Genomic DNA, 111,305 nt, shown 5'->3' on the forward strand with positions numbered 1-111,305 from the left:
TGCGTGAACTGTGCGACCAGCACGGCGCGCTGCTCGTGTTCGACGAGGTCATGACCGGTTTCCGCGTGGGCCTCGGCAGCGCGCAGGGGATCTACGCCAAGGCGCTGCCGGGCTTCGCGCCCGACATCAGCGTGTTCGGCAAGGTGATCGGCGGCGGCATGCCGCTGGCCGCGTTCGGCGCGCGCCGCGCGGTGATGGAACAGCTCGCGCCGCTCGGCCCCGTCTACCAGGCCGGCACGCTGTCGGGCAACCCGGTGGCCACCGCCTGCGGCCTCGCCACGCTGAAGGAAATCCAGAAGCCCGGCTTCTTCGAGGACCTGGCGGCCCGCACCCGCACGCTGCTCGACGGCCTGCTGGGCGCCGCGCGCGACAACGGCGTGCCGATGGTGGGCGACTGCGAAGGCGGCATGTTCGGCTTCTTCTTCACGAAGGCCGGCGAAGGCCTGCCGCAGAACTACCCCACGGTGATGGCGACCGACAAGGAACGCTTCAACACCTTCTTCCACGGCCTGCTCGACCGCGGCGTGTACCTCGCCCCGGCGCTGTACGAGGCCGGCTTCGTCAGCGCGGCGCACACCGCCCGGGACATCGACGACACCGTGGCCGCGGCCCGGATCGTGCTTCGCTGAAGGCCACCGCGCCGCCCGCGCGGCGCCACCGATACACCCCCATGCACATCCACATCCTAGGCATCTGCGGCACCTTCATGGGCGGCCTGGCCGCCCTCGCGCGCGAAGCCGGCCACCGCGTGACCGGCTGCGACGCGGGCGTCTACCCGCCCATGAGCGACCAGCTCCGCGCGCTCGGCATCGACCTGATCGAAGGCTTCGATGCCGACCAGGTGAAGCTCGCACCCGACCTGTTCGTGATCGGCAACGTCGTCTCGCGAGGCAACCCTTTGATGGAAGCCATCCTCGACGCCAACCTCGCGTACACCAGCGGCCCGCAGTGGCTCGCCGACAACGTGCTGCGCGGCCGCCACGTGCTGGCCGTCGCCGGCACGCACGGCAAGACCACCACCACGTCGATGCTCGCGTGGATCCTCGACCAGGCCGGCCTGGACAACGGCTTCCTGGTGGGGGGCGTGCCGCAGAACTTCGGCGTGTCCGCGCGCCTGGGCGGCGGCAGCCCGTTCGTCATCGAGGCCGACGAGTACGACACGGCCTTCTTCGACAAGCGCAGCAAGTTCGTGCACTACCGGCCGCGCACGGCCATCCTGAACAACCTCGAGTTCGACCACGCCGACATCTTCCCGGACCTGGCCGCCATCGAGACCCAGTTCCACCACCTGGTGCGCACCGTGCCGGCCTCGGGCCGCCTCGTCGTGAACGCGCGCGAGGAATCGCTGCAGCGCGTGCTGGAGCGCGGCTGCTGGAGCGAGGTGGTGCGGTTCGGCGTGCGCAAGGAAACGCCCGGCGCGCTGCGCGCCCGCGGCGAACCCCATGCCTTCGACGTGCTGCGCGGCAGCCTGAAGATCGCCCGCGTCGACTGGCCGCTGCTCGGCGAACACAACCAGCTCAACGCGCTGGCGGCCATCGCCGCGGCCGAACACGTGGGCGTGGACCCCGAGGTCGCCGGCAAGGCCCTGGCCACCTTCCAGAACGTGCGCCGTCGCCTGGAACTGAGCGGCGAGGCCGGTGGCGTGAAGGTCTACGACGACTTCGCCCACCACCCCACCGCCATCCGCACCACCATCAACGGCCTGCGCCGCAAGGTGGGCGACAGCCAGCGCATCCTCGCCGTGTTCGAGCCCCGCTCCAACACGATGAAGCTCGGCACCATGAAGGCCATGCTGCCGTGGTCGCTGGAAGAAGCCGACCTGTCGTTCTGCCACCAGGGCAACCTCGGCTGGGACGCGCGCGAGGCGCTCGCGCCCATGGGCGACAAGGCCATCGTGGCCGACACCATCGACGCGCTGGTCGCGGCCGTGCGCAAGGAAGCGCGGCCGGGCGACCACGTGCTGTGCATGAGCAACGGCGGCTTCGGCGGCATCCACGGCAAGCTGCTCGCGGCGCTCGCCTGACGTCGCGCCTCAGCCGAGCAGGAAGCCCCGCACGAGGTCCCCGGCGTTCGCCGGGTCCTCCTGCATGAAGCAGTGCCCGCCCGGCACCTGCATCGCGCGCACGTGGCGGTTCACCCGGCCCGCACGGCGCGCCGCCCGCGCCACGAACGGGAAGCTCCGCTCTCCGTGCAGCAGCAGCGTGGGCTTCGCGATGGCCTTCACCGACGGCCACAACCGGGCCGGCGACGACGAGAAGATCTCGGCCTCGAGCCACGGCGCGCACTTGAGCGCCACCTCGCCCGCGTCGTCGCGCAGGCCGTGGGCCACGAAGGCCCGCAGCGCATCGTCGGTCCACGTCTTGTAGGCACCGCGCCCGTGCAGCGCCTCGAAGGCGGCCTCGCGGTCCGGCCACTGCGCGCGGCGCCGGGCCGCGCCCTTGGCGAGCGGGTTGTGGCGGGACAGGCCCAGTGCCTCCATGCCCTTGAGCATCGCCAGCATCGCGGGCGGGAACAGCACGGGGTCGAGCAGCACCAGCCGCTCGAACGGTTGCCCCGGCAGCGCGGCGATCAGCACGGTCAGCACACCGCCGAAGCTGTGGCCGGCCGCATGCACCGGCACGCCGCCGTACAGCGCGCGGTGTGCCTGGAACGCGGCCAGCGCCGCCAGGGCGTTGCGGTTCCAGCCGGCGAAGTGTTCACCGGGGTCGCTGTCGCCATGGCCCTGCAGGTCGCACAGCCACAGGTCGAAATGCTCGGCGAGCCTCGCCAGCATGGGGTCGTACGTGCGCCCGCACAGGCCGTTGCCGTGCAGGAAGTGGAGCACGGGTTTGCCCGAGGGCGGCGAACGCCAGCCGCGCAACGCGGGGGCACCGCTGCCCGGCGCATGGGACCAGGGGACGAGGTCCACGGCGTCAGGTCCGCGTCATCGAGGCCTTGAGCGCCTCGGTCAGCAGGCCCAGGCTGTCCTGCAGGTGGGCGCGGGACTCGATCGACAGACCCGGCCGCGCCGCCGCGGTGCGCAGCGACGCCTGCAGCTCGGTGGCACGGTACCGCACGAGGCTCAGCGCGTCGGGTGGCAGCGGGCCACCGCGGACCAGCAGCGCCTGCACGCGCTTCAAGTGCTCGCGCTGCAGGTTGCGGCGCAGGCCGTCGATCTCGCGGCCGGTCTTGAGTTCGCTCCACACCGCGTCCTGCAGCGTGCCGTACACCTCGGCGAGCGAGATGATGCCCTTGCGCTTCGCCGGCTCCACGTACAGCGGCAACTCCAGCACGCGCGTGGCGGTGCCGGCGCTCATCAGGCGGTCGAGCGCGATGGTCTGCACCGACAGCACCGAGCCCGGGATGCTCACCGGCCCCGTGCGCTCCCATTCGTTGTAGTCGGGCGCGAGGCTCGCGAGGAACCGCGGCTGGAAGCGGAAGCTGTCGGCGCTGAAGATGCCCTGCGTCAGGAAGCGCAGCGCGTCGCGCTGCTTGGCCGGGTCCACCGGCACGTAGGTGGGCCGGGTGCCGGTGCCGGGCAGCTCGCGCGTGGTGTTCATGCCGCCCACGTACTTGCCGACGAGCGTGGTGCTCGCCTGCAACTGGCGGAAGCCGCTCAGCAGCACGCGGCGCGCTCGGGTGAGGTCGTCGCCGGGTTGCTGCGGCCGGGCCTGCACCCGCTGCCACAGCTCGCGCGAGAGTTCGAGCCGGCGGCGGTAGTAGGCGAGCGGGTCGTCGCCCAGGTCGAAGCGGTTGACGAGCGGGTCGACCCCGTCGTTCGAGGCCTCGACGTCGTCGGCGTACGCGAGCAGCGGGTCGGTGCCGCTGCGGGCGGCGATGCGCCCGAGTTCGGCGGCTTCGTCGGCCGGCGCGACGGGCTTGTACGCGTACTCGATGGCCCAGTAGTCGTACGGCCCGAGCGTGGTGTTGTTCAGCGTGCTGGGCCGCTCGCCGGCCAGCGGCAGGTTGTAGGCGTTGTAGTCCATCACCGAGCCCGAGAGCCCGTGCGACTCGGTGAACGCCGCGTCGCGCAGCTGCGAGCGCGTGACCACGGTGGACGCCTTGAAGTTGTGCTTCAGCCCGAGCGTGTGGCCCACCTCGTGGGTGATGGTGTCCTTGATGACGGACTGCACCAGCGCCTCGGCCTCGGGGCCGTCGGGTGCGAGGTCGCCGCGCGCCTCGAGCAGGTCGAGCGCGAAGTCCATCTCGGCGCGGGCCTCCTGGGCGTAGTCGCAGGCGGCCTCGTGGCCGTGGTCGTGTGCCACCGGGGCCGCGCCGATGTCCTCGACCAGCACGCGCCGCGCGCTGCGGCCGAAGACGTCGCTCATCGCGATGTCGGCGTCGATGATCTCGCCGGTGCGCGGGTCGGACTGGTGCGGCCCCACGGCCATGCCGGCATCGCGGCCCACGAACCAGCGGATGGACGCGTGGCGGGCGTCGAGCGTGTCGAAGTCGTCGCCGTCCTGCTGCTGGCGCACGACGATCGCGTCGCGGAAGCCGATCTTCTCGAAGGCCTTGTTCCACTCGAGCACGCCCGCCTCCACCGACTTGCGGTAGCGCAGCGGGATGTTCTTGTCGAGCCAGTAGACGATGGGCTCCTTCGGCGGCGACAGCTCGGCCGCCGGGTCGGCCTTCTCCAGGCGCCAGCGCGCGATGTGGTGGACACGCGCGTTGTAGCGCAGGTCGTTGCTGAAGTCGGTGTACGGGTCGGTGAAGTGGCCGAGGCGCGGGTCGGCGCGGCGCGGCACCATCGGCTGCTCGGGCAGCTTCGTGAAGCTGTAGACGTGGCCCACGAAGAGGCTGCGCGGATCGGGCAACGCGGTGGGCGGCGGCACGGCGGTGGGGACCGGCACCAGCGGCGGCGCGGGCATCCGGGCCATGCCGTAGTGCAGGCGCACGGCGACGGTCGCGAGGTCGTCGGTGGCGCGGGTCTTCTCGAAGAACGAGTTGCCGCGGTCGAGCGTGTACGGCAGGCGGTACGCGGTGTCGATGCGCGTGGCGTAGCCCGGGAGGTCGGCGAGCAGGAAGGCCGCGTCGACCAGCACCGACTTGCGTTCGGGATGCGGGGCACTCGCGATCGTGGCCGAGGCCAGCAGGCTGTTCGAGAAGCCCTGCTCCACCACGAGCTTCATCTGCGGGTTGGTGGCGACGAAGTCGGTGTTCAGCGCGACGAGCTGGAGCTGCGTGGCGCCGATGCGGCGGAAGCTCGCGAGCCACGAGGTCCCCATCTGGGCCGCGTACAGGCCGCGCTCGCCCACGGAATGCGAGACGTTGGTGGAGAAGAGGAACGGCTTGTCGAGCAGGTCGACGGGCACCTCGAGCCAGAGCTTCTCGTCCTTGCGCCACAGCGACAGGAACCCGGCCTGGCGCGTGGCGCCCTTGACGACGTCGTCGAACGGGCGCGGCGCCGCGGGATCGGGGCGCGCGGTGGGCGCGGAGGCCCCCGAGGCCGGGGCCTGGGGCAACGACGGCGTCGCCGTGGCGAACCGGGGGGCCACGGGTGCGGCCGCGGGGGCCGCCGCAGCCGGTGCGCCCGGCGGCGCGACCGTGGCGCACCCGGACAGCACGAGGGCCGCCAGCGGCAGCAGGGCGAAACGACGGGGGACGGCGAGGTGCACGAAGTTCACGAAGGGTCCTGGAGATCGGTTGGGGCGGCTGGCCAAGCGAGTGTAGAGGCCCGCTCCGGACCGGAGTTCAGCCGCCCCGTTGCTAGACTGTGCCGTATGCCGCAAGCCTCCCCCCCGGTCACCCACCTGCTGTACCTGCACGGGTTCCGTTCGTCGCCGCAGTCCGCGAAGGCGAAGCAGATGGCCGCCTGGGTCGCGTCGCGTGCGCCGAAGGTCACCTGGTGGTGCCCGCAGCTGCCGCCGTCGCCGCGCGAGGCCGTCGACCAACTGCTGCAGGGCATCGCCGGCTGGCCACGCGACCGCATGGGCATCGTCGGCAGCTCGCTCGGCGGGTTCTACGCCACGGTGCTGGGCGAGCGGATCGGCTGCCCCACCGTCGTGCTGAACCCGGCGGTGGACCCGGCCCGCGACCTCGCGCGCCACATCGGCGAGACCACGCAGTGGCACAGCGACGACACGTTCTTCTTCCGGGAGGAATACGTCGACGAACTCCGGGCGATGACCCCGGGCGCCCTCGCTGTTCCATCTCGTTACTTCGCCGTGATCGCCACCGGCGACGAGGTGCTCGACTGGCGCGAGATGAGCGAGCGCTACCGCGGCGCGCACCTGCGCATCGTGGAAGGCAGCGACCACGGCCTCACCGACTTCGACGAGCACCTGCCACACGTGCTGCGTTTCCTCGGGCTGGTTCCTGGCAGGGACTGAACGAACCGGGCGCCGTTCAGGCGACAATCCCCTTCATGTATGCACTGTTCGATGACGCCGGGAAGTTCCTCGCCGGCCGCGTGATGTCGGAGACGGACACGTCCGCCCAGGTGGAACTCGACTCCGGCAAACGCGTGAAGGTGAAGGCAGCCAACGTGCTGCTCAAGTTCGAGAAACCCGCCCCGGCCGAGCTGCTCGCCGAAGGGCAGCGCCTGGCCGCGGACATCGATCTCGACCTGGCCTGGGAATTCGCCCCCGACGAGGAATTCGGCTTCGCCGACCTCGCCCGCGACTACTTCGACGCCGGCGCCGGCCCCACGCAGCAGGCCGCCGCCCTGTTCCGCCTGTTCGAGGCACCGCACTACTTCCGGCGTGCCGGCAAGGGCCTCTTCAAGAAGGCTCCGGAAGAGATCGTCAAGGCCGCGCTGCTGGGCATCGAGCGCAAGAAGCAGCAGGCCGCCCAGATCGAGGCGTGGGCCGACGAGCTGATCGCCGGCCAGTGCCCCGCGCCCGTGCGCGAGCAGCTCTACAAGATCCTGTTCAAGCCCGACAAGAACGCGTCCGAGTACAAGGCCGTGGTCGAAGCCTCGCGCCGCGCCCACCGCGCGCCGCTCGACCTCCTGACCGCCGCCGGGGCCATCGACTCGCCGTACCAGTTCCACTGGCGCCGCTTCCTGTTCGAGAACTTCCCGAAGGGCACCGGCTTCCCGGCGCTGCAGGCCCCGGCCATCAAGGACACACTGCCGCTCGCGCCCGTCCAGGCGTTCTCGATCGACGACTCGCAGACCACCGAGATCGACGACGCGCTCTCCGTGCAGGGCCTCGGCTCCGGCACCGTCGTGTTCGGCGTGCACATCGCCGCGCCGGGCCTGGCCTTCGGGCCCGAGACCCCGCTCGACAAGGTCGCCCGCGACCGCCTGTCCACCGTCTACATGCCCGGCTACAAGCTGACCATGCTGCCGGACGAGGTGGTGCAGGCCTACACGCTGCAGGAAGGCCGCGACTGCCCGGCCGTCTCGCTGTACGTGACCTTCGACGAGGCCACGCTCGCCGTCCAGGGCTTCGAGACGAAGCTCGAGCAGGTGCCCATCGCGGCGAACCTGCGCCACGACCAGCTCGACACCGTGATCACCGAGGCCACGCTGACCGGCGCCGCGCCGGCCGGCTACGGCTTCGCGCCCGAGCTGGCCTTCGCCTACCGCCTCGCCCAGCACCTGAAGGCCGGCCGTGAAGTCGCCCGCGGCAAGCCCGAGAACTTCAACCGCCCCGACTACAACTTCCGCCTCGACGGCAACGCCGGCGCCGAACCGAAGGGCGACGAGACGGTGGCCATCAGCACCCGCACGCGCGGCTCGCCGCTCGACCTGATCGTGGCCGAGGCCATGATCCTCGCGAACAGCACGTGGGGCGGCTGGCTCAACGAGCTGGGCGTGCCGGGCATCTACCGCAGCCAGGCCAGCATGGCCCCGGGCGTGAAGGTGCGCATGAGCACGAAAGCCGCACCGCACGCCGGCATGGGCGTGGCGCAGTACACCTGGGCCACGTCGCCGCTGCGCCGCTACGTCGACCTCGTGAACCAGTGGCAGATCATCGCGTGCGCCCGCCACGGCCGCACCGCGCTGCTGGCCGCGGCGTTCAAGCCGAAGGACGCGGCGCTGTTCTCCATCATCTCCGGCTTCGACGAGGCCTACACCGCGTACAACGGCTTCCAGAACGGCATCGAACGCTACTGGACGCTGCGCTACCTCGCCCAGAACGGCCTCGACGAACTCGACGCGGCGGTCATGAAGGACGGCCTCGTGCGCGCCGACACGCTGCCGCTCGTGTTCAAGGCCATCGGTGCCGAACGCCTGCCCCGCGGCGCCCGCGTTCGCGTGAAGGTCAACGGCACCGACCTGCTGACCCTCGACGTGCAGGCGAGCGTGCTCGCCCGCATCGACGACCCGTCCACGACCGACGACGACGCGGCGGTGGAGGACAGCGAACTGGAAGACGTGTCCGCCGGCCCGCTGACGCTGGCCATCGACGTCCAAGGCGACAATGGCGCCGAGGACTCCCCGGCGCCCGCCGCCCCCACTCCCTGAACCATGCTGAAAAAAGTCTCGGCCCTGACCGTCGCGATCGGCATCTCGGTGAGCGTGCACGCCGTGCTGCTCACCGTGCGCCTGGTGGACCCCGAAGGGTTCAACCGGTTCTTCGAGGACACCCCGCTGGAGGTGATCCTCGTGAACGCCCGGTCGAACGAGGCGCCCGTGAAGGCCCAGGCCATCGCGCAGGCGAACCTGGCGGGCGGGGGCGAGTCGGCCGCGGGACGGGCCACGTCGCCGCTGCCGTCGGAGTCGTTCACCGAGATCGGCGACGCCCACCAGGACAGCCGCAAGCAGATCGAGGAGCTGCAGGAGGCCCAGCAGCAGTTGCTGGCCCAGCTGCGGCGCGAACTCGCGTCGCTGCCGCCGCCCGACCCGAAGCGCGACCGCGGCGACCCGCAGGAGCGCGCGAAGGAAGAGCAGCGCCGCCAGCGCCTGGAGATGGTGGCCGAGATCGAGAAGCGCATCAACGCCGAGAACGCCCGCCCGAAGCGGCGCTTCATCAGCCCGAGCACGCGCGAGGAGGTCTACGCCCTCTATTACGACCAGCTGCGCCGCAAGATCGAGGAGCGCGGCACGCGCAACTTCCCCGAGCAGAACGGCAAGCGCCTCTACGGCGACCTGACCATGATGATCACGGTCGACTACCGCGGCCAGGTCGTCGAGACCGAGGTGGTGCGCCCCTCGAAGAACGCGCTGCTCGACAAACGCGCCATCGCCATCGTGCAGGCGGCCGCACCGTTCGGGTCGTTCACCACCGCGATGCGCCGGGGTGCCGACCAGCTCGTCATCACGTCGCGCTTCCGCTTCAGCCGCGAGGACGGCCTCGAGACCACGCTGAGCGCCCCGCAGCAGCAGTAACCCACTTTCCCTGACCCCGCCATGTTCCGCTACGTCATCGCCGGCAACCCGGTCGAACACAGCCAGTCGCCGTTCATCCACGCCCGCTTCGCCGAACAGACCGGCCAGCCCGTCGCCTACGACCGGCTGCTGTGCCCGCTCGACGCGTTCGCGCCCACGATCCAGGCCTTCGCCGACGGCGGCGGCTCGGGCTGCAACATCACCGTGCCGTTCAAGTTCGACGCCTTCGCGATGGCGAAGCGCACGAGCGAACGCGCGGCGCTCGCCGAAGCCGCCAACGTGCTGCGGTTCGACACCGACGGCTGGTACGCCGACAACACCGACGGCATCGGCCTCGTGCGCGACATCGAACGCAACGCCGGCATCCCGCTCGCGGGCAAGCGCGTGCTGCTGGTGGGCGCCGGTGGCGCGTCGTCGGGCGCGCTCGGCCCGCTGCTGCAGGCCGGCCCGGCCGAACTCGTGCTGGCCAACCGCACCGTGGCGAAGGCCCAGACCCTGGTCGACCGCCATGCCGCGGTGGCCGCGGCGAGCGGCACGCACCTCGTGGCGCGGGGTCTCGACGAACCGGGCACCGCCTTCGACGTGGTGATCAACGCCAGTGCGTCCAGCATGGCCGGCGCCGGCATCCCCGTGTCGTCCGCCGTGCTCAAGCCCGGCACGCTGGCCCTCGACATGATGTACGGCCCGGCGGCCCGCGGGTTCATCGACTGGGCCACGTCCTTCGGCGCCGTGGGGCGCGACGGCATCGGCATGCTGGTCGAGCAGGCCGGCGAGGCCTTTTTCGTGTGGCGCGGGATCCGGCCCGACACGGCGCCCGTGCTGAAGGCGCTGCGCGAGAAGGTCGACGCGAAGTGAGATCGTTCGGCCGCCTCGTGGGGCTGCTGGTGGTGTCCCTGCTGGCGCTGCAGCTGTTCTTCGCGGCGCGCATCGCCCTGATGGCCGTGGTCGACCCGCAGTCCACCACGTTCCAGCGTTCCGAGATGTGGCGGCTGCTCACCGAGCAGGGCCAGATCGCCTGGGCCCAGGAGTGGGTGCCCGACGAGCGCATCTCCCACCACCTGAAGCGGGCGGTGATCGCGTCCGAGGACGCCACGTTCACCGACCACGGCGGCGTGGACTGGGATGCGCTCGAGAAGGCCTGGGAGAAGAACCAGAAGGCCGAGGCCCGCGCCGACAAGCTCAACCTGCGCGAGGAACAGAAGCAGGCGAAGAAGCCCGCCGCGACGCCGGCCCGCCGGGCCGAGCCGAAGGTGATCGGCGGCTCCACCATCACCCAGCAGCTCGCGAAGAACCTGTTCCTCGCCGGCGAGCGCAGCCTCGCCCGCAAGGGGCAGGAGATCGTCATCACCTTCATGCTGGAGGCGGTGCTGTCGAAGCAGCGCATCCTCGAGATCTATTTGAACAACGTCGAATGGGGCGAAGGGGTGTTCGGAGCCGAAGCGGCCGCCCGGCACTACTTCCGCGTCCCGGCCTCCGCCCTCGGCACCTACCAGGCCGCCCGGCTGGCGGTGATGCTGCCGGCGCCCAAGCGCTTCGAGAAGCGCCCGGGCTCGCCGTACGTGCTCGGGCGGGCGGCGACGATCCAGGCGCGGATGGGGGCGGTCGAGTTGCCCTGAGGCCCGAACGGCCGGCGCCCGTCGCTAGAATCCCGCGATGGCATCCACCCTGACCGCCGAACTGGCGAGCGCCGCCGCGCGGCTGATCGTCGAGGAAGGCATGGAGTACGGGCCCGCGAAACGCCGGGCCGCCCGTGTGCTGGGCCGCGCTTCCGTGCGCCCGGCCGAACTGCCCGACAACGACCTGGTGGAAGACGAGGTGCGCGCGTACCTGGCCCTCTTCTGCGCCGACACCCAGCCCGCCGAGCTGCGCGCGCTGCGCGAGACCGCGGCCACCTGGATGGAACGGCTGCAGGCCTTCCGGCCCCACCTGACCGGCGCCGTCTGGCGCGGCACCGCCACCCGGCTCAACAGCATCCACCTGCAACTCTTCTGCGACGACTCGAAGGAAGCGGAGATCTTCCTGCTGGACCGCCGCGTCGAGTTCGACGTCGGCAGCGTCGACGGTCCCCGCAACCGCCCGATCGACGTGCTGAGCTTCGCGGTGCCGAACGCGGAACTCGGCGAGCTGGTCACGCTCCACCTGAGCATCCTCGACTTCGACGACCTGCGGGGCGCGCTGAAGGCCGACACCCAGGGCCGCACCGAACGCGGCGACCTGCCGGCCCTGCGCCGCCTCCTCCAGGACACCCCGCCCACCCCATGAACCGACGACACCTCCTGATCAGCGGCGCGGCCGTGGCCGCCGTCGGCGCGGGCGCCGGCCTCGCCTGGTGGCAGCAGCGCCCCTCCGCCCCCGGCCCGGAAGCCGCGCTCTGGCGCATGCAGTTCGACGCGCCGGCTGGCGGCACGCTGCCGATGTCGTCCCTCCAGGGCAAGCCGCTGCTGCTCAACTTCTGGGCCACCTGGTGCGCGCCGTGCGTCAAGGAGATGCCGATGCTGGACGCGTTCCAGCGCGCGCAGGCGGCCGCCGGATGGCAAGTGGTGGGCCTGGCAGTCGACGGGCCCACTCCCGTGAGAGAATTCCTCGCCGCGCGGTCGATCGGGTTCAAGATCGGGCTCGCGGGCATGGAAGGGGTCGAACTGTCGCGATCGCTCGGCAACGCCAACGGCGGGTTGCCCTTCAGCGTGGTGTTCGACCGCGAGGGCCGGGTGGTGGACCGCAAACTCGGAGCCTTGACCGAAGAAAACCTGGCCGATTGGGCCAAACGGGTGAACGCGTAAGCCCTGTCCGACAAGAATTTCAAGAATTGCGGCCAAAAGCGCCTAAAGCGCGTAAAGTTCAGCCTTCGCAAATTCCACGGCGCTGACGCAATGGCAGTTCTCGTTCTTCACGGCCCCAACCTCAACCTGCTCGGCACCCGCGAGCCGACGGTGTATGGGTCGGTGACTTTGGAACAGATCAATGCCGAATTGACGAAATTGGGCGCGGATGCCGGAGTGGAGGTGAAAACCTTCCAGAGCAACCACGAAGGCGCCCTCGTCGACCGCGTGCAGGCCGCTCGCACCGACGGCACCACGTTCATCGTGATCAACCCCGCCGCCTACACCCACACCAGTGTCGCGCTGCGCGACGCGCTGGCGGGCGTGGCGATCCCGTTCATCGAAGTGCACCTGTCGAACGTGCACCGCCGCGAACCGTTCCGGCATCATTCGTACTTTTCCGACCTGGCCGACGGCATCATCGTCGGCCTCGGACACAAGGGCTACCGCCTGGCACTGGGTCACGCGATCGAACGCGACCTCGCCAGCCGCCCTGCCTGACCGGCTCTCACCAGACCCTTACAAGCCGGTGCGACCGCGCCCCGCGGCGACACCCGGCCTCCTCGAACAAAGACTGCAGTTGGAGAACTCATGGACCTGCGCAAACTGAAGACCCTGATCGACCTCGTGTCGGAGTCGAACATCTCTGAACTCGAGATCACCGAAGCGGATGGCAAGGTGCGCATCGTGAAGGCGGACCCGAACGCGGCCGTGGTGATGACCGCAGCCCCGGTGGTCCAGCAGGCTGCCGTGCCCGCACCGGTGGCCGCTCCCGCGGTTGCCGCCGCCGCGCCGGCCGTCGCCGCAGCCCCGGCCGAACCCGCCGGCCACACGGTCAAGTCGCCGATGGTCGGCACGTTCTATGGCGCGGCCAGCCCGGGCGCGAAGCCCTTCGTGGAAGTGGGCACCGTGGTCAAGGAAGGCCAGGCCATCTGCATCATCGAAGCCATGAAGATCATGAACGAGATCGAAGCCGACAAGTCCGGCACGGTCACGAAGGTGATGTGCGAGAACGGCCAGGCCGTCGAGTTCGGTCAGCCGCTGTTCATCATCGAGTAAGCGCGGCATGTTCAAGAAGATCCTCATTGCCAACCGCGGGGAGATCGCGCTGCGAATCCAGCGCGCCTGCCGCGAGATGGGCGTCAAGTCCGTCGTCGTCTACTCCGAGGCCGACCGGGACGCCAAGTACGTCAAGCTCGCCGACGAGGCCGTCTGCATCGGCCCCGCCGCCTCGGCCCAGAGCTACCTCAACATGCCGGCGATCATCTCGACGGCCGAGGTCACCGACGCGGAAGCCATCCACCCCGGCTACGGCTTCCTGTCCGAGAACGCCGACTTCGCCGAGCGGGTCGAGCAGAGCGGCTTCACGTTCATCGGCCCCACGCCAGAATCCATCCGGATCATGGGCGACAAGGTCTCGGCCAAGCAGGCCATGATCAAGGCCGGTGTGCCGTGCGTGCCCGGCTCCGAAGGTGCCCTGCCCGAAGACCCGAAGGAGATCATCCGCCAGGCCCGCGCCATCGGCTACCCGGTGATCATCAAGGCCGCGGGCGGCGGCGGTGGCCGCGGCATGCGTGTCGTGCACACCGAGGCCGCGCTGATCCACGCCGTGCAGACCACGCGCAGCGAAGCCGGTGCCGCGTTCGGCAACCCGGCGGTCTACATGGAGAAGTTCCTCGAGAACCCGCGCCACATCGAGATCCAGATCCTCGCCGACGAGCACAAGAACGCCGTCTGGCTGGGCGAGCGCGACTGCTCCATGCAGCGCCGCCACCAGAAGATCATCGAGGAAGCCCCGGCGCCGGGCATCCCGCGCCGCGTGATCGAGAAGATCGGCGACCGCTGCGCCGCCGCGTGCAAGCGCATCGGCTACCGCGGGGCCGGCACGTTCGAGTTCCTCTACGAGAACGGCGAGTTCTACTTCATCGAGATGAACACCCGCGTGCAGGTGGAGCACCCGGTGACCGAACTCGTGACCGGCATCGACATCGTGCAGATGCAGATCCGCGTCGCGGCCGGCGAGAAGCTGCCGTTCACGCAGCGCCAGATCCAGATGCACGGCCACGCCATCGAGTGCCGCGTCAACGCCGAGGACCCGTACAAGTTCACGCCGTCGCCCGGCCGCATCACCGCCTGGCACGCGCCGGGTGGCCCGGGCGTGCGCGTCGACTCGCATGCGTACACGAACTACTTCGTGCCGCCCAACTACGACTCGATGATCGGCAAGATCATCACGCACGGCGACACGCGCGAGCAGGCCATCGCCCGCATGCGCATCGCGCTGTCCGAGACGGTCGTCGAAGGCATCCTGACCAACATCCCGCTGCACCGCGAGCTGATGGTCGACGCGAAGTTCGTCGAAGGCGGCACCAGCATCCATTACCTCGAAGGCTGGATGAGCCAGCACAAGCGCTGATGATCGAACTGCTGCTCCTGGTGCCGGAGGACCTCGTCGAGTCCGTGTCCGATGCGTTGATGGACGAACTCGAGGCCCTGTCGGTGTCGGTGGAAGACGCCGATGCCGACACCGATGCCGAACGCGCGCTGTTCGGCGAACCGGGCATGCCCCCGCCCAGCGCGGGCTGGCAGCGTTCGGTCGTGACCGCGCTGTTCGCCGACGAGGACGTCGCCACCGAAGCCGCCACGCTGCTGCTCGCCCAGGACTGGGCGCAGGAGAAGGTGCACGTGCAGGCCATGCGTCCGGTCGTCGAGCAGGACTGGGTGCGGCTCACGCAGTCGCAGTTCTCGCCGGTCGAGATCACGCCGTCGTTCTGGATCGTGCCCACGTGGCATGAGCCGCCGGCCGCTGCCGAGCGCTTCATCCGCCTCGACCCGGGCCTCGCCTTCGGCACCGGCACGCACCCCACCACGCGCATGTGCCTGCGCTGGATCGCCAACCAGGCGCCGACGTTCTCGGGCTCGTGGTCGCGCGTGCTCGACTACGGCTGCGGCTCGGGCATCCTCGCCATCGGCGCGGCGCTGCATGGCGGCCGCGACATCGACGCGGTCGACATCGACGAGGCGGCCGTGATCTCCACCAACGCCAACGCGGCGGCCAACGGCGTCACGCTGAAGGCGGCGCTGCCCGACGGTGCGTCCGGCACGTACCCGCTCGTGCTGGCCAACATCCTCGCGACACCGCTCAAGCTGCTGGCCCCGCTGCTGTGCGGACACGTCGCCCCCGGCGGTCACCTCGTGCTCGCCGGCATCCTGGAACGACAGGCCGACGAACTGAAGGCCGCCTACGCACCGTGGTGCGACCTCGAGGTCAGCGACAGCGAGGACGGCTGGATCCTGATGACGGCCCGGCTGAAACCGTGATGGCGCGTGGCAAAATTTCGCCATGAGCCTGGCCACCCGTTGCACCGCCTGCGGTACCGTCTTCCGAGTCGTCCAGGACCAGCTCAAGGTCTCCGAAGGCTGGGTGCGGTGCGGCCGGTGTGACCAGGTCTTCAACGCCATCGAAGGGCTGTTCGACCTCGAACGCGACGCCCCGCCCGACTGGAACCCGCCCCCCGCGCCACCGCAGCCGCCGGCCTCGACCATCACGTCGGCCTACCGCGCGCCCGTCGAACAGCCCGAGGACGAGGACGTCTTCAGCCTGAGCGACGAGGACCGCATCCACTCGCGCTTCTTCCAGCCCGAGCAGGACGACGTCTCGCAGACGCCTGCCCAGAACATCGCCGAACGCGACCGCGTCGACTTCGCCGACGCCCAGTTCAACGACGCGCTGATCGCCGACGTCGAGGCCGACAACCCGTCCACCGAACGCCCGCCGGTCGAGGAAGAACCACCGCCGCCGAAAAAGCGCAGCACGTCGTCGAAGTCGGCCAAGGCCTCGCCCGGCTTCCTCCGCGACGCCAAGCGCAAGGCGCGCTGGCGCAGCCCGCGCGTGCGCTTCGGGCTCTCGCTGCTCGTGCTGCTGCTGTCGGCCACGCTCGCAGGCCAGGCCGCACTGCACTTCCGCGACGTCGTGGCCACCCGCTGGCCGGCCGCACGCCCGGCGCTGGTGGCCGCGTGCGAACAGCTGGGCTGCTCGGTGGGCCTGCCGCGCCGCATCGACGACCTGTCGGTGGAAAGCAGCGCGCTCTCGCCGGCGAACGGCGGCGGGTATCGCCTGTCGGTGGTGCTGCGCAACCGCGGCCACATGGACCTCGCGCTGCCCTCGATCGACCTCACGCTCACCGACTCCGAAGGCCAGATGGTCTCGCGGCGCGCGCTCTCGCCCGCCGACTTCCGCATCCAGCCGGCCCACCTCGCAGCCGGCGCCGAAGCCACGCTGCAACTGGTGCTCGCGGCCGAGGGGCCGCGCGTGAGCGGCTACACCGTCGAAATCTTCTATCCTTGACCCCCCAGGCGGCCACCCGATGCCGCCGCCACCACGGAGACCCCTCCCATGTCAGCCCTGATCTGCGGCTCGCTCGCATACGACACCATCACCACGTTCCCGGGCCGTTTCGCCCAGCAGATCCTGCCCGAGCAGTTGCACATCCTGAACGTGTCGTTCCTCGTGCCCACGCTGCGCCGCGAGTTCGGCGGCTGCGCCGGCAACATCGCCTACACGCTCGCGAAGCTCGGCGGTGACCCGCTGATCATGGCCGCGGCCGGTCCCGACGCGCAGGACTACCTGGCCCGCGTGAAGTCGTGGGGCGCGAGCACCGACCTGATCCGCGTGATCGAGGACAGCTACACCGCGCAGGCGATCATCATCACCGACACGGACAACAACCAGATCACCGCGTTCCACCCCGGCGCGATGCAGCAGGCGCACCTGACCGCCGTGCCCACCGACCGCGACATCCGCGTCGCCATCGTGGCCCCGGACGGCCGCGACGCGATGATCCAGCACGCCGCGCAACTCGCCGCCGCGAAGATCCCGTTCATCTTCGACCCGGGCCAGGGCCTGCCGATGTTCGACGGCAACGACCTGAAGACCTTCGTCTCGCAGGCCACGTGGGTCGCCGTGAACGACTACGAAGGCAAGATGCTGTGCGACCGCACGGGCCACACGCTCGAGTCGCTCTCGCGCTCCCACCTGAAGGGCGTGATCGTGACCCTCGGCGCCGAGGGCTGCGAACTGTGGGAACAGGGCGTGCGCACGCACATCCCGGGCGTGAAGGCCACCGAGGTCCTCGACCCCACCGGCTGCGGCGACGCCTTCCGCGGCGCCCTGCTCTTCGGCCTGGAACGCGGCTGGCCGCTCGCCAAGTGCATCGAACTCGGCAACCGCATCGGCGCGCTCAAGATCGCGCAGCGCGGCGGACAGAACCACACGATCGACCCGTCGATCGCGGCCTGATCGCAGGCCTCACTCGGGCGAGGCCACTCGCCCGAGCCACGCGGCCACCGTGTCCGCGGGCACGTCCAGCGCGAGCTGCTTGCGCTTGGACGTGTCGCCGCGTTGCAGCGTGACCGCGCTGCGCGCCACGTCGAGTTCCGCGGCAACCCATTTCAGCAAGGCTTCGTTCGCCGCACCATCGACCGGCGGTGCGGCGAGGCGGATGCGCAGCGCATCGCCATGCAGGCCCATGCACGCGGTGCGCTTGGCATTGGGCGCGACGAGCACGTCGAGCAGGCTGCCCGTGCGGGTCGTGTGAAGGCAGGGCCAGGAGGTCATCTCGAAGTGGCGCAGTGGATCCCGGCGTTCGCCGGGATGACGAGTATCCCAGGGCGAGCGCAGCGACGCCCCGAAGCGAGAACGCGTTCGCGGGGAGGCGAAGCCGACAGATCAAGCCACCCGCGAGGACGGGTCTCCCGGCCGACCCGGGGCGCCCCTTGTATGTTTGTCTTGTATGTTTGTCTTGAGGCTTGACTGCCGCACCGAGTCGGCAGAGAACCTCGATTGTGGAGGTTTGCAGCGCCGTGCATATCCAGTCGCCCCTCTGAGACCTTGATCTCGCCCCCAAGCAGTCGTGAGTGCACGGTTCTGCGTTTGTCTCCAAGCCCGAACAGTTACCTGAACGCACTTCGTATGTTGCAAGGATGGGACTATGACAAACGCTGCTGTTTCCGACACTCCGGCAGTCGCCGCAGGTGAGTTCATCGGCATCGATGTGGCCAAGGCCAAGTTCGACTGGAACACTCATGGCTCTGCCGTTTCTCACTCTGCCTGCAACGACTCTGTCGGATTCGAGTTGCTTTGGCAGGATTTGCGCGACCGACAGATCAACTTGATCGTGGTTGAAGCCACCGGGGGCCTTGAAAACGCCCTCATCGGCTTTCTCATCGGCCAAGGCTTGTCCGTGTCCCGCGTGAACCCGCGCGCGGCCAGGGAGTTCGCTCGCAGCCAGGGTCACCTGGCCAAGACGGATGCCATCGACGCCAGGGCGCTCTCGCATTACGCCCACACCCTGGCGCACAAGGCGAATCAGGCCGGCATTCGCTTCGTACCCGTGCCAGAGCAGGTCGAGGCCTTGCGGGTCCTGATTGTTCGCCGTCACCAGCTGCTGGACATGCGAACGGCCGAAAGGAATCGCCGCGCCGGGGCCATGCGCGTGCTACGCAAGAGCATCGATGCCGTGATCCTCACGCTCAACGAGCAGATCGCCGCGCTCAACGACGACATCCACACGCACCTGAAGGAACACTTCCAGGAGTTGGACGCACGGTTGGAGAGCATCAAGGGGGTTGCGCAGACCACCAGCGCGACGATGATCGCATTCATGCCCGAACTCGGCACCGTTGGTAGTCGCCGAGCAGCCAAGCTCGCCGGGCTGGCCCCGTTGAACAACGATTCGGGCAAGCAGCGGGGCAAGCGATCGATCTGGGGTGGTCGCAGCATCGTGCGCTGCGCCCTCTACATGGCCACCCTGGCGGCGGTCAGGTTCAATCCGGTGATCAAGGCCTTCTACGTTCGGCTCGTCGGGGCGGGGAAGCCCAAGAAGGTCGCCTTGACCGCCTGTTCCCACAAGCTGCTGCGCATCCTCAACGCCATGGCCCGTACCGGGCAGACCTGGAATCCGGAGATTCACGGCCTGCCGGCTTGACTTCGAACACAGTTGCTCGGGGGCAGGAGCGAAGCGACTGGGGGGCTCCATAAAAAAACCCCGCCGGAGCGGGGTTTCATGCAGAGCGTTGCTCCGATCCTCAGGGCTTGGCGCCCGTGGGGAACGGCCACGCAGCGGCGGGGCTCAGGGCCGTCTTCGCAGCGGGAGCAGCGACCGGCTTCGCAGCGGCGGGCGCAGCGGGCGCAGCGGCAGGCTTCGCAGCGGCAGGCTTGGCAGCAGCCTTCTTGGCAGCGGGCTTCTTCGCAGCCGGCTTGGCAGCGGGCTTCGCAGCAGCCTTCTTGGCGGGGGCCTTCTTCGCAGCGGCCTTCTTCGCAGGCGCAGCCTTCTTGGCAGCAGGCGCCTTCTTGGCCGCGGCCTTCTTGGCCGGTGCGGCCTTCTTCGCAGCGGCCTTCTTCGCCGGTGCTGCCTTCTTGGCGACGACCTTCTTGGCCGCGGCCTTCTTCGCCGGTGCCGCCTTCTTGGCGACGACCTTCTTCGCAGCGGCCTTCTTCGCCGGTGCTGCCTTCTTGGCGACGACCTTCTTGGCCGCAACCTTCTTCGCCGGCGCCTTCTTGGCGGCAGCCTTCTTGGCCGGGGCGGCCTTCTTCACAGCGGCCTTCTTCGCCGGAGCGGCCTTCTTCGCCGCGACTTTCTTGGCCGGAGCCTTCTTTGCAGTTGCCATTACATTTCTCCTTGATCAAGTTGAAAAAACACTGCCTTGCGCCAGCGGAGGTGCCGGCTCAAGCCAGTTATCCATCACCCGAAAGTCTGCCCAGGAGGGGCGCCCCGGTGCGATGAATGGGGTTGCGAATCGAAGGCCGCCGCTTCTGCGTCGGTCGGCCTCGATCCGCGAATCTTGATCCTTTACATGACCTGTTGCTGCTTGGCCCAGCCAGCGAACGTCAGTCCCAGGAGAGCGCGCCACCGGATTGATACTCGATGACACGCGTCTCGAAGAAGTTGCGCTCCTTTTTCAGGTCGATCATTTCGCTCATCCACGGGAACGGGTTTTCCTCGTTCGGGAAGAGCTCTTCCAAACCAATCTGTTGCGCACGCCGGTTGGCGATGTAGCGCAGGTAACCCTTGAACATGGATGCGTTCAGACCCAGCACGCCACGCGGCATGGTGTCTTCGGCATAGCGGTACTCGAGTTCGACGGCGTGCAGGAACAGCGCCTTGATCTCGGCCTTGAACTCCGCGGTCCAGAGGTGCGGGTTCTCGAGCTTGAGCTGGTTGATGAGGTCGATGCCGAAGTTGCAGTGCATCGACTCGTCGCGGAGGATGTACTGGTACTGCTCGGCGGCGCCGGTCATCTTGTTCTGGCGGCCCAGCGCGAGGATCTGGGTGAAGCCGACGTAGAAGAACAGGCCTTCCATCAGGCACGCGAACACGATCAGCGACTTCAGCAGCGTCTGGTCGTTCTGCGGGGTGCCCGTGTGGAAGTTCGGGTCCATGATCGCGTCGATGAACGGGATCAGGAACTCGTCCTTGTCACGGATGGACTTGACCTCGTTGTACGCGTTGAAGATCTCGCTCTCGTCGAGGCCGAGCGATTCGACGATGTACTGGTAGGCGTGCGTGTGGATCGCTTCCTCGAAGGCCTGGCGCAGCAGGAACTGGCGGCATTCGGGGGCCGTGATGTGGCGGTAGGTGCCCAGCACGATGTTGTTCGCGGCGAGCGAGTCGGCGGTGACGAAGAAGCCGAGGTTGCGCTTGATGATGCGGCGCTCGTCTTCGCTCAGGCCGTTCGGGTCTTTCCACAGCGCGATGTCGCGCGACATGTTGACCTCTTGCGGCATCCAGTGGTTCGCGCACGTGGCGAGGTACTTCTCCCACGCCCACTTGTACTTGAACGGGACCAGCTGGTTGACGTCGGTCTTGCCGTTGATGATGCGCTTGTCGGCGGCCTTCACGCGATGGCCGGCGGGTGCCGACGAAGCGGCAACGGGCGCAACAGCGGAGGTCGATGCAGTCGAAGGAAGCGTGGAGGACACGGCGGACTGCAGTGCGGGTGCTGCGAACTCAGACGACGACGGCTCGTTGCGCAGCGGCGCCGCAGCGCCGTTCGCCGTGTGAGAGATCGAGGGTTGAAGGTCTTCTTCCCAAACCAACATATTGAAAATTCCCGTACGTTTGAATTATGAGAGTGTTGCGTTCGAACACCAAGCACTTATTGACATCGCGGCCACTTCGCTGTTGCTGTGTCGCATCGAAACGCGATGCGGTTTTCAACGATGGATGTGATGCGAGCGATGCGTCGGCATGAACGACAGGAGGCTCACGTACCTCGCCTCGCTGTCGTTCGATCACCGTGCTCAGTGGACGATGCTCATTGGCAGGCTTCGCAACCCGGGTCGTCGATCGCGCAGAACTTCACGTCCGTCGCCGCTTCGGTGACCGGCGCGAGCACCGGTGCCGCAGCGACCGCGGCCACGGGTGCCGCGAGCTTCGCGCCGCTGTCGGCACCGCTCGACACCGAGTTCATCTGACCGGCCTTCACCGTCGACTTCTCGGCGTGCGTGGCACCCACCGTGCGGAGGTAGTAGGTGGTCTTGAGACCACGCAGCCACGCAAGCTTGTAGGTCTCGTCGAGCTTCTTGCCCGAGGCGCCGGCCATGTAGATGTTCAGCGACTGGCCCTGGTCGATCCACTTCTGCCGGCGGGCGGCGGCTTCCACGAGCCACTGCGTCTCGATCTCGAACGCGGTGGCGTACAGCGCCTTCAGGTCTTCCGGCACGCGGTCGATGCGGCGCAGCGAACCGTCGAAGTGCTTGAGGTCCATGACCATCACGTCGTCCCACAGGCCGAGCTTCTTCAGGTCGCGCACCAGGTACTCGTTCACGACCGTGAACTCGCCCGACAGGTTCGACTTGACCGACAGGTTGCCGAACGACGGCTCGATCGAGGCGCTGACGCCGATGATGTTCGAGATGGTGGCCGTCGGGGCGATGGCGACCGAGTTCGAGTTGCGCATGCCGTGCTGGCCGATGCGGGCGCGCAGGGCGTCCCAGTCGAGCGACGTGCTGCGGTCCACCTCGACGTAGCCGCCGCGCTGCTCGGCGAGCAGGTTCAGCGAGTCGATCGGGAGGACGCCACGGTCCCACAGCGAACCACGGTACGTGGAGTAGCGGCCGCGTTCCTCGGCCAGCTCGGTGGAGGCCCAGTAGGCGTAGTAGCAGACGGCTTCCATCGACCGGTCGGCGAACTCGACGGCGGCGTCGGAGGCGTACGGCACGCGCAGCTCGTGCAGCGAGTCCTGGAAGCCCATGATGCCCAGGCCGACCGGACGGTGGCGCAGGTTCGAGTCACGGGCCTTCTTGACGGCGTAGTAGTTGATGTCGATCACGTTGTCGAGCATGCGCATCGCCGTGGCGATGGTCTTCTTCAGCTTGGCGTGGTCGATCTGGCCGTCCTTGACGTGCTGGACCAGGTTCACCGAACCGAGGTTGCAGACGGCGATTTCGGTCTCGCTGGTGTTCAGCGTGATCTCGGTGCACAGGTTGCTGGAGTGCACGACACCCACGTGCTGCTGCGGCGAGCGCACGTTGCACGCGTCCTTGAACGTGATCCAGGGGTGGCCTGTCTCGAACAGCATCGAGAGCATGCGGCGCCACAGGTCGGTGGCGCGCATCTTCTTGAAGAGCTTGATCTCGCCGCGGGCGACCTTGTCTTCATACGCGGTGTAGGCGGCCTCGAAGTCCTTGCCGAACTTGTCGTGCAGGTCCGGGCAGGTGCTGGGCGAGAAGAGCGTCCACTCGCCGTTTTCCATCACGCGGCGCATGAACAGGTCGGGAATCCAGTTCGCCGTGTTCATGTCGTGGGTGCGGCGGCGGTCGTCGCCGGTGTTCTTGCGCAGTTCGAGGAATTCCTCGATGTCCAGGTGCCAGCTTTCCAGGTACGCGCAGACGGCGCCCTTGCGCTTGCCGCCCTGGTTCACCGCGACGGCGGTGTCGTTGACGACCTTCAGGAACGGGACGACGCCCTGGCTCTTGCCGTTCGTGCCCTTGATGTGCGAACCGAGCGCGCGGACATTGGTCCAGTCGTTGCCCAGGCCGCCGGCGAACTTCGACAGCAGCGCGTTTTCCTTCAGCGCCTCGTAGATGCCGTCCAGGTCGTCGGCCACGGTGGTCAGGTAGCAGCTGGAGAGCTGCGAGCGGCGGGTGCCCGAGTTGAACAGCGTGGGCGTGGAGCTCATGAAGTCGAACGTCGAGAGGACTTCGTAGAACTCGATGGCGCGGGCTTCGCGGTCGACCTCGTTCAGGGCCAGGCCCATCGCGACGCGCATGTAGAACGCCTGGGGCAGTTCGATGCGGGTGTCCTCGATGTGCAGGAAGTAGCGGTCGTACAGGGTCTGCAGGCCGAGGTAGTCGAACTGCAGGTCACGGTCGGCCTTCAGCGCGTTGCCGAGCTTTTCCAGGTCGTACTGGAGCAGCTTGTCGTCGAGCAGCTCGGCCTTGACGCCCTTCTTGATGTAGCCGGGGAAGTACTCGGCGTAGCGGGTGTGCATTTCCGAATGCAGCAGCTCCTCGCCGATGATTTCCTTGCGGATGGTGTGCAGCAGCAGGCGGGCCGTGGCGCGCGTGTAGCCCGGGTCCTTCTCGATCAGGGTGCGGGCGGCCAGGATGGCGGCCTTGTGCACTTCCTCGATGGGCACGCCGTCGTACAGGTTGCGCTGGGTCTCGGCCAGGATGGGCTCGGGCTTGACGTCCACGCCGAGGTTCGCGCAGGCGGATTCGATCAGCTGCTTGAGGCGGCCGGTGTCGAGCGGCACGCGCACGCCGCGGTCGGTGACCATCAGCGCCGGCTCGGCCGCGCGCTCGGGGATGCCCTGCTTCACGCGCTCCTGCGCGCGGCGCTCGCGGTACAGCACGTAGGCACGCGCCACTTCGTGATGGCCGCCACGCATCAGGCCCAGTTCGACATGGTCCTGCACGTCCTCGATGTGGAACGTGCCGCCACCCGGACGCGAGCGCAGCAGCGCGCGCACCACGGCTTCCGTCAGACCGTCCACCGTCTCGCGCACGCTGGCCGAGGCCGCGCCCTGCGTGCCGTGCACCGCCAGGAACGCTTTCATCAGCGCGACGGCGATCTTGCTCGGCTCGAACGAGACCACCGCGCCGTTGCGGCGGATGATCTGGTAACCCTGGTACGCCGACGAGGCGTGCGAGGGAGCGTCGGCCGGGCGTTGCGCGGTCGGGGCGGACGGGGTGGCGGTGGGTGTGACGGTTTGCATGGGTTTACCTCTTGTTCAATGTCAACAGCAGGAGCGCAGATTCGGATTCGGTGGGGTTCACATCAGGCCGGCGGGCCGCAATGGCGCTGCCACGGAGCGGGCGCTTGGGCACCGGTCCGGAAGATGCGAGTCGCACGGGACAGGAAAAACGGAAAGAGCGGCGGAAAAGAGCGGCTGGACGGTGCCAGGGAGACACCGGGAGCGAACACCACTCCCTTGCGGGACAGACTCGGACCAACCCAGGAGGATCCAACGAGCGTGTGCATGGAGCGGCGTTTTCCAGGGACGAAAGGATAACACGAAGGACACTATATCTGGGGGTTCTTCGAGGTACAAGCACTACCGCTAGCGTGCCACATCACGTCAGGGAGAGTGCACTGCGGCACCCCGGCGGTGCATCGCCGCCTTGATGCGGAGCAGCACTGCCGCACAGGGCCGATCGCAACGGCATTCCATGCCGGCAAGTGGCGCGCCTGCTCGCTCAGGCGGGCATTCGGCCCGCGAGACCGCATGGATGAACGCTTTGCAAAGGCGACCGCCGCACCGTCCCGGTGAAGCGTTTCAACGCGTGCCGCGCACCGCCTCGGGAAAATACCGACCGGGCCAGCCCAGTCGATCGATGAGCGCGGGCCAGTCGAAGCCGGCGCCGGGGTCGAACTTGCGCCCTGGCGCCACGTGCTCGTGGCCGGCCACCGAACGCAGCGGCAGGCGCCGCAGCAGCGCGATCAGCAGGTCGGCGAGGCGCTCGTACTGCACGGGCTCGAAGGTCTCGCCTTCGAGCCCCTCGAGTTCGATGCCGACGGAGTAGTCGTTGCAGTTCTCGCGGCCGAGCCAGCTGGAGCGTCCCGCGTGCCACGCGCGGTCGCGCGTGGAGACGTACTGGACGATGCCGCCGTCGCGGGCCACCACGAAGTGGGCCGAGACCTCCATGCCGCGGATCTCGCCGAAGTACGGGTGGGCGTTCCAGTCGAGGCGGTTCGTGAAAAGCTGCTCGATCTCGCCGCCGCCGTACTGCCCCGGCGGCAGGCTGATGGAGTGCACGACCGCGAGGTCGACCTCCGTGCCCTCGGGCCGCGGCCCGAAGTTGGGCGACACGCAGTGGCGCACGCCCGACATCCAGCCGGAATCGTCGAGCGTCAGCAAGGGGTCAACCCTCGTCGCCCCGGTCGGTGTCGTTGCCGTCGGTGTCACCACCGACGTTCACGCCCAGGCGCGCCATGCGGTAGCGCATCTGGCGCAGCGACAGGCCGAGGCTCGCGCCCGCGGCGGTGCGGTTGTAGCGGTAGCGTTCGAGCGCGCGGTCGAGCACGTCGCGCTCGACCTCGTCGAGGTAGGCGGCGAGGTTCGTGGGCAGCGGCTGCTGCACGGGCGCGGCCGGCCGTGCGGGCTCGGTGCGCACGGGCTCCGGCTCGGCGGGCAGGCGCAGTTCCGGCTCGCCCTGGCCGAGGGCCAGCTCGGGCACGCCGAGGTCGGCCACGCCGATGGTCTCGGCGCCGGTGAGGGCCACCGCGCGGTGCAGCAGGTTCTCGAGTTCGCGCACGTTGCCCGGGAAGCCGTAGCGGCTCAGGTGCAGCAGGCCCTCGCGGGACACGCGCGGCGCGGGCGATACGCCGGCATCGCGCGCGATGCGGTCGAGCACCCGTTCGCAGATGGACGGCAGGTCTTCCAGCCGCTCGCGCAGTGCGGGCACGCGGATCTGGATCACGTTCAGGCGGTAGTACAAGTCCTGGCGGAACCGGCCGGCATGCACCTCCGCGCCCAGGTCCTTGTGGGTGGCACTGACGAGGCGCACGTTGACCGCCTGTTCCGTCACCGCCCCCACCGGTCGCACCGACCGTTCCTGGATGGCGCGCAGCAGCTTGCTCTGCATCGCGAGCGGCAACTCGCCGATCTCGTCGAGGAACAGCGTGCCGCCGTCGGCCGCCTGGAAGAAGCCCTCGCGGTCGTCGGCGGCGCCGGTGAACGCGCCCTTGCGGTAGCCGAAGAACTCGGCCTCGAGCAGGTGTTCCGGGATGGCGCTGCAGTTGACCGCGATGAACGGCTCCTCGCCGCGCGGGCTCACTTCGTGGATGGCGCGGGCCACGAGTTCCTTGCCGGTGCCGGACTCGCCGTTGACGAGCACGGGCGCCATGCTGCGCGCGACCTTCTCGACGAGCGCCCTCACCTGCTGGATGGCCGACGACTGCCCCGCCATGCGCGCGAGCGCCGGGCTCAGGGGCGGCGCGGGCGGGTCCGACACGGCCACCGCGGGTCCCGTGGCGAGGCCCTGCGGGAACGGCGCCGCGGGCGCCTTGCCGTTCTCGGACGGCAGGTTCGCCGGCACCACCGTGGGGGAGCCTGCGCCGCGGCCGAGCGCCGAGGCGACGACGGCACGGAACTGCTTCAGGTCGACCGGCTTCGTGAGGTAGTCGTACGCACCGGACTTCAGCGCCTCGACCGCGTTCTCGGCCGAACCATACGCGGTGATGACGATGGCCTTCTCGCGGCGGCCCGCCTCCTCGAGGCGGCGCAGCAGGTCGAGACCGGTTCCATCGGGCAGGCGCATGTCGGTGATGACGGCGCTGTACGTGCGGTCCTTCAGGTGCAGCCAGGCGTCCTCGACGGTGCCGGCGGTCTCGACGTCGTAGCCTTCCCGCAGCAGCGTCAGCTCGTAGAGGGTGCGCAGGTCGGGCTCGTCGTCGATGACCAGCAGGCTGAAATGCGAGGGGGAGCTCATACGGTCATGAGGTCAGGTGCAATCGGGCTTCGCCGACGCCGCCGGTGGGCAGGGGCTGGCGGCGCATGGCCACGAAAAACTCGTTTCGGTTGGGTTCGGCCGGCGGCCGGACCCGGTAGTCGATGCGCGCGCCGTAACGTTCGCACAATTCGCGGCAAATATACAGGCCCAGGCCCGTTCCGCGGCTGCGCGTCGAAAAGAACGGTTCGAAGAGGTAACGTTCCACATCCGGCGGGATGGGCTGGCCGTCGCTGAGCACGCTCACCACGGCCCGGGAGTCGTCCCGCACGCTCAGGCGCACCCGCACGGCGCCGGGGACGTTGCTCGCATGGCGCTTGGCGTTGTCGAGCAGGTTCACGAGCACGCGCCGCAGGTGCTCGGGGTCGAACAGCACGCCGACCGGTTGCGTGGGCAGGTCCACGCGCAGCACGCTCTGCTCGCCGAGCGGCAGTTCCACGGTGCGCGCCCATTCGCTGCAGGTGGACGCCACCAGCGCGGTGACGTCGATCACCTCCGGCTCGCGCGCGGCGCCGGGGGAGACCTCCATCACGTCGTCGACGATGCGCTTGAGGCGCTCCACGTTGTCCGTGACCATGCGCGTGAGCTGCCGCTGGCTGGGCGTGGTGGCGTCCTCGGCCATCAGGGCGTTGGCCTGCGAGATGGCCGCGAGCGGGTTGCGGATCTCGTGGGCGATGCCGGCGGACACCCGCCCCATCGCCGCCAGCTTCTCCTGCCGGGTGCGCGCCTGCACGCTGCGCACGTCCTCCAGGAACAGCACGCACAGTTCCTCGGTGGCGTTGGACTCGCGGCGGCGCGTGAACCGCACCCGCAGGCGCAGCGTGCGCGTGACGCCGGAGTCGAACGTCAGCACCACGTCGCGCCCGCCTTCCGGCCAGCGCCCGTCCGAGAATGCCCGCTCGACCGATTTCACGAGGGCCGACCACGCGTCCACCCCCCACAGCTGGAACGGCGCCTCGCTCGACAGACCCTCGGTGACCAGCAGCCCCCGTGCCGCTGGGTTCGCCGCGCGGACGCGGCCCCGGCGGTCGACGACGATCACGCCCTCGGTCATCTCCTCGATCACGAGGCGGTTGAGCTGCGCCTGCTGCCGCGCGAGCTCGAGGCTGCCCCGGGCGGTCAGCTCCTCGCGGGCGAGCCGGCCGGCGAGTTCGCCGGCGAGGATGGTGACGACGAACAGCCCGGCGCCCGCAAGCCCGGCCTGGGTGAGCAGCACGGTGAGATCGCCCCCCTTGACCACGCCGAACGCGGCGAGTGCCAGCAGCGCGAGCGTGATGCAGGCGGTGGTGGCGAACGCCATCAGGCGCGGCGTGAGCACGCCGGCCATCAGCACCGGCAGCACGAGCAGGGCCACGTAGTTGAGCGACGAGGCCGGCGACACGGCATGCAAGCCGACGAAACAGACGATGTCGACCCCGATGGTGGCGATCCATTGCGGGCTGCGCAGCCGCGCGAGCGTGCTCGGCCGCACCGCGGGCCGCACGCGGGGGAACAGCCACATGCTGCACGTGATGGCCGCGTACGCGACGCAGATCGCCGCCACGAGGATCGGCGGGCGGTTGCCGAACGCGCTGCTGATCACGACCGACAGCACGAGGGCCAGGCCCAGCGTGGCCCGCGCACTGAGGAACGCGCCGTAGATGCGCTGGAACGCCGACTGGCCGCTGCCCACGATGCGCCGCGCCTGGCGGCTCAGGAAACGGGACTCCGATTCCTTCGCGCCCACGGCCTGCCAGTCGCCGTCGTGCCGGGACTCCGGCGCGTCGACCCAGCCGTCCTCGGGCGCCTGGGTGTCGCCCGCGACCCCGAGCGCGCCGAACCACGACTCCTCGCGCGGCTGCATGGCACGCCGGGCGGCCCGGCGGCGTTCTTCGCGGGGACTGCGTTCTGCGGGCTTCGGCGAGCCGGCGCTCATCGGTCGTTTCCGGGGCCGCGGGCGGCGGCGGCCCGGTGGGCCTCGCTGCAGTACACGCCGTCCGGTCCGGCCAGGGTTTCGGTGCGCGGCAGGTGGACGCCGCAGTGCGCGCAGGCCACCATGACCGGCGACGGGTCGGCTGCGTCTGCGGGAGGCGGGGCGGCCGGGGTGCCCGTGTCGTCACGGTCACGGCGGCGGGTGAAATGCTTGAGCAGCAGGAACAGCACCAGGAACAGCACTGCGAAGAAGATGAGTCTTGCCATGGAATGGTCCCGGATGATCAGGCCCCGTACGGGGCGCGCTGGAACACGATCTCGAGCATGAAGCGGGAGCCGACGTAGGCGAGCAGCAGCAGCGCCGCCCCCGCGTACAGCCAGCGCAGCGCCGGACGGCCGCGCCAGCCCAGCTTGAGCCGGCCGATCAGCAGGCCGGCGAACACGAGCCAGCCGAGCACGGACAGCACGGCCTTGTGGTCCCAGCGCCAGGGGTTCGCGAACCACCAGCCGAGCAGCAGCGTGGCCGAGAGCAGCGCGAAGCCGGCGGCCACGAACTGGAAGGTGAGCCGCTCCAGGCGGAGCAGCGGCATGCCCATGGGCGTGGCGGAGGGCGACTGCAGTTTCAGGCGCAGGCGGCGCTCGGCCGCGTCGAGCATGGCGGCATGCAGCACCGCGGCGCCGAACAGGCCGTACGAGGCGATGCCGAGGGCCCAGTGGACCGGCGCCCACGGCGAGGCGATCTGCGGGCGGAACTCGCCGGGGAACAGCGCGGCCAGCACCACCGCGGCCATGCCCAGCATCGCCAGCGTGCGCCGCACGCCGGGCAGCGGCACCCACTGGCTCTCGACGACGTAGACCGCCAGCACGAGCCACAGCGTGGCCGACAGCGCCGGGGCGAAGCCGAACCGGGCGCCGGTCACCCCGGTGCCGATGCCGGCCATGTCCACCACGATGGCCGCGGCGTGCGCGGCCCAGCCGATCAGCAGGGCCAGACGGGGTCCGTCGCCCCCGGTGTCGCGCCACCACACCGCGGCGCCATAGGCGACCAGCGCCAGCAGGCTGGGTACCCACAGCGCGATCGTGGCGGGGTTCGTGAAGGAGGCGGGCAGGCCCGACGATAAAATCATCGCCACAGTGTACTTTCGCGTGCCCGCATTCCGGACCGCGCCCCCCCCATGGCCTCCACCCTCACCGACCGCCTGAGTCGCCTCGTCAAGACGATGCGCGGCCAGGCCCGCATCACCGAAGACAACGTCCAGGACATGCTGCGCGAAGTGCGCATGGCCCTGCTCGAGGCCGACGTGGCCCTCCCCGTGGTGCGCGACTTCATCGCCCGGGTCAAGGAAAAGGCGCTCGGCGCCGAAGTGGTCGGCTCGCTGTCGCCGGGCCAGGCGCTCGTCGGCATCGTCAACCGCGAACTCACCGCCACGATGGGCGAGGGGGTCTCCGACATCAACCTCGCCGCCCAGCCCCCGGCGGTGATCCTGATGGCCGGCCTGCAGGGCGCGGGCAAGACCACCACCACGGCCAAGCTCGCCAAGCACCTGATCGAGAAGCGCAAGAAGAAGGTGCTCACGGTCTCCGCCGACGTGTACCGCCCCGCCGCCATCGAGCAGCTCAAGACGGTGACGAAGCAGGCCGGCGCCGAGTGGTTCCCGTCCACGCCCACCGACAAGCCGGTCGACATCGCGCGCGCCGCACTCGACCACGCCCGCCGCCACTATTTCGACGTGCTGCTGCTCGACACGGCCGGCCGCCTGGCCATCGACGAAGCGCTGATGAAGGAGATCGCCGAGCTGCACAAGGCCGTCGACCCGGTCGAGACCCTGTTCGTCGTCGACGCCATGCAGGGCCAGGACGCCATCAACACCGCCCGTGCGTTCAAGGAAGCGCTGCCGCTCACCGGCATCGTGCTGACCAAGACCGACGGCGACTCGCGCGGCGGTGCCGCGCTGTCGGTGCGCCAGGTCACCGGCGTGCCCATCAAGTTCGCGGGGGTCAGCGAGAAGATCGACGGCCTCGAGGTGTTCGACGCCTCGCGCCACGCCGGCCGGGTGCTCGGCATGGGCGACATCGTCGCGCTGGTCGAGGAGGTGCAGAAGGGCGTCGACGTCGCCGCGGCCCAGAAGCTCGCCGAGAAGCTCAAGTCGGGCGACAACTTCGACCTGAACGACTTCCTCTCGCAGATCAGCCAGATGAAGAAGATGGGCGGCCTCGCCGGCCTGATGGACAAGCTGCCCACGCAGATGGCCGCCAAGGCGGGCCAGGCCGACATGGACCGCGCCGAACGTGACGTGCGGCGCATGGAGGGCATCATCAACTCGATGACCCCGCTCGAACGCCGCAAGCCCGAACTGCTCAAGGCCACCCGCAAGCGCCGCATCGCCGCGGGCGCAGGCGTGCAGGTCCAGGACGTCAACCGCCTGCTCAACCAGTTCGAGCAGATGCAGGGGATGATGAAGAAGATGAAGGGCGGCGGCCTCATGAAGATGATGAAGCGCATGGGTGGCATGAAAGGCCTGGGCGGCCCGGCCGGGTTGCGCTGACGTGACATTTGCACGCACTTACCGCAATTGACCGCGCGTTCATCGAACGTTAAGGTTACCCATTCCCCCCTAACGACGACGTGAGATGGAACTGCTGATCATTGCGGGGCTCGTGCTGCTGGTCGCCCTGCTGGTGCTGGTGCAACGGGCACGCCGCCCCGCTGCGCCCGCCCAGCGCAAGCCGAAGGGCCAGAAGGCCCGTGGCATGGACGCCCTCGACACGGTGGCCGGCTGGCCGCCCCAGGCCACGCGCGTGCTCACCCCGGCCGAACGCAAGGCCTGGTTCGTGCTGCGCACCGCCCTGCCCGACCACATGATCCTGGCGCAGGTGCCGCTGTCGCGGTTCATGAAGGTGCCCACCCGCAACTCGTATTCCGAGTGGCTGCGCCGCGTGGGGCTGAAATCGGTCGACATCGTCGTGTGCGATGCCGCGTCGCAGGTCATCGCCGTCGTTGACGTGCGCGCCGAGGACGGCAAGGAAAGCAGCCGCGCCCGCCAGCGCCACGCCCGCGTGGACCGGGTCATCGCCGCGGCGAACATCCCGATGCACGTCTGGTACGAGGACTCCATTCCCACGCCGGCCGCGGCCCGCGATCTGATCCTGGCGCCCGCCAAGGGGGCCGCGGAAGACGCCTCCGCCGCACCCGTGCCGCCGCGCCTCAACGACCCCATCGAGGCCGACGCCATGCTGGACGCCGAAATGGAACAGCGCGATCCGCCGCCGTCCACCTGGTTCGACAACCTCGACTCGGCGGCGGTGCCGCTCGGCAACGTGCCGGCACCTCGCGCCGGGGCGGGGGCGCCGCAGCCGCGCAAGGGCTGAGAGACGCTTCTCCAACACCCGAAAACACGTCATCCCGGCGCAGGCCCATTGCTGTCCGGGGAAAATCGGCGCGCTTGCGGCGACTCGATCGACACCGTCGGCTCGCCCACGTCGAACCTGTCCCTGGCAGCACATCGCCGCAGGCGATGTGCGCCTCCTCGAGCACGATGCGAAGCGAGCCCGGGGCTCTTCACCCCCCGTTGGAGGCGTCGAGGAGCGCAGCGGCTTGGGGTCGCCGCCGCGCAGCGGCGGCCGAGCCCACTTGTTTGAGCCCGTCAGGGCGAGTTGTGGGCGAAGCCCCAAGCCGCGAGCACCGCAGAGCAGTCCTGACCGGCGCAGCCGGGCAGGACCGCCAGATCGGGGGCGCTCTTTGCCCACTTTCTCGCGTGAGAAAGTGGGTCGGCTGCCGGGCCGAGACCCGGCGCGGCCTCTCCCAAAGAGAAATCTCCACGCCAGATCACTCGATGCCACGCACGCTCAACGCCCCCAGTGGGTCCCGGCCTTCGCCGGGATGACGAGTGTTTTGAGGTCGTCTCGCTTCCCCCGGACAGCAGTGGGCGCAGGCCGGGATGACATCGTTCGGGGGACTGCCTGATCAGCTCAGGACGGCCTGGGCGAACTCACGCGCGCTGAAGGTCTGCAGGTCTTCCAGCTTCTCACCCACGCCCACGAAGTACACCGGGACGGGCCGCTCGCGCGCGATGGCCGCCAGCACCCCACCCTTCGCCGTGCCATCGAGCTTCGTGATGATCAGCCCGGTGAGCTGAAGCGCATCGTCGAACGCCTTGACCTGCTGCAGCGCGTTTTGCCCGGTGTTGCCGTCGACCACCAGCAGCACCTCGTGCGGCGCCCCGTCCTGGGCCTTGCCGATCACGCGCTTGATCTTCTTCAGCTCCTCCATCAGGTGGAGCTGCGTGGGCAGGCGGCCCGCGGTGTCGGCGATCACCACGTCGCAGCCGCGGGACTTGCCCGCCACCACGGCATCGAAGCTCACCGACGACGGATCGCCGCTTTCCTGCGACACGATCTCCACCGCCACGGCCGGCGCACCCGGCTTGTCGGCGCGGTCGGCCCACACCGCGAGCTGCTCGCGGGCGGCGGCGCGGAACGTGTCGGCCGCAGCCAGCAACACCTTCTGACCGCCGTCGGCCAGATGGCGCGTGAGCTTGCCGATGCTCGTCGTCTTGCCGGCACCGTTGACCCCCACCACCATCATCACGGTGGGCGTGGCCTCGCCGATCTCGAGCGGCTTCTCGAGGGGCGCCAGCAGGTCGGTGATGGCATCGGCCAGCAGCCCCTTCACCGCGGCCGGGTCGGTGGCCTTCGCCTCCTTCACCCGCCACTTCAGGTCCTTCAGCAGGAACTCCGTGGCCTTGACGCCGGCGTCCGCCATGAGCAGCGCGGCCTCGAGGTCTTCATAGAGGGCATCGTCGATCTGCGTGCCGGTGAACACCTGCGTGATGCTGGAGCCGGTCTTGCGCAGCCCGGTGCGCAGCTTGTCGAGCCAGGTGCGGCGTTCGGCCACGGCTTCGGCGGACACCGGTGGTTCGGCGGGCACGGGTGCCGGAACCGGAACCGGAGCCGGGGCCTGAACCGGGACCGGCGCAGCGACCACGGGCGCGGGGGCCGGCGCCGGAATGACGGGGGCGGCCGGCGCAGGCGCGGGCGCGGGCGTGGCCTCGACGGGCGTGTCCCCCAGTCCGATGCCACTGCGCAGCCGGTCGACCCAGCTGCGCTTCTCCTCCCCCGTGTCGACGGCGGGCGCGGCGGCCGGCGGCGCGTCGGACGGGGGGGATTTCTTCTTGAAAAAACTGAACATGTGAAATGCTTGGATGAGACCCGAGACGAGAGAGTAGCCGAGTCCCCGATTGCGTGGTTATAATGTGAGGCTTAGGCGCTTTAGCTCAGTCGGTTAGAGCGACGGAATCATAATCCGCAGGTCCGGGGTTCGAATCCCTGAAGCGCCACCAAACAACGCAAGAGCCACCTTCGGGTGGCTCTTTGCTTTGGGGCTCACCCTTCGCACAGCGGGCGCAGCACGTCCGCACGCGACTGTGTCCAGCAGGTGAAGTCCATCAGGCCCGGGTGCAACGCCCGCGCCACATCGGGCGAACGGGCCGCGCCATAGCGGGCCTCGTCGTGCTGCTGATGGGCGAAGCAGCCCGCCATCTCGAAGGCGCCCGGGAACGGCTGCCGACCGAAGTCCTCGACCGGCATCGGGTCGTGTCGCACGCGCTCGCCCAGCGCGTGCGACAGCACGTCGGCCATCTGCGCCCCCGTCAACTGTGCGGCGGCCAGGCCGATGCGCTGCCCCACGCAGGCCGGCCCCTGGTTGAACAGCGCGGCCACGCAACCGCCGATGTCCTCCGCCGCGATGCCGCACAACCGGGCCCCGCCGATGGGCAGGCGCCAGCGCAGCTTGCCGTCCGCCTCGCGGCGCGGGTGCAGGCCCAGCTGGATCAGGTTGTCCCAATAGAAGGACGGCAGCACGAACGTGGTCGGCAGGCTGCGGAAGAACGTGTCGGCCTGGCCCTTGGCATCCATCTGCGGCACACGCCACGCGGCCGCGCCGCCGCGGGTGTCCTCCTGCGTGGACCAGACGATGTGCTGAACGCCGGCCCGGGCCGCGGCCTCGGCGAGCGCGGCCGCCTGGCGCAGTTCGCGTTCGGGGCTGAAGTGTTCCCAGAAGTCGGTGACACCGAAGAGACCCCAGGCCCCCTCGAGCGCACCGGCCAGCGTGCCGGGACAGTCGAGGTCCGCGGCCACGACCTCGGCGCCGGCCTGGGCCAGCGCACGCGCGGCGCGCTCGCCGGGCCGCCGGGTCAGCGCCCGCACGGCGAAGCGCTGCGCCGGGTCGCGCAGCAGCGCACGCACGAGGCCGCCGCCTTGTGCGCCGGTGGCACCGACCACGGCGATGAGCGGCCTCATCGCGGCCGCGCCGGCAGGTGGGAGAGAGGGCCGAGTCGGATCATGGGAAGGCTCCATCGTGGGTGTCGATGGCGTCCATCTTGGGCATCGCCGGCTGCGGCGGCATCGCTCGGTGGAGCCATGCGGCAGCCCGCGAAGGCGCAGTTCAGCGCCGGAGCCACCAGGCCGCCGCCTGCGTGCGGCTTTCGAGGGCGAGCTTGGTCAGGATGTTCGCGACGTGGCGCTTGACCGTGTGCAGGCTGAGGTCGAGCGCGCGGGCGATGAGCTTGTTGCTCTGGCCCTCGGCGAGCAGCGCCAGCACCTCGCGCTCGCGCAACGACAGCGGATCGTCCTCGAGCGGCATCGTGTCGGCCGGCAGGCTCTCGCTCTCTCCCTGCCATGCCGACAGGCGGCGGCGCAGCCGGGCCTGTGCCGCGGGCGGGCAGCGAAGGCGGGATGCCAGCGCCTCCCACAGCGGGTACAACCGGCCGGACGGCTCCAGCAGCAAGCCGAGGCCTTCGTCGTCGATGGCCTCCGACAACACCTCGTCCAGCGCCTCGGCCGCGGCATCCGGCTCGCCCTGCGCGGCACGGCACACGGCCAGCGCGAACCGCGCATCGCCCATGAAGGCCGGCAGCCGGCCGCCGCCTTGCAGCACCACCGCGCGCTCCAGCCATTGCCGTGCGACGGCGAGGTCACCGCGCAGCAGCGCCAGCTGTCCCTGGACCAGCGCCGCACCGGTGTCCAGCACCGGCCACTCCCGCGTCGAACGCGGCCGGACCAGTTCGGGCAACAGCGTGGCGAGCCCGTCGGCATCCTCCGCGCGCCAATGGAGGCGGGCCTGCGCATGGAGGTAGGTGCGCCGCCAGCCCTGGCTGTAGCCGGGGGTCATCATGCCCGGCACCTGCGCGATGCTGGCCAGCGCCTCGGTGCCGAACCCCTGCGCGGCCAGGTGCAGGCTGTGCAGGTGCAGCGCGCTGATGCCCAGCATCACGTCACCGGGCAGGTGGCGCTGCCGCTGCAGCAGGAGCTGCAGCGCCTCGCGCGCCGAACCGGGTTCGCCGTGCCAGAAGGCCAGCCAGGCGTCCAGCGCCGGCACGTGCACCTCGTCCACCCGGTCGCCGCGGCACAGCTGCCGCAGCCGCGCCATCAGCGGCCGCGTGCCGGGCAGGCCGATGAAGTGCCCGTAGCTCATGTCCACGATGTTGGGATACCGGGCCTCGGGGGCCAGCGCGGCGTTGTCCGCCATCGCGGACAGGCCCGCGAGCACCGCGGGCGCGTCTCCGCGCGCCACGCCGTTCCAGGCGACCAGCGAGTCGAAGAACACCTGCAGGACCGGGGGCAGCCGTGCGTCGGCCGCCGCGGTGATCGCCTCCTCGGCCCGCGCCAGGTCGCCGAGGGCGTTGTGGCATGCGCCCAGCATGCCCAGCGCGACGAAACGATCTCGCGTCTGGCCGTGGCACACGAAGGTGTCGTGGCTGCGCTGGAACTCGTCGCGCGCATGCACCCAGTCCCAGCGCGACCAGGCGCACAGGCCGCGCAGCAGCGCCGCGTCGGCCTGCGGCTCGCGCCACTCGGCGGGCAGTTGTTCGAGCCAGCGCTCGAGGCGATGGGTGCCACCGACGGCCAGCAGCCCGTCGGCCATGTGGCGCAGCGCGGCGAGCGCCTCGGCCCAGCGCCCCGCCGCGAGCCAGTGCGGCACGGCGCGCTCGGCACGGGTCTCGGCCGCGGCGGCGCGGGCATGCAGTTCCGTGGCCATCCCGGGTTCGCGGCGTTCCAGCTCGCCATGCAGGAAGTCCCGGAACAGGTCGTGGAAGCGCAGCACCGGCACCGCCTCGTCCAGCGCGCTCAGAAACAGCTGGCGCCCGAACAGCGTGTCGAGCACCGCCCTCGCGTCGGCCCGCCCGGTCACGGCCTGGCACAGCGCGGGGCTGAGTTCGGGCAGCACGCTGCTGTGGAGCGCGAACTGCTGCAGCGGCGCGGGCAGCTCGGCCAGCACTTCCTGCGCGAAGTAGTCGAACAGATGGCGGTGGGCCGCCGGACCGATCAGCGAAGGCAGCCCGGCGCGGTCGCGCGCGCTGCCCAGCATCAGGTGCAGGCCGGCGACCCAGCCATGGGTGCGCGCCAGCGCGGCCTGCAGCGCCTCGTCGGATGGCGCGTCCAGCCCGCGCAGCCGGCACAGGGCCTGGGCCGCGTCGAGGTCGAACTGCAGGTCCTCGAACCCCAGCTCCACGAGTTCGCCGCCCGCCCGCCAGCGTGCGAGCGACAGCGGCGGCGTGACACGGCTTCCGATGAAGACGCAGAGTTCGGGCGGTGCGCGGGCGATCAGCGTGTCGAGCAGTTGAAGCGCCGCTGCGTCGGTGACGTGGTGCAGGTCGTCCAGCACGAGGGCGATGCGTGTGTCGGGCCGGCCCCCGAGGGCATCGATCAGCGGCCCCAGCGCGGTGCGTGCAGCAGGACTCGCGTCCTGCAGCTGCGCCAGCACCGTGGCCGGTGGAACCGGCCAGGGCAGGTCCAGGGCGTCGAGGGCGCCGAACAACGCGGCGAACAGGCGGTTGGCGTCGTTGTCCTCGGCGTCGAGCGACACCCAGACGATCTCCCGCCCCGAACCAGCCGCGAGCGCGGCGGCGAGTTGCACCAGCAGCGTCGTCTTGCCGAAGCCCGCCGGTGCCTGCACCAGCACGAGCCGGGCCTCGGCGACCTGCTCCAGCGTGCGCGCCAGCAGGACCGGGCGCGGCACGGCATCCCGGCGCGAACGCGGGATGCGGTACTTGCTGGCGCGGGCGGTCGGGATGCGGGTGTCCATGCGGGGCGGCGGCGGGCGAGCTGATTCTAGGGAACTGCGCCGCGCCCGGGACCCGGCTCAGAGCCAGTGGCGCATCAGCACGACATCGAGGTCGCTGCCGTTGGCCTCGCCGGCCTGCAGCACGCGCACCGTCGGCACCCGGTCGTCCGGTTGCAGCACGAGCGCACGACCCGCGTCGGTCTTCGTGCCGGTCGCCACCGCCGTGGTGCGGATGCCGCCGGGACCGAAGGCCGTGTCGGCACGGCCGTCGGCATTCAGGCGCACGAGCACCGTGTCGGCGCTGGAGCTGTTGCCGGTGTAGGTCCAGCCGCCCAGCAGCAGCTTGCCGTCGGTTTGCTGCACCAGGGCCGTGGACTCGTCCCAGTTGTCGGCGCTCACGGCGATGACCGCACGGCCCCCGGTGCCGAAACCCGTGTCGAGCCCACCCGCGGGCAGCAGGCGCACCGCGGCGAAGTCGTGGTCGCGGTGGCCGGCGAGCACGAGCCGGTTGTCCGTCGTCACGACCACCCCGCGCGCAGCGCCGGTCACGCTGCCGAACAGCCCGCGCACGATGCCGGCGGTGCCGAAGGTCGTGTCCACCGAGCCGTCGGCGCGGTAGGCCGCGGCGATGAAGTCGCCTTCCCCGCCCACCGCGACGAGACGCGGCACGCCACCCACGGTCTGCAGGGCGAGCGCGTAGACGGTCTCGCGGGCGCCGTCGCTGCCGATGGCCGTGAGCACCTTGCCGCCCGTGCCGAAGCCGGTGTCGAGGCTGCCGTCGCTGTGGTAGCGGGCCAGCGCGAAGTCGCTGCCGTTGGCGCCCTGGCTGCTGTCGCCGGCGAGCACGATCCGGCCGTCGGGCTGCAGCAGCAGTGCGCAGGCCTTGTCGGCACCGGCGCCGAACGAGGTCGTCACGCGGCCGCCGTTGCCGAAGGTCGTGTCGAGCGACCCGTCGGTGTTGTAGCGGGCCAGCGCGAAGTCGTAGCCGGTGGCGCCCTGGTCGCTGCTGCCCGCGACGAGGATCTTCCCGTCGGGCTGGACGGCCACGGCCTGGGCCTCGTCGCTGCGGCCCGCATTGCCGAAGGCGGTGGCGACACGCCCGCCGTTGCCGAAGCCCGGATCGAGGCCGCCATCGCGCAGGTGGCGCACCAGCAGGAAGTCGGTGCCGGTGGCGACCGTGGCCACGCCGAATCCGGCCACCACGGCCTTGCCGTCGGCCTGCACGGCCACGCCGCGCACGTCGTCGTCGGTGAGACCGCCCGGGGTTACGAGGGTGCCGCCACCGAAGCTGGTGTCGACGTCGCCCGCCTCGCCGCGCACGGTCACCGTCAACGGCTTGGTGGCCTGGGCCGCGCCGGCGGTGCCCTTCACGGTGACACCGGTCGGCAGCGAATGTGGAGCGGTGGCCGCCGCCTGCAGCGTCAGCGTGCCGGAGGTGCCGTCGGCGGGCACGTGCAGCGCCGCCGCGGTCGTGCCCGCGGGAAGGCCTTCGGCGCTGAACTGGATGCCCGCCGTGAAGCCGGGGTCGCGTTGCACGGCGACGGCGACGGTGGCCTCGCGGCCCTGCCACACGACGGCCTTGCTGGTGTCGAGCGTGAAGGTGAAGCCCGCGGCCGCGGACGGCGTTGGGTCCGACGTGCCGGTGGTGACGTCGGCATCGTCGCCACCACACGCGGTCAGTGCGGCGAAGGCGAACAGGGACAGGGTGGAGCGGAAGAAGGGGGAGGCCATGGTCGGTTCCTCGGGGTCGGTTCAGCGGGCGGCCGGCGGCAGCGGGGCCGGCACGCGGTTGCGGATGGGGGGCAGCGTCTGCAGGTAGGCGTACATCGCCTTCAGGTCGGCGTCGGTCATCTGGCCGTACGCGGGAGGCATCGGCGGCAGCAGCGGGCGGCCGCGGCCCACGTGGCGGCCTTCGCGCAGGGTCAGCACGAAGTCCTGTTCGCTCCAGAGGCCCAGGCCCGTCTCGCGATCGGGTGTCAGGTTGGCCGTGAAGCTCACGCCCCACGGACCGGCCCACGCCGTGTTCGTCGCTGACGACACGACCTGCCACGGCCCGGCCGGCAGCGCCGGCACGGGCGGCATCACCAGGCCCTCGGGGTGGCCGGCCAGCGTGCGCGCGGCATCGGGCTCGGGACCGCGCGGCCCCATCTTCAACGGCGTGTGGCAGTCCGCGCAGCCGCTGGTGGTGACGAGGTAGCGGCCGCGTTCGATGCGGTCGCGCGGGGCGGGGTCGGCCGCCTGGGCGGCCAGCGCGGCGCCCAGGAGCGGCAGGAGGAGGAGCGGTTTCATGATCGGGACTCCGGTCGGGTGGATGAGCGAAGGCACTGTGCCGATCGGTCGGCCCGCCGCCATCCATCCGACAGGCCAGGACCTCCGCCCATGAAGAGCCATCGCCGCAGGCGCCGCGATGGCTCGTCGGAGCGATGCCGGTTCTCCTGCGCGTCGCAACACTGGGGTCCCTGCCTCCACACCCCGGCTCGCCATGAACACCCTGCCCCGCTACGACCTCTACGCCCCGATCCACAAGGCCCTGCGCCTGTTCATGACCGACACGCTGTCGCAGCTGAGCCGGCTCGACCTCACCGACGAGCAGGACCTGGCCACCGGCCTCGCCCAGCTCGAGGCGCTGCTGGAGGCCGCGAGCCGCCACCTGCAGCACGAGAACGACTTCATCCATCCCACGCTCGAGATCCACCAGCGCGGCGCCAGCGGCCGCATCGCGATGGAGCACCGCGAGCACCTCGACGCGATCGCCATGCTGCGCACGCAGGCCGCCGTGCTGCGTGCCGAGCCCGCGGCCCCGACGGCCCATCGCCTGTACCGGCAGCTGGCCGCCTTCGTCGCCGAGAACTTCGAGCACATGGATGTGGAGGAGACACGGCACAACCAGGTGCTGTGGGCGGCCTGCGGCGACGACGAACTGGCCGCGATCGAGGGCCGCATCCTGGCGAGCATCGACGCCGACGAGATGACCCTGTGGCTGCGCTGGATGCTGCCGGCGTTCAACCCGACCGAGCGCGCGCAGCTGATCACCGGCTTGCCGCCCGAGGCGCGGGAGCCTGTGCTGCTTTCGGCGCGGTCCCTCCTGGGCGACACGGCCTGGGCGAAACTGCGCGATGCGCTGGACCTCGCCGAGCCCCTGTAGGCCCAGTCGCACGCGACATCGCGATCACCTCCGGTACCCCCCGCCCCGCCGTTGGCCGATGCTCTGTGGACACCCCACCCCGAAAGGAGCATCCCATGGACAAGGACGACATCGTCGACATCCTGAACGACCTGATCGAAACGACGAAGGACGGCGAGTACGGCTTCCGCACCAGCGCCGAACGGGCGCACTCCGCCAACGTGAAGGCCACGCTGAACAGCCGCGCGGCCTCGTGCGCAGCGGGTGCCGCCGAACTGCAGGCGCTCGTGCGCCAGTACGGCGGCGAACCCGAGGACGACGGCACCGCGCTCGGCGCGATGCACCGCGGCTGGGTCGCGGTGAAGGCCGCGATCTCCACGAGTGCCCATGACGACCACGCCATCCTCGCGGAATGCGAGCGTGGCGAGGACAAGGCCGTCAACACCTTCCGCAAGGCGGCCCAGGAACCCGACCTGCCCGCGGACGTGCGTGCCGTGATCGAGCGCCAGCTGCAAGGCGCCCGCGCGAACCACGATCAGGTGAAGGCCCTGCGCGACGCCACGAAGGTCTGACCTTCGCCGTCACGCAGGCCCCCGGCCACCTCAGGCGGCCGGGGGCCTTTCGTTCGCCTGCACGGCTGCGCGGCACAGCCGCGCCATGTCGGCGGCCCACCCGGCCATCGCGCCGGCATCCAGCTGCACCAGCATCGCGTATCGCCGGCCGCCCCACACCGCGAGGTGCAGCGACCGAACGAGGTGCGGCGCCGGCCGCTGCGGCAGGTCGGCGCACGCGTCGAACACCCGCGCCCACGCCGCGGCCAGTTCCTCGTTCGCACGGGCCTGGTGCTTGGGCTCCGCCATCTCGGTCTCCAGCGCCAGCATGTCGCGGTGGAACCAGGGCAGCTCGGGGGCATCGACGCCGCAGCACAGGCGCACGAGCTCGTCGAGGCGTTCGGTCCACGCGAGGTCCGGCGGTTGCACGGCGCGGCGGTCGATCTCGGCGAGCAGGGTCTCGATGCAATGTCGCACGTAGCCCGACAGCAGCGCCGTCTTGCTCGGAAAGTAGTCGTAGAGCGTGCCGACCGCGATGCCCGTCTCGAGCGCGACGGCCCTCGTGGTCAGGCGCGCCCAGCCATCGCGCTGCCAGATCCGCACGAAGGCGTCGAAGACCGCCTGCACGGTGACCTTCGCGCGCGCCTGCGTGGGCCGCTTCAGCGGCTTGGCCTTGGACAGGGGACGTGGCGTCGTCATCCTCCGACCATATCATCCGGTCGCATGGAACCCATCCCCACCGCACCACCGCCGCCCGTCACCTTCGGGGAGGCGTTCCGCTTCTGGCTCAAGCTCGGTTTCATCAGCTTCGGAGGGCCCGCCGGGCAGATCGCGATCATGCACACCGAGCTCGTCGAACGGCGCCGGTGGATCAGCGAACGCCGTTTCCTCCACGCGCTGAACTACTGCATGGTGCTCCCGGGCCCGGAGGCCCAGCAGCTCGCCACCTACCTCGGCTGGCTGATGCACCGCACGCCCGGCGGCATCGTCGCGGGCGCGCTGTTCGTGCTGCCGTCGCTGCTGATCCTGGTCGCGCTGTCGTGGATCTACATCGCGCACGGCCAGATGCCGGTGGTGGCCGGCATCTTCTACGGACTCAAGCCGGCGGTGACGGCACTCGTGCTCCACGCCGCACACCGCATCGGCACGCGCGTGCTGAGGAACGGCTGGCTCTGGGGCATCGCGGTGGCGGCGTTCGTCGCGCTCTTCGCTGCCGACGTGCCGTTCCCGCTGATCGTGATCGCGGCGGCGCTCGCGGGCCATCTCGGCGGACGGCACGCGCCGCAGCGGTTCGCCGCGGGCAGCGGACACGGCGGCGGCGGCGTGCGCGGCCACGGTCCCGCACTGATCGACGACGACACCCCCCCGCCGGCCCACGCGCGCTTCACCCGCGCGGGCCTCGTGCGGGTGCTGCTGGCGGGCCTCGCGCTGTGGGTCCTCGCGATGGCGGCCCTCGCCGCCCACTCGGGCCTGGACGGCGCGCTGGCCGCCATGGGCTGGTTCTTCACGAAGGCCGCGTTGCTGACGTTCGGTGGGGCCTACGCGGTGCTGCCCTACGTCTACCAAGGTGCCGTCGAACACCACCAGTGGCTCACCGGCCCGCAGATGATCGACGGCCTGGCCCTCGGCGAGACCACGCCCGGCCCGCTGATCATGGTCGTGGCCTTCGTCGGGTTCGTGGGCGGCTGGACGAAGCAGGTGCTGGGGCCCGACGCGCTGTTCGCGGGCGCGGCACTCGCCGCGGCCGTGGTCACGTTCTTCACGTTCCTGCCGTCCTTCGTGTTCATCCTCGCGGGCGGCCCCGTCATCGAATCGACCCATGGCGACGTGCGCTTCACCGCGCCGCTCACCGCCATCACCGCGGCGGTGGTGGGCGTGATCGTCAACCTCGCGCTGTTCTTCGCGTACCACGTGCTGTGGCCGCAAGGCTTCTCGGGGCGGTTCGACATCGTGTCGGCCGCGCTGGCCGTGGCGGCGGCGGTCGCGCTGTTCCGCTTCAAGTGGGGCGTGATGCCGCTGCTGGGCGCCTGCGCGGTGGCGGGGGTGCTGCTCCGCTGAGCCGCCGTCTCAGCGGCTCGGGTCCTTCCGCCGGCTGGCACCCTTGCCTACCAGCAGCGCGAGACCGGCCACCAGCGCCATGACGACCGCGCCGATCAGCAGGTGCGGCGTCTGCAGCACGAGCGCGAGCACCACGAATGCGACGACGTGGACTCCGGCGAGGATGACGATGAAGCGGGTGAGCATGGCGGGGCGTGCGGCACGGCGGGGAAGACGGCCAGTCTAGCGTGGGCCGTCGACCCGAATCATTGAACGTCGTATAAACTTGAACGACGTTTAACAGATCCGACCTCATGCCCCTGCTTCCGTCCCCCGGCCGCCGCGAACGGCGCCGCACCCAGACGCTCGACCTCGTCGCCACCACCGCGATGCAGTTGTTCGAGTCCCAGGGCTACGAGGCCACGACGATGGAACAGATCGCCGTCGCCGCCGACGTGGCCAAGGGCACGCTCTACAACCACTTCCCCACGAAGGAAGCCGTGCTCGCGCACTGGATGCACCTGACGCTCGCCGCGGATGCGCCGCGTCTGCGCGAGACGCTCGACGCACCGGGCACCTTCGCCGAGAAACTCGCACGCCTGCTCGACGCGTCGGCGCAATGGATGTCGGCACACCGCCCCTACCTGCTGCCGTACTTCCGCCACCGCTTCCTCCACATCGACAGCGAAACCGCCGCGAACACCGACGAGGCGCCTCGCGACCTGGCCGGCGTGTTCGCCTGGCTCATCTCCCAGGCCCAGCAGGAAGGCGTGCTGCGCGCCGACCTGCCGGCCGAACACTTCGCCTCGCTGCTGCACCACCTCTACTTCGGCGCCCTGATGCGCTGGCTCACGGCACCGGACCGCCACCTCGCCACCGAGTTCTCGGCCGCCGCCGACCTGTTCCTCCGCGGCGCCCTCGCCCCGGCCCCCACACGGAGCAGACGCCCATGAAATTCGCCGTCGTCACCTATGGCACGGAGGGCGACGTGCGCCCTCTCGCCGCGCTGTGCGCCACGCTGGATGCCGCCGGGCACGAGACCGTGCTGCTGGCCGACGGCGCCACGCTCGCGAGCGCGCAGCGCCTCGGCGTGGCCACGCAGGCACTGGCGGGCGACATCCAGGGCTCGTCCGGCGCGGGCGGCTCCATCGCCGACGTCGTCGCGCGCAGCGCACGCCCGAACGATGCGGCCCGCGCCCTGGTCGGCATCGCGAACACGCATGCCACCGCCTGGCTGCGCCAGACCATCGAAGCGGCGCGCGGTTGCGACGCCATCGTCGCCAGCGGCCTCGCGGGATTCGTGGGCCTGTCGGCCGGCGAAGCCCTCGGCATCCCGGCCATCGGCGCGGGCATGTTCCCGCTCACGCCCACCCGGGAGTTCGCCTACCCGTTCCTGCCACCCGCACGCCTGTGGCACCGGCTCAACCGCGCCAGCTTCCACCTCGTCAACGGCTTCCTGTGGCGGGCCTTCCGTCCTTCGCTGAACGCCGCGCGGGCCGAGGTGTGCGGCCTGCCGCCGCGCCGCCGGATGTGGGCCACGCACCCGGTGCTCTACGGTTACTCGCCCACCCTGCTGCCGCGCCCGGCCGACTGGCCCGCGCAGGTGCACGTCTGCGGCCAGTGGACGCTGCCCATGCCCGACTGGACGCCGCCACCGGCGCTCGCCACCTTCCTCGACGCGGGCGAACCGCCGGTGTACATCGGCTTCGGCAGCATGGGCGGCTTCGACACGGGCCGGCTGCGCCAGGCGCTGGTGGACGGCCTCGGCGGCCGGCGCGCGTTGTTCTACCCGGGCTGGAGCCGCATCGACCCGTCGGACCTGCCCGCGAACATCCACGTGCTGGGCGACACGCCCCACGATTGGCTGTTCCCGCGCACGGCCTGCGTGGTGCACCACGGCGGCTCCGGCACCACGCACTCCGCAGCCCGCGCGGGCGTCCCGTCGGTGGTGGCGCCCTTCGCGGGGGACCAGCCCTTCTGGGCGCACCGCCTCGCACTCGCCGGTGTGGCGCCGCCCGCGACGGCCGGCGTGCGCTTCGGCGCGGACGACCTCGCGCGCGGACTCGGCTACGCCGACCGCCCGGAGGTGCGCGCACGGGCCGCGGACCTCGGGGCGCGGCTGCGAGCCGAGGACGGGCTGGGCACCGCCGTGGGACACCTGACGCGCCTGGTCGGCACTCCCTGATCGAGCGCAGGCGACCTCACAGCATCCGGTGATATGTGATGAACACCTTCTCCCGTTCATACCCGAGCGACTCGTAGAGCGCCTGCGCCGCCAGATTCGTCGTCGCGGTTTCGAGCGTCAGGCGATGAACCGCCTGTTCGCCGAAGTGCCGGATCAGGTGCTGCATCAGCACTTTCGCGTGCCCCATGCGGCGGGCCGAGGGATCGACGAAGAGGTCCGACAGGTAATGGAACGGCCGCATCGCGATGGAGCACTGGGACGGGTAGAGCTGCGCGAAGGCGACCGCCTCCCCGGCGTCGTCGACAAGCAGGAAGATCAACGATCGCCGCGCTTCCAGGTTCGCCGCGATGAACGCCCGGGCCCCTTCGGGGTCGCTCGGTTGTCCATAGAACCTCCGGTACTTGTCGAACAGCCCGGCCGCGGCTTCGAGGTGCTTTGCCTCGCACTGAAGAATTTTCATGGGATGCGGACTGTAGGGGATGCCCGTCCTGAACGCTCCCCCCTAGAACTCGTGCGCGATCGTGAAGCTCCCGAACACGGGCTTGCGCCGCTGGCCATCGAACTCGAGGCTGCGGTGGTACCGCGTCAGCGCGAACTTCCAGTCGTCGTAGCGCACCTGGAAGCCGTAGCTGAGTTCGCCGACCACCGCGCGCCGGTCCACCGAGTGGCTGTCGCGGAAGGTGTTGCCGTCGAGCACGAGGCTGTGCAGCACCCAGCGCACGTCGGCACCCACGAACACGTGGCCCGACCAGCCACGCCCGTGGCCGAACGACGGGCGGCGCGGCGCGGTGTTGTCCCCGGCCGCCCACAGCGGCAGGCTGCCGAAGTCGTCGGGGAGGCCGCGGCCGTAGCGCCACTGCAGGCCCGTGACGAGGTTCGTCGTGATGGTGCCGAGGCTGCCGCCCCAGTGCACGAGCGCGTCCATGTTCGGGCTCGGGCCATCCCACCGCTGCGTCCACTCCCGCTGCAACTGGAAGACGGGCTCGTCGTGCAGCTGGTTCGACCAGCCCTCGAAGTCGGTCGAGCCGGTGACCTTGTGCACGGCCTCCTGGACCTCCTGCCCCCGGGCCGACGGGCCCACCCAGCCGAGGCGGATCAGCCGGCTGTCGAGGCGGTTGCCGGTGCGGCCGTGGTAGCCGAAGGTGCCGGCGAGCAGCGCCGCATAGGGCCGATCGTCCACGATCAGGTCGCTGCGCGTGCCGTCGGTGGGGGTGTAGATCGCCTGCGCGAACGCGAAGGTCATGTTGCGCTGCTCCGCGTGGTGCGGCTGCAGCCACGTGAAGGCGTGGTTCACCCAGCGGGCCGCGGACGGCAGGCACGGGTCCTCGGTGTAGTCGGTGACGTTGGGCGACGCGAACGTGAAGACGATGCCGTTCGTGTAGCCCTCGTCCTGCCCGCCGAGCAGGTCGTTGTCGACCCGCACCGCGACACTCGGTGGCTGGCCCTCGCGGACCGGGCATCCGTCGTCCGAGGCGGCGGCCCGGCCGCCCCACGCGAAGGCGGTGCAGGCCAGCAGGAGGGGGAACGTGCGGCGGGTCGGCGCGGGGATGGGCGGCATGTGGGCGTGGGCAGGAGGACCGGTGGATCCGCCCCTCCCGATCACCTGTGCCGCTCACGACCGGCGGGGCCCTTCCGGACCTCCATGCTCGGCGACGCGGACGCGGCCCCGTGTCAGCGAACGCCGCATCCGGTTGCCGGACGAACGCGTGGCCCGGTAGTTGCAAACCCCGATCGCACCGGGGGCGCATGCCGCTACCCTCGAACCCACGACGCCCCGACCTGCCGAAAGCCTTTTTCCGTGAACACCCGCTTCCTCGAAACCCTCGTCGTGCTCGCCCGCGTTCGCAGCTTCCGCGAAACGGCCCAGGTGCTCAACGCCACCCAGGCCGCCATCTCGCAGCGCATCGCCTCCCTCGAGGACGAGCTCGGCGCCGAACTGGTCGACCGCACGTCCCGCCGGCTGATGCTCACGCCCGCGGGCGAACAGGTCGCCCGCCAGGCGCAGCGCATCCTGCAGCTCGAACGCGAGCTGGTGATGTCCACGAAACCCGAGGCCCCGCCGGCCGGCCGGGTGCGCATCGGCACCATCGAATCCGTGGTCCACACCTGGCTGTCGCCGCTGATCCGCATGCTGGCCGAGCGGTACCCGCAGGTGAACCCCGACATCACGGTCGACACGGCCCGCAACCTCCAGGACCAGTTCCGCCTGCGCAAGCTCGACCTGATGATCCAGAACGACCCGTACGCCGAATCGGTGGGCAACACCGACTACCGCGTGACCCCGCTGTGCGAGTTCCCGGTGCAGTGGGTGGCCCGGCCCGACCTGGTGCCGAAGGGGGGCACCATCACCATCGACGACCTCGAACGGGTGCCGGTGCTCACGTTCTCGAAGACATCGAGCCCGCAGGCGCACGTGCGCGCGCTGTTCGTCGACCGCGACACCGAGCCGCGCGTGTGCAGCTTCCCGTCGGTGGAATCGATCATCCAGCTCGTGGGGGACGGGTACGGCATCGCCGCGATCCCGCCCGTGTTCGTGCGCGAGCGGCTGCAGCGCGGCGAGCTGCAGGTGTGCGAGGGGCCCGCGCTGCCGCCGCTGGTCATCACGGTGCTGAGCGAACGCGGCGCCAACAGCGCGGTGCGCGCCACCCAGGCGCTGACCACCGAGGTGGTGAACGGGTTCTGCGAGCGCGTGGGCGAGGCCTGGGCCCGCCGCCTCGATCCAGACCTGCCCGCCTGATCAGCCGGCCAGCACCACCAGCACCTGGTCTTCCTCCACCATGTCGCCCTCGGCGGCCTGGATCGCCTGCACCGTGCCGGCACACGGCGCGGCGAGCGGGATCTCCATCTTCATCGACTCCACCACGAGCAGGGTGTCGCCCTCGGCCACCGCCTGGCCCACGGCCACCTCGACCTTCCACACCCGGCCACCCACCTCGGCCCGCACCTCGTGAAGATCAGCCATGGCGCGGGGCCTCCAGCACGACACCGTCGGACTGCAGCGCCGCCCGCAGCGAACGCGCGAAGTCCAGCGCGCCCGGCTGGTCGCCGTGGATGCACAGGGTCTCCGCACGCAGCGGCACGTCGCGGCCGCTGACCGCCCGCACCGACCCCGACAGCATCTGCCGCACCTGCGCGAGCGACCGCGACACGTCCTCGATCATGGCGCCGGGCTGGCCGCGCGAGGTCAGCGAACCGTCGTCCTGGTAGCTGCGGTCCGCGAACACCTCGGAGGCCGTCCGCAGGCCCAGGGCCTCGGCCGCCGCGATCATCTGGCTGCCGGCCAGGCCGAAGAGGATCAGCGTGGGGTCGACGTCGTGCACCGCGCGGGCGATGGCGTCGGCGAGCGCGCGGTCCTTCGCCGCCATGTTGTAGAGCGCCCCGTGCGCCTTGACGTGGTTGAGCCGGCCGCCCGCGGCCCGCGCGAAGCCGGACAGCGCGCCCACCTGGTACACCACCATCGCGTGGGCGTCGTTCGGCGAGACCTGCATGTTGCGGCGGCCGAAGCCCTGCAGGTCGGGGAAGCTCGGGTGCGCCCCCACCTGCACGCCCCGCGCGAACGCGGCGCCGACCACGCGCCGCATCGTGGGGGGATCGCCCGCGTGGAAACCGCAGGCGATGTTGGCGGAGGTCACGTGGTCCAGCAGCGCGAGGTCGTCGCCCATCGTGTAGGCGCCGAACCCTTCGCCCATGTCGCAGTTGATGTCGAGGGTGGTCATGGCGTGGCTCCATCGAAGGCTCGTTGCGCGCGCCTCAGCGCGGCGAGCCGGGTTTCTCGTTCGAGGTACAGGTCCTGCGCGTGTTCCAGCGTGACCGGCTCGAACCGCAGCGACTGCGACGGGGCGAGCTGGGAGAGCAGCGGCAGGTCGACGCTCGCCACATGGGCGATCTTCGGGTAGCCGCCCGCACTCTGGCGTTCGGCCATCAGCACGATGGGCTGCCCGTCGGGCGGCACCTGCACGGTGCCGAACGTGACCCCTTCCGAGATCAGTTCGCCGGGCGCCTGGCGCGCGAGGGCCGGGCCTTCCAGCCGGTAGCCCATGCGGTCGGACTGCGGACTCACCCGGTAGGTGGCCTGCGGGAACAGCGATTGGGCCTCCGCGGTGAACCCGTCCCAGTGTTCGCCGGGCACGACCCGCACGACGGTCACCGCACCGGGGTCGGCCGACGGCACCTGGCGGCCGGCCTCCAGCCCCGGCACCGGCACCACCGCGAACGCGCGGTCGGCCACGCCGTCCGGCGGCGCGGTGCCCGTGTCGCCGGTGTCGAGCACGTCGCCCTTGCGCAGCGCACGTCCCTCGAACCCGCCGAACCCGCCCCGCACGAACGTGCTGCGGCTGCCCATCACCGGGGCCACGTCGAAGCCGCCGCGCACGGCGATGCAGGTGCGCAGGCCGTCGACGCGCTTGCCGAAGTCGAGCTGGGTGCCCGCGGCGACCCACACCCGCTGGTGCAGCGGCACGGGCTCCGTGCCGATGCGGGGCGACAGGTCGCCCCCGCAGATGGCGATCCACGTGGCGGCCTCGAAACGCAGGCTCGGCCCCATCAGCACGATCTCGAGCGTGGCCTCGTCGCCGCCGTTGCCGGCCAGCAGGTTCGCCACCTGGTGCGACCAGGTGTCGATGGCCCCGCCCACCGGCACGCCGAAGCGCTGGTGGCCCCAGCGGCCGAGGTCCTGCAACTGGGTCTGGGCGCCGGGCTTGAGCACGTCGATCTTCATGGCGAAACCTCCGCCTGGCGCGCCACCAGGTCCTGGTACGCGGCCTCGTCGATCGGGACGAACCGGATCGCATCGCCCGGCCCCAGCAGGCACGGGACCGCCGCGGCGGGATCGAACAGGCGCAACGGCGTGCGGCCGATGAGGTTCCATCCGCCGGGCGTGTTCAGTGGGTAGATGCACGTCTGGTCGCGCGCGATCGCCACCGACCCGGGCGGGATGTGGGTGCGCGGGGTGGTGCGGCGCGGCATCGAGAGCGTGGCGTCGAGGCCGCCGATGAACGGGAACCCCGGCGCGAAGCCCAGCATGTGGACGCGGTGCGGCGACCGGACGTGGCGGTCGATCACCTCCGTGGCGCTCAAGCCGCAACGCATGGCCACGTCGTCGAGGTCGGGGCCGGCTTCGCCGCCGTACCAGACCGGCACCTCGAACACCCGCGTGTCGGCCGCGCGCGTGCCGAGGTCCCGGGCCAGGCGGTCCAGCACCGCGGCGCGCATGCGGGCGTGGGGTGAACCGTCGCCGGGCGGTGCGAGCTCGGGCCGGTAGTGCACCGTCACGGTCGTGAACGCAGGCACCACGTCGCGCTGGCCGGCCAGCGGCTGGTCGAGCAGGTGCTGGGCGAAGGCGTGCACGCGGTCGCTGGTGTCGGCGTCGACGCGGTCGCCGAAGCCGACCAGCAGCGCGCAGTCGCCCACGGGCTCGATGCGCCAGGCCGTCATGCCGGTGCTCCCGCGGGGGTGACCAGCGCGGCCCGGGTGCGCTCGACCCAGCCGGTGTCCACGTCGCCGGCGACGAAGTCGGGGTGGGCCACCACGGCCTCGAGGAAGGTGACGTTGTTGCGCACGCCTTCGATGTGGCTGTCGGCCAGGGCCTCGCGCAGTCGGGCCAGCGCGGCCGGGCGGTCCAGGCCCCACACGATGAGCTTGGCGATCATCGGGTCGTAGTACGGCGTGATGGTGTCGCCCTCGCGGACACCGGTGTCGATGCGCACGTGCGGCCGGCCGTCCGGCAGGCTGAACCGCTCGAGCCGGCCGGGCGACGGCAGGAAGTTCTTCGCCGGGTTCTCGGCGTACAGCCGGCACTCGATGGCCGCACCGGACGTGGTGATGGCCTCCTGCGCCACCGGGGTGAACGTGCCGGCCGCCAGCCGGATCTGGGCCTGCACCAGGTCCCATCCGGTCACGCCTTCGGTCACCGGGTGCTCGACCTGGATGCGCGTGTTCATCTCGAGGAAGAAGAACGTCATCGCGTCGGCGTCCACGATGAACTCCACCGTGCCCGGGCCGCGGTAGCGCTGGTGCGCCGCGAGCGCGACGGCCGCCTCGCACATGCGCGCGCGCATGGCGTCGGGCAGGCCCGGCGCCGGGCTTTCCTCGATGATCTTCTGGAACCGCCGCTGCACCGAGCACTCGCGCTCGAACAGGTGCACCGCGGTGCCGTCACCATGGCCGAACACCTGGATCTCGATGTGGCGGGCACGGGCCACGAGGCGTTCGAGGTACACCGTGCCGTCCTTGAACGCCTTCGCGGCCATCTGCTGCGTGGCGGCCACCGATGCGCGCAGCTGCTCCGGCGTGTCGACCCGGCGCATGCCGATGCCGCCGCCACCGCCGGTGGCCTTCACGAGCAGCGGGTAGCCGACCGCCGCGGCGGCCTCCTCCAGGCCATCGAGCGCGTCGAGGGCGAAGCGCCGGCTGCCCGGCAGCACCGGCACCCCGGCCGCTTCGGCGATGGCGCGGGCGCGCTGCTTGTCGCCCATGTCCTCGATGCTGTCGGGGCGAGGGCCGATCCACGTGATGCCGGCGGCTTCGGCGGCACGCGCGAAGCCCGTGTTCTCGGACAGGAATCCGTAACCCGGGTGCACGCCATCGGCGCCGTGCTTCAGCGCGGCGGCGAGGATGCGTTCGCCGTCGAGGTAGCTCTGCGCCGACGGCGCCGGTCCGACGGGTTCGGCCGCGTCGGCCAGTTGCACGTGCAGCGCGTTGACGTCCGCCTCGGAGTACACCGCGACGGTGGCGATGCCGAGCGCCCGGCAAGCGCGGATGACGCGGCAGGCGATCTCGCCGCGGTTGGCGATCAGGATGCGTTTCATGGTGGAACGGTAGAAGCGGAGGCCACCCTCAGCGCATGGCGCCGGGCAGCCCCATCACGATCTGGGGGAATGCGGTGATGAGCACGACGGCCACCACCAGCAGGAGGAAGAACGGGAGCGCCATGCGCGCCAGCCTGAAGAGCTGCATCCCGGTGATGCCCTGGATCACGAACAGGTTGAAGCCCACCGGCGGCGTGATCTGGGCCATCTCGACCACGAGGATCAGGTAGATGCCGAACCACAGCGGGTCGATGCCGGCGGCCTGCACCGCGGGCAGCAGCACCGCGGTGGTCAGCACGACGATGGAGATGCCGTCGAGGAAGCAGCCGAGCAGCACGAAGAACACGGTCAGCACGGCGAGCAGCCCGTAGGCGGACAAGCCGAGCGACGAGATCCACTGGGCCACGTTGGCCGGCAGGCCGGTGAAGCTCATCGCGCTCGTGAGGTACGCCGCGCCCATCAGGATGAAGGTGATCATGCAGGACGTGCGCGCCGCCCCCATCAGGCTGTCCGTGAACGACTTGCGGGTGAGCGAGCCGCCCAGGCCCGCGATGACCAGCGAGCCGATCACCCCGATGGCCGCGGCCTCGGTGGCCGTCGCGATGCCGGCGTAGATGGAGCCGATGACCCCGGCGATCAGGATGCCCACGGGCGCGAGCAGGCGCAGCCGCTTGAACCGCTCGCCCCAGGGCACGTGTTCGTCGTCCTTCGGCACGCGGTCGGGGTGGCGCAGCGACCACAGCGCGATGTAGCCGGAGAACAGCACCATCAGCATGAGGCCCGGCAGGATGCCGGCGGTGAAGAGCTTGACGATCGACACCTGCGCGGCCACCCCGTAGACAATCATCACGATCGACGGCGGGATCAGCAGGCCCAGCGTGCCGGCGCCGGCCAGCGACCCGATGCTGATCGCGTCGTCGTAGCCGCGCGACTTCAGCTCGGGCAGCGAGATGCGGCCGATGGTGGCGGCCGTGGCCGCCGACGAGCCGCTCACCGCCGCGAAGATGCCGCAGCCGAGCACGTTGACGTGCACGAGGCGTCCCGGCAGGCCGCGCACCCACGGGCCGAGGCCCGAGAACATGTCCTCGGCGAGCCGCGTGCGGTACAGGATCTCGCCCATCCAGATGAAGAGCGGCAGCGCGGTCAGCGCCCAGCTCGCGGTGGCGCCCCACGCGGTGGTGGCGAACAGCACGCCGGGGGGCGCGGAGGTGAAGAGCATCAGCCCGGCCAGGCCACAGCCGAGCAGGGCCAGGGCCACCCACACGCCGAGGCCCAGCATCAGGAACAGCACCGCCATCAGCACGGCGGCTTGGGTGAGGTCGCTCACGGAAGTCCTTTCGGGAACAGGTCGGGGGGCGCGGTGCGCCCGCGCGTCATTCGGTGCGGGCGACTTCCGCCGAAGCGTCGGCCGGCGGGCGCCCCGTGGCCACGCGCCACAGGCGGTCGGCGAGCATCACCGCCAGCAGCGCCATGCCCACGGCCATCGACAGCTGCGGGATCCAGAGCGGCACGCGCAACATGCCCTGGGCCACCTCGCCGTACTGCCACGACTCGAAGACGAAGGTGACGGTGTGCCAAGCGGCCCACCCGGCGAGCCCGCAGCCGATGGCCGTGGCCAGCACCTCGAACCCGCGCTCCCAGCCCTTCGGCAGGAACTGCAGCATCAGCGTGACGCGGATGTGGTCGCCGTGGCGCATGGCGTAGGGCAAGGCCAGGAAGGCCGAGGCGGCCATCGCCCACGCGGCGAAGTCGTCCGCCGCGGGGATCTGCTGGCCGAACAGCCGCGCGACGATCTGCGCGGTGATGACGAGGCCGATGGCCGCGAGCGAGGCGGCCGCCGCGGCCCCGGAGGCTGCGGCGATGCGGTCGAGCCAGTTCATGGCGGAGTCCGTGGTGCGGGCGGGCTCAGCGGCGGTAGGCGTCGAGCACCTTGGCGCCGTCGGCACCGGCCTTCTTGATCCACTCGTCGGCCATGGTCGCGCCGATCTTGTTCAGGTCGGCGGCGACGGGCGCGGGCACCGGGTTCACCGAGATGCCACGGCTGGCCAGGGTCTGCGTGAGCTTGGCGGTGAGTTCGCGCGCCTGCTGCCAGCCGCGGGCCTCGGCCTTCTTGCCGGCGTCGAGCACGGCCTGGCGCTGTTCGGGCGGCAGCGCGGCGAGCGAGCGCTTGTTGGCGATGACGATGCTCTGCGGGATGAAGGCCTTCGCGTCGTAGTAGTGCTTGACGTAGTCCCAGGCCTGCGTGTCCACGCCGGTCGCGGGCGAGGTGATCATCATGTCGATCACACCCGTCGAGAAGGCCTGCGGCACCTCGGCGGTCTGGATGGTGGTGGGCACGGCGCCCATCAGCGTGACCATGCGGCTGGTGGAGGCGCTGTACGCCCGGAACCGCGCGCCCTTGAAGTCGGCGAGCGTGGTGACCGGCGCCTTCGTGTAGATGCCCTGAGGCGGCCACGGCGAGCCGTACACCAGCACCACGCCCTGCTTGTCGAGGCGCTGCGCGATCTGCTCGCGGGCGGCCTTCCAGAGTTTCTCGGAGGCGTCGAACGACGACGCGAGGAACGGCACGCTGTCGACCTCGAACATCGCGTCCTCGTTGCCGAGCGCGGACATCAGCACCTCGCCGATGGGCACGATGCCCTGCTGCACGCCGCGTTTCACCTCGGGCCGCTTGAGCAGCACGCTGTTCGACTGCACCTTGAATTCGAGCTGGCCGTTGGTGGCGGCCTTCACGTCCTCGGCGAACTGGCGGACGTTCTGGGTGAGGTAGTTCGCGTCCGGCTGTTCGGCGGACATGTTCCAGCTGGCGGCGTGGGCGGCCAGGGCACAAAGCGTGGCGGCGGTGGCAACGATCAGGCGTTTCATCACGGGTGTCCTCGTCGGGTCTGGGAAATGCGGTCCGCCGGGAGGCCGGCGCGCGTCGTGGAACCAATGTCGGCGATGCCGTCCGGAGCGTCCATCGAGAAATGTTGATGGCGTCCGGATAGTTTTTCTGATGGAGCGCTCAGGCGGGGCGCTGCAGCGCCTTCAGGATGCTGGAGAAGTCGAGCGCACCGTGTCCGGCGAGGCTGTGCGCCGCGTAGAGGCTGCGCGCGAGAGACCCTAGGGGCGTGGCCGCTCCGGCCTGAACGGCGTTGTCCATCGCGAGGCCCAGGTCCTTGAGCATGAGGTCGCCGCCGAAGCCCCCGGAATAACCCTTGGATGCCGGGACGTTGGGCATCACGCCGGGGAACGGGTTGTACTTCTCGAGCGCCCAGTTGCCGCCCGAGCTGCGCCGCATGATCTCGGACAGCACCGCGGGGTCGAGCCCGTTCGCCACGCCCAGCGCCAGCGCCTCCGACGTGCCGATCATCAGGATGCCGAGGAGCATGTTGTTGCACATCTTCGCGGCCTGCCCCGCACCGGCGCCCCCTGCATGGAAGATGTTGGCGCCCATCTTCTCGAGCACGGGCCGTGCGCGTTCGAGGTGGGCCGCGTCGCCGCCCACCATGAAGGTGAGCGTGCCGGCCGCCGCGCCCGCGGTGCCGCCGGACACCGGGGCGTCGAGCACGGCGAGCCCGCGTGCGGCGCCCGCCTCGGCCAGCTTGCGCGAGGTGGCCGAGGCGATGGTGCTGCTGTCGATCACGAGCGTGCCCGCGGCGATGCGGTCGAGCAGGCCCTCGCCGAAGTACAGCGCCTCCACGTGGCGGCTCGCCGGCAGCATGCTGATCACCACCTCCGCGCCGGCCACCGCATCGGCGGCCGAGGCGGCGAGCGGCACCCCCGCGGCCCGCGCGGCGTCGGCCGACAGGTCGAAGCCGGCGACCTCGTGCCCGGCTTTCTGGAGGTTCGACGCCATCGGGGCGCCCATGTGACCCAGTCCGATGAACGCGATCCGCATGGCGGCTCCTTCCTGCTAGAGCGCGGCGAGGCGCGGCGGCATCTCGCCGCGCAGCCGCAGGTGGTCGTCGATGAGCGCGGGCCAGACGTCCGCGAGCGTGGGCGGGTCCCAGCGCGGCTGGCGGTCCTTGTCGATCAGCAGCGCGCGGATGCCCTCGGGGAAATCGGCGTGTGCGCAGCAGCCGAGCGCGGCGCGGTACTCGAGGCGCAGCACGTCGGCGAGCGGCAGGCCGTTCGCACGCTGCCACAGCGCGAAGCTGAGCGCGGCCGAGGTGGGCGAGCCCTTCGCGAACGACGTGCCGGCGGCCTGCAGCCACGGGTCGTCGCTCTGCAGCGAACGCAGGCGTTCGGCGATGGGGCCGAGGTCGTCGCCGGCCATCAGCGTGTCGATGGCCGCGGCGTGTCGCATCACCAACGACGGCGGGCGCAGCGCCCCCTCGCCCGCCGCGCGCAGCACGGCCGTGAGCGTGGCGCGGTCGGCCGGCGCTTCGCCCGTCCAGGGGGCAGAGGCCAGCGCCGACCACACGGCGGCCTTGCGGTCGTGGGGCACCAGCACGTCGGCCATGCCGCAGTGCAACGCGTCGGCCGCGTTCAGCGGCGCGGCGGTCAGCGCGAGGAACAGGCCGGTGCGCCCCGGCATGCGGGGCAGGAACCAGCTGCCGCCCACGTCGGGGAACAGGCCGATGCCGATCTCGGGCATCGCCAGGCGCGTGGCTTCGGTGACGACACGGTGCGACGCGCCCACCATCAGGCCCACGCCGCCCCCCATCACGATGCCGTGGCCCCACACGAGGAACGGCTTCGGGAAGGTGTGGATCAGGTGGTCGAGTTCGTACTCCTCGCTGAAGAAGGCTTCGGCGACGGGGTTGCGGGCACCGCCGTGCTCGCGCATCGAGAGGTAGAGCTGGCGCAGGTCGCCGCCCGCGCAGAAGGCCTTGTGGCCGGCCGCGTCGAGGACCACGCCCACCACGGTGGGGTCGGCGGCCCAGGCGCGCAGCTGCGGCGTGAGCAGCCGCACCATGTCGGCCGACAGCGCGTTCAGCGCGGCCGGGGTGTTGAGCGTGGCGACGCCGAAGCGCAGGCCGTTGGCGGCCTGGACGTGGTCGAACAGGACGACGGGGGTATCGGTCATGGGATGGACTGTCAGCGGAGGTCGGCGCCACCGTCGAGGAGCTTGCGCGCGATGATGACGCGCATGATCTCGTTGGTGCCTTCGAGGATCTGGTGGACGCGCGTGTCGCGCACGAGGCGTTCGAGCGGGAACTCGCCGAGGTAGCCGTAGCCGCCGTGCAGTTGCAGCGCGTCGTTGCACACGTTGAAGCCGGCATCGGTGGCGAAACGCTTGGCCATCGCGCAGTAGGCGGACGCGTCGGGCGAGCCGGCGTCGAGCCGGCTGGCCGCGAGCCGCACCATCTGGCGCGCGGCGACGAGGTCGGTGGCCATGTCGGCGAGGCGGAACTGCAGCGCCTGGAAGGCCGCGAGCGGCTGGCCGAACTGGCGGCGGTCCTGCAGGTGGCGGCGGGCCGCGTCGAACGCGCCCTGGGCCGCACCCACCGAACACGTGGCGATGTTGATGCGGCCGCCGTCGAGGCCCTTCATCGCGATGCGGAAGCCCTCGCCTTCCTCGCCGAGCAGGTGGTCGGCGGGGATGCGCACGCCGTCGAACGACACGGTGCGCGTGGGCTGGCTGTGCCAGCCCATCTTGTGTTCGTTCTTGCCGTAGCCCACCCCCGGCGCATCGGCCGGCACGACGAAGGCCGACACCCCACCCGGCCCGGGGCCGCCGGTGCGGGCCATCACGATCAGCACGTCGGTGGCACCCGCGCCGGAGATGAACGCCTTGCCGCCGTTCAGCACCCAGCCGTCGGCGGCCCGCTCGGCGCGGGTCTTGAGCGACCCGGCGTCGGAGCCGGCATCGGGTTCGGTCAGGCAGTAGGACCCGAGCAACTCGCCGCGGGTCATGGCCTCGCCCCACTTCTCGCGGACGGCCGGCGAGCCCCAGGTGCCGAGCATCCAGGTGGCCATGTTGTGGATGGTGAGGAAGGCCGTGGTGGACGGGTCGGCCGCGGCCAGTTCCTCGAACACGAGCGTGGCGTCGAGCCGCGGCAGCGCGAGGCCGCCGATGCGCTCGGGCGCGTACAGGCCGCAGAAGCCGAGGGCGGCGGCCTTCGCGAGGGCTTCCCTCGGGAAGATCGACTCGCGGTCCCACGTGGCGGCGTGGGGCGCGAGTTCGTTCGCGGCGAACTCGCGGGCGGTGTGCGCGAACGCGCGCTGCTCTTCGGAGAGGTCGAAGTCCATGCGGGGCATCCTAGCCCCGCACGGCACGCCCGACAATGCTCCCGAACCTCAGGTCACCAACCCACGGTGATGATCAGCCCCTTCGGGTCCGGGTGTTCCAGCAGGCTGCTCTTGCTCCGCACGTCGTCGTAGCAGAAGCCGTAGGCCAGCCCGTCGATGCTGTGCGTGTGCCAGAAGGCGGCGAAGTGGTTCGCCGGGCTCGTCAGGTAGTAGCTGGCGCTGTCGCTCCAGCGGGAGGGGTCCACCGTGACCAGCAGGTGCCGGTTGAACGCCGCGGTGATCTGCGCCTGCACCACCTTCTCCACCGCGCTGCCCGCCGCCAGGTTGCCCGAGCCTTCGAGGATGGCCTGGGTGGTGGGCTTGCCGCGGATGTAGATGTCCGCGGGCCCGCCGTCCTTCGAGAACACGAAGTCGTTGCCGACGACGCGGCCGCGGAACGTGCCCGCCTCGGCGGTGAACACGAGGTCGTTCGCGGCGTAGTGGCGCCACACCTGGTCCACGTAGGCGTCGAAGTAGCTGCCCTGCGGCCGGCCGTGGTTGAAGTTCCCCTTCGCGGGCGCCACGATGCGGTACGGGCGCTGCACCAGCGGGCGGAACTCGGCGGGCACCTGCGCTTCGAAGTCCGCGAAGATCTGCGCGCGGGTGGCCGTCTCGCCGAGCGTGCGGTCGTAGCCGTCGCGGCCCAGCAGGCGCGTGCGCAGCGGGAAGCCGAACTGGTCCACGCGGGTGGTGTTGCCGTGGTAGCCGTAGCGGTCGATCGTGAACTCGACCCACTCGAAGTTCACGTCCTGGTTCGGGTCGGTGGGGTTGCCGAGGTCCGGGCCCGCGAAGCCGAGCGAGCCGTCGCCCGCGCGGTTCACCTTGATGTACATCGGCGAGCCGACGCTGATGAACATGCGGCCCGAGTCGATGCGGGGCAGCGAGACCCAGTCCACGTCGCTCAGCTTGTGGAAGTAGTTCGTGTAGTTCTGGCCGTTCTTCACGAGCCGGTTGGCCGCGTCGTTGTCGCCGAGGGCGGCCGGCAACAGGCGGCCGGTGCGGTCCACGTACGACAGCGCACGCGTGTCGGGGTTGTAGCCGATGACCGCGAAGTACACCTGGTCGTTGCGGTACGCGCCGGAGGTGCCGTTGACGAGCTTGAAGGTCATCACGCCACTGCCGGTGGGCAGGTCGACACCGCCCGTGGCCGCGCCGATGCGGAACGACGACGCCGTGTCGTTGAAGTTCGCAGCCACGAGGCTTGGCGTGTCCGCGGTGAGGTCGAGCACGCGGCCGCCTTCGTTCGCATGTTCGAACAGGCGCACCTGACGGCCGGCCTGCACCTTCACCGACGAGATGCGGTCGTTCCAGGCCGCGCCCACGAAGGCCTGCGAACTGTCGGCGCAGAACGAGGCGCCCTGGTAGTTCACGTGTTCGTAGAAACACGCCGCGCCGGTGGTGGCGGGCGGCGGCGTGGTGGTTCCGCCGCCGACGGTGAACGTGAACCGCGCGGAATCGGTGGCGGCCGTGCCGATCGCGTACGTGAACCAGTAGCCGAGGCGCGTGCCGGTGGCCACCGGCACCTTCTGCTCGTACCGTGCGGCGCTGGCCTGGTAGACCATCCGCACGTTCTGCATCGCCCCGCCGTCGACGTCGTAGTGGGCGTCGACCCAGGCCGCGGAGGCGGCCGGCTTGAACCAGATCGTGGCGAGCGAACCCGACACGTCCACTCCGTGGGTGAAGTCGGCCGCGAGGGCCGACACCATCGAACACCACATCACCAGCAGGCCCGCGGCCCAGGTGCGCATCCTGTCGTACATGCTTCTGCTCCCTGTGATTCGTGTGCGACGGGCGGCCGCGCGCAGGGCGCGGCCGCCCGTGCCCGGCTTACTTCCAGTCCGCGGCCTGCAGCAGCGGGTCGGACGGCAGGTTGAACTGCGAGGCGACCTTGCGGCCGATGGTGCCCGGCGAGGCGAGCGGCGCGCTGCCGCAATTGCCGGTGGTCGGTTTGATGATGGCCCACAGCATCGCGCCGTCGCGCGCATTGCGCTTCGTGCTCGTGTTCGCCAGCACGGCCCCGGTGTAGCGCTGGACCGAGTACGGCGCGTTGATCGTCGCGCCGTACTGGGTCTGCAGCAGGCGCGAGCCCTCGCACTGCGCGTCGGCATCGTTGACCACGAGGTTCGCGCCGGCCCAGCCTTCGGGCGCGCTCTCGAGGCCGATCGACACGATGGTGCGCGCCGGGAACAGGTTGCGGTAGTCGTTGTACGCGACCACGCCGTCGTAGTGCTCGTAGCGCGCGTCGTAGCTCATCACGTTGACCATGTCGAGCATGTTGGCCACCGCCGGGTACTTGAGCACCACCGCGCGCTCGCGGCCGGCGTTGCCGCCCCAGTACGACAGGCGGCCGGCGCACGAGGCGTCGGTGGAGGTCTGCGCCGTGCAGTCCGCCCCCGTGGACCAGCCCGCGAGGGTCAGCACGCGGCCGCCGCCCGCCTGGTCCACCGCGGCGCGCAGCGCCTTGATGCCGTTGGCGTAGCGGTCGACGTCGCCGTCCACCTCGTAGTCGACGTCGAGGCCGTCGATGCCCATCTCGCCGATGAAGCGCGCGAGCGCGCTCGTGATCGTGCCGCTGCCACGCTGGCCTTCGGCCGCGAGCGGGCCCCAGTTGCCGTAGGTCGCGCCGCCCACGGCCAGGATCACCTTGATGTTGCGCTGGTGCAGCACGTCGATCGCGGCCTTGATGTCCTTCGGCGTGGCGTTGAAGTTGATGCCGGTGCCGGAGAACGTGTTCGCCGAGAGGCCCGCCCACGAGAAGTTCGGGTCGGCGAAGGCCACCATCACGTGCGTGTAGGTGCCGGGGATGCGCGCGAACTTGCTCGCGCGGTACACCTCGTTCGAGCTCTTGCCGGTGGCGTCGAACCAGTTGTCGCTCCACGTGGGGTAGTAGCCCACGTAGACGCGGCCGGTCTGCACGGCCTTGACGGCGTCGGCGATCGTCAGCGGGTCCGACGGGGACGGTGCGGGGCTCGGCGTGGGGGACGGCGACGGCGAGGGAGACGGCGTGGGCGACGGGGCCGGCGAAGGCGAACCGCTGCACGAACTCGTGGCCGTCCACGGCTTGCCCGAGCCGGCGGGGCCGCTGTTCGACGCGGGGTTGTCCCCCTGCGTCCACCAGTTGGCCTTGTAGATCACGCCACCCGAGGTGACGGTGGCGCCGCCGGTGTAGGCCGTCGCGGCGGACCAGGCCGGCGCGCAGGCCGAGGGCGACGGGGCCGGGCTCGGGGACGGCGAAGGCGTGGGGGTGGGCGACGGAGACGGCGCCGGCGTGGGCGACCCCGCGGCCACGCGCCACAGCGTCGGCGTGGCGGCCGGGTTCCAGTTGGTGCCGGCCCACGCGGTGTGGGTCACGAGCGCCACGTAGTCGACGCCCGCGTAGGTGACGGTCGTGCCGGTGTTGTAGGTGACGCCCTCGCGCCAGGCGGTGGCCGCCTGCACCTGGGTCCACAGGCTGGCGACGGCCAGGGCGACGGCGGCGGCACGCACGGTTCCGATCTTGTTCATGGTTCCTCTCCTCGTGTTGGGTGGCGGATGCGGCGGCGATTCTGGGCAGGGGTCCTCCATGCGCCTGCAACAAGCCGCAACCGGCACGGGTTCTGTCGGCGAGGCACCGCCACCCGTGGGGATCGGCACGGGAAGGCCCCGGGCGGCATGCCGTTTCAGTTGCGACCGGTTGCGATTCATCGGGCGAAAAAAGAAACCGGTTCCAACGGAGCCGGGGTGACCATTCCTGTCACGTCGCGGAGCGGCTTGAAACGCTCGAGTAACCGCCCCGCCCTAGAGTCCGCCACCTCCAAGGACCCCGAGACCCCACCCATGTCCATGCGCCATCGCCTCGCCGCCCTGACCTCCGTCGTCCTGCTCGTGTCCTGCGGTGGAGGGGGCAGCGGTGGTGGTGGCAGCGGCTCCACGGTCGACCCGGTCGACACGGCATTGACCACCGGGGATCCGTCGCCCCTGGCGCCGGCGCAGTCCGCCACGCTGCTGCAGCGCGCGACGGCGCTCGCGACCACGATCGACACCCGCCAGCGCGCGCTGCTCACGAGCCTCTATGGCAACGGCGTCGACCAGAGCCTCGACGTCACCACGAACAGCATCTCGATCGACCCGATGAACGCGGCGCAGGCCACGGCGTTCATCCGCGCGGACAACGGCGCGGGCATCGCCGCGGTCTCCGAACGGGGCAGGGGCCGGGCCCTCGCCTACGGCGCGAACGTGCTCGACTGGATGGGCGGCACCACCCGCCAGCCGCAGCACGCGGCGATGTTCAAGCGCGCGTTCGCGTGGACCGTCACCGGCGACGCGAACGCCGCGTTGCCCGCCACGCTGCGCTTCGCGGTGGCCGGTTACAGCGCGGCGTCGGTGAAGGCGTTCGTCACGAAGGCTGGTGCCACGCCGCAGGAGGTCACCTGCACGATCGCCACCGACAACACCTGCACGAAGGACCTCGACCTGCTCGTGTTCGGCTCGGGCGTGGCCGCCGACGAAGGCCTGAAGGCGCGGGTCGCCGCGTACCTCGACGCCGGCAAGGCGGTGATCTACGTGCACCCGAGCTGGGTCAACTCGGACGGCGGCCGCCAGGTGCTGGCCGGCATGGGCATGCGCATGGGCGGCTACCCCGGCAACTACTTCGCGCCCGCAGCGGGCGTGTCGGTGGCGGCCGGCCGCACCGCGGCGCAGTCGATCGCGCGGGGCGCACTGCTGGGCCCGCTGGTCGACACGCTCGGGCTGCTGGGCCGGGACACCCCGGCCGTCGACCTCGCCACGAACACCGCGCCCACCGACGCGGTGACCGCCGTGCACAACGACCTCGCCGCGTTCCACGCGAACGGCACGAACCTGTTCCAGGAACCCGGCGCCGAGCTGTACCGCCTGCTCGTGCTGTGGGCCGACCTCGTGCGCCCGGGCCTGACCTACGGCAAGCTCGACATGGCCGCCGCGCCGGGCCCGTTCCTGCGCACGTATGCGTCCGACTCGTGGGTCTCGTTCAACCGCGCCACCACCACGACCGCCACCGCGGGCCAGGGCGACTTCATGCCCGCGGCCGCGCAGCAGCTGCCGGTGTCGGCCGGCTGGGAGGAGATCGACGTGACCCTCGCGCAGGCGAGCGGCGTCACGCTGATCGGCCGCGCCGCGGTGCCCGGCAAGGGTGTGCAGGTGCAGGTGGTGGACGCCGCGGGCGCCACGTCGCTCGGCGTGCAGACGGGCCACATCCGAACCTGGGGCAACCCACTCACGGACGCCGGCTACCCGCGGCCGCGCCGCCCGCAGTCGTTCAACGTGCCGCTCACGGCCGCCACCACCGACTTCGCCTCGCCGTTCGGCGGCCCGCTGATGCTGTCGTACGGCGGAGCGACGGCCGGCACCACGGTCAAGCTGCGCGTGCGCGGCGCCGCGAAGTACGCCCACTTCGATTTCACGCGGACCATGAGCGCCACCGAACTCGCCGACGCCGTGGCCGCGCTGAAACGCGGCGACTTCGGCTGGCAGACGAACAAGCTCGTGGGCGGCGAGATCCAGCAGATCACGAAGTACGCCCAGGCCGCCATCGGCACGCTGGACCCGAAGGTGTACGTGGTGGACCGCCTGAAGGGCATCCTCTTCGACACGAACCACATCGCCAACGGCTACCGCAACATGCCGATGACCACGGCGGTGTCGAGCCTGTGCACCACCTTCGGCTGGGACTGCGACGGCACCGTGCACAACGCCCCGGGCGTGCAGCACTTCGTGGGCTGGATCGCGGCGTGCGGCTTCCTCTGCTCGGGCAACCCGTCGGACGGCTACGCGGGCCTCGACATCGGCTGGGGCTGGGCGCACGAGCTGGGCCACAACACCGTGCAGCGCGTGATGCACATCGTGCCCGACGGCAAGGGCTGCGACGTCGAGTGCGACAACAACATCCTGGCCGGCACGCAGATGCTGCGCAAGTACGCGCTGCTGGGCGAGGACACCAACGGCTCGAACTTCAACCATCCGCTGCTGTACGCCACCGTGGCGGCCAACCGCGGCGCCGGCCTCGCGGGCGAGGCGCAGCGGGCCGACATGCAGCAGCGCCTGTGGACCGATGGCTCCGACAACGCGAAGCAGGCCGTGCACTACCAGCTCGCCTTCCTCTACACCAAGTACCGCCGCGGCCTCGCCCAGCCCACGATGGAAAGCGCGATCGACTTCATGACGCTGCTGACGAAGGCCGACCGCCTCGTGGCGAAGCAGTTCGACACGGCGACCGCGTCGCGCTACGGCATGGGCCGCTACACGACGAACACGATCACGAACCCCGACCTGCTGTACGTGCTGTCGTCGAAGATCACGGGCCGCGACCTGCGCGACGTCTTCACGATGTACGGCCTCGCGCTGTCGGCCACAGCGCTCGGCTCGGTCGCCGACCTCGGCCTGCCGCTCGCGCCGCTCGACTTCTACGCGCTGCCGCCGGCCAAGTCGAACCAGCTCGCGACGGGCCGCTGGGTGAGCCTGCAGGGCCAGACGCCCGCGTATCCCTTCTGATCGGGGCAAACCCCGGGATTGCAAGAAATCTTCCGTTCGCGGGACACCGCCGTTCCTACGCTGGCGGTTCCCTCGACGGAGATTCCCCATGCACATCCCCTCGCTCAAGAACAAGGTCAGCGCCGACGAATGGCAGCTGCGCTGCGACCTCGCCGCCTGCTACCGCCTCGTCGCGCTGCACGGCTGGACCGACCTCGTGTTCACGCACATCAGCGCGCGCGTGCCCGGCGGTGACCACCGCTTCCTGATCAACCCGTACGGCCTGCTGTTCGAGGAGATCACCGCGTCGTCGCTGATCCTCGTGGACCAGGCCGGCAACTCGCTGACGGACACGGCCTTCCCGGTGAACCGCGCCGGCTTCGTGATCCACAGCGCGATCCACGCTGCGCGCGAGGACGCGGGCTGCGTGCTGCACACCCACACGCGCGCGGGCGTGGCCGTGAGTGCGCTGGAGGACGGCGTGCTGCCCATCTCGCAGCAGTCGACCTTCGTGCTGAGTTCGCTCGCGTACCACGACTACGAGGGCGTCGCGCTGCACGACGCCGAGAAACCGCGCCTGCAGGCCGACCTCGGCACGGCGAACTTCCTGATGCTGCGCAACCACGGCCTGCTGACGGTGGGGCGCACGATTCCCGATGCGTTCCTGTCGATGTACCTGTTCGAGACGACCTGCCAGATCCAGGTGACGGCGCAGGCGGCCGGCAAGGTCCGCCACGTCGCGCACGACATCCTCGCGGGCGCCGCCGAATCGGCACGGGTGCAGACGGCCGGTGGCGGCGCGGGCGGGCTGATCTGGCCGCCGCTGCTGCGCAAGCTCGACCGGATCGACGGCAGCTACGCGAGCTAAGGGGCCTCGAGCGCCTTCAGCCGCTCGAACGACTCGATGCGGATGCGCCCGTAGCCGAGCGTGATCGCGCCCGCAGCCACCATCGCCTTCAGCTCGAGCGCGAGGGTCTGCCGCGTGATGCCCAGCATCATCGCGAGCGCGTCCTGGGTGATCTCGATCTCGTGCAGGTCGGGACCCCGCTCGGCGAACCCACCCGCCAGCCGCTGCAGGCGGCGCGCGACCTGGGCGCGCGTGGAGCGCAACGTGGCGTCCTCCAGCATGCCGAACACCGCGCGGGCGTGCAGCGATGCGAGCAACGCGATGGCGCGGGCGAAGTCGGCGTCGTGCATCAACGTGTCGAAGGTCTCGGGGGGCACGAGCAGCAGTTCGCAAGGCTCCGCCGCGGTGGCGTCGTGCACGCGCGGGAAGCGGTCCACCATCGAGCCCTCGCCGAACCAGTTGCCCGGGCGCAGCACGGCGAGGATCGCCTCGCGGCCGTCCTCCCGCAGCGTCGAGATCTTCACGCTGCCGTGCACGAGGCCCAGGAACCCGGAGGGCACGTCGCCCTGGCGGAACAGGAAGGCCCCGGCCGGGAACCTCACCGGCGTGCCGGCGGCGCGCAGCATCCGCTGGACCGCCGGCGCGAGCGACCCGAACCAGGGATCGGCCACCAGGGGATCGCTCACATCGTTCCTTCCAAACGGCCTCGACGAGGCCGAAGCGTATCCCACGGGCCCGGGTTGGGGGATACCCCGGGATTGCAAGATTTCTTGCGTTTGGCCCCCAGCCGCCTCCCTACGCTCGCGGCAACACGACCTGAAGTCCGGAGACCGACCATGACCGCCCGCGCCACCTTCACCCGATTCCACGACAGCACCCAGGAAGACTGGCAGCTGATCGGCGCCGAGTTCGCGGCGTACTCGAAGGCGCTGCCCGACCGCGTGATGGCGCACCTGCGCCTGCTGGAGGGCGACTACGGCGGCTTCCCCATCGACCGCGCCGCCCACTCGCGCCAGACCGCCACGCGCGCGCTGCGCGACGGCCGCGACGAGGAGTACGTGGTGTGCGCGCTGCTGCACGACATCGGCGACACGCTGGGCTCGTTCAACCACCCCGACATCGCCGCGGCCATCCTGAAGCCGTTCGTGAGCGAGGCCAACCACTGGATGGTGCAGCAGCACGGCATCTTCCAGGGCCACTACTTCTTCCACCACATCGGCCTCGACCGCAACCTGCGCGACCAGTTCGCCGGGCACGAGCACTACGAGCGCACCGCCGAGTTCTGCGAGCTGTACGACAGCCCGGCCTTCGACCCGAACGCCGAGACGCTGCCGCTGGTGGAGTTCGAGCCGATGGTGCGGCGGGTGATGGCGCGGCCGGTGCGCAGCGTGTACGCGAAGGAACGGCCGGCGGCTTGAGCGGGAAACACTTGGGGTTTGCCGAAAGTACTGTATAAAATGCCAGTCATCACCATCACCCCATCCCGCCATGTCCCACGCCGACGTCCTCGACGACCTGCCCGTCCTCCACGAAGCCACCCTCTGGGCCGATGACGGCTGGACCGCCCGCATCATCAAGAACGAGGAAGACGACGGCTGGGCCGTCTCGATGACCCAGGACGGCCAGGCCGAGGCCGCGCTGGTGGGCCCGTGGACCATGGGCCGCGACAAGAAGAACCCGAAGCCGCTCGACGCTCCCGCCTTCCACACGCTGGTGAAGACGGCCAACGAGGTGCTGCGCCGCCACGAACAGCAGCTGCACGCCCGGCTGCACAAGCAGGTCGACGTCGAACTCGAAGGCCTCGCCCGCATCCGCGTCTCGCTCGACATCGTCCCCGACGACGACGACCCCACCGCCGTGCTGTCCGCCCACGACCGCGACGGCAACGAACTGGCCCGCGTGCCGGTGTCGCCCGGCTTCCGCCTCAACCGCTCGTCGGCCGAGGCCTGGATCGAGGCCGGCTACCGGCGGCCCAGCCGCGACTGACGAGTCGTCTGCGAGACACCCACCGCGCGCATTCCCCGGGGCACGGCGGTTGCCCCAGGCCCTACCATCCCGCCACCTTCAGGATGCGTCCATGGCCACACCTTCTTCCACCCGCCTCGGCGGCTGCCGCTGCGGCTCCGTCCGTTTTGCACTGACCGGCGAACCCAAGCTCGTCGGCCTGTGCCATTGCAAGACCTGCCGCAAGGAAACCGGCAGCGTCGCCATGGCCTACGCCGTGTGGGACACCGCCCGCTTCACCACCGGCGGTGAAACCCGCACGTGGGAAGGCCGCGACTTCTGCCCGCGCTGCGGCACGCGGCTGTACGCGCTGCGCGCCGACGAACACGAGGTCGAGGTCAAGCTCGGCGCCCTCGACGTCGCCCCCACCAACCTCACGCCCACCGAAGAGCTCTGGGTCAAGCGGCGCGAGCCGTGGATGGCCCCGGTGCCCGGTGCGAAGCAGTACGAAGAAGATCCGGTCGAGGTGGACCCGAAGGCCCACCCGGTCGCGGCGCCTCGTCGCAAGGCGGCATCCCCCCGGGGCAACGAAGGTGCGCCGGTGGGCACCGGCACGCCGGCCACCGCGCGCAAGCTGCCTCGCTCGTCCGGGCAGGCCGGAGCCAAGAAGGGGTAGGCCCCACGGCTTCGCTGGTACGAAGCCTGCTCTGTCCGTGCACCGCGGTCACCCGCCCCATCCGTGGGCGGGGCCGCGTGAACCACCACACGGAAGACAACCATGCTGCACCTTGGACAAGCGCAGGCCCCCACCCGGACGCGTCCCGCGCCCGCCTCCTCCGCCACCGCCCCACGGCCGTCGGGCCAGCTCTACGGCACGCTGATCAACCTGTCGGGCCGGCGGCGCTTCACGTCGCAGCGGGTCGTGCTGTACGCGGTGCTCGCGCAGCAGGGGCACGACGGGGCGATGGCGCTGTCGCGCGGGGCCCTGGCCACGTTCCTCGAAGCGCACGACACGCTGGTGAAAGGCAACGGCACCGTGCCGGGCCTGTTCTGCGATGAGCTCAAGGACGTGTACTTCGGTGCGCCGGGTGGCGAGAAGACCATCCGTGCCTTCATCGACCTCGCCCGGCGGACGCAGGACAGCGTGGACGCCCACGCTCCGGGCGCACCGGCGCTGCTCGACGAACTGGTCGCCAGCGCCACGCCGCTGCTGGCCGTGCTGAACCAGATCACGCTGGTGTACGAGAACCTCGCCACCACGCAGGCCTCGTCGTCGCGCCAGCAGCTGAGCGGCGTGCTGACCGACATCGAGTCCATCGCCAAGCACGCCCGCATCGTCGCGTTCAACGCGCAGGTGGCCGCGGCGCGCGCGGGGGGCGCGGGCCGCGAGTTCGCGGTGGTGGCGGGCGAGCTGTCGGCCATCACGTCGAAGATCGACGAGCTGGTGCACCAGGCGATGAAGGCCTCGGCCGCCTGATCCGGCACGACGCCCAACGAAAAAGGCCTCGCATCGCTGCGAGGCCTTTTCGTTGGTGCGGGGTCAGCCGATCAGCTGAACACCTTCACGGCGCTGAGCAGCGTGCGGTACACGCCCCAGGCCAGCGGGATGCCCACGGCGGCCCAGGCCAGCCACACGACGGCGACCGGGGTGGTGCCACCGGCGCCCGGGCCCGTGCCCACGTCGGCGGCGACGCTGCGGTCGTGCGCGAGGCGCTTCTCTTCGGCCAGCTCTTCGTCGGTCATGAAGTGCTTGTCGGCCACCGGGCGGACGAGCAGGTTGCAGATCAGACCGATGACCAGCATGCCCACGAGGATGTACATGGTCTGGTTGTAGACCTGTTCACGCGGGATGCCGAGGCCCAGCTGGTACTCGCGCATGTAGTTCACGACGATGGGGCCGAGGATGCCGGCCGTGGCCCACGCGGTCAGCAGGCGGCCGTGGATGGCGCCCACCATCTGCGTGCCGAACAGGTCGGCGAGGTAGGCCGGCACCGTGGCGAAACCGCCGCCGTACATGCTCAGGATGATGCAGAAGGCACCCACGAACAGGAACTTGCTGCCCATGCCGGCGCTCGACGGGATGCTGGCGTACAGGATGCCGCCCAGCACGAAGAACACCACGTAGGTCATCTTGCGGCCCAGGCGGTCCGACAGGCTGGCCCAGAAGAAGCGGCCGCCGATGTTGAACAGGCTCAGCAGTGCCGTGAAGCCGGCGGCGACGCCGGCGATGGCGGTCAGCTGGGTCTTGTCGAGTTCACCGAACTTCTGCGAGATGCCGATCAGCTGGCCGCCGAACACTTCCTGCAGCATCGGGCTGGCCATGCCGATCACGCCGATGCCGGCGCTGACGTTCATGCACAGCACGGTCCACACGAGCCAGAACTGGGGGATGCCCCAGACCTTCTTCACGTGCACGTGGCGGCGCGTGATCATCTGGTTGTCGGTCTGCGCGGCGGGCGGGGTCCAGCCTTCGGGCTTCCAGCCGCTCGGCGGGACACGGTAGCCGAATGCGCCGGCCATCATGAAGACGAAGTAGACGGCGGCCATCACCAGCAGCGTGGCGGCGACACCGGTGTCGGTGGGCGTGGCGAAGATCTTCATCAGTTCGGCCGCGAGCGGCGAACCGATCATCGCGCCGCCGCCGAAGCCCATGATGGCCATGCCGGTCGCCATGCCGCGGCGGTCCGGGAACCACTTGATCAGGGTCGACACGGGTGAGATGTACCCGAGCCCGAGGCCCACGCCGCCGATCACGCCGGCGCCGAGCCACATGAGCCACATCTGGTGCATCGACACGCCGATGGCGGCCAGCACGAGGCCGCCGCACCAGCAGATCGCCGAGACGACACCGGCCTTGCGCGGACCCGCGCGTTCGAGCCAGCCACCCCACAGCGCGGCCGACAGGCCGAGCAGCACGAAGAACAGGGTGTACATCCACCCCATCGTGGAGATCTTCCAGTCGCAGTCCGTGACGAACAGCTCGGCGAAGATGCTGATGTCCTTGGCGCAGGCGGTGGCGGCGTTGATGCCGACCGCCTTCGACAGCGGCAGCCAGAACACCGAGAAGCCGTAGGCCATGCCGATGCAGAGGTGGATCGCGAGTGCCGCGGGCGGCACGACCCAGCGGTTGAACCCAGGGCCCGCGATGGTGCGTTCCTTGGCCAGTATTCCGAGAGCTCCCGAGGGGGTGTCTCCGGTCCCGATGACAGCCGACATGCTGTTTCCTTAGAGGTGAATTGAAGAGGCGTGGCCGCTCGAATGGCGGCTCGGATCGATCGTGCAGCGCCGCGGGAGAGCACGGATGCCGCTGCAGGGAGGTTAGGGTAGAGGTGTGTTTGATCCATGACAAGCGCGGACCCGGTGGAGCGATACATCTGTCACACCCCCGAGCGCCGAAGCGTGATGGATGACACGGAAATCGAGGTGTCGAAGCCGGTCCGGAAGTGACGAAGATGGTCAGCCTGCGCGCAGGAATTCACGTCTCGCCCGAATTCAGTGCGTGAGCGAATGTGTCAAGACGAATTGATTGACCATCGGTGTTTACACTGAAAAGATTGCGCGCCTGCGATTGCGATCGGCTGCGCGGACATGACCTTTCGAGATCCCCACCCGATGAAACGTCGCACACTGATCCAGTCCATCGCCGCCAGCAGCGCATCGCTGGCCTTCCCCGCGTTCTCGCAGGGCAACCGCATCGTGCTCGGCCAGTCGGCTGCCTTCACGGGCCCCGCGGCCCAGCTGGGCATCCAGATGAACCGTGGCGCCCGCGTCTACTTCGACGCCATCAACGCCGCCGGCGGGGTCAACGGCCAGCAGATCGAGCTGCGCACGCTCGACGACGGCTACGAGCCGGACCGCTGCAAGGCCAACACCGAGAAGTTCATCAAGGACAACGTGTTCGCCCTGTTCGGCTACGTGGGCACCCCCACCTGCCTCGCCGCGCTGCCGCTGATCAACGAAAGCAAGATCCCCTTCTTCGGCCCGTTCACCGGCGCCGAGTCGCTGCGCGATCCGTTCAGCAAGAACATCTTCCACATCCGCGCGTCCTACTACGACGAGACGGCGCTGATCGTGAAGCAGCTGACGTCGCTGAACGTCAAGCGCATCGCGGTGTTCCATCAGAACGACGCGTACGGCAAGGCCGGCCTCGACGGCGTGACCCGCGCGCTCAAGCCGCTGAACCTCGCCCCCGCCGCACTCGGCACGGTCGAGCGCAACTCGGTGGACGTGGCCGCGGCCGTCAAGAGCATCATGGCCGCCAAGCCCGAGGCCATCGTGCAGATCGGCGCCTACAAGGCGTGCGCCGCCTTCATCCGCGAAGCCCGCAAGGCCGGCTACGGCGGCCAGTTCTACAACGTGTCGTTCGTCGGCACGCAGGCGCTCGCCGACGAGCTGGGCAAGGACGGCCACGGCATCGTGATCAGCCAGGTCATGCCCTTCCCGTTCTCCACCACCACGCCCATCTCGCGCGAGTACCTCGACGCGGTGGCCAAGGCCGGCGGCGACGCGAAACCCAACTACTCCAGCATGGAAGGCTACGTCGCGGCGAAGGTGTTCACGGAAGGCCTCAAGCGGGCCGGCCGCAACCCCACCCGCGAACAGCTGATCTCCGGCCTCGAATCCGTGAACAACACCAACATCGGCGGTTTCCATGTGAGCTTCGGCGCACGCGACCACGTCGCCTCGCACTTCGTCGAAGTGTCGATGCTGACCGAAGACGGCAAGGTCCGCCGGTGAAGCGCCGCGCCCTGCTCCAGGCCGGCGCCGTCGCGTCGGCCGTGACCGGTTTCCCGGCCATCGCCCAGTCCCGCAACAAGATCGTCCTCGGCCAGTCGGCCCCGCTGACCGGCCCCGCGGCCGCCCTCGGCACGCAGTTCCGCGACGGCGCCGCGATGGTGTTCGACCGCCTGAACGCCCGCGGTGGTGTCAACGGCCGCACCATCGAACTGCGCAGCGTCGACGACGGCTACGAGCCGCAGCGCTGCGCCGAGAACACGCAGAAGCTGCTCGCCTCGTCCGACCTCTTCTCGCTGTTCGGCTACGTGGGCACGCCCACCAGCCTCGCCGCGCTGCCGCTGGCCACCGCGGCCCGCGTGCCCTTCTTCGCGCCGCTCAGCGGCGCCGAGGCGCTGCGCGCGCCGTTCAACCGCTACGCGTTCCACGTGCGCGCCTCGTACTTCGACGAGACGGCCGAGATCGTCAAGCAACTCACCGCCGTGGGCATCAAGCGCATCGCGGTGTTCCACCAGAACGACAGCTACGGCAAGGCCGGCCTCGACGGCGTGACCCTCGCGCTGAAGACCGCGGGCCTCACCGCCGTGAGCCTCGGCACGGTCGAGCGCAACACGGTGGCCGTCGACGAGGCGGTGCAGAAGATCCTCGCGGGCAAGCCCGAGGCCATCGTGCAGATCAGCGCGTACACCTCGTGCGCCGCGTTCGTGCGGGCCGCGCGCAAGGCCGGCTTCTCGGGCGGCTTCTACAACGTGTCGTTCGTCGGCACGCAGGCGCTCATCAACGAGCTGGGGGCCGATGCCCGCGGCGTGGTGGTGAGCCAGGTGATGCCGCTGCCGTTCAGCGCGACGAACCCGATGGCGGGCGAGTACCTCGCGGCCGGCAAGACGATTGCGAAGTTCGAACCCAACTACGGCGGCTTCGAGGGCTTCGTGGCCGCGCGCACCTTCGTCGAAGGCCTGAAGCGCGCCGGCGCCAACCCGACGCCCGAGTCGATGATCACGGGCCTCGAATCCCTGAACGACTTCAACCTCGGCGGCTTCTTCATCGACTTCGGTCCGCACAAGCGCACGGGCTCGCGCTACGTCGACCTGACGGTGCTCACGGCCGACGGCCGCGTCCGCCACTGACGAACGTCAGGCCGGCACGAGGCTGCCGGCCAGCTGGCCCAGCGTCTTCATCGCGCGTTCGAAGCGCGGGTCGTCGGGATGCCCGATGTTCAGGCGCACGCAGCTCGCGAAGCGCCGGTCCGCCGAGAACAGGTGGCCGGGTGCGATGCTGATGCGCTGCGACAGCGCGAGCCGGTGCAGCTTCAACGCATCGACACCCGCCGGCAGCTCCACCCACAGGAAGTAGCCGCCGTCGGGCCGCGTGGTGCGCGTGCCCTTCGGGAAGTGTTTCGCGATCAGCCGCAGCGCGATGGCCTGGCGTGACGACAGGGTCTCGCGCAGGCGCCGCAGGTGGCGGTCGTAGCCGCCCTGCTGCAGGTACGACACCAGCGCCTGCTGCGAGGGCACGGGCGCCGACAGCGTGGTCATCAGCTTGAGCCGGGCGATGCGTTCGGCGAACCGGCCCGCCGCCACCCAGCCCACGCGGTAGCCGGGGGCGAGGCACTTCGAGAACGAGCTGCAATGCATCACGAGGCCCGCGCGGTCGAACGCCTTCGCCGGCGGCGGACGCCTGGGGCCGAAGTGCAGTTCGCCGTAGACGTCGTCCTCGATCAGAGGAACGCCGTGACGCGCGAGCAGTTCCACCAGCGCGCGCTTGTTCTCGTCGGGCATCAGGCAACCGAGCGGGTTCTGGAAGTTCGGCATGAACCAGCACGCCTTCACCGGATGGCGCTCCAGCACCGCTGCGAGCGACGCGAGGTCCACGCCCGTGCGCGGGTGCGTGGCCACCTCCACCGCCTTCAGGTTCAAGCGCTCGAGCGCCTGCAGGCTCGCGTAGAACGTGGGCGACTCCACCGCCACGACGTCGCCCGGCTTCGTCACCGCCTGCAGGCACAGGTTCAGCGCCTCCATCGCGCCGTTCGTCACGACGATCTCGGCCGGGTCGGCGGCCGTGCCTTCCACCACGTAGCGCAGCGCCAGCAGGCGGCGCAGCGACTCGCTGCCCGGGGTCAGGTCCTCGACGGTCTGCCACGGGTCGAGGTGGCGCATGGCCTTCGACAGGTGCAGTGCGAGCTTGTCGAGCGGGAACAGGGCCGGGCTCGGGAACGCCGAGCCGAGCGGCACCACGTCGCGCTCGCGGATGGCGCCCAGCACCTCGAACACCAGCTCGCTGATCTCCACCGTGGTGGACGCCTCGGGCGGCGATGACGTGGCGGGTTCCGCCGGGCCGCCGGCCGCGGGCGCCCGCACGTAGTAGCCCGAGCGCGGCCGCGCCTCGATGGCGCCTCGGGCCTCGAGCAGGTAGTAGGCCTCGAACACCGTGGTGGGGCTGACCCCGCGGCTCGTGCTGGCCTGGCGCACCGACGGGAGCCGGTCGCCCGGGCGCAGCACACCGGAGCGGATGCCTTCGGCGATGTCGGCGGCGAGTTGTTCGTAGCGTTTCACGGGCGGATCTGATCTGGGATATCTGGCCGTTTCGATCACTGTACTTCCCCAGGTCTCCATACTGGGTGAATGCCCGACTCGCCTCCATCTGATCTGGTTTTTTCTGCGTGTTCTGAGCCTTACTCTCCGGCGGCACCCACGGCACAGTCCTCCCCACAGGACAACGGGGATCGTCATGGGTTCGCTGCAGTACGTGAGGATGGTGTTGTGGAGCTTCTTCGGCATCCGCCGGCGGGCCCGCGCCGATGCGGAACTGGGCCGGGTGAAACCCCTTCCCCTGCTGCTGACCGCGGTCGTGCTGGCCGGGCTGTTCGTCACACTGCTGCTGGGTGCCGCGCACTGGGCGGCCGCGGCCACGCCCGTGCGCGTGGACGGGTCGATGGCGCAGCGGGTCCAGGCCTGCACGGCGTGCCACGGCAGGGCCGACCGCACCACGCGGCAGGGCTACTTCCCGCGCATCGCCGGCAAGCCCGAGGGTTACCTCTTCCAGCAGCTGCGGCACTTCCGCGACGGGCGCCGGGAGCACGCGGGCATGGCCCACCTGCTCGCACAGATGCCCGACGCGTACCTCGCCGACATCGCGGCCCATTTCGCCGCGCTCGACGCGCCGCCGCCGACGCCCACGCCTCCCGGCCCGGACGGTGAGCGGGGTGAAGCCCTCGCGACCCGGGGCGATCCGCTCGTCGGCCTGCCCGCCTGCGTGTCGTGCCACGGCACCGCCCTGACCGGCCTCGCCCCGGCCGTGCCGGGCCTGCTGGGCCTGCCGCGCGACTACCTCGTCGCGCAGATCGGCGCCTGGAAGACGGGCCGCCGGCACGCCACCGCGCCCGACTGCATGGCCACCGTCGCGCAGCGCCTGTCGGTGGAGGACATCGATGCGGTGTCCGCCTGGCTCGCCTCACGGCCCGTGCCCCCAGGCCACGCGCCCGCGGGCCGCCCCGACGCGGGCACGCCCGCCTGCGGGAGCACGCGATGAGGATGAAGCACGTGATCCGCGGAAGCCTCGTCGTCGCCTCGCTGGCCCTCGCGTGGTCCGTCGCCGCGGTGGGGATCGACCTGCGCGGCAGCCGACCGCTCGACGACACGCCGCCCCCCGCCACCGACGCCGCCCTCGTCGCCCGCGGCGCGTACCTCGCCCGCGCGGGCAACTGCATGGGCTGCCACACCGCGCGCGGCGGGATCGAATACGCCGGCGGGCGCGGCATCGAGACGCCCTTCGGCACCGTGGTCGCGCCGAACCTGACACCCGACGCCGACACCGGCCTCGGCACCTGGACCGCCGCGCACTTCCGACGGGCCATGAGCGACGGGCGCTCGCGCGACGGCCGCCTGCTGTCGCCGGCGTTCCCGTACCCGCACTTCACCCACGTGACCCGCGACGACAACGACGCGCTGTTCGCGTTCCTGCGCAGCCTGCCGCCGGTGCATGCGCCGAACCCGCCCAGCACCCTGCGCTTCCCGTTCGACACCCAGCTCGCGCTGGCCGTGTGGCGCGCGTTCTACTTCCGTCCGGGCGTGGTGTCGCCCGAACCCGGGCGGTCGGCGGAATGGCACCGCGGCCGGTACCTCGTCGAAGGCCTCGGCCATTGCGCCGCCTGCCACACCACGCGCGACGCGCTGGGCGGCCCGGGGGCCGACGGCGGCCTGATCCCGATGGAGAACTGGTACGCCCCGCCGCTCGGCGGTGGCGACCCTGCCTCGGTGGCCGCGCTGCTGAAGCACGGCGCGTCGGCCCACGGCACCGCCATGGGCCCGATGGCCGAGGTGGTGTTCCGCAGCACCGCGCACCTGACGGCGGCGGACGTGGCGGCGATGGTGTCGTACCTGAAGGACATGCCCGCAGCCCCACCACCGCCGCCGGCCGAACGCGGCGACCCGGCGGTGCTGGGCCGCGGCGCGAAGCTCTACGAGACCCACTGCGCCGACTGCCACGGCGCGGACGGGCGCGGCGCCGCACCCGCCTTCCCGCCCCTCGCCGGCAACCCGTCGGTGACGCTCGGCCCGGCCACCAACGTGATCCAGGCCATCTCGCGCGGCGGGTTCGCCCCGGTCACGGCCGCGCACCCGCAGCCGTACGGCATGCCGCCGTTCGCCGGTGTGCTGGACGAGGCCGAGCTGGCCGCGGTGGCGACCTACGTGCGACAGTCGTGGGGCAACGAGGCCGGCGCGGTGTCGGCGCTCGACGTGTTGCGCACGCGATGACCGTCCACCTCCCTTCCCTCCCCGACGCCGCGCGGGCCGTCGAGGCCGCGGCCCGGCGTTCGCCCGCGGAAGGGCGGCGCCTGTGCGCGCAGCGCGAGTTCGTCGAGCTGCTGCTCGCGTGCCCGAACGTGGGGCTGCGGGAATACCGGCTGCCGATGCTGCTCGACGGCAGCGTGGCGGGCGGCGTGGCCGTCGAACTGAGGGGCGCCCCCGGCGAGGTACAGGCCCTCGCGGCCGCCGACACCGGCCGGGGCTGGCGCCTCGACGGCCACATGGCCGCGATGGCGAACGTGCCCGACGACCTGTTCCTGGTGGCCCTGCCGGTCGCGCTCGGACCGCGTTTCGCGTTTTCGGTGGTGATGCTGGGCAGCGACCAGGACGGGCTGCACCGGGTGCCGACGGGCGACGTGCGGGCGCACGAGGCGGCGTTGCGGATCTCGGGGGTGTTCTACCGCGACGACGAGACGCTGGCCGACGACGGGCCGGCGCTGCTGCGGGCGGTGGCGCCATCGTGGCGGCGCCTGCGCCGTGCGCTGGCGCTCGGCCAGGCACGGCATCGGCTGGCGGGGTGACGGTTCACCCCGGCGAGCGGCAAACGTTCAGCGGCGGGGCGCGGCGCCCGGGCCCGGTCCGCGGCCTTCGATGTGGCGGAACGTGATGCGACCCTTGCTCAGGTCGTACGGGGACAGCTCGAGCGACACCCGGTCGCCGGCGAGGATGCGGATGTGGTGCTTGCGCATCTTGCCCGCGGTGTAGGCCACGAGCGTGTGGCCGTTTTCGAGGGTGACGCGGAAACGGGAGTCGGGGAGCACGTCGTCGACCTTGCCGTGCATTTCGATCAGTTCTTCCTTGGCCATTGGTGCTTTCGTCAAAAAGGAATCGGACGGCCGACGCGGAATCGGGTGGATCCCGGCGAGGCCGGTGCCGGCAGGGCCGGCGCGTGAATCAGAGAAGCCCTGTGCGCGACCTGGCGCGGGAAAGGGCGGGACGTGCAAGTGAATCGGCGCCGTCGCTGGCACCCTCGCACGCGAGGGAGGCAACGACGACCGGCTGATGGGGTTCATCAGCAGACCGGCTTCACGGGAGGCAGGGGATGCCTTGGAAGCGCCGTTGCGATGGGAGGATTCTATCACCCGGGGGCCGTAGATTGGGCCCTCGGAAAATGCCCCCACACCGGGGTCGAACCGGGCCTCGGCCCGTGAAATGCGACCGCCGGCGGGCTATTTCAGCGCAAAACGCAGCACCATCTCGACGATGCGCTCACGGCGTTTCGCCACGGCCGACTTCGGCAGCGTCGGGCCGCGCTCGAAGATCAGCGAGAACGTGTACCGGTTGGCCACGTTGAAGAAGCACAGCGCGCTGATCGACATGTGCAGGTCGATCGGGTCGAGGTCGCCGCGGAACACCCCGTCGCGCACGCCCCGTTCGCAGACCCGCTGCACCGTGGTGATGGCCGAGGCGTTCTGCTCGCGGATGGTCTTGCTCTGCTTCAGGAACGCCCCGTGCAGCATGTTCTCGTTCGCCACCAGCCGCACGAAGTCGGGGTTCGCGAGCTGGTAGTCGTGCGTGAACCCGACCAGCGCCTCGAGGGCCTTGGCGGGGGGCAGCGCGTCGAGGTCCAGCGTGGCCTCGGCCGCCCGCATGCGCTGGTACGCCCCTTCGAGCACGGCGAGGTACAGCGCCTCCTTGCTGCCGAAGTAGTAGTAGATCATCCGCTTGCTGGTGTGCATCGCCTCGGCGATCTCGTCGATGCGGGCGCCATCGAACCCCTTGTCGGCGAACGCGTGCGTGGCCACCTCCAGGATGTTGGCGGTGGTGCGTTCGGGGTCGTTCGTGCGGGTCGGCGCGGCACGCGGCGCGCGTTTGGCGGGGGCGGTGGGCGGCATGGCGGCAGGAGAATACCCGAGTCCGCCCCCGGGCGGACACCGCACGCGCCGGGGGGACGGCGCGGTGTCCACGTTCACACGGTTCGGCGGCGGCGAAGCGCGAGCCCCGCGGCGGCCACGGACAACAGCAGGCCGAGCAACAGGTCAAGGCGCCCCTGGCCGATCGAACCGCCACCACTGTCCTCGGCCGGTGCGGCCGCCGGCGCGCCGTACAGGTCGGTCACGGCGGTCGGGTCCAGCGTCACCGTGTCCGGCGTGGCACCCAGCGTCTGCAGTTCGGTCACGAGGATGTCCGAATACTCCTTCAGCAGCGCCGCCTGCTGCGTGGTCACGCGGGACTGGGTCTTCTGACCCTCGACCTGCGACTGGAAGTTCTGCAGCCACTTGGCCGCCTGCGACCACTGCGCCTTCTGCTTCGCCGCATCACCCGCCGCGGTGTAGCCCCGGGCCACCGACAGCGTCGCGGCGTCGATCGACTTCAGCAGGTCCTCGGCGCCCGTCATGTAGAGGAACTTGACGTGGTCGCGCAGCAGGCCGGTGGACGGCTGGATCGGGAACTGGGCCTTGTTCGCGCACAGCGGGCCGCAGTCGAGGCCGAGGCCCGTGATCGAGACCTTCGCGTCGGCGAGCATGTCGTCGGCGTCGGCCTGCATCACGAAGCCGTCCTTGACGTTCTGCTCGACGGCGGCCTTGAAGGCGGTGAAGTACGCGTCCCGCGTCGGGTACAGCGCCTTCAGCACGTCCGTGGTGAACGGCTCGTGGTTGCCGTTCAGGAAGCAGGTGCCGGCGCCGGTGTTGATGCCGGAGTCGACCGCGACCGGCACCGCGAACGGGGCCACGCGGATGCCGCCCAGCATGTTGCCGCGGGTGTCGCGCTGGATCGTCTTGCCGTCCGCGCCGAGGGGCACCGCGGGACCGGTGGGCGGCACGACGTTGGCCGCCGCGTTCCAGCGGTGCAGCCAGTCGAGCGTGGCGGCGATGACGTGGCGGTCGGGCACGCGGCTGCGGCTCGGCAGGTCGCAGCTGTCGCGCAGCGCGGCGGTGGGCTGGTCGCGGCGCAGCAGCGAGTAGCGCACGGCACTCGAGGCCCAGTCGGAGTGCGAGGCGCCGGCGATGGTCCACGTGCGCATCTTGTCCGAGTCGGGCTGCAGCACGCTGATCTCGTTGGCCGAGGCCGGGGCGACGTACTCGGTCTCGGAGAGCAGCTTGATCACCGGGATGGCGAGGTCGGTGCGGACCATCTCGCCGCCGATGTAGAGCAGCGCGGCGTCGGCGAGCGGCAGGTCGCGGGTCATGATGGCGTTCAGGTACACCGACACCCGCCCGGCCGACTGCGATACCCCCGCGGCCACCACCTTCCTCAGCAGCGGCTTCAGGGGGCCGAGCATCGGGGTCGTCCGCACGGCCTGCAGCGCCTGGCCGTAGACGTCGTAGGAGAGCGGGTCGCCACTCGTGAACTTGCCGGCGGCGGTCAGGTCGAGCTGGCCGTAGCGCGCCGGGCTGAACTGCTTGAGGCCCAGCGTGGCGTTCGTGATGGGGCCGCTCTGGGCCGTCACGCCGATCCACACGTGGCCCTCGCGCATGAAGAACTCGTGGGCGCGGAACCACAGCGCCTCGACGTCGTAGTTGCTCGTCGCGTTCATCCACTCGACCACGACGGTGCCGCTGAAGCGGGTGCCTTCGGCGGGGCGGCGCACCATCACGCGGGTGGTGTACGGGTTGCCGGTGGTGACGACGTTCGCCGTGGGCGAGGCCGAGGCGCGAGCCCCGATGCCGCCCGCGACGGTGGCGTCGTACGAGTTGGCCTGGCCGGACATGAAGAACTCCTCCTCCACGTAGCCGCGGGCCTTCAGGTCGAGGTCGGTGCCGAAGAAGGTGTAGTTCCTGTCCGCGCTCGCGAGGTCGGCGGCCACCGGGCCCACCACGACGGGGGTGGGCACGATCGCCAGGGCGGCGTGGCTCGCGGCGAGCAGCAATGCGCCGGCGGCGGCGCGGAAGCCCGAGGCCAGGGCCTCGATCGGTCGGGTCATCAGCATGTGGAACTCCTGCGGGGGTTTCGGGTTTGCAAACGTACCGGTTCGTACATTCAGTATCCGCAAGCGGGACCGGTGATCGGAATCGGGGTTTGTCCGGGATCGCGTCCCGGAGCCGACGGCGTATCCACGCGCGGCGGGAACGTGCCGGGATGCCCGATCCGGCCGGTGCGCCACCCGCCGCCGGACGGGGCCCGCCCGCTACACTGGCGCGTCCCCTTCACAGCCACTGGACGCATACCATGTACCGCTGTCTCATCGCCCTGGCGGCCTCGGCCGCCATCGCCGTCCCGGCCCTGGCGCAGACCCGCTCCTTTCCGCAGAACGCCCTGCGCGGCACCCTCGTCTTCGGGTCGCCGCCGGTCGTCGCGCTCAATGGCAACGCCACGCGGCTCGCGCCCGGCGCCCGCATCCGCGGCACCAACAACATGCTCGTGATGTCGGGCGAACTCGTCGACCTGAAGATCGTCGTCAACTACACGTACGACACCTCCGGCTACCTCCGCGACGTGTGGATCCTCACCGACGACGAGATCAAGGTGCGCCCGTGGCCCACCAACCTCGAGCAGGCGCAGGCGTGGTCCTTCGACCCGGCGACCCAGGTCTGGACGAAGCCGTGAGCGAGGCGGCGATGAAGAAGGTGTTCATCAAGACCTTCGGGTGCCAGATGAACGAGTACGACTCGGACAAGATGTCCGACGTCATGCGCGCCGCCGAGGGCTACGAGCCCACGAACGACCCCGAGCAGGCCGACCTGATCCTCTTCAACACCTGCTCGGTGCGCGAGAAGGCGCAGGAGAAGGTGTTCAGCGACCTCGGCCGCGTCAAGCACCTGAAGGCCAAGGGCGTGATGATCGGCGTCGGCGGCTGCGTGGCGAGCCAGGAAGGCGCCGCCATCATCGAACGCGCGCCGTACGTCGACGTGGTGTTCGGCCCGCAGACGCTGCACCGCCTGCCCGAGTTGCTGGCCCGCCGCCAGGTGCAGCGCCGCCCGCAGGTCGACATCAGCTTCCCCGAGATCGAGAAGTTCGACCACCTGCCACCGGCGCGTGTGGAAGGCGCCAGCGCCTTCGTCTCGATCATGGAAGGCTGCTCGAAGTACTGCAGCTACTGCGTGGTGCCGTACACCCGCGGCGAGGAGGTCTCGCGCCCGTTTGATGACGTGCTCGTCGAGGTGGCCGGCCTCGCCGACCAGGGCGTCAAGGAAATCACGCTGCTGGGCCAGAACGTGAACGCGTACCGCGGCGCCATGGGCGGCACGGCCGAGATCGCCGACTTCGCGCTGCTGATCGAGTACGTGGCGGAGATCCCCGGCATCGAACGCATCCGCTACACCACGAGCCACCCGAACGAGTTCACGCAGCGCCTGATCGACGTGTACGCGAAGGTGCCGCAGCTCGTGAACCACCTGCACCTGCCGGTGCAGCACGGCAGCGACCGCATCCTGATGGCGATGAAGCGCGGCTACACGGCGCTCGAGTACAAGAGCACCGTCCGCAAGCTGCGCGCGGTGCGGCCGGACATCGCGATGTCCAGCGACTTCATCGTGGGCTTCCCCGGCGAGACCGACGACGACTTCGCGAAGATGATGAAGCTCATCGACGACGTGGGCTACGACGCCTCGTTCAGCTTCATCTTCAGCAAGCGGCCCGGCACGCCGGCGGCATCCCTCGACGACGACACGCCGCACGAGACGAAGCTCGCGCGCCTGCAGGTGCTGCAGGCCCGCATCGAGGAGAACGTCTCGCGCATCAGTCACGCGATGGTGGGTTCCACCCGCCGCCTGCTGGTCGAAGGCCCGTCGCGGCGCGACGCCGGCGAGCTGATGGGGCGCACCGAGTGCAACCGCATCGTCAACTTCAAGGGCCCCGCGCGCCTGGTCGGCCAGATGATCGACGTCACCATCACCGAGGCGTACGCGCATTCGCTGCGCGCCGAGGTCCAGGTCAGCGAGACGGTTGCGGGCTGACCCCATGAAGCGTCATCCCGGCGAAGGCCGGGACCCTGGGTTCCTCCCGACGCGCCGGCCGGGGTTCACGCCATGAACCTCGACGCCAGGACCCTCTTCTTCTCGCTGATGGTCAACGTGCTGCTGATGAGCATCGCGTTGTCGTTCAACGTGCGGTGGCGGTCGCGCTCGGGCATCCGGGCCTGGAATGCGTCGCTGATGATCCAGGCGCTCTCCTGGGCGCTGCTGATCGCGGCCTACCGGGTGCTGCCGCGCGAGATGGCCACGCTGGGCGTGGCCGGCCTCACCGGCGCGATGTCGTTCGTCTACGTCGCGGCGAAGACCTACCTGCGCGAACCGCTGGTGAAACCGTGGCTGTGGGGCGTGCCCCTGGTCACCACGGCCGTCCACTGGCTCGTTTTCTCGAACTACCAGGCCCGCATCGCGGTGACCAACGCCGCGCTGGCCCTGCAGATCGGATGGATCGCCTGGGTGCTCGTCCGCCCCCGGGCGCGCCCGCAGACCGACGGCCGCTGGCGCTGGCTCGCGGCCACCGCGCTGATGATGTCCGGCGTGATGGTGACGGGCCGGTTCTTCCTGGTGACCTTCTCGCCCGAGGCCTACCCGAGCTTCGAGGCCGGCCACTGGATCAACACGCTGGGCCTCGTGCTGACCAACGCCGACCTGACCCTCGGCACCCTCGCCTTCCTGCTCGCGCACCGCGACGAGGCCGAACGTGAACTGCAGCTGCTGGCCACCACGGACGGCCTCACCGGGGTGATGAACCGTCGGCAGTGGATGGCGTCGGCCGAGGTGCACGTGCGCCTGGCCGAGCGCCACGTGCAGCCGGTCACGGTGATGATGTTCGACATCGACCACTTCAAGCAACTGAACGACACCCGCGGCCACGCCGCCGGCGACGCGGCCCTCGTGCGGTTCGCGCAGGCGCTGCAGGGGGCGGTGCGCCAGCCCGACCTGGTGGGCCGGTACGGCGGGGAGGAGTTCTGCGTGCTGCTGCCCCAGTCCGACGCGGTGGCGGCCAAGGCCATCGACCGCCGGCTGCGCGAGGCGCTGGCCCGCGACGCGGCCCCGGCGCAGGGCCTGCTGATCACCTGCACGGTGGGCGTGGCGGAATGGCGGCCCGGTGCCCGGTTGGACGACCTGCTGGCCGCGGCCGACGCCGCGCTCTACCGGGGCAAGGCAGCGGGCCGCGACCGGCTGGAGGTGGGCGACATCAGCTTCGGCGCGGACCGAACGCCGCCCACCACAGGCTGACGGCGTTGGCCACGACCAGCGCGCCGTAGGTGGCCATCTTGCCGTCGCGCCCGGTCAGCACGAGGCCGGCCACCAGCGCCAGGGCACCCGCGGCCACCGCCCAGGCGGCGAGTCGGGTGAAAGGCACGGACTTCAGCTGGTTCCGCCAGAACAGCTTCGTCAATGCGGCGGCCACCGCCCCCACCACCACCGCCGGCGCGAAGAAGTTCAACAGGTGCCACAGTCCATCCAGCATGCCCATGGCGGTGCTTGTCCTCAGGGGGTACGGCGCGGGTGCGCCAAGGAATTAGTCGGTCTCCGGGCGATCGACTGCGGTCGATTTTATAATCCCGGACATGAGCGTCTTCGCCCTCGGCCTGAACCACAACACCGCCCCGCTGGACCTGCGCGGCCGGTTCGCGTTCTCGCTCGATCAGGTGGCCCCCACGCTGCAGGCCTTCCGCCAGCGGCTGACGGCCGTGCCGGGCGCGCCCGAGGTCGCCCTGTTGTCCACGTGCAACCGCACCGAGCTGTACTGCGCGGCCGAACCGGCCCTGGTGCAGCCCGCGGTCGACTGGCTCGCCGGCTTCGGCGGCGTGGCCCCGCACCAGCTGATGGACCACGCCTACGTGCTGCAGGGCGGCGCCGCCGCCCGCCACGCGTTCCGGGTGGCCAGCGGCCTCGATTCCATGGTGCTGGGCGAACCGCAGATCCTCGGCCAGATGAAGCAGGCCGTGCGCGAGGCCGACACGGCCGGCACGCTCGGCACCACGCTGCACCAGATGTTCCAGCGGTCGTTCGCGGTCGCGAAGGACGTGCGCTCGTCCACCGAGATCGGCTCGCACTCCATCAGCATGGCCGCCGCCTCCGTGCGCCTGGCCTCCCAGCTGTTCGAGGACCTGCGCGAGACCCGCGTGCTGTTCGTCGGCGCCGGCGAGATGATCGAGCTGGTGGCCACGCACTTCGCCGCCCGCCAGCCCCGCGGCATGGCCGTGGCCAACCGCACGCTCGAGCGCGGCGAGAAGCTCGCCACCCGCCTCGGCGCCGAGGCCATCCGCCTGGCCGACCTGCCGGGCCGCCTGGGCGAGTTCGACATCGTGATCTCCTGCACGGCCAGTTCCGTGCCCATCATCGGCCTGGGTGCCGTCGAGCGGGCGCTGAAGGCCCGCAAGCACCGCCCCATCTTCATGGTCGACCTGGCCGTGCCGCGCGACGTCGAGCCGGAGGTGAACCGCCTCTCCGACGTGTACCTCTACACGGTGGACGACCTGTCGGCCCTGGTGCAGACCGCCGGCGAGAAGCGCCAGGCCGCCGTGCAGCAGGCTGAAGCCATCATCGACGCGGGCGTGCAGAGTTTCGTGCACTGGCTGGGCCAGCGCGGCACCGTGCCGCTGATCCAGGCCCTGAACGCCCAGGCCGACCGCTGGCGCGCCGGCGAGGTCGCCCGCGCCCGCAAGCTGCTCGCCAAGGGCGAGGACATCGAGGCCGTGCTCGACGCCATGTCGCGCGGCCTCACCCAGAAGATGCTGCACGGCGCCCTCGCCGAGTTGCATGCGGCCGACGGTGAACACCGGGTGCAGCTCGCCCAGACCGTCTCGCGCCTGTTCCTCCGCGGCGCTCCCGGCCACCCCTCCGACGACTCCCGTTAGCGGCGCTCCGTCCGCCCCACCCGGCGCCCCGTGCTCCCGCACGGCACGGCGCCGGTGTCCTCCCGCCTCCGGAGCTTCCGCATGAAACCGTCCCTCCGCCAACAATTCGAGCGCCTCGGCCTGCGTCTGAACGAACTGGACGCCACGCTGGCCGACCCGTCCATCGTCAGCGACATGAACCGCTTCCGCAGCCTCACCCGCGAACACGCGGAGGTGGGCGGCGTGATGGCGACGTTCCGGCAGTACGAGCAGCGCGAACGCGACCTCGCCGCGGCGCGCGAGATGCTGGCCGACCCCGACTTCGCCGAGATGGCCCGCGAGGAGATCACCGGCGCCGAGGCCGACCTCGAACGCCTGCACCTGGCGCTGCAGACGGCGCTGCTGCCGCGCGACCCCGACGACGGGCGCAACGCCTTCGTGGAAATCCGCGCCGGCACGGGTGGCGACGAATCGGCGCTGTTCGCCGCGGACCTGCTGCGCATGTACCTGCGCTACGCGGAGCGCCAGGGGTGGCGCACCGAGCTGATGTCCGAGAGCACGTCCGACCTGGGCGGCTACAAGGAGGCGGTGGTGCGGGTCGAGGGCGACGATGTCTACGCCAAGCTGCGCTTCGAGTCGGGCGGCCACCGCGTGCAGCGCGTGCCGGTCACCGAGACGCAGGGCCGCATCCACACCAGCGCCTGCACGGTGGCCGTGATGCCCGAGCCCGACGAGGCCGAGGAGGTGCAGCTGAACCCGGCCGACCTGCGCATCGACACCTTCCGGGCGAGCGGCGCCGGCGGCCAGCACGTCAACAAGACCGACAGCGCGATCCGCATCACCCACCTGCCCACCGGCATCGTGGCCGAGTGCCAGGACGACCGCTCCCAGCACCGCAACAAGGCGAAGGCCATGGCCGTGCTGGCCGCCCGCCTGCGCGAGAAGGACCGCAGCGAACGGGCCGCGAAGGAGGCCGCCACCCGCAAGGGCCTGATCGGCAGCGGCGACCGCAGCGACCGCATCCGCACCTACAACTTCCCGCAGGGCCGGCTCACCGACCACCGCATCAACCTGACGCTCTACAAGCTCGGCGCCATCATGGAAGGCGACCTCGACGACGTGTTGGCCGCGTTGCAGGCGGAACGGGCGGCGCAGCAACTGGCCGAGCTGGAAGGGCGCGGGGCATGACCACGACCGTCGACGCCGCCCTGCGCGCCGCCGCCGCGGCCGGGGTCGACCGGCTGGACGCCCAGCTGCTGCTGGCCGAGGTGCTCGGGCAGTCGCGCACCTGGCTGTTCGCCCACGGGGACGACGCCGTGCCGCCCGCGGCCCTCGCCCGCTTCCAGGACTGGGCGGGCCGCCGAGCCGCTGGCGAACCGTTCGCCTACCTCGTGGGCCGCAAGGAGTTCCACGGGCTGCTGCTGGACGTGTCCCCCGCCGTGCTGGTGCCCCGGCCGGACACCGAGACGCTGGTGGCCTGGGCCCTGGAGCGGATCCGCGAGCTCCCGGCCGCGCGCGTCGCGGACCTGGGCACCGGCAGCGGCGCCATCGCCCTGGCGCTGAAACACAGCGAGGCCGGCGCTCACATCACCGCCACCGACGTCAGCCCGGACGCCCTCGCCGTGGCCCAGGGCAACGCCCGGCGCCTGGCGCTCGACGTCGAGTTCCTGGCCGGCCCGTGGTGGACACCGCTCGCCGGGCGCCGCTTCCACGTCGTCGCCAGCAACCCGCCCTACATCGCCGGCAACGACCACCACCTCGCCGCCCTCGCCCACGAGCCCCGCCTGGCACTGACCCCCGAGGGCGACGGCCTGCGGTCCCTGCGCGAGATCATCGACGGCGCACCCGCTCACCTGGAACCCGGGGGCTGGCTGCTGCTCGAACACGGGCACGACCAGGCCGCGGCCGTGGCGCAGTTGCTCGCGGGCCGGGGATTCACCGACGTGAGCACCCGCCACGACCTGGGCGGCAATGCCCGGTGCACCGGAGGGCGTTGCGCCAAAGCCGCATCCGGCTGAGCTTTCCGGGAAATCCGCACGTCAAGCGGGCCGCCCCCCTCGTCCGGATGGCCGAAGGAAGCAGTCAGTGACACACAACCGGATTCTTCCGGCGTAGGATTCATTCCATGGGGCCGAGGTCCTACCCGGACACCGTTCCCTGATTCCACAAGAAGACTTCTGAAGAGTTCATCATGCGCAAAGCCTTGCTGACCGTTGCGTTCTGTACCTTGTCCTCCGCCGGCACGGCCGCGTGGGCGCAGGCCGACACCCTCGGGGCCAACGCAACCGCGCAAGGCGCCTCCGCGCCGCTGTCCCAGCTCAGCTGGGGCCGCCTGCAAGGCCGGGTGGCCTTCGCCACCACCGCCACGCCCCTGCGTGCCGACTACCTGGGCAACGACTCCGCCTTCAAGGTCAGCAGCCTGAGCCTGATGGGCGACTACTACCTGCGCCCCTCCCTGAGCCAGCTCACCCTCGGCGGCCTGCGCGCCACCAGCGGCGTCGTGTTCGGCCAACGTTCCTCGCTGTGGGGCGTGTCCAGCACCAGCATCGGCCCGCTGAACGTCGACCGCCGCAGCTACAGCGCCGACCCGTACAACAGCAGCGTCGTCCCCGAACACACCACCACGCCGTACTTCGGCATCGGTTACTCCAACACCGGCAGCGCGTTCGGCAAGAGCGCCAACTGGGGCTTCTCGGCCGACCTCGGCCTGATGTCCCTCAGCCCGGGCAACATCGGCCGCATCGGCAAGGTCTTCTCGGGGTCGCAGAACCTCGACGACATGGTGCGCGACCTGCGCCTGTCGCCGGTGCTGCAGCTCGGTTTCACCTACTCCTTCTGATCCCCGGCAAAAGGGCATCCGTGCGGCCGCCTCGGCCGGGCGTGGCAATGCCTTATCCTTGCGGGTTCCAACACGTTTCACCCGGCACGGCCGGACACCGATCATGAGCGACGTTCAACAACGCATCGACGGCCTCGTCAAAGGCAACCGCGTGGTGCTTTTCATGAAGGGCACGGCCCAGTTCCCGATGTGCGGCTTCTCCGGCCGCGCGGTGCAGATCCTCAAGGCCTGCGGCGTGTCCGACCTCAAGACGGTCAACGTGCTCGAGGACCCGGAAGTGCGCCAGGGCATCAAGGACTACGCCAACTGGCCCACCATCCCCCAGCTCTACGTCGACGGCGAGTTCGTCGGCGGCTCGGACATCATGATGGAGATGTACGAGGCCGGTGAGCTGCAGCAGGTGCTGGGCACCAAGACGGCCTGACGCGGCCATGACGCAATCGCCGGTCCGGCCCGCCCGGGTGGTGGTCGGCATCACCGGCGCGACGGGGGCGGTGTACGGCGTGCGCCTGCTCGAACGCCTGCGGGCCGCAGGCGCCGAATCCCACCTCGTCGTGAGCCCGGCCGGTGTGCTCAACGTGTTTCACGAACTGGGCCTCGACCGCGGCGCGCTGGAGGCCCTGGCCCACACCGCCTACAACCCGGGCGACGTGGGCGCCGCCATCGCGAGCGGCTCGTTCGCCACGGATGCAATGGTCATCGCGCCCTGCTCCATGAAGACGCTGGCCTCGGTGGCCCACGGGCTGTCCGACAACCTGCTGAGCCGCGCGGCCGACGTCACGCTGAAGGAACGCCGCCGCCTCGTGATGATGGTGCGCGAAACCCCCTTCAACCTCGCCCACCTGCGCAACATGACGGCCGTCACCGAGATGGGTGCCGTGGTGTTTCCGCCGCTTCCGGCGTTCTATCACCGGCCGCAGTCCATCGACGAGATGGTCGATGACACGGTGGAGCGGGTGCTGGCGCTGCTCGGGGTGTCGGCTGCGGCGCCGAAGTCCTGGAACGGGCTCTGACTCAGGCCGCGGGGTTGTAGTCCCAGGCCTTCTTGGCGCCGAACACCAGGTTCGGGTACTCGGGCTTCCCCCGGCTGCCGTTGTACCGCCCGAGCGCCATGTACATGTCCCCGCGCTCCCGGTCGAGGTAGTGCCGCAGGATCACGCAACCGAAGCGCAGGTTGGTCTGCATGTGGAACAGCCGGGCCGGTTCACCGTCGCCGATCAGGCGCGCCCAGAACGGCATCACCTGGGTGTACCCGCGGGCGCCCGCGATGCTGATGGCGTACTTGCGGAAGCCGCTCTCGACCTGGATCAGGCCGAGGAACAACGCGGTGTCGAGGCCCGCGCGCTTGGTCTCGTAGTAGACCGTCTCGAGGAACTCCACCCGCGTGACGTGCTCGGCCTTGCGGCGCTTGAGCCGGTTGCTCATCTCGCCCAGCCAGCGCAGGTACGCGATGCGCGCCTCGACGTTGTCGAAGGTGGGCTTCGGGGGCGCGTTGTTCGCGATGGCAGCCGACAGCACCGAACGCACCGCGTCGGCGAGCGGTTCCTCGGCCTGGCGGCCGGCGAGCGCCACGCCGGGCGCGAGGGACAGCGACGGGGCCGCGAGGGCCGCCAGCGCCAGCTGCCGCCTCGTGAGACCCGAGGCGGCGGGACTCACCGGGCTCATCGTCCGAGCTTGGCCTTCACGAAGTCCACGATGCCGGCGAGCGGCACGGACTCGGCCTGCGCGTCGCGGCGGCCCTGGTACTCGACCTGGCCGTCCTTCAGGCCGCGGTCGCCCAGCACCACGCGGTGCGGCACACCCACGAGCTCCCAGTCGGCAAACATCGCACCCGGGCGTTCGCCCCGGTTGTCGAGGATCACGTCCACGCCCAGGGCCTGCAGTTCGCCGTACAGCTTGTCGGCGGCGGCCTGCACGTCGGCCGAGCGGTCGTAGCCGATGGGGCACAGCACGAGCTCGAACGGTGCCATGGCCGCCGGCCAGATGATGCCACGCTCGTCGTTGTTCTGCTCGATGGCCGCGCCCAGGATGCGCGTGACGCCGATGCCGTAGCAGCCCATCTCCATCAGCTGCGGCTTGCCGTTCTCGTCGAGGTACGTGGCGTTCAGCGGCTTCGAGTACACGGTGCCGAGGTTGAACACGTGGCCCACCTCGATGCCGCGCTGGATCGCGAGCACGCCCTTGCCGTCCGGCGACGGGTCGCCCTCGACGACGTTGCGCAGGTCGGCGACGAGGTCGGGTTCGGGCAGGTCGCGGCCCCAGTTCACGCCGGTGATGTGGAAATCGACCTCGTTGGCGCCGACGACGAAGTCGCTCATGTTCGCCACGGTGCGGTCGGCCACGATCTTCACCGGCTGCTTCAGCCCCACGGGGCCGAGGTAACCCGGCTTGGTGCCGAAGTGGCTCTCGATCTCGCCGACGGTGGCGAAGCGGAAGCCCTGGTTCAGGCCCGGCACCTTGTTCGCCTTGACCTCGTTCAGGTCGTGGTCGCCGCGCACGAGCAGCAGCCACACCGTGGTCTTCGTGACATCGCCCGCCTCGGTCTTCTCGTCGGTGGCCAGCACCAGCGACTTCACCGTGCGCTCCAGCGGGATCGACAGCAGCTGCGCCACGTCGGCGCACGTGCTCTTGCCCGGCGTGGGCGTCTTCACGAGGGCCTGCGTGGCCGCGCCGCGCGTGGCGATCAGCGGCAGCGCCTCGGCCAGCTCGATGTTGGCGGCGTAGTCGGACGTGGGGCAGTACACGAGCGCGTCTTCACCGGTGTCGGCGATGACCTGGAACTCGTGCGACAGCGCGCCACCGATGGCGCCCGTGTCGGCGGCCACCGCACGGTAGGTCAGGCCCAGGCGCTCGAAGATGCGGCAGTACGCGGCGTACATGGCCTCGTAGCTCTTCACCGCGGCCTCGGCGTTGCGGTCGAAGGAGTACGCGTCCTTCATCGTGAACTCGCGGCCGCGCATCACGCCGAAACGCGGACGGCGCTCGTCGCGGAACTTCGTCTGGATGTGGAAGAAGTTGCGCGGCAGCTGGCGGTAGCTGCGCAGCTCCTGGCGGGCGATGTCGGTGATGACCTCTTCGCTGGTGGGCTGCAGGATGAAGTCGCGGTCATGGCGGTCCTTGACGCGCAGCATCTCCGGGCCCATCTTGTCCCAGCGGCCGGACTCCTGCCACAGCTCGGCGGGCTGCACCACGGGCATCAGCAGCTCGACGGCACCGGCACGCACCATCTCCTCGCGGATCACGTTCTCGACCTTGCGGATCACCCGAAGCCCGATCGGCATGTAGGTGTAGATGCCCGCCCCGAGGCGCTTGATGTACCCGGCGCGCATCATCAGCTTCTGGCTGACGACCTCGGCCTCGGCAGGGGCTTCCTTCAGGGTGGAGATGAAAAACTGGGACGCTTTCATGGGCAGCAGTTGGGCGGTGAGGGCGGAGGATCAGCGGGGGGGAACGGCGGAGAATCGGAGCGGGATTCTGCGGGGTTGATTCCCGTCATCCCGGTGCAATAATGATTTCAACTAGAGATTTCGAGGTTGATTATGCTCGACAGGGATGGGTTCAGACCCAACGTCGGCATCATCCTGCTCAACCCCCGTAACCAAGTGTTCTGGGGCAAGCGCATCCGCACCCACTCCTGGCAGTTCCCGCAGGGGGGCATCAAGTACGGCGAGACGCCCGAGCAGGCGATGTTCCGCGAGCTCCACGAGGAGGTGGGGCTCTTGCCCGACCACGTCCGCATCGTGGCGCGCACGCGCGACTGGCTGCGGTACGAGGTGCCCGACCACTTCATCCGCCGCGACGCCCGGGGTCACTACCGCGGCCAGAAGCAGATCTGGTTCCTGTTGCAGCTCGTGGGCCGCGACAGCGACATGAACCTGCGCGCCAGCGACCACCCCGAGTTCGACGCCTGGCGCTGGAACGAGTACTGGGTGCCGCTCGAGTGGGTCATCGAGTTCAAGCGCGAGGTCTACCAGATGGCCCTCACCGAACTCGCGCGCTTCCTGCCGCGCAGCAACCACCACAACCGCTACCTGCGGTCGGGCATGCGCACGCACCACCGCGACGAAGGGCACGACGACCGGCACGACGACCGGCACGAAGAACAGGCGCCGCCGCCACTGCACGCCGGGCCGGTGGAGCCCGACGAGGCCGACAACGCGCAGGCGCCGGCGCCCAAGGATCCCGAGACCTGACCCGGCCCGGGACCGGCCTGGTCCTCAGCTGAGGATCAGGTTGTCCCGGTGGATCATCTCGTGCTCGAGCGTGAAGCCGAGCAGGCGCTCGAACTCCGACGAGGGCTTGCGTGCGATGAGACGCGCTTCCGCGGCGGAGTAGTTCGCGAGGCCCCGGGCGATCTCGACGCCGGCACCGTTGCGCACGGCGATCACGTCGCCCCGCACGAACTCGCCGATCACCTCGACCATGCCGATGGGCAGCAGGCTCTTGCCGTCGTCGCGCAGCTTCGACACCGCGCCATCGTCCACCACCACGGCGCCGCGCATCTTCAGGTGGTCGGCCATCCACTGCTTGCGGGCGGCCATCTTCGCCGTGCTGGCGGTGAGCGCCGTGCCGATGGCCTCGCCTGCAGCCAGCCGCAGCAGCACGTCGGTCTCGCGGCCCCAGGCGATCACCGTGGAGGCACCGCTGCGCGCGGCGCGCTTGGCGGCGAGGATCTTCGTGATCATTCCGCCGCTGCCGATGGCCGAGCCCACGCCGCCGGCCATCTGCTCGAGCTCGGGCGTGCCGGCCTCGGCCACGTCGATGAACTTCGCGTCGGGGTTCTTGCGCGGGTCGGCCGAGTACAGGCCGCGCTGGTCGGTGAGGATGACGAGGGCGTCGGCCTCGATCAGGTTCGCCACGAGCGCGCCGAGCGTGTCGTTGTCGCCGAACTTGATCTCGTCGGTGACGACGGTGTCGTTCTCGTTGATGACCGGCACCACGTTCAGGCGCAGCAGCGCCAGCAGCGTCGAGCGGGCGTTGAGGTAGCGCTCGCGGTCGGCGAGGTCGGCGTGCGTGAGCAGCACCTGGGCGCTGCCCATGCCGTACGCGCGCAGCTGCGTTTCGTAGATCTGCGCGAGGCCCATCTGGCCCACCGCGGCGGCGGCCTGCAGCTCGTGGATCTCCTTCGGGCGCGTGCGCCACCCGAGGCGCTTCATGCCCTCGGCGATGGCACCGCTCGACACCATCACCACCTCCCGGCCCTCGGCGGCCAGCGCCGCCATCTGGCGGCACCAGTTGCCCACGGCCTCGGCGTCGATGCCGCGACCCTCGTTGGTCACGAGGCTCGAACCCACCTTCACGACGATGCGTCGTGCGTTCTTGAGCACGTCACTCATGAGACGACGAGGGCTGTTGGGCTTCGGCCTTGTCGAAACGGGGGTCCGGATCGTCCGGCACCACGTTCTTCAGCTTCGACACGTGTTCGTAGATCGCGTGCACGAGGCCTTCGCAGCCCTCGCGCGTCAGCGCGGAGATCTGGAACACCGGGCCCTTCCACTTGAAGCGCTTGACGAAGTCCTTCACGCGCTTCTCGCGTTCGTCCTCCGGCACCATGTCGAGCTTGTTCAGCACGAGCCAGCGCGGCTTCTCGTAGAGCTCGTCGTCGTACTTCTTCAGTTCGGCCACGATGGCCTTCGCCTGGGCGACCGGGTCGATGCTTTCGTCGAACGGGGCCATGTCGACGAGGTGCAGCAGCAGGTGCGTGCGCTGCAGGTGGCGCAGGAAGAGGTGGCCGAGGCCGGCCCCTTCGGACGCGCCCTCGATCAGGCCGGGAATGTCGGCCACGACGAAGCTCTGCTCGGCCTGCACGCGCACCACGCCCAGGTTCGGGTGCAGCGTGGTGAAGGGATAGTCGGCGATCTTCGGGCGGGCATTCGAGATGGCCGCGATCAGCGTCGACTTGCCCGCGTTGGGCATGCCCAGCAGGCCCACGTCGGCCAGCACGCGCATCTCGAGCTTGAGCTTGAAGGCCTGGCCGGGCCAGCCGGGGGTCTTCTGGCGCGGCGCGCGGTTCGTGCTCGTCTTGAAGTGCATGTTGCCGAAGCCGCCGTCACCGCCCTTGGCGATCAGGATCTTCTCGTCCGGCACCAGCAGCTCGGCGATCACGTTGCCAGTCTCGACGTCGGTGATGATCGTGCCCATCGGCATGCGCAGCACGATGTCTTCCGCGGCGGCGCCGAACTGGTCGGAGCCACGGCCGTTCTCGCCGCGGCGTGCCTCGTGGCGGCGGGCGTAGCGGTAGTCGATCAGGGTGTTGAGGTTGCGGTCGCCCATGGCGTACACGCTGCCGCCCTTGCCGCCGTCGCCCCCGTTCGGGCCGCCGAACGGGAGGAACTTCTCGCGGCGGAAGCTCATGCAGCCGTTGCCGCCGTCGCCTGCCACGACATCGATGGTGGCTTCGTCAACGAATTTCATGGTGTGTCCTGACGGACACCCAGGGCATCCGTTCGATTTGAGGGACTCGGTCGCGAATGGTAAGCGACCGGCCCGGTCCTGATTCCTCGGCCGAAAAAACAAAGCCCCGGCGGACCGGGGCTTCGTTCGATCAGGCGGGAAGCGAAGCTGCGGTGCAGCTCCGGCTTCTTCAGGCCTTGATGCTGACGGTGCGGCGGTTGGCCGAACCCTTGACCGCGAACTCGACGGTACCGTCGGTGAGCGCGAACAGCGTGTGGTCCTTGCCGATGCCGACGTTCACGCCGGGGTGGAACTGGGTGCCACGCTGGCGGACGATGATCGAACCGGCCGAGATGACTTGCCCGCCGAACGCTTTCACGCCCAGCATCTTCGGTTGAGAGTCGCGGCCGTTCCGTGTGGAACCGCCGCCCTTTTTCTGTGCCATGGTGCTTTAACTCCTGGAGAATCGGATTCAGGTTGCCGAAGGTCAGGCGTTCACGGTGCTGATTTCCAGCTCGGTGAAGTTCTGACGGTGACCTTGCCGCTTCTGGTAGTGCTTGCGGCGGCGCATCTTGAAGATGCGGACCTTGTCGTGACGGCCATGGGCCACCACCTTCGCCACCACCGTTGCGCCGGCAACCAAGGGAGTCCCGACCTTCAGGTCTGCGCCGGCACCCACTGCCAGCACCTGGTCGATCGTGATCTCTTGGCCAACGTCCGCAGCAATCTGTTCGACTTTAATTTTTTCGCCGGCAGCAACCTTGTATTGCTTGCCACCGGTTTTGATGAGCGCGTACATATCAGCCTTTCAATGAATCGGTCCCTGGTCACCCCGGCTTTCGCCCGGACGCCCACGGTACCGCCCTGCTTGGAAACGCAGAGCCGGACATTCTAGCACGCGTTCCGGGCCGGTGCCAAAAAATTGTGCAGCACTGTGGGGAGTCTGACCGCCTCCCTCGGCTCCTAGGGGGTGGACGGCCGGTACACGCCCGGCTCTTCCTATAATTCCGCTACCCAATTGAGCCCAACGTGCAGCCGTCTTCCCCCGCCCCCACCGAAGTTCCATCCAGCCACGCCGCCTTCATCGCGGCGGAGATGCGCGAGGTGGACGCCGTCATCCGACACCGGCTCGCCTCCGAGGTCGTCCTGATCAACCAGATCTCGCACTACATCATCAGCGCGGGCGGCAAGCGCCTGCGCCCGATGCTCGTGCTGCTCTTCGCGAACGCACTCGGCTTCCAGGGCCGCGAACGTTATGAACTGGCCGCCACGGTCGAGTTCATCCACACGGCCACGCTGCTGCACGACGACGTGGTCGACGAGTCCGACCTGCGCCGCGGCCGCCAGACCGCCAACGCGCTGTTCGGCAACGCGGCCAGCGTGCTCGTCGGCGACTTCCTCTACTCCCGCGCCTTCCAGATGATGGTGTCGGTGAACCGCATGCGCGTGCTCGAGGTGCTGGCCGACGCCACCAACGTGATCGCCGAAGGTGAAGTGCTGCAGCTGATGAACATGCACGACGCCGACCTCGCGGTCGAGGACTACCTCAAGGTGATCCGCTTCAAGACCGCGAAGCTCTTCGAGGCCAGCGCCCGCCTGGGCGCCGTGCTCGCGGGTGCGCCGGCCGAGGTCGAGGACGCCTGCGCCTCGTACGGTCGCTCGCTCGGCACCGCGTTCCAGCTCGTCGACGACCTGCTCGACTACGAAGGCTCCACGTCGCAGCTGGGCAAGAACGTGGGCGACGACCTGCGCGAAGGCAAGCCCACGCTGCCGCTGCTCGTCGCGATGGAACGCGGCAACGCCGATGAACGCGCGCTGATCCGCCACGCCATCGAACACGGCGAGGTCACGCGCCTCGCGGAGATCGTGGAAATCGTGCGCCGCACCGGAGCCCTGGACGCCACGCGCGAGGCCGCGCGGCTCGAGGCCGAGAAGGCGCGTGTGAGTTTGTCGATGCTCCCATCTTCCCCTCACAAAGAAGCTCTGATAGAATTCTGCGTTCGGTCGGTTGACCGCTCTTCCTAACCCTCTCACCAGGGCCAGCAGGGCGAACAAGAAGAACGAAAAATCGGGGTGTAGCTTAGCCTGGTAGAGCGCTACGTTCGGGACGTAGAGGCCGGAGGTTCGAATCCTCTCACCCCGACCAGATTCAGATGGAGAAGTCCCAATCACCGAAAGGTGTCTGGGACTTTTTTCATGGTGCCGCGGGATGCCGCACCACCCGCCTCACTTCGCCGCCACCTGCTGCCCGCACGACGGGACCTTGTACTTCTTCCCGAGCGAGCCGCACACGAACCGCGCGTCGTAGACGATGCCCGGCGCGTTGTCGGGGCGCTTCTGGAAACACCGGATCGTGTGCACCGCCGTCGGGAAGGTGTCGACGATCTCGTGCCCGCCGGTGGTGGTGCTGGTTTCGATCACCTCGCCGTTGCCCTTGCGCTTCGACTTCGTGGTGGTCTCCACCGGCGTCACGAACGAGGACGTTTCCGTGCGCGAGCGGTCCTCCACGATGGTGTAGTAGGCGAAGCCGTGGGCCAGCGTGACCTCGGCGCCGCGGATCAGCGCGTAGTCGGCCGCCTGCTGGGGCCGCGTGTAGGCGTTGCCGCTGAAGGTGATGCGGAACAGGTCGCGGTCCAGTTGCACCTCGGAAAAGCCGCCGGACCAGCTGTCTTGGCGGTACTCGGTGGCGCAGCCGGCCAGCACGGCGAGCGCGATGCACGCGCTCCAGGTGAATCTCATCGAAGGTCTCCCAAGTCGCCCGGCGGGCATCGCGCGGCAGCCTAGCGACGGTGACCCATCAGCGACATCCCTAGTTCGCCTCTAGGGGGTGCGGTCCCCCTCGAAGGGGGAAGCGGGCGTTTCGGCGGCCGAACAGAATGCCCCGGCTCTCGCGACCATGCATCGCACCACCACCTAGGGACAAGACAACATGACACTCGACATCTCATCGATGGCCGGCCGCTGGCGGCGGCTGTCGCTCATGGCTTTCATGGCCTTCGGTGTCGCGCTCGCCGGCTGCGGCGGGGGCGGCGGCGACACCGTCGAGAACGGCAACGGCGGCGCCCCCACCGGGACGGGTGGTGGCGGCACGGGCGGCCAGGCCAAGTGGACGTACCTGATCTACATGGCCGCGGACAACAACCTGAGCGACATGGCCACACTCAACGTGAAGCAGATGATCGCCGCGCGCAGCAGCCGCGACGTGCGCATCGTGGTGCAGGTCGAGCAGAACCCGCAGGAAACGCCGGGCGCGGAACGCATGACGCTGCGGGGCACCGTCGAGAACGGCGCGTCGCAACTGCAGAGCCTCGGCCGCAACGTCGACATGAGCAGCCGCGCGTCGCTGACCGAGTTCATCCGCTGGGGCAAGCAGAACTACCCGGCCGACCGCTACGCCCTCGTGCTGTGGTCCCACGGCGGCGGCTGGAAGGCGGACAAGTCCACCCGCGGCGCGCTGCAGGACGTCTCCTCGCGCGAGGACCTGATGTCCGTGCGCGACATGGCCACGGCCGTGAAGGATGCCGGCGGTGTCGACGTGCTCAACTTCGACGCCTGCCTGATGGCGATGTACGAGGTCGCCTACGAGATGCGGCAGTCGGCCAAGGTGATGGTGGCGTCCGAGGAGGTGATCCCGGGCCAGGGCAATCCGTACGACAAGGTGATCAACCGCCTCGTCGCGAACCCCTCTCAGGACGCGGCCACGTTCGCCAAGGGCATCGTGACGGACTACATGGCCTACTACCGCACGAACAACCGCCAGAGCGTGACCCTCTCGGCCATCGACCTGGCCGCGGTGGAACCGCTGCATGCGAAGGTGAAGGCCGCCGCCGCCGGCATGGTGGCGTCGATGGCCGGCGAACGCCTCAACATCCAGGCGGCCCGCGATGCGTCGCCCTCGTACAACCACCCGAACAACCACGACCTGATCGTGTTCGCGAAGACCCTCGCGGCGCGCACGTCGAGCGCGACCCTGCGCACCCTCGCGGACGAACTGGCCGCCGCCGCCCAGGCCGCGTTGCTCGCCAACGACGTGCAGCAGCTGCCCGGCGAGCTGAACGTCGCCGGCTCGACCGGGCTCGCGATCTATCTGCCGACGCCCGCCAACACCACCGCGTCGGAACTGAACGTCTACCGGACGGTGCTCGCGAGCAACACGGTGGCCGGCAACGAGACGCCGTGGAGCACCTTCGCGACCACGCTCGTCACCAACGGCGGCGGCACGGGCCAGACGGACGCGACCGGCCCGTTCGCCTACGGCATCCGCTGGGACAACCCCGACGTGGACCTCGACCTGATGGTCAACGAACCGCAGGGCAACTGGGCCGGACCCGCCATCGGGCCCAGCTCGGTGAACGGCTTCGCGTCGGCGGACTCGTGGGACGCGGGCCTGGCCGAGGAGACGTACACGGCCAACACGCAGCTCGAGAAGGGCGCGTACGACGTGTTCGTGCAGTACACCGGCTGCGCCAAGGGCCGCGCGACCTGCGGCGACACCACGGTCAGCGTCTACCGGTACGACCCGTCGCTCGGGGACACCTCGGCCGTGCTGCTGGGCACCCGCCGCATGAGCGCGACGCCGGCCCTGCCATCGATGGACAGCTTCGCGACCTTCGAGGCCTTCGTCAACGCCGTGAACTCCGACGCGTACGCGGACTGGCTGTTCGTGCGGCGCGTGACCCGCGACCTGCCCGCCGACCGCAAGGTGCTGCCCGCCCAGCCGAAGCCGCGCGGCAAGGGCTTCGGCGCGGTGGTGACCAAGTGAGGGCCGGGGCCGCGTGGGCGGGCACGGTGGCGCTCGCGCTGCTGTCGGCCGCCTGCGGACATGGTGCGGCGCCCGCACCCGCACCCGCACCCGCGGACGGCGCGGCGATGGGCATCGCCGACGCCCTCGCCGCCCCCGCCGGCACGACCCTGCGGGTGAGCGGCCGTTTCGCCGGCTGGTCGGGCGGCTGCACCGGCGGCCCGCCGCGCACACGGTCGGACTGGATGCTGGTCGACGCCGACGGACGGTGCCTCTACGTCAGCGGCCCGGTGCCCGCCGGCCTGGTGCCGCCGCCGGACGCGGCGTCGAACGGCACGGCCATCACGGTGACGGGGCGCCGCGAAGCGTCGCCCGATGGCCGCCCCTACCTCCTGCACACGCGCTGACCCGCGGTTTGGCGCCGAAAGGTAAGGCCCTGTCCTTCGCGGAAAAGCGCGGCGGGGCCGCCAAAAAGATACTGGCTCCATGCCTGCCGCATGAGCCGAACTCCTGAACGCATCGGCCGCGGCGATCTTCCCTGCCACCCATGTCCCAGGAGACACGCCATGAACTTCCTCGACGGATCGCTGTTCCCCGAGAACCAGGAAAAGCTGGTCATCACGGCCGCGCCGTACGGCCCCGAATGGATCCCGTCCGACTTCCCCGAGGACATCCCGGTCACGATGGAAGCGCAGATCCAGAAGGCGGTCGACTGCTACGAGGCCGGCGCCTCGGTGCTGCACCTGCACGTGCGTGAACTCGACGGCCGCGGCAGCAAGCGCCTGTCGATGTTCAACGAGCTGATCGCCGGCGTGCGCAAGGCCGTGCCGGACATGGTGATCCAGGTCGGCGGCTCCATCTCCTTCGCCCCCGAGAGCGAGGGCGCCGCGGCCAAGTGGCTCTCGGACGACACGCGCCACATGCTGGCCGAGCTGACCCCGAAGCCCGACCAGGTCACGGTGACGGTCAACACCTCGCAGATGAACGTCATCGAGCAGATGGACGTGCGCGACATCGCCGGCACCTCGCTCGCCGAACCCGACGGCTTCCGCGCCTACTCGAACATGGTGGTGCCCTCCACGCCCAGCTTCTTCGAGGAACACGTGCGCCGCCTGAGCGCCGCCGGCATCCAGAGCGCCTTCCAGTTCTACAACATCAACAGCTACGAGACCGTCGAGCGCCTCGTGCGCCGCGGCGTCTACAAGGGCCCGCTGGTGATGAACTGGGTGGCCATCGGCGGCGGCATGGACGCGCCGAACATCTACAACCTCGCCAACTTCCTGCGCGCCATCCCCGACGGCTCGATGCTGACCGTGGAGAGCAGCATGCTCAACACGCTGCCGATCAACATGATGGGCATCGCGATGGGCCTGCACGTGCGCTGCGGCATCGAGGACAACCTCTGGAACCAGTCGCGCACCGCGAAGATGACGACCGTGCAGCAGATCCAGCAGCTCGTGCGCATCTCGCGCGAGTTCGGCCGCCCGGTCGCGAACGGCCGCGACGCCCGCGAGATCCTGAAGATCGGCGTCTTCTACGACACCGTCGAGGAAACGCTCGCTGCCAACGGCCTGGCGCCCAACCCGAAGGGTGGGCAGCAGGGCTTCCTGCGCAAGGCGGCCTGAGGATGAAAGGGGCCCTGGACGTGGAGGTCTGGTTCGACTTCATCTGCCCGTGGTGCCTGATCGGCAAGCGCCAGCTGGAGGAGGCTCTCGCCCGGTACCGGGCGCTGCACCCGCAGCGTCCGGTGCGGGTGCACTGGCGTTCGCAGCAACTGCTGCCGGACGTGCCGGCGCAGGGGGTGCCGTTCCGCGAGTTCTACCTCGCGCGGCTCGGCAGCGCCGAAGCGGTCGCGGCACGGCAGGCCCAGGTGCGCCGGGCCGGCGCGACCGTCGGGCTGGACTTCGACTTCGACCGCATCCCGCTGATGCCCAACACGCGGGCCGCGCACGCCCTGCTCGCCGACGCGGCGGAGCAGTGCGATCCGGCGGTGGTGGACGACCTCGTCGACCGCCTGTTCGAACTGCACTTCATGCGCAGGGCGAACCTCGACGACGACGCCCTGCTCGAGGCGCTCGCCCAGCACCACGGCATCGAACGGACCCGCGCGGAACCCGAGCCGGAGCCCACGGTGTCGGGGGTGCCGCTGTTCCTGGTGAACCGGACCGTGGCCCTCGGCGGCGCACAGCCGGCGGAGCAGCTGCTGGCGCTCCTGATCGACGCCGACCGCGCCGCCGCCTGAAGCCGCTCAAGCGAGCTTGAACCGCGAGGCGATGCCCGCGAGGTGGGCCGCCTGGTGCTTCACGCTTTCGGCGGCCGCGGCGTTCTCCTCGACCAGTGCGGCGTTCTGCTGGGTCACGCGGTCGAGTTCGGCCACCGCCTCGCCGATCTGCGCGATGCCCCGCGCCTGCTCCGCGCTGGCGCCGCTGATCTCGCCGATCATCGTGCTGACGCGTTGCACCCGGGCCACGGCGCCCGCCATCGACACGCCGGTGCGGGTGGCCAGCTGGCCACCGTTCTCCACGATCGCGCTGCTGTGGGCGATCACGCCCTTGATCTCCCGCGCGGCCGAGGCGGCCCGCTGGGCCAGCTGGCGCACCTCGGCGGCCACCACGGCGAAACCGCGGCCCGCCTCGCCGGCATTCGCGGCTTCCACGGCCGCATTGAGCGCGAGGATGTTCGTCTGGAAAGCGATGCCGTCGATCACGCCGACGATCTCGCCGATGCGCCGGCTGGCCTCGGCGATGTCCGCCATCGAGCGGACCAGCTCGCCGACCGCCGCCCCGCCCTCCTCCGCGGCCCGGGCCGCGCCACGGGCCAGGTCCGAGGCCGTTTCGGCCGTGCGGGCGTTGTGCGTGATCGTGGCCGTCAGCTGTTCCATCGTCGCGGCGGTCTGCTGCAGGTTGCTGGCCTGCTCCTCCGTGCGCTGGCTGAGGTCGGCGTTGCCCGTGGCGATCTGGGCCGTGCCCACCGCGATGCTGTCGCTGCCCTCGCGCACGTCGCCCACGATGCGGGACAGACCCGCCGTCATCTCGCGCAGCGCAACCATCAGGCCCGTGATCTCGTCGCGCCCCGCGACGGGAATCTCCACGCTGAGGTCACCCGCGGCCACCGTCTCGGCCACACCCACCGCGTGCCGCAGCGGGCGCAGGATCGACCGCACGAGCCACGTGCCCGCCGCCGCGGCAGCCACCAGCACGGAGCCGAAGATCAGCAGGTTGCGCGTGAACGCGGCCTGGTAGGCCGAACGCGCCGCGGCATCGTCGGCCGCGGCCGCCTCGACCTGCTGCGCGAAGGCCCGGTCGAACTCGCCGCCGCCCTGCGCCTTCAGCACCTTCAGCGGTTCGATGCGTTCGGCGTAGATCGCATGCAGGCGCGCGGCGCCCTCCTTGCGGCCCATCAGGTTCGCGGTCATCGCGAGCAACAGCAGGCCGATCAGCGCAGTCACCAGCAGCGTCAGCCGCAGCTTGATCGTCATGCGACCACCCCCTCGAGTTCCTCGAGCAGCGCCATGGCGCGCGGCCATTCGCCGAAGCCGGACGCCGGGTTCAGGTGCCCGGCGGCGCCGACGTCCTCCAGCCGGCTGCCCCAGTCGGCGGCCATTCCGGCCACGCGGTCGAGGCGGGCCAGCGGGTCATTGGTGCTGGCCGCGACGATGCTTCGGAACGGCAGCCGCCCGCGCGGGATCGGCAGCCAGCCCTGGGCGCGCAGCGTCTCCCTCTCGGGATAGCCGGGCGGCAGCGGCGTCTCCAGGTCGGCCGGGGCCGCCAGCAGCGCGCCATGGATCGGCCGGGTGGCACGCATGGCCCAGTGGGCGACCATGATGGCGCCGGCGCTGTGCGCGACGATCACCACGGGCCCGTCGATGCGCTGCACCTCGGTCTCGATGGCCGCCACGCGCGCGGCGCAGCTGAGCTTGTCGCGCTCGAGCGGCGGCACGGTGCGCACCCGCTCGAGCTGCTGCGCGAGCAACGTCTGCCAATGGTCCGGCACGTGCTCGCGCAGGCCGGGGACGATGAGGACGGTAACCGGTTCTCGGGACAAGGCAGGCCTCCGCATCAGAAGGGCACGTCGCCCTTGATGCCGGCGCGGTCCATCTTGCGGTGGCACGGCGGGTAGTCCATCACGGCGTAGTGCTGGGTGGAGCGGTTGTCCCAGAAGGCCACGCTGTTGGGTTTCCAGCGCCAGCGCACCTGGTACTCGGGGATGCAGGCCTGGCTGATCAGGTACTGCAACAGCTGGGCGGCACCCGGCACGGCGTCCTGGCCGAAGCGAACGTTCTCGGGCCGGTGGAAGTTCGTGAAGTGCGTGGCGAACGCGTTGACGAACAGGATCTTCTCGTCCGTCTCGGGGTGCGTGCGCACCACCGGGTGTTCCGCATCGGGGAACTGTGCCTTCAAGGCCAGGCGTTTCTCGATCGGCATGGCGGCGCCGAAGCTCGCCTCGATGCTGTGGCGCGCGCGCAGCGTCGCGATCTTCGCCTTCACGTCCTCGGGCAGCCGCGCGTACGCCTCGACCATGTTGGCCCACATCGTGTCGCCGCCGACCGGCGGGCATTCCACGCAGCGCAGCACGCAACCGAACGGCGGCTTCTCGCGCCAGGTGGCATCGGTGTGCCAGGCGTTCTCGTAGCGGTCGTTGGGGGCGTCGGGCGACTTGTAGATGCGCACGAGGCCGGGGTGGTCGGGGTCGCTGCCGGCCACCGGGTGGTCCTCCAGCTCGCCGAAACGGCGCGCGAAGGCCACGTGGTCGGCGGCGCTGATGTCCTGGTCCCGGAAGAAGAGCACGCGGTGCCGCAGCAGCAGCGCGCGGACCTCGGCGAGCAGGTCGTCGTCGACCGCCGCCGCACCGAGGTGGATGCCGCTGACCTCGGCGCCGATCGTGCAGGTCAACTGCTCGGCCTTCAGGTTGCGGGTCAGGGAGGATGCACGGACGATCGTCGCGGATTCAGGTGCAGTGCTCATGGGGGTCTCCGATCCTTCAAGGAAGCCTGGTGATGCAGGGAAAGTATTCGCGCCCGCTGGTATTCACGCTTGACTTTGAAGACCCCCAACTTACCATTTGATGCCAAAGGACTCAGAGCTTGTCCCGATGAATGTTCTCGTTCGCGCGGCCAGCCTGACGCACTACCTCGAGGTGGCCCGCAGCGTGGGTCTCGACCCCCTCCGCATGCTCGCCGACGCCGAGCTCACCCCCCATGTGCTGAAGGACCCGGACCTGCGCATCCCCGTCCCGCGCGTCAACGACCTGCTGGAGCGGTCCGCCGCGGCATCCGGCGTCGAGGCCTTCGGCCTGCGCATGGCGGAGTCGCGCCAGCTCTCCAACCTCGGCCCCGTCGGCATGCTGATCCGCGACCAGCCCACCTTGCGCGAATCGCTCGCGGTGCTGGTGCGCTACCAGGTGCTGCTGAACGGCGCCATGTCGCTGCGCATCGAGGAATCGGCCGGCGTGGTGGTGATCCGGGAAGACGTGGTGGCCGGTGAAGGCGCACCGGTGCGCCAGGCCATCGAGCTGGGCGTGGGCGTGATGGTGCGCCTGATGCGCCAGTTCCTCGGGGCCCAGTGGCGGCCCCGCCGCATCTGCTTCACGCACGCGGCCCCGAAGGACCTGGCGACGCACCTGCGCGTGTTCGGCCCCTGCGTGGAGTTCAAGCACGACTTCAACGGCATCGTGTGCACGGCGAGCGACCTCGACACCGTGAACCCGTCGGGCGACCCCGCGATGGCCCGTTACGCCCAGCAGCTGCTGGACACCGCGCTCGAGGCACAGAACCCGTCGATGTCGGAGGAGGTGCGGCGCACCGCGCTGCTGCTGCTGCCGAGCGGGCGCTGCAGCATGGAGCAGGTGGCCATGCACCTGGGGCTGGTGTGCCGCACCGTGCAGCGCCGGCTGGCGGAGGAAGGCACGAGCTTCTCGGACCTGGTCAACGAACTGCGCGTGGACCTCGCCACGCGCCACGTCAAGAACAGCGACCGGCCGCTCACCGAAGTGGCGGCCCTGCTGGGCTTCTCGGCCCCGAGCGGCTTCTCGCGCTGGTACCAGTCCCAGTTCGAATGCAGCCCGTCGCAGACGCGCCAGGCGCAGGCCCGGGTCCACTGACCCGGGCGGTCGGACGACCGGGTCAGGGCACGAGGATGGTGGCACCCACCGTCTGGCGCGACTCCAGCGCGCGGTGCGCCTCGGCCGCCTCGGCCAGCGCGAAGCTCTGCTTCGGTTCGCTGACGATCTGGCCCTTGAGCACCAGGTCGAACAGCTCGTCGGCCATCTTCAGCATGTTGGGGCGCGGCAGCGCGTAGTCCACCATCGCCGGCCGCGTGACCCACAGCGAGCCCTTCATCGCGAGCAGCGTCGTGTCGATCACGACGGGACCCGAGCTGGTGCCGTTGCTGACGAGCGTGCCGCGCTTCTGCAGGCAGTCGAGCGAACCCATCAGCGTGTCCTTGCCCACCGAGTCGTAGACCACGGGCACGCCCTTGCCGCCGGTGATCTCCTTCACGCGCTCGACGAAGTTCTCGCGCTTGTAGTTGATCACGTGCGCGCAGCCATGCGCCTTGGCGATCTCGGCCTTCTCGTCGGACCCCACCGTGCCGATCATCGTGACGCCGAGCGCACGCGCCCACTGGCACGCGATCAGGCCCACGCCGCCGGCCGCGGCGTGGTACAGGATCGTGTCGCCGGCCTTGAGCGGGTAGACCTGCCGGAACAGGTACTGCGCCGTCAGGCCCTTCATGATCAGCGTGGCCGCGCTGCGGTCGGAGATGCCGTCCGGCAGCTTGATCAGCACCTCGGCCGGCATCACGCGCGCCTGCGAATAGGCCCCGAGCGGACCCAGCAGGTAGCCCACGCGGTCCCCCGGGGTCAGGAAGCTGACCCCGGGGCCCACCGCCTCCACCACGCCCACCGCGTCGGACCCCAGCCCGGCCGGCAGGGCCGACGGGTAGCGCCCGGTGCGGAAGTACACGTCGATGAAGTTGACCGCGATGGCCGTGTGGCGGATGCGCACCTGACCCGGGCCCGGGTCGCCCACCTCGACACGTTCGAGCTGGAGGACTTCGGGACCGCCGGTTTCGTGGAAGCGGATGGCTTGGGTCATGGTGGTGGCCTTTCGTTTCGGGAGGGTCAGGCGTGCGCCTGGGTGAGCTTGGGACGGGGGCCGGTCGCCGCATCCACGTGGACGTGGTTCACCGCCGCGCGGTCGGCGTCGTAGCTGCTGCGGGCCACGAGGAAGAAGGCGGCGGCGAGCAGGCTGAACATCGGCACGACCGCCAGCGCCGTCTGCAGGCCCCACAGGTCGGACAGCACGCCGGCGATGAAGGGTCCGAGCGCGAGTCCCAGCAGGTTCTGGAACAGCGACAGCACGGCCGCGCCGGTGGAGCGAACGCCGGGGTGCACGACGTCGAAGGTCACCGCGGCGATGGGGCCCACGGTGCAGGTCATCACGAAGCCGCCCAGCAGGATCACCATGAACTGGCCCTGGCCCGACGGCATCAGGCCGAAGGCCGTGCAGAAGAGCACCGTGGTCAGCACGCACAGGCCCGCCACGAGCGCCAGCTTGACGTGGCCGCGGCCCTTGCCCGCGCCGTCCACCAGCACGCCCCAGGCGAACGCGCCGAAGGCTCCGGCCAGCACGACCAGCGCGGCCTGCTTGGCGGCCATGTCGGGTGCCACGCCGTGCACGCGGTTGAGGAAGCTCGGCAGCCACGACCAGACGGCCGAGACCGCGATGAGTTGCATGGCCGCGCCCAGGCAGGCCCACAGCAGCGTGCGCGAGCGGGTCAGCGCCTTCGCGACGTGGCCCAGCAGGTCGCTGGCCGAACGCGTGGCCTTCGTCAGCTCCGGCGTCAGCGCGACGGTCTTGTAGTCGCGCACGGCGAGGTACATCAGGGCCAGCACCAGGCCCGGCACACCCACGACGCCGAAGGCGGCCTTCCAGCCCCAGCGGGCCGCGACCACGCCGCCGATCAGCACGCCCAGCACCGAGCCCACCGAGGCCGCGGCGAAGAACGCGCCCATCAGCGCCGAGCGCATGCGGGCCGGGAACAGGCTGGCGATCAGCGCCGCGCCCACCGAGCCGTAGCCGGCCTCGCCCAGGCCCACGACGGCGCGCGCCGCGAAGAGCTGGCTGTAGTTGCCGGCGAACATGCAGGAGATCGAGGCGAGGCTCCAGGTGGTGGCCATCACGACGATGCTCTTGACCCGGCTGAACCGGTCGGCCAGCAGCGCCACCGGCAGGCCGGCGGCGGCCACCACGATGGAGATCACCGAGACCAGGCCGCCCAGTTGCTTGTCGCTCAGGCTCCACTCGGCCTTGAGGTACGGGAACAGCGAGACGATGACCTGTCGGTCGATGTAGTCGAACAGCATCAGGCCGAAGGTCATCGCGAAGGCGAACCAGGCCTGGCCCTTCGGGACCAGGAAGTCGTTGCCGGAGCCGGCCTTGGCGTCGTGGGCGTGCAGGTGCATGGTGATCTCCTTGCCGGTGCGTCAGAACGAATGGCGCAGGCCCGCCATCAAGGCGTGCACGTCCTGGTTCGCCGCCACGGGGGTGGCGTAGACCGGGCTCAGGTTCATGTTGGCGCCGTCGTTCGTGGTGGTGGCCCCTTCGACGTACGCAATGGTGCGCTTGGACAGGTGGTAGTCAATCGCCAGCGCGAACTGCGTCGCCTTGTTGCCGGCGTTCGTGTTGTCGTCGATGCGGTAGTAGCCGCTCGTCAGGTTCATGAACGGCGAGATGCGCCAGCCCGCGCCCACCGACCACATGTCGAGGCTGGTCGAACCCACCGGCACCACCTGGATCTTCGACGGGTTGCGCGCGGCCATGTACGAGGCGCTGACCGTGAAGGTGTCCCACGTGTAGAGCGCGCCCACGGACGACAGGCGGTTCGTGTTGGTCTCGGTCGTGAGGCCGCGGGCCGTGAGCGCCGCGCTGGCGGCGGCGGCGCTGCCCAGCTGGCGCGTGTAGAGCGCCGTGGCGGCCGGCAGGTTGTTGCCGTAGCCGTTGTAGAACAGTGCCGAGAGCTTCAGGTGGCCGTCGTCGTACACGGCGGTGGCGGCCTGCTGCGAGTTCGCCCGGGTCTTGCCGCCCGTTTCACCCATCGCATACATGAGGTTGGCCGTGACGCGGCTCCAGGTGGGCGACGTGTAGAGGATGGCGTTGTCGTTGTAGACGGTGCCGAAGGCCACGTTCGAGTTGTCGCCGATGAAGACGCCGCTCGCGCTGTTGATGCCCACCAGCGCGGTGAGCGCGCTGCCGAAGTAGCGGCCGCCACGCGCGTCGGTCGCGGCCATCGCCCAGTACGTCGGCGAGACCTGGCGGCCGAACCGGATCGTGCCCCAGGCGTTGTGGGCCAGGCCGATCGCGGCCGTCTGGTTCCACATCGAGGTGGTGCCGAGGCTGTTCGGCCCGCCGACCACGCCGGTGTCCAGCGCGAGGTTGCCCTGGATCTGGAACAGCGCGCGCAGCCCCCCGCCCAGGTCTTCGGTGCCACGCAGGCCCCAGTTGCTGGCGCCGAGGCCGCCGTCCTTGACCATTCGGTCGGATCCCCTGTTCACCGGGCTCGGGATGTAGCCCACACCACCACTGGTGTTGGAGATGCCCAGCAGGCCGACGTCGAGGTTGCCGTGGAGGGTCAGGTTCGACTGGGCGAACGCGGGACCGGCAACGGCGGCGATGGCGGCAAGGGAAGTGATCTTCAGCTTCAAGTCGGAACTCCTGTCCAGTGACGTGGGATGACGTTGGAATCGGTGCATGTGGAATCTCACCTTGGAGCGCAGTCTTGATGCGAACACCTCGCACCGCTTGACCGTTGGCGACAGCGAGTTATCAGCCCGTGCCACCCGAGGGAATCCCTGGCCCGGGGTTACCCGAAGTGCTGCATGCCCAGCACGAGGACCACGAGGAACACCGCCTCGCCCACCATCAGCAGGATCGGCTTCAGGCCCACCGTGGCCAGGTCCTTGAGCTGCGTCTTCATGCCGATGCCGGCGATGGCCGCCACGAGGCACCAGCGCGAGACGTCGCTGCCGAAGTCCTGCAGCCCCTTGGGCACCCAGCCCGTGCTGTTGACGAGCACCAGCAGGGCGAAGGCCACGGCGAACCATGGCAGCAGCGGCGGCCGCGCGGCGCCGGGGCCCGTGCGCGCGCGCGTCAGCATCGCGGCGAACACGATCACCGGCAGCAGCATCGCCACACGCATCAGCTTGACGAGGGTGGCGACGTCGCCGGTCTCGCGCGAGATGCCGTAGCCGGAGCCCACCACCTGCGCCACGTCGTGGATCGTGCCGCCGAGGAACACGCCCGTCGCGTGGTGGTCCAGGCCCAGCCAGTGCGCGAGCATCGGGTACGAGATCATCGCGAAGGTGGAGAGCGCGCTGACGCCGATCACGGTGAACAGCGTGGCCCGCTCCTTCTGCGGATGCGCGGGCAGCGCGGCCGACAGCGCGAGCGCCGCCGAGGCGCCGCAGATCGCGGTGGCGCCACCGGTCAGCAGCCCGAAGAGGGACTGGAAGCCCAGCAGCCGCGCCACGACCATCGAGACCGTGATGGTCACCACCACGGCGACGATGACGATGACGACCGGCTGCCAGCCTAGAGCGACCACCTGCGCGGCCGTGATGCGCAGGCCCAGCAGGGCCACGCCGACGCGCAGCAGCTCGCGCGCGGTGAAGCCGATGCCGGGGGCGCACACGCCGTCGCCCGACAGGAAGTTCATCGCGAGGCCGACCAGCAGCGCGAAGAGCATGACCGGCGCACCGTAGTGCTGCGACAGGAAGGTCGAGGCCGCGGCGACGACGCCACACGCCATGATTCCCGGGAACAGCTGGCGGCCCTGAGCGGGCAGCCGCGTGATGGCCATCGTGTTCATGGCAGGCGGTGGTCCTTGAAGGTGTCGCGCA

106 protein-coding genes and 2 tRNA genes (2 of these 108 cut by a window edge) are annotated in these 111,305 nt (G+C 70.2%); 53 read left to right on the forward strand and 55 right to left on the reverse strand.

Going from position 1 to position 111,305, the window contains the following annotated elements:
• Together hemL and mpl are read left to right on the forward strand one after the other, a co-directional pair.
• Positions 1-629: the 3' portion of a glutamate-1-semialdehyde 2,1-aminomutase gene (gene hemL / locus A4W93_RS24110; protein ID WP_085753032.1), read on the forward strand. The gene continues 688 nt to the left of window position 1, outside the view; the window shows 629 of its 1,317 coding nt (coding positions 689-1,317); its start codon lies beyond the left edge, outside the window; it ends in the stop codon at positions 627-629.
• A gap of 41 nt (positions 630-670) precedes the next feature.
• Complete coding sequence (gene mpl / locus A4W93_RS24115) at positions 671-2,023, forward strand: UDP-N-acetylmuramate:L-alanyl-gamma-D-glutamyl-meso-diaminopimelate ligase (RefSeq protein WP_085753033.1); 1,353 nt, start codon at positions 671-673, stop codon at positions 2,021-2,023.
• Between the two features lie 9 nt (positions 2,024-2,032).
• Here the strand turns inward: mpl and A4W93_RS24120 are convergent, their stop codons facing one another.
• Together A4W93_RS24120 and A4W93_RS24125 are read right to left on the reverse strand one after the other, a co-directional pair.
• Entirely contained in the window at positions 2,033-2,908 is an 876-nt protein-coding gene (locus tag A4W93_RS24120) for an alpha/beta fold hydrolase (RefSeq protein WP_085753034.1), read from the reverse strand.
• Between the two features lie 4 nt (positions 2,909-2,912).
• A complete protein-coding gene (locus tag A4W93_RS24125) occupies positions 2,913-5,606 on the reverse strand; it encodes a zinc-dependent metalloprotease (RefSeq protein ID WP_169726584.1) in 2,694 nt (897 codons plus the stop codon).
• 96 nt (positions 5,607-5,702) lie between these two features.
• Here A4W93_RS24125 and A4W93_RS24130 point away from each other — a divergent pair, with 96 nt between their 5' ends.
• The 13 genes from A4W93_RS24130 to A4W93_RS24190 all read left to right on the forward strand — a co-directional run bounded on the left by A4W93_RS24130 (position 5,703) and on the right by A4W93_RS24190 (position 17,377).
• Positions 5,703-6,311, forward strand: coding sequence for a YqiA/YcfP family alpha/beta fold hydrolase (locus A4W93_RS24130; RefSeq protein ID WP_085753035.1), 609 nt, complete (start codon positions 5,703-5,705; stop codon positions 6,309-6,311).
• Positions 6,312-6,346: 35 nt separating this feature from the next.
• A complete protein-coding gene (locus A4W93_RS24135; RefSeq protein ID WP_085753036.1) occupies positions 6,347-8,395 on the forward strand; it encodes a ribonuclease catalytic domain-containing protein in 2,049 nt (682 codons plus the stop codon).
• 3 nt (positions 8,396-8,398) lie between these two features.
• Positions 8,399-9,259 (forward strand): energy transducer TonB, encoded by an 861-nt coding sequence (locus A4W93_RS24140; RefSeq protein ID WP_174694895.1) that lies wholly within the window; start codon positions 8,399-8,401, stop codon positions 9,257-9,259.
• A 21-nt stretch (positions 9,260-9,280) separates the two neighbouring features.
• Positions 9,281-10,114 (forward strand): shikimate dehydrogenase, encoded by an 834-nt coding sequence (gene aroE / locus A4W93_RS24145; protein WP_085753037.1) that lies wholly within the window; start codon positions 9,281-9,283, stop codon positions 10,112-10,114.
• Positions 10,111-10,875, forward strand: coding sequence for a transglycosylase domain-containing protein (locus tag A4W93_RS24150; protein WP_085753038.1), 765 nt, complete (start codon positions 10,111-10,113; stop codon positions 10,873-10,875). The genes aroE and A4W93_RS24150 overlap by 4 nt, the downstream gene beginning before the upstream one ends.
• A 37-nt stretch (positions 10,876-10,912) precedes the next feature.
• Entirely contained in the window at positions 10,913-11,521 is a 609-nt protein-coding gene (locus A4W93_RS24155; RefSeq protein ID WP_085753039.1) for a hypothetical protein, read from the forward strand.
• The gene (locus A4W93_RS24160) at positions 11,518-12,039 is read left to right on the forward strand and encodes a TlpA disulfide reductase family protein (protein ID WP_085753040.1); all 522 of its coding nucleotides are present in this window, start codon (positions 11,518-11,520) and stop codon (positions 12,037-12,039) included. The genes A4W93_RS24155 and A4W93_RS24160 overlap by 4 nt, the downstream gene beginning before the upstream one ends.
• 90 nt (positions 12,040-12,129) lie before the next feature.
• Positions 12,130-12,579: a type II 3-dehydroquinate dehydratase gene (aroQ, locus tag A4W93_RS24165; protein WP_085753041.1), complete on the forward strand. Its 450-nt coding sequence runs from the start codon at positions 12,130-12,132 to the stop codon at positions 12,577-12,579.
• A gap of 90 nt (positions 12,580-12,669) precedes the next feature.
• A complete protein-coding gene (gene accB / locus A4W93_RS24170) occupies positions 12,670-13,137 on the forward strand; it encodes an acetyl-CoA carboxylase biotin carboxyl carrier protein (protein WP_085753042.1) in 468 nt (155 codons plus the stop codon).
• Positions 13,138-13,144: 7 nt separating this feature from the next.
• A complete protein-coding gene (gene accC, locus A4W93_RS24175) occupies positions 13,145-14,494 on the forward strand; it encodes an acetyl-CoA carboxylase biotin carboxylase subunit (protein WP_085753043.1) in 1,350 nt (449 codons plus the stop codon).
• The gene (gene prmA / locus A4W93_RS24180) at positions 14,494-15,399 is read left to right on the forward strand and encodes a 50S ribosomal protein L11 methyltransferase (RefSeq protein ID WP_085753044.1); all 906 of its coding nucleotides are present in this window, start codon (positions 14,494-14,496) and stop codon (positions 15,397-15,399) included. Before accC ends, prmA begins: the two co-directional genes overlap by 1 nt.
• A gap of 22 nt (positions 15,400-15,421) precedes the next feature.
• Positions 15,422-16,426, forward strand: coding sequence for a zinc-ribbon and DUF3426 domain-containing protein (locus A4W93_RS30145; protein ID WP_085753045.1), 1,005 nt, complete (start codon positions 15,422-15,424; stop codon positions 16,424-16,426).
• A gap of 48 nt (positions 16,427-16,474) precedes the next feature.
• Positions 16,475-17,377, forward strand: coding sequence for a carbohydrate kinase family protein (locus A4W93_RS24190; RefSeq protein WP_085753046.1), 903 nt, complete (start codon positions 16,475-16,477; stop codon positions 17,375-17,377).
• A 9-nt stretch (positions 17,378-17,386) separates the two neighbouring features.
• On the opposite strand, the gene A4W93_RS24195 is transcribed toward A4W93_RS24190, so the two are convergent.
• A complete protein-coding gene (locus tag A4W93_RS24195) occupies positions 17,387-17,695 on the reverse strand; it encodes a DUF167 domain-containing protein (RefSeq protein WP_085753047.1) in 309 nt (102 codons plus the stop codon).
• A 373-nt stretch (positions 17,696-18,068) separates the two neighbouring features.
• On the opposite strand from A4W93_RS24195, the gene A4W93_RS24200 reads away from it, so the two are divergent.
• Positions 18,069-19,064 (forward strand): IS110 family RNA-guided transposase, encoded by a 996-nt coding sequence (locus A4W93_RS24200; protein ID WP_085749163.1) that lies wholly within the window; start codon positions 18,069-18,071, stop codon positions 19,062-19,064.
• Positions 19,065-19,164: 100 nt separating this feature from the next.
• On the opposite strand, the gene A4W93_RS24205 is transcribed toward A4W93_RS24200, so the two are convergent.
• From A4W93_RS24205 to A4W93_RS24240, 8 genes are all read right to left on the reverse strand, one after another.
• Positions 19,165-19,746 carry a histone H1-like DNA-binding protein gene (locus A4W93_RS24205; protein WP_085753048.1) on the reverse strand — a complete coding sequence of 194 codons (582 nt, stop codon included), beginning with the start codon at positions 19,744-19,746 and terminating at the stop codon, positions 19,165-19,167.
• A 220-nt stretch (positions 19,747-19,966) separates the two neighbouring features.
• The gene (locus tag A4W93_RS24210) at positions 19,967-21,178 is read right to left on the reverse strand and encodes a ribonucleotide-diphosphate reductase subunit beta (RefSeq protein ID WP_085753049.1); all 1,212 of its coding nucleotides are present in this window, start codon (positions 21,176-21,178) and stop codon (positions 19,967-19,969) included.
• A gap of 215 nt (positions 21,179-21,393) precedes the next feature.
• Positions 21,394-24,297, reverse strand: a complete 2,904-nt coding sequence (locus A4W93_RS24215; protein ID WP_085753050.1) for a ribonucleoside-diphosphate reductase subunit alpha — start codon at positions 24,295-24,297, stop codon at positions 21,394-21,396.
• Positions 24,298-24,858: 561 nt separating this feature from the next.
• Entirely contained in the window at positions 24,859-25,440 is a 582-nt protein-coding gene (ampD, locus tag A4W93_RS24220; protein ID WP_257790067.1) for a 1,6-anhydro-N-acetylmuramyl-L-alanine amidase AmpD, read from the reverse strand.
• A gap of 4 nt (positions 25,441-25,444) precedes the next feature.
• Positions 25,445-27,013 carry a sigma-54-dependent transcriptional regulator gene (locus A4W93_RS24225; RefSeq protein WP_085753051.1) on the reverse strand — a complete coding sequence of 523 codons (1,569 nt, stop codon included), beginning with the start codon at positions 27,011-27,013 and terminating at the stop codon, positions 25,445-25,447.
• Between the two features lie 4 nt (positions 27,014-27,017).
• Positions 27,018-28,946, reverse strand: coding sequence for a sensor histidine kinase (locus A4W93_RS24230; protein WP_085753052.1), 1,929 nt, complete (start codon positions 28,944-28,946; stop codon positions 27,018-27,020).
• A complete protein-coding gene (locus A4W93_RS24235) occupies positions 28,943-29,209 on the reverse strand; it encodes a PP0621 family protein (protein ID WP_085753053.1) in 267 nt (88 codons plus the stop codon). The genes A4W93_RS24230 and A4W93_RS24235 overlap by 4 nt, the downstream gene beginning before the upstream one ends.
• Before the next feature lie 17 nt (positions 29,210-29,226).
• Positions 29,227-30,069, reverse strand: a complete 843-nt coding sequence (locus tag A4W93_RS24240; RefSeq protein WP_085753054.1) for a cytochrome C assembly family protein — start codon at positions 30,067-30,069, stop codon at positions 29,227-29,229.
• A 48-nt stretch (positions 30,070-30,117) separates the two neighbouring features.
• Here A4W93_RS24240 and ffh point away from each other — a divergent pair, with 48 nt between their 5' ends.
• Together ffh and A4W93_RS24250 are read left to right on the forward strand one after the other, a co-directional pair.
• Positions 30,118-31,488 (forward strand): signal recognition particle protein, encoded by a 1,371-nt coding sequence (gene ffh / locus A4W93_RS24245; protein WP_085753055.1) that lies wholly within the window; start codon positions 30,118-30,120, stop codon positions 31,486-31,488.
• 85 nt (positions 31,489-31,573) lie between these two features.
• Positions 31,574-32,311 carry a DUF2726 domain-containing protein gene (locus tag A4W93_RS24250; protein ID WP_085753056.1) on the forward strand — a complete coding sequence of 246 codons (738 nt, stop codon included), beginning with the start codon at positions 31,574-31,576 and terminating at the stop codon, positions 32,309-32,311.
• Between the two features lie 595 nt (positions 32,312-32,906).
• Here A4W93_RS24250 and ftsY read toward each other — a convergent pair.
• Positions 32,907-34,130 carry a signal recognition particle-docking protein FtsY gene (gene ftsY, locus A4W93_RS24255; protein ID WP_085753057.1) on the reverse strand — a complete coding sequence of 408 codons (1,224 nt, stop codon included), beginning with the start codon at positions 34,128-34,130 and terminating at the stop codon, positions 32,907-32,909.
• A 74-nt stretch (positions 34,131-34,204) separates the two neighbouring features.
• On the opposite strand from ftsY, the gene A4W93_RS24260 reads away from it, so the two are divergent.
• Positions 34,205-34,281 (forward strand) — tRNA-Met (locus A4W93_RS24260).
• A 43-nt stretch (positions 34,282-34,324) separates the two neighbouring features.
• On the opposite strand, the gene A4W93_RS24265 is transcribed toward A4W93_RS24260, so the two are convergent.
• From A4W93_RS24265 to A4W93_RS24280, 4 genes are all read right to left on the reverse strand, one after another.
• Complete coding sequence (locus A4W93_RS24265) at positions 34,325-35,239, reverse strand: NmrA family NAD(P)-binding protein (protein WP_085753058.1); 915 nt, start codon at positions 35,237-35,239, stop codon at positions 34,325-34,327.
• A gap of 145 nt (positions 35,240-35,384) precedes the next feature.
• Positions 35,385-38,024 (reverse strand): winged helix-turn-helix domain-containing protein, encoded by a 2,640-nt coding sequence (locus A4W93_RS24270; protein ID WP_085753059.1) that lies wholly within the window; start codon positions 38,022-38,024, stop codon positions 35,385-35,387.
• Positions 38,025-38,081: 57 nt separating this feature from the next.
• Positions 38,082-39,734, reverse strand: coding sequence for an NHL repeat-containing protein (locus A4W93_RS24275; protein ID WP_085753060.1), 1,653 nt, complete (start codon positions 39,732-39,734; stop codon positions 38,082-38,084).
• Positions 39,735-39,755: 21 nt separating this feature from the next.
• The gene (locus A4W93_RS24280; RefSeq protein WP_085753061.1) at positions 39,756-40,292 is read right to left on the reverse strand and encodes a c-type cytochrome; all 537 of its coding nucleotides are present in this window, start codon (positions 40,290-40,292) and stop codon (positions 39,756-39,758) included.
• Between the two features lie 193 nt (positions 40,293-40,485).
• Here A4W93_RS24280 and A4W93_RS24285 point away from each other — a divergent pair, with 193 nt between their 5' ends.
• Positions 40,486-41,148, forward strand: coding sequence for a hemerythrin domain-containing protein (locus A4W93_RS24285; protein ID WP_085753062.1), 663 nt, complete (start codon positions 40,486-40,488; stop codon positions 41,146-41,148).
• 95 nt (positions 41,149-41,243) lie between these two features.
• Positions 41,244-41,699: a PA2169 family four-helix-bundle protein gene (locus tag A4W93_RS24290; protein ID WP_085753063.1), complete on the forward strand. Its 456-nt coding sequence runs from the start codon at positions 41,244-41,246 to the stop codon at positions 41,697-41,699.
• A 30-nt stretch (positions 41,700-41,729) separates the two neighbouring features.
• Here the strand turns inward: A4W93_RS24290 and A4W93_RS24295 are convergent, their stop codons facing one another.
• On the reverse strand, positions 41,730-42,377 hold the full coding sequence (locus A4W93_RS24295; protein WP_085753064.1) for a TetR/AcrR family transcriptional regulator: 648 nt from the start codon (positions 42,375-42,377) through the stop codon (positions 41,730-41,732).
• Between the two features lie 24 nt (positions 42,378-42,401).
• On the opposite strand from A4W93_RS24295, the gene chrA reads away from it, so the two are divergent.
• Positions 42,402-43,736, forward strand: coding sequence for a chromate efflux transporter (gene chrA / locus A4W93_RS24300; RefSeq protein ID WP_085753065.1), 1,335 nt, complete (start codon positions 42,402-42,404; stop codon positions 43,734-43,736).
• A gap of 9 nt (positions 43,737-43,745) precedes the next feature.
• On the opposite strand, the gene A4W93_RS29905 is transcribed toward chrA, so the two are convergent.
• Positions 43,746-43,922: a hypothetical protein gene (locus A4W93_RS29905; protein WP_157131765.1), complete on the reverse strand. Its 177-nt coding sequence runs from the start codon at positions 43,920-43,922 to the stop codon at positions 43,746-43,748.
• Between the two features lie 107 nt (positions 43,923-44,029).
• Here A4W93_RS29905 and A4W93_RS24305 point away from each other — a divergent pair, with 107 nt between their 5' ends.
• Positions 44,030-44,668 carry a TetR/AcrR family transcriptional regulator gene (locus A4W93_RS24305; protein ID WP_085753066.1) on the forward strand — a complete coding sequence of 213 codons (639 nt, stop codon included), beginning with the start codon at positions 44,030-44,032 and terminating at the stop codon, positions 44,666-44,668.
• Positions 44,665-45,900, forward strand: coding sequence for a glycosyltransferase (locus tag A4W93_RS24310; protein ID WP_085753067.1), 1,236 nt, complete (start codon positions 44,665-44,667; stop codon positions 45,898-45,900). The genes A4W93_RS24305 and A4W93_RS24310 overlap by 4 nt, the downstream gene beginning before the upstream one ends.
• Before the next feature lie 16 nt (positions 45,901-45,916).
• Here the strand turns inward: A4W93_RS24310 and A4W93_RS24315 are convergent, their stop codons facing one another.
• A complete protein-coding gene (locus tag A4W93_RS24315; protein ID WP_085753068.1) occupies positions 45,917-46,360 on the reverse strand; it encodes a GNAT family N-acetyltransferase in 444 nt (147 codons plus the stop codon).
• A gap of 42 nt (positions 46,361-46,402) precedes the next feature.
• Positions 46,403-47,458: a lipid A deacylase LpxR family protein gene (locus tag A4W93_RS24320; protein ID WP_085753069.1), complete on the reverse strand. Its 1,056-nt coding sequence runs from the start codon at positions 47,456-47,458 to the stop codon at positions 46,403-46,405.
• 240 nt (positions 47,459-47,698) lie between these two features.
• Between A4W93_RS24320 and A4W93_RS24325 the strand changes: the two genes are divergently transcribed.
• The gene (locus A4W93_RS24325) at positions 47,699-48,637 is read left to right on the forward strand and encodes a LysR family transcriptional regulator (protein ID WP_085753070.1); all 939 of its coding nucleotides are present in this window, start codon (positions 47,699-47,701) and stop codon (positions 48,635-48,637) included.
• On the opposite strand, the gene A4W93_RS24330 is transcribed toward A4W93_RS24325, so the two are convergent.
• The 13 genes from A4W93_RS24330 to A4W93_RS24390 all read right to left on the reverse strand — a co-directional run bounded on the left by A4W93_RS24330 (position 48,638) and on the right by A4W93_RS24390 (position 62,426).
• On the reverse strand, positions 48,638-48,862 hold the full coding sequence (locus A4W93_RS24330; RefSeq protein ID WP_085753071.1) for an acyl-CoA carboxylase biotin carboxyl carrier protein subunit: 225 nt from the start codon (positions 48,860-48,862) through the stop codon (positions 48,638-48,640). It lies immediately after the preceding gene.
• A complete protein-coding gene (locus A4W93_RS24335; RefSeq protein ID WP_085753072.1) occupies positions 48,855-49,616 on the reverse strand; it encodes a LamB/YcsF family protein in 762 nt (253 codons plus the stop codon). The genes A4W93_RS24330 and A4W93_RS24335 overlap by 8 nt, the downstream gene beginning before the upstream one ends.
• A complete protein-coding gene (locus A4W93_RS24340) occupies positions 49,613-50,617 on the reverse strand; it encodes a 5-oxoprolinase subunit C family protein (RefSeq protein WP_085753073.1) in 1,005 nt (334 codons plus the stop codon). Before A4W93_RS24340 ends, A4W93_RS24335 begins: the two co-directional genes overlap by 4 nt.
• The gene (gene pxpB / locus A4W93_RS24345; protein ID WP_085753074.1) at positions 50,614-51,333 is read right to left on the reverse strand and encodes a 5-oxoprolinase subunit PxpB; all 720 of its coding nucleotides are present in this window, start codon (positions 51,331-51,333) and stop codon (positions 50,614-50,616) included. The genes A4W93_RS24340 and pxpB overlap by 4 nt, the downstream gene beginning before the upstream one ends.
• On the reverse strand, positions 51,330-52,706 hold the full coding sequence (locus A4W93_RS24350) for an acetyl-CoA carboxylase biotin carboxylase subunit (RefSeq protein WP_085753075.1): 1,377 nt from the start codon (positions 52,704-52,706) through the stop codon (positions 51,330-51,332). The genes pxpB and A4W93_RS24350 overlap by 4 nt, the downstream gene beginning before the upstream one ends.
• A 28-nt stretch (positions 52,707-52,734) precedes the next feature.
• A complete protein-coding gene (locus tag A4W93_RS24355) occupies positions 52,735-54,033 on the reverse strand; it encodes a TRAP transporter large permease (RefSeq protein WP_085753076.1) in 1,299 nt (432 codons plus the stop codon).
• Positions 54,034-54,079: 46 nt separating this feature from the next.
• On the reverse strand, positions 54,080-54,586 hold the full coding sequence (locus A4W93_RS24360; RefSeq protein ID WP_085753077.1) for a TRAP transporter small permease: 507 nt from the start codon (positions 54,584-54,586) through the stop codon (positions 54,080-54,082).
• A gap of 25 nt (positions 54,587-54,611) precedes the next feature.
• Entirely contained in the window at positions 54,612-55,571 is a 960-nt protein-coding gene (locus A4W93_RS24365; protein ID WP_085753078.1) for a TRAP transporter substrate-binding protein, read from the reverse strand.
• A 139-nt stretch (positions 55,572-55,710) separates the two neighbouring features.
• On the reverse strand, positions 55,711-56,586 hold the full coding sequence (gene mmsB, locus A4W93_RS24370) for a 3-hydroxyisobutyrate dehydrogenase (protein ID WP_085753079.1): 876 nt from the start codon (positions 56,584-56,586) through the stop codon (positions 55,711-55,713).
• 15 nt (positions 56,587-56,601) lie between these two features.
• A complete protein-coding gene (locus A4W93_RS24375; protein ID WP_085753080.1) occupies positions 56,602-57,717 on the reverse strand; it encodes an enoyl-CoA hydratase/isomerase family protein in 1,116 nt (371 codons plus the stop codon).
• 11 nt (positions 57,718-57,728) lie between these two features.
• Entirely contained in the window at positions 57,729-58,883 is a 1,155-nt protein-coding gene (locus A4W93_RS24380; protein WP_085753081.1) for an acyl-CoA dehydrogenase family protein, read from the reverse strand.
• Between the two features lie 53 nt (positions 58,884-58,936).
• Positions 58,937-60,682: a beta-1,3-glucanase family protein gene (locus tag A4W93_RS24385; RefSeq protein ID WP_157131766.1), complete on the reverse strand. Its 1,746-nt coding sequence runs from the start codon at positions 60,680-60,682 to the stop codon at positions 58,937-58,939.
• 67 nt (positions 60,683-60,749) lie between these two features.
• Complete coding sequence (locus tag A4W93_RS24390; protein ID WP_169726585.1) at positions 60,750-62,426, reverse strand: carbohydrate-binding protein; 1,677 nt, start codon at positions 62,424-62,426, stop codon at positions 60,750-60,752.
• Between the two features lie 312 nt (positions 62,427-62,738).
• On the opposite strand from A4W93_RS24390, the gene A4W93_RS24395 reads away from it, so the two are divergent.
• Positions 62,739-65,429, forward strand: coding sequence for an ImpA family metalloprotease (locus tag A4W93_RS24395; RefSeq protein WP_085753084.1), 2,691 nt, complete (start codon positions 62,739-62,741; stop codon positions 65,427-65,429).
• Positions 65,430-65,517: 88 nt separating this feature from the next.
• Complete coding sequence (locus A4W93_RS24400; RefSeq protein ID WP_085753085.1) at positions 65,518-66,276, forward strand: class II aldolase/adducin family protein; 759 nt, start codon at positions 65,518-65,520, stop codon at positions 66,274-66,276.
• Here A4W93_RS24400 and A4W93_RS24405 read toward each other — a convergent pair.
• A complete protein-coding gene (locus A4W93_RS24405) occupies positions 66,273-66,941 on the reverse strand; it encodes a Crp/Fnr family transcriptional regulator (protein WP_237357617.1) in 669 nt (222 codons plus the stop codon). The genes A4W93_RS24400 and A4W93_RS24405 overlap by 4 nt on opposite strands.
• Positions 66,942-67,091: 150 nt before the next feature.
• On the opposite strand from A4W93_RS24405, the gene A4W93_RS24410 reads away from it, so the two are divergent.
• The 4 genes from A4W93_RS24410 (at position 67,092) to A4W93_RS24425 (ending at position 69,676) form a co-directional block, all read left to right on the forward strand.
• Complete coding sequence (locus tag A4W93_RS24410) at positions 67,092-67,673, forward strand: HD domain-containing protein (protein ID WP_085753086.1); 582 nt, start codon at positions 67,092-67,094, stop codon at positions 67,671-67,673.
• A gap of 70 nt (positions 67,674-67,743) precedes the next feature.
• Positions 67,744-68,241 carry a hypothetical protein gene (locus A4W93_RS24415; protein WP_085753087.1) on the forward strand — a complete coding sequence of 166 codons (498 nt, stop codon included), beginning with the start codon at positions 67,744-67,746 and terminating at the stop codon, positions 68,239-68,241.
• 91 nt (positions 68,242-68,332) lie between these two features.
• Positions 68,333-68,875: a GFA family protein gene (locus tag A4W93_RS24420; RefSeq protein WP_085753088.1), complete on the forward strand. Its 543-nt coding sequence runs from the start codon at positions 68,333-68,335 to the stop codon at positions 68,873-68,875.
• 102 nt (positions 68,876-68,977) lie between these two features.
• On the forward strand, positions 68,978-69,676 hold the full coding sequence (locus A4W93_RS24425) for a methyl-accepting chemotaxis protein (RefSeq protein WP_085753089.1): 699 nt from the start codon (positions 68,978-68,980) through the stop codon (positions 69,674-69,676).
• A 71-nt stretch (positions 69,677-69,747) separates the two neighbouring features.
• Here the strand turns inward: A4W93_RS24425 and A4W93_RS24430 are convergent, their stop codons facing one another.
• Complete coding sequence (locus tag A4W93_RS24430; protein ID WP_085753090.1) at positions 69,748-71,415, reverse strand: OFA family MFS transporter; 1,668 nt, start codon at positions 71,413-71,415, stop codon at positions 69,748-69,750.
• Between the two features lie 396 nt (positions 71,416-71,811).
• Here A4W93_RS24430 and A4W93_RS24435 point away from each other — a divergent pair, with 396 nt between their 5' ends.
• Both A4W93_RS24435 and A4W93_RS24440 read left to right on the forward strand, forming a co-directional pair.
• Entirely contained in the window at positions 71,812-72,936 is a 1,125-nt protein-coding gene (locus tag A4W93_RS24435; RefSeq protein WP_085753091.1) for an ABC transporter substrate-binding protein, read from the forward strand.
• Entirely contained in the window at positions 72,933-74,060 is a 1,128-nt protein-coding gene (locus A4W93_RS24440; protein ID WP_085753092.1) for an ABC transporter substrate-binding protein, read from the forward strand. Before A4W93_RS24435 ends, A4W93_RS24440 begins: the two co-directional genes overlap by 4 nt.
• 6 nt (positions 74,061-74,066) lie before the next feature.
• Here A4W93_RS24440 and A4W93_RS24445 read toward each other — a convergent pair whose 3' ends face one another.
• Entirely contained in the window at positions 74,067-75,485 is a 1,419-nt protein-coding gene (locus A4W93_RS24445) for an aminotransferase-like domain-containing protein (RefSeq protein ID WP_085753093.1), read from the reverse strand.
• A 175-nt stretch (positions 75,486-75,660) separates the two neighbouring features.
• On the opposite strand from A4W93_RS24445, the gene A4W93_RS24450 reads away from it, so the two are divergent.
• From A4W93_RS24450 to A4W93_RS24460, 3 genes are read left to right on the forward strand one after another with little or no spacing between them, the layout of a single operon-like run.
• A complete protein-coding gene (locus A4W93_RS24450) occupies positions 75,661-76,461 on the forward strand; it encodes a DUF2970 domain-containing protein (RefSeq protein WP_099959980.1) in 801 nt (266 codons plus the stop codon).
• Positions 76,458-77,687: a c-type cytochrome gene (locus A4W93_RS24455; protein ID WP_085753094.1), complete on the forward strand. Its 1,230-nt coding sequence runs from the start codon at positions 76,458-76,460 to the stop codon at positions 77,685-77,687. Before A4W93_RS24450 ends, A4W93_RS24455 begins: the two co-directional genes overlap by 4 nt.
• Positions 77,684-78,259 (forward strand): hypothetical protein, encoded by a 576-nt coding sequence (locus A4W93_RS24460; RefSeq protein ID WP_085753095.1) that lies wholly within the window; start codon positions 77,684-77,686, stop codon positions 78,257-78,259. The genes A4W93_RS24455 and A4W93_RS24460 overlap by 4 nt, the downstream gene beginning before the upstream one ends.
• Positions 78,260-78,286: 27 nt before the next feature.
• Here the strand turns inward: A4W93_RS24460 and infA are convergent, their stop codons facing one another.
• From infA to A4W93_RS24475, 3 genes are all read right to left on the reverse strand, one after another.
• On the reverse strand, positions 78,287-78,544 hold the full coding sequence (gene infA / locus A4W93_RS24465; protein WP_085753096.1) for a translation initiation factor IF-1: 258 nt from the start codon (positions 78,542-78,544) through the stop codon (positions 78,287-78,289).
• A gap of 363 nt (positions 78,545-78,907) precedes the next feature.
• Complete coding sequence (locus A4W93_RS24470; protein ID WP_085753097.1) at positions 78,908-79,573, reverse strand: TetR/AcrR family transcriptional regulator; 666 nt, start codon at positions 79,571-79,573, stop codon at positions 78,908-78,910.
• Between the two features lie 74 nt (positions 79,574-79,647).
• Positions 79,648-81,609 carry an alpha/beta hydrolase domain-containing protein gene (locus A4W93_RS24475; protein WP_085753098.1) on the reverse strand — a complete coding sequence of 654 codons (1,962 nt, stop codon included), beginning with the start codon at positions 81,607-81,609 and terminating at the stop codon, positions 79,648-79,650.
• 239 nt (positions 81,610-81,848) lie between these two features.
• Here A4W93_RS24475 and A4W93_RS24480 point away from each other — a divergent pair, with 239 nt between their 5' ends.
• From A4W93_RS24480 to A4W93_RS24490, 3 genes are all read left to right on the forward strand, one after another.
• Positions 81,849-82,226, forward strand: a complete 378-nt coding sequence (locus tag A4W93_RS24480; RefSeq protein WP_085753099.1) for a hypothetical protein — start codon at positions 81,849-81,851, stop codon at positions 82,224-82,226.
• Between the two features lie 11 nt (positions 82,227-82,237).
• Positions 82,238-83,575, forward strand: a complete 1,338-nt coding sequence (gene miaB, locus A4W93_RS24485; protein ID WP_085754313.1) for a tRNA (N6-isopentenyl adenosine(37)-C2)-methylthiotransferase MiaB — start codon at positions 82,238-82,240, stop codon at positions 83,573-83,575.
• Positions 83,576-83,647: 72 nt separating this feature from the next.
• Positions 83,648-84,829, forward strand: a complete 1,182-nt coding sequence (locus A4W93_RS24490; protein ID WP_085753100.1) for a GGDEF domain-containing protein — start codon at positions 83,648-83,650, stop codon at positions 84,827-84,829.
• Here the strand turns inward: A4W93_RS24490 and A4W93_RS24495 are convergent.
• Entirely contained in the window at positions 84,789-85,070 is a 282-nt protein-coding gene (locus A4W93_RS24495) for a hypothetical protein (protein ID WP_085753101.1), read from the reverse strand. The genes A4W93_RS24490 and A4W93_RS24495 overlap by 41 nt on opposite strands.
• A gap of 94 nt (positions 85,071-85,164) precedes the next feature.
• Here A4W93_RS24495 and hemA point away from each other — a divergent pair, with 94 nt between their 5' ends.
• From hemA to A4W93_RS24525, 6 genes are all read left to right on the forward strand, one after another.
• The gene (gene hemA / locus A4W93_RS24500) at positions 85,165-86,457 is read left to right on the forward strand and encodes a glutamyl-tRNA reductase (protein WP_085753102.1); all 1,293 of its coding nucleotides are present in this window, start codon (positions 85,165-85,167) and stop codon (positions 86,455-86,457) included.
• A gap of 81 nt (positions 86,458-86,538) precedes the next feature.
• Complete coding sequence (gene prfA / locus A4W93_RS24505) at positions 86,539-87,624, forward strand: peptide chain release factor 1 (protein WP_085753103.1); 1,086 nt, start codon at positions 86,539-86,541, stop codon at positions 87,622-87,624.
• Entirely contained in the window at positions 87,621-88,454 is an 834-nt protein-coding gene (gene prmC / locus A4W93_RS24510) for a peptide chain release factor N(5)-glutamine methyltransferase (RefSeq protein ID WP_085753104.1), read from the forward strand. The genes prfA and prmC overlap by 4 nt, the downstream gene beginning before the upstream one ends.
• Positions 88,455-88,627: 173 nt before the next feature.
• A complete protein-coding gene (locus A4W93_RS24515; RefSeq protein WP_085753105.1) occupies positions 88,628-89,275 on the forward strand; it encodes a hypothetical protein in 648 nt (215 codons plus the stop codon).
• 103 nt (positions 89,276-89,378) lie between these two features.
• Positions 89,379-89,699: a Grx4 family monothiol glutaredoxin gene (gene grxD / locus A4W93_RS24520; RefSeq protein ID WP_085753106.1), complete on the forward strand. Its 321-nt coding sequence runs from the start codon at positions 89,379-89,381 to the stop codon at positions 89,697-89,699.
• Between the two features lie 7 nt (positions 89,700-89,706).
• Entirely contained in the window at positions 89,707-90,288 is a 582-nt protein-coding gene (locus A4W93_RS24525) for a UbiX family flavin prenyltransferase (RefSeq protein ID WP_085753107.1), read from the forward strand.
• 1 nt (position 90,289) lies between these two features.
• Here the strand turns inward: A4W93_RS24525 and A4W93_RS24530 are convergent, their stop codons facing one another.
• Positions 90,290-90,940: a lytic transglycosylase domain-containing protein gene (locus tag A4W93_RS24530; RefSeq protein WP_085753108.1), complete on the reverse strand. Its 651-nt coding sequence runs from the start codon at positions 90,938-90,940 to the stop codon at positions 90,290-90,292.
• Positions 90,937-92,682: a proline--tRNA ligase gene (locus tag A4W93_RS24535; RefSeq protein ID WP_085753109.1), complete on the reverse strand. Its 1,746-nt coding sequence runs from the start codon at positions 92,680-92,682 to the stop codon at positions 90,937-90,939. The genes A4W93_RS24530 and A4W93_RS24535 overlap by 4 nt, the downstream gene beginning before the upstream one ends.
• Positions 92,683-92,814: 132 nt before the next feature.
• Here A4W93_RS24535 and A4W93_RS24540 point away from each other — a divergent pair, with 132 nt between their 5' ends.
• Positions 92,815-93,468, forward strand: a complete 654-nt coding sequence (locus tag A4W93_RS24540) for an RNA pyrophosphohydrolase (protein WP_085753110.1) — start codon at positions 92,815-92,817, stop codon at positions 93,466-93,468.
• A gap of 24 nt (positions 93,469-93,492) precedes the next feature.
• On the opposite strand, the gene proB is transcribed toward A4W93_RS24540, so the two are convergent.
• From proB to rplU, 4 genes are all read right to left on the reverse strand, one after another.
• The gene (gene proB / locus A4W93_RS24545; RefSeq protein ID WP_085753111.1) at positions 93,493-94,611 is read right to left on the reverse strand and encodes a glutamate 5-kinase; all 1,119 of its coding nucleotides are present in this window, start codon (positions 94,609-94,611) and stop codon (positions 93,493-93,495) included.
• Entirely contained in the window at positions 94,604-95,689 is a 1,086-nt protein-coding gene (gene cgtA, locus A4W93_RS24550) for an Obg family GTPase CgtA (RefSeq protein ID WP_085753112.1), read from the reverse strand. Before cgtA ends, proB begins: the two co-directional genes overlap by 8 nt.
• Positions 95,690-95,858: 169 nt before the next feature.
• On the reverse strand, positions 95,859-96,113 hold the full coding sequence (rpmA, locus tag A4W93_RS24555) for a 50S ribosomal protein L27 (protein ID WP_085753113.1): 255 nt from the start codon (positions 96,111-96,113) through the stop codon (positions 95,859-95,861).
• 42 nt (positions 96,114-96,155) lie between these two features.
• Complete coding sequence (gene rplU / locus A4W93_RS24560; RefSeq protein ID WP_085753114.1) at positions 96,156-96,467, reverse strand: 50S ribosomal protein L21; 312 nt, start codon at positions 96,465-96,467, stop codon at positions 96,156-96,158.
• Between the two features lie 296 nt (positions 96,468-96,763).
• Here rplU and ispB point away from each other — a divergent pair, with 296 nt between their 5' ends.
• Positions 96,764-97,693, forward strand: a complete 930-nt coding sequence (gene ispB, locus A4W93_RS24565) for an octaprenyl diphosphate synthase (RefSeq protein WP_085753115.1) — start codon at positions 96,764-96,766, stop codon at positions 97,691-97,693.
• 44 nt (positions 97,694-97,737) lie between these two features.
• Positions 97,738-97,814 (forward strand) — tRNA-Pro (locus A4W93_RS24570).
• A gap of 80 nt (positions 97,815-97,894) precedes the next feature.
• Here the strand turns inward: A4W93_RS24570 and A4W93_RS24575 are convergent.
• A complete protein-coding gene (locus tag A4W93_RS24575; RefSeq protein ID WP_085753116.1) occupies positions 97,895-98,407 on the reverse strand; it encodes a CC0125/CC1285 family lipoprotein in 513 nt (170 codons plus the stop codon).
• 190 nt (positions 98,408-98,597) lie between these two features.
• Between A4W93_RS24575 and A4W93_RS24580 the strand changes: the two genes are divergently transcribed.
• The 4 genes from A4W93_RS24580 to A4W93_RS24595 all read left to right on the forward strand — a co-directional run bounded on the left by A4W93_RS24580 (position 98,598) and on the right by A4W93_RS24595 (position 102,651).
• On the forward strand, positions 98,598-100,430 hold the full coding sequence (locus tag A4W93_RS24580) for a clostripain-related cysteine peptidase (RefSeq protein WP_085753117.1): 1,833 nt from the start codon (positions 98,598-98,600) through the stop codon (positions 100,428-100,430).
• The gene (locus A4W93_RS24585; protein WP_157131767.1) at positions 100,427-100,816 is read left to right on the forward strand and encodes a hypothetical protein; all 390 of its coding nucleotides are present in this window, start codon (positions 100,427-100,429) and stop codon (positions 100,814-100,816) included. Before A4W93_RS24580 ends, A4W93_RS24585 begins: the two co-directional genes overlap by 4 nt.
• Before the next feature lie 159 nt (positions 100,817-100,975).
• On the forward strand, positions 100,976-102,034 hold the full coding sequence (locus A4W93_RS24590; RefSeq protein WP_085753119.1) for a beta-keto acid cleavage family enzyme: 1,059 nt from the start codon (positions 100,976-100,978) through the stop codon (positions 102,032-102,034).
• A gap of 2 nt (positions 102,035-102,036) precedes the next feature.
• Positions 102,037-102,651 (forward strand): DsbA family oxidoreductase, encoded by a 615-nt coding sequence (locus A4W93_RS24595; RefSeq protein ID WP_085753120.1) that lies wholly within the window; start codon positions 102,037-102,039, stop codon positions 102,649-102,651.
• 6 nt (positions 102,652-102,657) lie between these two features.
• On the opposite strand, the gene A4W93_RS24600 is transcribed toward A4W93_RS24595, so the two are convergent.
• Genes A4W93_RS24600 through A4W93_RS24610 form a run of 3 tightly spaced genes read right to left on the reverse strand, consistent with a single transcriptional unit; the run spans position 102,658 to position 105,316 of the window.
• Entirely contained in the window at positions 102,658-103,887 is a 1,230-nt protein-coding gene (locus A4W93_RS24600) for a methyl-accepting chemotaxis protein (RefSeq protein WP_237357618.1), read from the reverse strand.
• Entirely contained in the window at positions 103,884-104,468 is a 585-nt protein-coding gene (locus A4W93_RS24605; RefSeq protein WP_085753122.1) for an RBBP9/YdeN family alpha/beta hydrolase, read from the reverse strand. Before A4W93_RS24605 ends, A4W93_RS24600 begins: the two co-directional genes overlap by 4 nt.
• Complete coding sequence (locus A4W93_RS24610; protein ID WP_085754314.1) at positions 104,468-105,316, reverse strand: TauD/TfdA dioxygenase family protein; 849 nt, start codon at positions 105,314-105,316, stop codon at positions 104,468-104,470. The genes A4W93_RS24605 and A4W93_RS24610 overlap by 1 nt, the downstream gene beginning before the upstream one ends.
• Before the next feature lie 184 nt (positions 105,317-105,500).
• On the opposite strand from A4W93_RS24610, the gene A4W93_RS24615 reads away from it, so the two are divergent.
• Entirely contained in the window at positions 105,501-106,508 is a 1,008-nt protein-coding gene (locus A4W93_RS24615; RefSeq protein WP_085753123.1) for an AraC family transcriptional regulator, read from the forward strand.
• 22 nt (positions 106,509-106,530) lie between these two features.
• Here A4W93_RS24615 and A4W93_RS24620 read toward each other — a convergent pair whose 3' ends face one another.
• The 5 genes from A4W93_RS24620 to A4W93_RS24640 all read right to left on the reverse strand — a co-directional run.
• Positions 106,531-107,502, reverse strand: a complete 972-nt coding sequence (locus tag A4W93_RS24620; RefSeq protein ID WP_085753124.1) for a quinone oxidoreductase family protein — start codon at positions 107,500-107,502, stop codon at positions 106,531-106,533.
• 26 nt (positions 107,503-107,528) lie between these two features.
• A complete protein-coding gene (locus A4W93_RS24625; RefSeq protein ID WP_085753125.1) occupies positions 107,529-108,872 on the reverse strand; it encodes an MFS transporter in 1,344 nt (447 codons plus the stop codon).
• Positions 108,873-108,893: 21 nt separating this feature from the next.
• Positions 108,894-110,111, reverse strand: a complete 1,218-nt coding sequence (locus A4W93_RS24630; protein WP_157782228.1) for a porin — start codon at positions 110,109-110,111, stop codon at positions 108,894-108,896.
• A 158-nt stretch (positions 110,112-110,269) separates the two neighbouring features.
• Entirely contained in the window at positions 110,270-111,274 is a 1,005-nt protein-coding gene (locus A4W93_RS24635; protein ID WP_085753127.1) for a YeiH family protein, read from the reverse strand.
• On the reverse strand, positions 111,271-111,305 hold the end of the coding sequence (locus tag A4W93_RS24640) for a 3-(methylthio)propionyl-CoA ligase (RefSeq protein ID WP_085753128.1). 1,588 nt of this gene lie beyond the right edge of the window; 35 of the gene's 1,623 nt are visible here — the last part of the coding sequence; its start codon lies beyond the right edge, outside the window — the gene reads right to left on this strand; the stop codon is at positions 111,271-111,273. The genes A4W93_RS24635 and A4W93_RS24640 overlap by 4 nt, the downstream gene beginning before the upstream one ends.

Source organism: Piscinibacter gummiphilus (genome assembly GCF_002116905.1).
Taxonomy (GTDB): Bacteria; Pseudomonadota; Gammaproteobacteria; order Burkholderiales; family Burkholderiaceae_C; genus Rhizobacter; species Rhizobacter gummiphilus.

What these genes read in the sequence shown, in the direction of transcription:
- mpl (WP_085753033.1), top strand. Translation starts at nt 671, where the DNA reads ATGCACATCCACATCCTAGGCATCTGCGGCACCTTCATGGGCGGCCTG.
- A4W93_RS24130 (WP_085753035.1), top strand. Translation starts at nt 5,703, where the DNA reads ATGCCGCAAGCCTCCCCCCCGGTCACCCACCTGCTGTACCTGCACGGG.
- A4W93_RS24135 (WP_085753036.1), top strand. Translation starts at nt 6,347, where the DNA reads ATGTATGCACTGTTCGATGACGCCGGGAAGTTCCTCGCCGGCCGCGTG.
- A4W93_RS24140 (WP_174694895.1), top strand. Translation starts at nt 8,399, where the DNA reads ATGCTGAAAAAAGTCTCGGCCCTGACCGTCGCGATCGGCATCTCGGTG.
- aroE (WP_085753037.1), top strand. Translation starts at nt 9,281, where the DNA reads ATGTTCCGCTACGTCATCGCCGGCAACCCGGTCGAACACAGCCAGTCG.
- A4W93_RS24155 (WP_085753039.1), top strand. Translation starts at nt 10,913, where the DNA reads ATGGCATCCACCCTGACCGCCGAACTGGCGAGCGCCGCCGCGCGGCTG.
- A4W93_RS24160 (WP_085753040.1), top strand. Translation starts at nt 11,518, where the DNA reads ATGAACCGACGACACCTCCTGATCAGCGGCGCGGCCGTGGCCGCCGTC.
- aroQ (WP_085753041.1), top strand. Translation starts at nt 12,130, where the DNA reads ATGGCAGTTCTCGTTCTTCACGGCCCCAACCTCAACCTGCTCGGCACC.
- accB (WP_085753042.1), top strand. Translation starts at nt 12,670, where the DNA reads ATGGACCTGCGCAAACTGAAGACCCTGATCGACCTCGTGTCGGAGTCG.
- accC (WP_085753043.1), top strand. Translation starts at nt 13,145, where the DNA reads ATGTTCAAGAAGATCCTCATTGCCAACCGCGGGGAGATCGCGCTGCGA.
- prmA (WP_085753044.1), top strand. Translation starts at nt 14,494, where the DNA reads ATGATCGAACTGCTGCTCCTGGTGCCGGAGGACCTCGTCGAGTCCGTG.
- A4W93_RS30145 (WP_085753045.1), top strand. Translation starts at nt 15,422, where the DNA reads ATGAGCCTGGCCACCCGTTGCACCGCCTGCGGTACCGTCTTCCGAGTC.
- A4W93_RS24190 (WP_085753046.1), top strand. Translation starts at nt 16,475, where the DNA reads ATGTCAGCCCTGATCTGCGGCTCGCTCGCATACGACACCATCACCACG.
- A4W93_RS24195 (WP_085753047.1), bottom strand. Translation starts at nt 17,695, where the DNA reads ATGACCTCCTGGCCCTGCCTTCACACGACCCGCACGGGCAGCCTGCTC.
- A4W93_RS24200 (WP_085749163.1), top strand. Translation starts at nt 18,069, where the DNA reads ATGACAAACGCTGCTGTTTCCGACACTCCGGCAGTCGCCGCAGGTGAG.
- A4W93_RS24205 (WP_085753048.1), bottom strand. Translation starts at nt 19,746, where the DNA reads ATGGCAACTGCAAAGAAGGCTCCGGCCAAGAAAGTCGCGGCGAAGAAG.
- A4W93_RS24210 (WP_085753049.1), bottom strand. Translation starts at nt 21,178, where the DNA reads ATGTTGGTTTGGGAAGAAGACCTTCAACCCTCGATCTCTCACACGGCG.
- A4W93_RS24215 (WP_085753050.1), bottom strand. Translation starts at nt 24,297, where the DNA reads ATGCAAACCGTCACACCCACCGCCACCCCGTCCGCCCCGACCGCGCAA.
- A4W93_RS24225 (WP_085753051.1), bottom strand. Translation starts at nt 27,013, where the DNA reads ATGAGCTCCCCCTCGCATTTCAGCCTGCTGGTCATCGACGACGAGCCC.
- A4W93_RS24230 (WP_085753052.1), bottom strand. Translation starts at nt 28,946, where the DNA reads ATGAGCGCCGGCTCGCCGAAGCCCGCAGAACGCAGTCCCCGCGAAGAA.
- A4W93_RS24235 (WP_085753053.1), bottom strand. Translation starts at nt 29,209, where the DNA reads ATGGCAAGACTCATCTTCTTCGCAGTGCTGTTCCTGGTGCTGTTCCTG.
- A4W93_RS24240 (WP_085753054.1), bottom strand. Translation starts at nt 30,069, where the DNA reads ATGATTTTATCGTCGGGCCTGCCCGCCTCCTTCACGAACCCCGCCACG.
- ffh (WP_085753055.1), top strand. Translation starts at nt 30,118, where the DNA reads ATGGCCTCCACCCTCACCGACCGCCTGAGTCGCCTCGTCAAGACGATG.
- A4W93_RS24250 (WP_085753056.1), top strand. Translation starts at nt 31,574, where the DNA reads ATGGAACTGCTGATCATTGCGGGGCTCGTGCTGCTGGTCGCCCTGCTG.
- ftsY (WP_085753057.1), bottom strand. Translation starts at nt 34,130, where the DNA reads ATGTTCAGTTTTTTCAAGAAGAAATCCCCCCCGTCCGACGCGCCGCCG.
- A4W93_RS24265 (WP_085753058.1), bottom strand. Translation starts at nt 35,239, where the DNA reads ATGAGGCCGCTCATCGCCGTGGTCGGTGCCACCGGCGCACAAGGCGGC.
- A4W93_RS24270 (WP_085753059.1), bottom strand. Translation starts at nt 38,024, where the DNA reads ATGGACACCCGCATCCCGACCGCCCGCGCCAGCAAGTACCGCATCCCG.
- A4W93_RS24275 (WP_085753060.1), bottom strand. Translation starts at nt 39,734, where the DNA reads ATGGCCTCCCCCTTCTTCCGCTCCACCCTGTCCCTGTTCGCCTTCGCC.
- A4W93_RS24280 (WP_085753061.1), bottom strand. Translation starts at nt 40,292, where the DNA reads ATGAAACCGCTCCTCCTCCTGCCGCTCCTGGGCGCCGCGCTGGCCGCC.
- A4W93_RS24285 (WP_085753062.1), top strand. Translation starts at nt 40,486, where the DNA reads ATGAACACCCTGCCCCGCTACGACCTCTACGCCCCGATCCACAAGGCC.
- A4W93_RS24290 (WP_085753063.1), top strand. Translation starts at nt 41,244, where the DNA reads ATGGACAAGGACGACATCGTCGACATCCTGAACGACCTGATCGAAACG.
- A4W93_RS24295 (WP_085753064.1), bottom strand. Translation starts at nt 42,377, where the DNA reads ATGACGACGCCACGTCCCCTGTCCAAGGCCAAGCCGCTGAAGCGGCCC.
- chrA (WP_085753065.1), top strand. Translation starts at nt 42,402, where the DNA reads ATGGAACCCATCCCCACCGCACCACCGCCGCCCGTCACCTTCGGGGAG.
- A4W93_RS29905 (WP_157131765.1), bottom strand. Translation starts at nt 43,922, where the DNA reads ATGCTCACCCGCTTCATCGTCATCCTCGCCGGAGTCCACGTCGTCGCA.
- A4W93_RS24305 (WP_085753066.1), top strand. Translation starts at nt 44,030, where the DNA reads ATGCCCCTGCTTCCGTCCCCCGGCCGCCGCGAACGGCGCCGCACCCAG.
- A4W93_RS24310 (WP_085753067.1), top strand. Translation starts at nt 44,665, where the DNA reads ATGAAATTCGCCGTCGTCACCTATGGCACGGAGGGCGACGTGCGCCCT.
- A4W93_RS24315 (WP_085753068.1), bottom strand. Translation starts at nt 46,360, where the DNA reads ATGAAAATTCTTCAGTGCGAGGCAAAGCACCTCGAAGCCGCGGCCGGG.
- A4W93_RS24320 (WP_085753069.1), bottom strand. Translation starts at nt 47,458, where the DNA reads ATGCCGCCCATCCCCGCGCCGACCCGCCGCACGTTCCCCCTCCTGCTG.
- A4W93_RS24330 (WP_085753071.1), bottom strand. Translation starts at nt 48,862, where the DNA reads ATGGCTGATCTTCACGAGGTGCGGGCCGAGGTGGGTGGCCGGGTGTGG.
- A4W93_RS24335 (WP_085753072.1), bottom strand. Translation starts at nt 49,616, where the DNA reads ATGACCACCCTCGACATCAACTGCGACATGGGCGAAGGGTTCGGCGCC.
- A4W93_RS24340 (WP_085753073.1), bottom strand. Translation starts at nt 50,617, where the DNA reads ATGAAGATCGACGTGCTCAAGCCCGGCGCCCAGACCCAGTTGCAGGAC.
- pxpB (WP_085753074.1), bottom strand. Translation starts at nt 51,333, where the DNA reads ATGACGGCCTGGCGCATCGAGCCCGTGGGCGACTGCGCGCTGCTGGTC.
- A4W93_RS24350 (WP_085753075.1), bottom strand. Translation starts at nt 52,706, where the DNA reads ATGAAACGCATCCTGATCGCCAACCGCGGCGAGATCGCCTGCCGCGTC.
- A4W93_RS24360 (WP_085753077.1), bottom strand. Translation starts at nt 54,586, where the DNA reads ATGAACTGGCTCGACCGCATCGCCGCAGCCTCCGGGGCCGCGGCGGCC.
- A4W93_RS24365 (WP_085753078.1), bottom strand. Translation starts at nt 55,571, where the DNA reads ATGAAACGCCTGATCGTTGCCACCGCCGCCACGCTTTGTGCCCTGGCC.
- mmsB (WP_085753079.1), bottom strand. Translation starts at nt 56,586, where the DNA reads ATGCGGATCGCGTTCATCGGACTGGGTCACATGGGCGCCCCGATGGCG.
- A4W93_RS24375 (WP_085753080.1), bottom strand. Translation starts at nt 57,717, where the DNA reads ATGACCGATACCCCCGTCGTCCTGTTCGACCACGTCCAGGCCGCCAAC.
- A4W93_RS24380 (WP_085753081.1), bottom strand. Translation starts at nt 58,883, where the DNA reads ATGGACTTCGACCTCTCCGAAGAGCAGCGCGCGTTCGCGCACACCGCC.
- A4W93_RS24385 (WP_157131766.1), bottom strand. Translation starts at nt 60,682, where the DNA reads ATGTACGACAGGATGCGCACCTGGGCCGCGGGCCTGCTGGTGATGTGG.
- A4W93_RS24390 (WP_169726585.1), bottom strand. Translation starts at nt 62,426, where the DNA reads ATGAACAAGATCGGAACCGTGCGTGCCGCCGCCGTCGCCCTGGCCGTC.
- A4W93_RS24395 (WP_085753084.1), top strand. Translation starts at nt 62,739, where the DNA reads ATGTCCATGCGCCATCGCCTCGCCGCCCTGACCTCCGTCGTCCTGCTC.
- A4W93_RS24400 (WP_085753085.1), top strand. Translation starts at nt 65,518, where the DNA reads ATGCACATCCCCTCGCTCAAGAACAAGGTCAGCGCCGACGAATGGCAG.
- A4W93_RS24410 (WP_085753086.1), top strand. Translation starts at nt 67,092, where the DNA reads ATGACCGCCCGCGCCACCTTCACCCGATTCCACGACAGCACCCAGGAA.
- A4W93_RS24415 (WP_085753087.1), top strand. Translation starts at nt 67,744, where the DNA reads ATGTCCCACGCCGACGTCCTCGACGACCTGCCCGTCCTCCACGAAGCC.
- A4W93_RS24420 (WP_085753088.1), top strand. Translation starts at nt 68,333, where the DNA reads ATGGCCACACCTTCTTCCACCCGCCTCGGCGGCTGCCGCTGCGGCTCC.
- A4W93_RS24425 (WP_085753089.1), top strand. Translation starts at nt 68,978, where the DNA reads ATGCTGCACCTTGGACAAGCGCAGGCCCCCACCCGGACGCGTCCCGCG.
- A4W93_RS24430 (WP_085753090.1), bottom strand. Translation starts at nt 71,415, where the DNA reads ATGTCGGCTGTCATCGGGACCGGAGACACCCCCTCGGGAGCTCTCGGA.
- A4W93_RS24435 (WP_085753091.1), top strand. Translation starts at nt 71,812, where the DNA reads ATGAAACGTCGCACACTGATCCAGTCCATCGCCGCCAGCAGCGCATCG.
- A4W93_RS24450 (WP_099959980.1), top strand. Translation starts at nt 75,661, where the DNA reads ATGGGTTCGCTGCAGTACGTGAGGATGGTGTTGTGGAGCTTCTTCGGC.
- A4W93_RS24455 (WP_085753094.1), top strand. Translation starts at nt 76,458, where the DNA reads ATGAGGATGAAGCACGTGATCCGCGGAAGCCTCGTCGTCGCCTCGCTG.
- A4W93_RS24460 (WP_085753095.1), top strand. Translation starts at nt 77,684, where the DNA reads ATGACCGTCCACCTCCCTTCCCTCCCCGACGCCGCGCGGGCCGTCGAG.
- infA (WP_085753096.1), bottom strand. Translation starts at nt 78,544, where the DNA reads ATGGCCAAGGAAGAACTGATCGAAATGCACGGCAAGGTCGACGACGTG.
- A4W93_RS24470 (WP_085753097.1), bottom strand. Translation starts at nt 79,573, where the DNA reads ATGCCGCCCACCGCCCCCGCCAAACGCGCGCCGCGTGCCGCGCCGACC.
- A4W93_RS24475 (WP_085753098.1), bottom strand. Translation starts at nt 81,609, where the DNA reads ATGCTGATGACCCGACCGATCGAGGCCCTGGCCTCGGGCTTCCGCGCC.
- A4W93_RS24480 (WP_085753099.1), top strand. Translation starts at nt 81,849, where the DNA reads ATGTACCGCTGTCTCATCGCCCTGGCGGCCTCGGCCGCCATCGCCGTC.
- miaB (WP_085754313.1), top strand. Translation starts at nt 82,238, where the DNA reads ATGAAGAAGGTGTTCATCAAGACCTTCGGGTGCCAGATGAACGAGTAC.
- A4W93_RS24490 (WP_085753100.1), top strand. Translation starts at nt 83,648, where the DNA reads ATGAACCTCGACGCCAGGACCCTCTTCTTCTCGCTGATGGTCAACGTG.
- A4W93_RS24495 (WP_085753101.1), bottom strand. Translation starts at nt 85,070, where the DNA reads ATGGGCATGCTGGATGGACTGTGGCACCTGTTGAACTTCTTCGCGCCG.
- hemA (WP_085753102.1), top strand. Translation starts at nt 85,165, where the DNA reads ATGAGCGTCTTCGCCCTCGGCCTGAACCACAACACCGCCCCGCTGGAC.
- prfA (WP_085753103.1), top strand. Translation starts at nt 86,539, where the DNA reads ATGAAACCGTCCCTCCGCCAACAATTCGAGCGCCTCGGCCTGCGTCTG.
- prmC (WP_085753104.1), top strand. Translation starts at nt 87,621, where the DNA reads ATGACCACGACCGTCGACGCCGCCCTGCGCGCCGCCGCCGCGGCCGGG.
- A4W93_RS24515 (WP_085753105.1), top strand. Translation starts at nt 88,628, where the DNA reads ATGCGCAAAGCCTTGCTGACCGTTGCGTTCTGTACCTTGTCCTCCGCC.
- grxD (WP_085753106.1), top strand. Translation starts at nt 89,379, where the DNA reads ATGAGCGACGTTCAACAACGCATCGACGGCCTCGTCAAAGGCAACCGC.
- A4W93_RS24525 (WP_085753107.1), top strand. Translation starts at nt 89,707, where the DNA reads ATGACGCAATCGCCGGTCCGGCCCGCCCGGGTGGTGGTCGGCATCACC.
- A4W93_RS24530 (WP_085753108.1), bottom strand. Translation starts at nt 90,940, where the DNA reads ATGAGCCCGGTGAGTCCCGCCGCCTCGGGTCTCACGAGGCGGCAGCTG.
- A4W93_RS24535 (WP_085753109.1), bottom strand. Translation starts at nt 92,682, where the DNA reads ATGAAAGCGTCCCAGTTTTTCATCTCCACCCTGAAGGAAGCCCCTGCC.
- A4W93_RS24540 (WP_085753110.1), top strand. Translation starts at nt 92,815, where the DNA reads ATGCTCGACAGGGATGGGTTCAGACCCAACGTCGGCATCATCCTGCTC.
- proB (WP_085753111.1), bottom strand. Translation starts at nt 94,611, where the DNA reads ATGAGTGACGTGCTCAAGAACGCACGACGCATCGTCGTGAAGGTGGGT.
- cgtA (WP_085753112.1), bottom strand. Translation starts at nt 95,689, where the DNA reads ATGAAATTCGTTGACGAAGCCACCATCGATGTCGTGGCAGGCGACGGC.
- rpmA (WP_085753113.1), bottom strand. Translation starts at nt 96,113, where the DNA reads ATGGCACAGAAAAAGGGCGGCGGTTCCACACGGAACGGCCGCGACTCT.
- rplU (WP_085753114.1), bottom strand. Translation starts at nt 96,467, where the DNA reads ATGTACGCGCTCATCAAAACCGGTGGCAAGCAATACAAGGTTGCTGCC.
- ispB (WP_085753115.1), top strand. Translation starts at nt 96,764, where the DNA reads ATGCGCGAGGTGGACGCCGTCATCCGACACCGGCTCGCCTCCGAGGTC.
- A4W93_RS24575 (WP_085753116.1), bottom strand. Translation starts at nt 98,407, where the DNA reads ATGAGATTCACCTGGAGCGCGTGCATCGCGCTCGCCGTGCTGGCCGGC.
- A4W93_RS24580 (WP_085753117.1), top strand. Translation starts at nt 98,598, where the DNA reads ATGACACTCGACATCTCATCGATGGCCGGCCGCTGGCGGCGGCTGTCG.
- A4W93_RS24590 (WP_085753119.1), top strand. Translation starts at nt 100,976, where the DNA reads ATGAACTTCCTCGACGGATCGCTGTTCCCCGAGAACCAGGAAAAGCTG.
- A4W93_RS24595 (WP_085753120.1), top strand. Translation starts at nt 102,037, where the DNA reads ATGAAAGGGGCCCTGGACGTGGAGGTCTGGTTCGACTTCATCTGCCCG.
- A4W93_RS24600 (WP_237357618.1), bottom strand. Translation starts at nt 103,887, where the DNA reads ATGACGATCAAGCTGCGGCTGACGCTGCTGGTGACTGCGCTGATCGGC.
- A4W93_RS24605 (WP_085753122.1), bottom strand. Translation starts at nt 104,468, where the DNA reads ATGCGGAGGCCTGCCTTGTCCCGAGAACCGGTTACCGTCCTCATCGTC.
- A4W93_RS24615 (WP_085753123.1), top strand. Translation starts at nt 105,501, where the DNA reads ATGAATGTTCTCGTTCGCGCGGCCAGCCTGACGCACTACCTCGAGGTG.
- A4W93_RS24620 (WP_085753124.1), bottom strand. Translation starts at nt 107,502, where the DNA reads ATGACCCAAGCCATCCGCTTCCACGAAACCGGCGGTCCCGAAGTCCTC.
- A4W93_RS24625 (WP_085753125.1), bottom strand. Translation starts at nt 108,872, where the DNA reads ATGCACCTGCACGCCCACGACGCCAAGGCCGGCTCCGGCAACGACTTC.
- A4W93_RS24635 (WP_085753127.1), bottom strand. Translation starts at nt 111,274, where the DNA reads ATGAACACGATGGCCATCACGCGGCTGCCCGCTCAGGGCCGCCAGCTG.